At 63.5% G+C, this 112,067-nt stretch carries 110 protein-coding genes and 1 tRNA gene (2 of these 111 only partly in view); 51 read left to right on the top strand and 60 right to left on the bottom strand.

Translation table 11 applies throughout. From position 1 onward, the window contains the following. Positions 1-1,237 carry the 3' portion of a SpoVR family protein gene (locus FJ943_RS05680; RefSeq protein WP_140720198.1) on the top strand. 308 nt of this gene lie to the left of the window's left edge, so the window shows 1,237 of its 1,545 coding nt (coding positions 309-1,545); its start codon lies off the left edge, out of view; the stop codon is at positions 1,235-1,237. 68 nt (positions 1,238-1,305) lie between these two features. Here FJ943_RS05680 and FJ943_RS05675 read toward each other — a convergent pair whose 3' ends face one another. From FJ943_RS05675 to FJ943_RS05660, 4 genes are all read right to left on the bottom strand, one after another. After that, a complete protein-coding gene (locus FJ943_RS05675) occupies positions 1,306-2,121 on the bottom strand; it encodes an alpha/beta hydrolase (protein ID WP_181174494.1) in 816 nt (271 codons plus the stop codon). A 145-nt stretch (positions 2,122-2,266) separates the two neighbouring features. After that, entirely contained in the window at positions 2,267-3,157 is an 891-nt protein-coding gene (locus tag FJ943_RS05670; RefSeq protein WP_140720195.1) for an HlyC/CorC family transporter, read from the bottom strand. Position 3,158: 1 nt separating this feature from the next. Continuing rightward, positions 3,159-4,295 (bottom strand): 3-dehydroquinate synthase, encoded by a 1,137-nt coding sequence (gene aroB / locus FJ943_RS05665; protein ID WP_140662880.1) that lies wholly within the window; start codon positions 4,293-4,295, stop codon positions 3,159-3,161. Then, on the bottom strand, positions 4,292-4,903 hold the full coding sequence (locus FJ943_RS05660; protein WP_140720193.1) for a shikimate kinase: 612 nt from the start codon (positions 4,901-4,903) through the stop codon (positions 4,292-4,294). The genes aroB and FJ943_RS05660 overlap by 4 nt, the downstream gene beginning before the upstream one ends. Positions 4,904-5,114: 211 nt before the next feature. Between FJ943_RS05660 and FJ943_RS05655 the strand changes: the two genes are divergently transcribed. From FJ943_RS05655 to FJ943_RS05635, 5 genes are all read left to right on the top strand, one after another. Further along, complete coding sequence (locus FJ943_RS05655; RefSeq protein WP_015315495.1) at positions 5,115-5,267, top strand: hypothetical protein; 153 nt, start codon at positions 5,115-5,117, stop codon at positions 5,265-5,267. A gap of 36 nt (positions 5,268-5,303) precedes the next feature. Then, positions 5,304-6,221, top strand: coding sequence for a site-specific tyrosine recombinase XerD (locus tag FJ943_RS05650; protein WP_140720191.1), 918 nt, complete (start codon positions 5,304-5,306; stop codon positions 6,219-6,221). Between the two features lie 98 nt (positions 6,222-6,319). Further along, entirely contained in the window at positions 6,320-7,270 is a 951-nt protein-coding gene (locus tag FJ943_RS05645; protein WP_140616795.1) for an acetyl-CoA carboxylase carboxyltransferase subunit alpha, read from the top strand. A 243-nt stretch (positions 7,271-7,513) separates the two neighbouring features. Then, on the top strand, positions 7,514-8,845 hold the full coding sequence (locus FJ943_RS05640; protein WP_140720189.1) for a murein L,D-transpeptidase family protein: 1,332 nt from the start codon (positions 7,514-7,516) through the stop codon (positions 8,843-8,845). Positions 8,846-8,855: 10 nt separating this feature from the next. Further along, complete coding sequence (locus FJ943_RS05635) at positions 8,856-9,098, top strand: sulfurtransferase TusA family protein (RefSeq protein WP_015315491.1); 243 nt, start codon at positions 8,856-8,858, stop codon at positions 9,096-9,098. A 4-nt stretch (positions 9,099-9,102) separates the two neighbouring features. Here FJ943_RS05635 and FJ943_RS05630 read toward each other — a convergent pair whose 3' ends face one another. Both FJ943_RS05630 and FJ943_RS05625 read right to left on the bottom strand, forming a co-directional pair. Further along, on the bottom strand, positions 9,103-10,212 hold the full coding sequence (locus FJ943_RS05630; protein ID WP_140720188.1) for a GTP-binding protein: 1,110 nt from the start codon (positions 10,210-10,212) through the stop codon (positions 9,103-9,105). Positions 10,213-10,279: 67 nt separating this feature from the next. Continuing rightward, a complete protein-coding gene (locus tag FJ943_RS05625; RefSeq protein WP_015315489.1) occupies positions 10,280-11,446 on the bottom strand; it encodes a D-alanyl-D-alanine carboxypeptidase family protein in 1,167 nt (388 codons plus the stop codon). A gap of 237 nt (positions 11,447-11,683) precedes the next feature. Here FJ943_RS05625 and FJ943_RS05620 point away from each other — a divergent pair, with 237 nt between their 5' ends. Continuing rightward, positions 11,684-12,847 (top strand): M20 aminoacylase family protein, encoded by a 1,164-nt coding sequence (locus tag FJ943_RS05620; protein ID WP_015315488.1) that lies wholly within the window; start codon positions 11,684-11,686, stop codon positions 12,845-12,847. 86 nt (positions 12,848-12,933) lie between these two features. Next, positions 12,934-13,010, top strand: a tRNA-Arg gene (locus tag FJ943_RS05615). Positions 13,011-13,074: 64 nt separating this feature from the next. Here the strand turns inward: FJ943_RS05615 and FJ943_RS05610 are convergent. Beyond that, the gene (locus tag FJ943_RS05610) at positions 13,075-13,965 is read right to left on the bottom strand and encodes a LysR family transcriptional regulator (protein WP_140720186.1); all 891 of its coding nucleotides are present in this window, start codon (positions 13,963-13,965) and stop codon (positions 13,075-13,077) included. Between the two features lie 103 nt (positions 13,966-14,068). Here FJ943_RS05610 and FJ943_RS05605 point away from each other — a divergent pair, with 103 nt between their 5' ends. Then, a complete protein-coding gene (locus FJ943_RS05605; RefSeq protein ID WP_140720390.1) occupies positions 14,069-14,938 on the top strand; it encodes an NmrA family NAD(P)-binding protein in 870 nt (289 codons plus the stop codon). A 60-nt stretch (positions 14,939-14,998) separates the two neighbouring features. Here FJ943_RS05605 and FJ943_RS05600 read toward each other — a convergent pair whose 3' ends face one another. The 9 genes from FJ943_RS05600 to FJ943_RS05560 all read right to left on the bottom strand — a co-directional run bounded on the left by FJ943_RS05600 (position 14,999) and on the right by FJ943_RS05560 (position 24,028). Further along, the gene (locus tag FJ943_RS05600) at positions 14,999-15,883 is read right to left on the bottom strand and encodes an MBL fold metallo-hydrolase (RefSeq protein ID WP_140720184.1); all 885 of its coding nucleotides are present in this window, start codon (positions 15,881-15,883) and stop codon (positions 14,999-15,001) included. Positions 15,884-16,092: 209 nt separating this feature from the next. Continuing rightward, complete coding sequence (locus FJ943_RS05595) at positions 16,093-16,563, bottom strand: DUF2231 domain-containing protein (RefSeq protein ID WP_140720388.1); 471 nt, start codon at positions 16,561-16,563, stop codon at positions 16,093-16,095. Positions 16,564-16,830: 267 nt separating this feature from the next. Next, positions 16,831-17,184 carry a cupin domain-containing protein gene (locus FJ943_RS05590; RefSeq protein WP_015315483.1) on the bottom strand — a complete coding sequence of 118 codons (354 nt, stop codon included), beginning with the start codon at positions 17,182-17,184 and terminating at the stop codon, positions 16,831-16,833. A gap of 125 nt (positions 17,185-17,309) precedes the next feature. After that, positions 17,310-18,203, bottom strand: a complete 894-nt coding sequence (locus tag FJ943_RS05585) for a sugar phosphate isomerase/epimerase (RefSeq protein WP_140712809.1) — start codon at positions 18,201-18,203, stop codon at positions 17,310-17,312. A gap of 111 nt (positions 18,204-18,314) precedes the next feature. Next, positions 18,315-19,253: an ABC transporter substrate-binding protein gene (locus FJ943_RS05580; RefSeq protein ID WP_140720182.1), complete on the bottom strand. Its 939-nt coding sequence runs from the start codon at positions 19,251-19,253 to the stop codon at positions 18,315-18,317. A gap of 80 nt (positions 19,254-19,333) precedes the next feature. Beyond that, entirely contained in the window at positions 19,334-20,332 is a 999-nt protein-coding gene (locus FJ943_RS05575; RefSeq protein ID WP_140720180.1) for a ribose ABC transporter permease, read from the bottom strand. Further along, positions 20,329-21,873, bottom strand: coding sequence for a sugar ABC transporter ATP-binding protein (locus FJ943_RS05570; protein WP_140720178.1), 1,545 nt, complete (start codon positions 21,871-21,873; stop codon positions 20,329-20,331). Before FJ943_RS05570 ends, FJ943_RS05575 begins: the two co-directional genes overlap by 4 nt. Continuing rightward, complete coding sequence (locus tag FJ943_RS05565; protein ID WP_140720176.1) at positions 21,870-23,249, bottom strand: FGGY-family carbohydrate kinase; 1,380 nt, start codon at positions 23,247-23,249, stop codon at positions 21,870-21,872. Before FJ943_RS05565 ends, FJ943_RS05570 begins: the two co-directional genes overlap by 4 nt. Further along, positions 23,246-24,028 carry a DeoR/GlpR family DNA-binding transcription regulator gene (locus FJ943_RS05560; RefSeq protein ID WP_015315477.1) on the bottom strand — a complete coding sequence of 261 codons (783 nt, stop codon included), beginning with the start codon at positions 24,026-24,028 and terminating at the stop codon, positions 23,246-23,248. Before FJ943_RS05560 ends, FJ943_RS05565 begins: the two co-directional genes overlap by 4 nt. A 179-nt stretch (positions 24,029-24,207) precedes the next feature. Here FJ943_RS05560 and FJ943_RS05555 point away from each other — a divergent pair, with 179 nt between their 5' ends. The 3 genes from FJ943_RS05555 to FJ943_RS05545 are packed head-to-tail and all read left to right on the top strand — an operon-like array spanning position 24,208 to position 27,386. Then, complete coding sequence (locus FJ943_RS05555) at positions 24,208-25,248, top strand: class II aldolase/adducin family protein (RefSeq protein ID WP_015315476.1); 1,041 nt, start codon at positions 24,208-24,210, stop codon at positions 25,246-25,248. Positions 25,249-25,263: 15 nt separating this feature from the next. Beyond that, on the top strand, positions 25,264-26,538 hold the full coding sequence (locus FJ943_RS05550) for an FGGY-family carbohydrate kinase (protein ID WP_140662897.1): 1,275 nt from the start codon (positions 25,264-25,266) through the stop codon (positions 26,536-26,538). Next, positions 26,535-27,386 carry a TIGR01459 family HAD-type hydrolase gene (locus tag FJ943_RS05545; protein ID WP_015315474.1) on the top strand — a complete coding sequence of 284 codons (852 nt, stop codon included), beginning with the start codon at positions 26,535-26,537 and terminating at the stop codon, positions 27,384-27,386. Before FJ943_RS05550 ends, FJ943_RS05545 begins: the two co-directional genes overlap by 4 nt. Here the strand turns inward: FJ943_RS05545 and FJ943_RS05540 are convergent. Further along, on the bottom strand, positions 27,373-28,392 hold the full coding sequence (locus FJ943_RS05540) for a sugar-binding transcriptional regulator (RefSeq protein ID WP_051041246.1): 1,020 nt from the start codon (positions 28,390-28,392) through the stop codon (positions 27,373-27,375). The genes FJ943_RS05545 and FJ943_RS05540 overlap by 14 nt on opposite strands. Before the next feature lie 172 nt (positions 28,393-28,564). Between FJ943_RS05540 and FJ943_RS05535 the strand changes: the two genes are divergently transcribed. After that, positions 28,565-29,365, top strand: a complete 801-nt coding sequence (locus tag FJ943_RS05535) for a hypothetical protein (RefSeq protein WP_015315472.1) — start codon at positions 28,565-28,567, stop codon at positions 29,363-29,365. A gap of 22 nt (positions 29,366-29,387) precedes the next feature. On the opposite strand, the gene ptsP is transcribed toward FJ943_RS05535, so the two are convergent. The 5 genes from ptsP to FJ943_RS05510 are packed head-to-tail and all read right to left on the bottom strand — an operon-like array spanning position 29,388 to position 34,110. Next, positions 29,388-31,373, bottom strand: a complete 1,986-nt coding sequence (gene ptsP, locus FJ943_RS05530) for a phosphoenolpyruvate--protein phosphotransferase (RefSeq protein ID WP_140720174.1) — start codon at positions 31,371-31,373, stop codon at positions 29,388-29,390. A gap of 56 nt (positions 31,374-31,429) precedes the next feature. Then, positions 31,430-31,810 carry a PTS glucitol/sorbitol transporter subunit IIA gene (locus FJ943_RS05525; protein ID WP_140616782.1) on the bottom strand — a complete coding sequence of 127 codons (381 nt, stop codon included), beginning with the start codon at positions 31,808-31,810 and terminating at the stop codon, positions 31,430-31,432. 26 nt (positions 31,811-31,836) lie between these two features. Further along, positions 31,837-32,835: a PTS glucitol/sorbitol transporter subunit IIB gene (locus FJ943_RS05520; RefSeq protein WP_015315469.1), complete on the bottom strand. Its 999-nt coding sequence runs from the start codon at positions 32,833-32,835 to the stop codon at positions 31,837-31,839. A gap of 16 nt (positions 32,836-32,851) precedes the next feature. Continuing rightward, entirely contained in the window at positions 32,852-33,619 is a 768-nt protein-coding gene (locus FJ943_RS05515; RefSeq protein ID WP_140616781.1) for a PTS glucitol/sorbitol transporter subunit IIC, read from the bottom strand. A gap of 53 nt (positions 33,620-33,672) precedes the next feature. Further along, positions 33,673-34,110: a transcriptional regulator GutM gene (locus tag FJ943_RS05510; RefSeq protein ID WP_015315467.1), complete on the bottom strand. Its 438-nt coding sequence runs from the start codon at positions 34,108-34,110 to the stop codon at positions 33,673-33,675. A 191-nt stretch (positions 34,111-34,301) separates the two neighbouring features. On the opposite strand from FJ943_RS05510, the gene FJ943_RS05505 reads away from it, so the two are divergent. Further along, a complete protein-coding gene (locus FJ943_RS05505; protein WP_140712793.1) occupies positions 34,302-34,943 on the top strand; it encodes a hypothetical protein in 642 nt (213 codons plus the stop codon). 108 nt (positions 34,944-35,051) lie between these two features. Continuing rightward, positions 35,052-35,726, top strand: coding sequence for an HAD family phosphatase (locus FJ943_RS05500; protein WP_140616779.1), 675 nt, complete (start codon positions 35,052-35,054; stop codon positions 35,724-35,726). A gap of 10 nt (positions 35,727-35,736) precedes the next feature. Here FJ943_RS05500 and FJ943_RS05495 read toward each other — a convergent pair whose 3' ends face one another. The 6 genes from FJ943_RS05495 to FJ943_RS05470 form a co-directional block, all read right to left on the bottom strand. Next, positions 35,737-36,870: a DUF930 domain-containing protein gene (locus FJ943_RS05495; protein ID WP_140720172.1), complete on the bottom strand. Its 1,134-nt coding sequence runs from the start codon at positions 36,868-36,870 to the stop codon at positions 35,737-35,739. Positions 36,871-36,979: 109 nt separating this feature from the next. Next, positions 36,980-37,735 (bottom strand): 5'/3'-nucleotidase SurE, encoded by a 756-nt coding sequence (locus FJ943_RS05490; RefSeq protein WP_140720170.1) that lies wholly within the window; start codon positions 37,733-37,735, stop codon positions 36,980-36,982. After that, entirely contained in the window at positions 37,732-38,898 is a 1,167-nt protein-coding gene (locus FJ943_RS05485) for an MBL fold metallo-hydrolase (RefSeq protein WP_140720386.1), read from the bottom strand. Before FJ943_RS05485 ends, FJ943_RS05490 begins: the two co-directional genes overlap by 4 nt. Next, positions 38,898-39,977 carry an ABC transporter ATP-binding protein gene (locus FJ943_RS05480; protein ID WP_140720168.1) on the bottom strand — a complete coding sequence of 360 codons (1,080 nt, stop codon included), beginning with the start codon at positions 39,975-39,977 and terminating at the stop codon, positions 38,898-38,900. Before FJ943_RS05480 ends, FJ943_RS05485 begins: the two co-directional genes overlap by 1 nt. Then, entirely contained in the window at positions 39,965-41,668 is a 1,704-nt protein-coding gene (locus tag FJ943_RS05475) for an iron ABC transporter permease (protein ID WP_140720166.1), read from the bottom strand. Before FJ943_RS05475 ends, FJ943_RS05480 begins: the two co-directional genes overlap by 13 nt. Positions 41,669-41,760: 92 nt before the next feature. Further along, entirely contained in the window at positions 41,761-42,747 is a 987-nt protein-coding gene (locus tag FJ943_RS05470) for an ABC transporter substrate-binding protein (protein WP_015315459.1), read from the bottom strand. Between the two features lie 260 nt (positions 42,748-43,007). Here FJ943_RS05470 and FJ943_RS05465 point away from each other — a divergent pair, with 260 nt between their 5' ends. Further along, positions 43,008-43,979 (top strand): sugar-binding domain-containing protein, encoded by a 972-nt coding sequence (locus tag FJ943_RS05465; protein ID WP_140720164.1) that lies wholly within the window; start codon positions 43,008-43,010, stop codon positions 43,977-43,979. 11 nt (positions 43,980-43,990) lie between these two features. On the opposite strand, the gene FJ943_RS05460 is transcribed toward FJ943_RS05465, so the two are convergent. The 5 genes from FJ943_RS05460 to FJ943_RS05440 form a co-directional block, all read right to left on the bottom strand. Beyond that, positions 43,991-44,359, bottom strand: coding sequence for a hypothetical protein (locus FJ943_RS05460; RefSeq protein WP_015315457.1), 369 nt, complete (start codon positions 44,357-44,359; stop codon positions 43,991-43,993). Positions 44,360-44,469: 110 nt separating this feature from the next. Then, positions 44,470-45,873 carry a pyruvate dehydrogenase complex dihydrolipoamide acetyltransferase gene (locus tag FJ943_RS05455; RefSeq protein ID WP_140720162.1) on the bottom strand — a complete coding sequence of 468 codons (1,404 nt, stop codon included), beginning with the start codon at positions 45,871-45,873 and terminating at the stop codon, positions 44,470-44,472. A 3-nt stretch (positions 45,874-45,876) separates the two neighbouring features. After that, entirely contained in the window at positions 45,877-46,875 is a 999-nt protein-coding gene (locus FJ943_RS05450; protein ID WP_015315455.1) for an alpha-ketoacid dehydrogenase subunit beta, read from the bottom strand. After that, a complete protein-coding gene (locus tag FJ943_RS05445; protein WP_140720160.1) occupies positions 46,875-47,903 on the bottom strand; it encodes a thiamine pyrophosphate-dependent dehydrogenase E1 component subunit alpha in 1,029 nt (342 codons plus the stop codon). Before FJ943_RS05445 ends, FJ943_RS05450 begins: the two co-directional genes overlap by 1 nt. 2 nt (positions 47,904-47,905) lie before the next feature. Continuing rightward, positions 47,906-49,234, bottom strand: coding sequence for an NAD(P)H-dependent oxidoreductase (locus FJ943_RS05440; RefSeq protein ID WP_015315453.1), 1,329 nt, complete (start codon positions 49,232-49,234; stop codon positions 47,906-47,908). 283 nt (positions 49,235-49,517) lie between these two features. Here FJ943_RS05440 and FJ943_RS05435 point away from each other — a divergent pair, with 283 nt between their 5' ends. Next, entirely contained in the window at positions 49,518-50,573 is a 1,056-nt protein-coding gene (locus FJ943_RS05435) for an acyl carrier protein (RefSeq protein WP_140720158.1), read from the top strand. After that, positions 50,570-52,042: a class I adenylate-forming enzyme family protein gene (locus FJ943_RS05430; protein ID WP_140720156.1), complete on the top strand. Its 1,473-nt coding sequence runs from the start codon at positions 50,570-50,572 to the stop codon at positions 52,040-52,042. The genes FJ943_RS05435 and FJ943_RS05430 overlap by 4 nt, the downstream gene beginning before the upstream one ends. Here FJ943_RS05430 and FJ943_RS05425 read toward each other — a convergent pair. Next, positions 52,039-54,012 carry a tripartite tricarboxylate transporter permease gene (locus tag FJ943_RS05425; protein WP_140720154.1) on the bottom strand — a complete coding sequence of 658 codons (1,974 nt, stop codon included), beginning with the start codon at positions 54,010-54,012 and terminating at the stop codon, positions 52,039-52,041. The two genes, FJ943_RS05430 and FJ943_RS05425, sit on opposite strands and share 4 nt — an antisense overlap. 20 nt (positions 54,013-54,032) lie before the next feature. Beyond that, positions 54,033-55,028 (bottom strand): hypothetical protein, encoded by a 996-nt coding sequence (locus FJ943_RS05420; protein WP_140720152.1) that lies wholly within the window; start codon positions 55,026-55,028, stop codon positions 54,033-54,035. Between the two features lie 208 nt (positions 55,029-55,236). Here FJ943_RS05420 and FJ943_RS05415 point away from each other — a divergent pair, with 208 nt between their 5' ends. Continuing rightward, positions 55,237-56,136: a hypothetical protein gene (locus tag FJ943_RS05415; protein WP_246671827.1), complete on the top strand. Its 900-nt coding sequence runs from the start codon at positions 55,237-55,239 to the stop codon at positions 56,134-56,136. On the opposite strand, the gene FJ943_RS05410 is transcribed toward FJ943_RS05415, so the two are convergent. Together FJ943_RS05410 and FJ943_RS05405 are read right to left on the bottom strand one after the other, a co-directional pair. Then, the gene (locus tag FJ943_RS05410) at positions 56,123-56,902 is read right to left on the bottom strand and encodes a phosphodiesterase (protein WP_140720148.1); all 780 of its coding nucleotides are present in this window, start codon (positions 56,900-56,902) and stop codon (positions 56,123-56,125) included. The genes FJ943_RS05415 and FJ943_RS05410 overlap by 14 nt on opposite strands. 66 nt (positions 56,903-56,968) lie before the next feature. After that, positions 56,969-57,757 (bottom strand): 3-hydroxybutyrate dehydrogenase, encoded by a 789-nt coding sequence (locus FJ943_RS05405; RefSeq protein ID WP_140720146.1) that lies wholly within the window; start codon positions 57,755-57,757, stop codon positions 56,969-56,971. Positions 57,758-58,000: 243 nt separating this feature from the next. Between FJ943_RS05405 and FJ943_RS05400 the strand changes: the two genes are divergently transcribed. Together FJ943_RS05400 and FJ943_RS05395 are read left to right on the top strand one after the other, a co-directional pair. Beyond that, the gene (locus tag FJ943_RS05400; protein ID WP_140616765.1) at positions 58,001-58,789 is read left to right on the top strand and encodes an acetoacetate decarboxylase; all 789 of its coding nucleotides are present in this window, start codon (positions 58,001-58,003) and stop codon (positions 58,787-58,789) included. Continuing rightward, positions 58,782-59,942 (top strand): patatin-like phospholipase family protein, encoded by a 1,161-nt coding sequence (locus FJ943_RS05395; RefSeq protein ID WP_140616764.1) that lies wholly within the window; start codon positions 58,782-58,784, stop codon positions 59,940-59,942. Before FJ943_RS05400 ends, FJ943_RS05395 begins: the two co-directional genes overlap by 8 nt. Before the next feature lie 63 nt (positions 59,943-60,005). Here FJ943_RS05395 and FJ943_RS05390 read toward each other — a convergent pair whose 3' ends face one another. From FJ943_RS05390 to FJ943_RS05380, 3 genes are all read right to left on the bottom strand, one after another. Beyond that, a complete protein-coding gene (locus FJ943_RS05390) occupies positions 60,006-60,950 on the bottom strand; it encodes a transporter (RefSeq protein WP_140720144.1) in 945 nt (314 codons plus the stop codon). A 169-nt stretch (positions 60,951-61,119) separates the two neighbouring features. Next, positions 61,120-62,730: an inorganic phosphate transporter gene (locus FJ943_RS05385; RefSeq protein ID WP_015315442.1), complete on the bottom strand. Its 1,611-nt coding sequence runs from the start codon at positions 62,728-62,730 to the stop codon at positions 61,120-61,122. A 105-nt stretch (positions 62,731-62,835) separates the two neighbouring features. Next, positions 62,836-64,050, bottom strand: coding sequence for an ROK family transcriptional regulator (locus tag FJ943_RS05380; protein WP_140662930.1), 1,215 nt, complete (start codon positions 64,048-64,050; stop codon positions 62,836-62,838). Positions 64,051-64,266: 216 nt separating this feature from the next. Between FJ943_RS05380 and FJ943_RS05375 the strand changes: the two genes are divergently transcribed. The 6 genes from FJ943_RS05375 (at position 64,267) to ugpC (ending at position 70,442) form a co-directional block, all read left to right on the top strand. Then, positions 64,267-65,505, top strand: coding sequence for an extracellular solute-binding protein (locus FJ943_RS05375; RefSeq protein ID WP_015315440.1), 1,239 nt, complete (start codon positions 64,267-64,269; stop codon positions 65,503-65,505). 187 nt (positions 65,506-65,692) lie between these two features. After that, entirely contained in the window at positions 65,693-66,577 is an 885-nt protein-coding gene (locus FJ943_RS05370; protein ID WP_140720142.1) for a sugar ABC transporter permease, read from the top strand. Further along, positions 66,577-67,422 carry a carbohydrate ABC transporter permease gene (locus tag FJ943_RS05365; RefSeq protein ID WP_140662936.1) on the top strand — a complete coding sequence of 282 codons (846 nt, stop codon included), beginning with the start codon at positions 66,577-66,579 and terminating at the stop codon, positions 67,420-67,422. Before FJ943_RS05370 ends, FJ943_RS05365 begins: the two co-directional genes overlap by 1 nt. Continuing rightward, positions 67,419-68,441: an SIS domain-containing protein gene (locus FJ943_RS05360; RefSeq protein WP_041163308.1), complete on the top strand. Its 1,023-nt coding sequence runs from the start codon at positions 67,419-67,421 to the stop codon at positions 68,439-68,441. Before FJ943_RS05365 ends, FJ943_RS05360 begins: the two co-directional genes overlap by 4 nt. Continuing rightward, positions 68,441-69,379, top strand: coding sequence for a PfkB family carbohydrate kinase (locus FJ943_RS05355; RefSeq protein WP_140720140.1), 939 nt, complete (start codon positions 68,441-68,443; stop codon positions 69,377-69,379). The genes FJ943_RS05360 and FJ943_RS05355 overlap by 1 nt, the downstream gene beginning before the upstream one ends. After that, positions 69,366-70,442, top strand: coding sequence for a sn-glycerol-3-phosphate ABC transporter ATP-binding protein UgpC (ugpC, locus tag FJ943_RS05350; RefSeq protein ID WP_140720138.1), 1,077 nt, complete (start codon positions 69,366-69,368; stop codon positions 70,440-70,442). Before FJ943_RS05355 ends, ugpC begins: the two co-directional genes overlap by 14 nt. A gap of 54 nt (positions 70,443-70,496) precedes the next feature. Here ugpC and FJ943_RS05345 read toward each other — a convergent pair whose 3' ends face one another. After that, the gene (locus tag FJ943_RS05345; protein ID WP_015315434.1) at positions 70,497-71,030 is read right to left on the bottom strand and encodes a TetR/AcrR family transcriptional regulator; all 534 of its coding nucleotides are present in this window, start codon (positions 71,028-71,030) and stop codon (positions 70,497-70,499) included. Between the two features lie 146 nt (positions 71,031-71,176). Between FJ943_RS05345 and FJ943_RS05340 the strand changes: the two genes are divergently transcribed. Both FJ943_RS05340 and FJ943_RS05335 read left to right on the top strand, forming a co-directional pair. Further along, a complete protein-coding gene (locus tag FJ943_RS05340) occupies positions 71,177-72,571 on the top strand; it encodes an efflux RND transporter periplasmic adaptor subunit (protein WP_140720136.1) in 1,395 nt (464 codons plus the stop codon). Next, the gene (locus FJ943_RS05335; RefSeq protein WP_015315432.1) at positions 72,568-75,651 is read left to right on the top strand and encodes an efflux RND transporter permease subunit; all 3,084 of its coding nucleotides are present in this window, start codon (positions 72,568-72,570) and stop codon (positions 75,649-75,651) included. Before FJ943_RS05340 ends, FJ943_RS05335 begins: the two co-directional genes overlap by 4 nt. A gap of 103 nt (positions 75,652-75,754) precedes the next feature. Here the strand turns inward: FJ943_RS05335 and FJ943_RS05330 are convergent, their stop codons facing one another. Then, positions 75,755-76,210 (bottom strand): L,D-transpeptidase, encoded by a 456-nt coding sequence (locus FJ943_RS05330; RefSeq protein ID WP_140720134.1) that lies wholly within the window; start codon positions 76,208-76,210, stop codon positions 75,755-75,757. Positions 76,211-76,386: 176 nt separating this feature from the next. On the opposite strand from FJ943_RS05330, the gene FJ943_RS29875 reads away from it, so the two are divergent. Continuing rightward, the gene (locus tag FJ943_RS29875) at positions 76,387-76,665 is read left to right on the top strand and encodes a hypothetical protein (RefSeq protein WP_246671826.1); all 279 of its coding nucleotides are present in this window, start codon (positions 76,387-76,389) and stop codon (positions 76,663-76,665) included. 257 nt (positions 76,666-76,922) lie between these two features. Beyond that, on the top strand, positions 76,923-77,090 hold the full coding sequence (locus FJ943_RS05320) for a hypothetical protein (RefSeq protein WP_015315429.1): 168 nt from the start codon (positions 76,923-76,925) through the stop codon (positions 77,088-77,090). Between the two features lie 73 nt (positions 77,091-77,163). Here FJ943_RS05320 and FJ943_RS05315 read toward each other — a convergent pair whose 3' ends face one another. Next, positions 77,164-77,865 (bottom strand): response regulator transcription factor, encoded by a 702-nt coding sequence (locus tag FJ943_RS05315; RefSeq protein ID WP_140662945.1) that lies wholly within the window; start codon positions 77,863-77,865, stop codon positions 77,164-77,166. Positions 77,866-77,910: 45 nt separating this feature from the next. Between FJ943_RS05315 and FJ943_RS05310 the strand changes: the two genes are divergently transcribed. Together FJ943_RS05310 and FJ943_RS05305 are read left to right on the top strand one after the other, a co-directional pair. Further along, positions 77,911-78,684: a response regulator transcription factor gene (locus tag FJ943_RS05310; RefSeq protein WP_181171238.1), complete on the top strand. Its 774-nt coding sequence runs from the start codon at positions 77,911-77,913 to the stop codon at positions 78,682-78,684. Between the two features lie 76 nt (positions 78,685-78,760). Continuing rightward, positions 78,761-80,848 (top strand): PAS domain S-box protein, encoded by a 2,088-nt coding sequence (locus FJ943_RS05305; protein WP_181174493.1) that lies wholly within the window; start codon positions 78,761-78,763, stop codon positions 80,846-80,848. A 130-nt stretch (positions 80,849-80,978) separates the two neighbouring features. On the opposite strand, the gene FJ943_RS05300 is transcribed toward FJ943_RS05305, so the two are convergent. Then, the gene (locus FJ943_RS05300; protein ID WP_140616753.1) at positions 80,979-81,386 is read right to left on the bottom strand and encodes a hypothetical protein; all 408 of its coding nucleotides are present in this window, start codon (positions 81,384-81,386) and stop codon (positions 80,979-80,981) included. A gap of 413 nt (positions 81,387-81,799) precedes the next feature. On the opposite strand from FJ943_RS05300, the gene FJ943_RS05295 reads away from it, so the two are divergent. Next, the gene (locus FJ943_RS05295; RefSeq protein ID WP_140720132.1) at positions 81,800-83,002 is read left to right on the top strand and encodes an aromatic ring-hydroxylating dioxygenase subunit alpha; all 1,203 of its coding nucleotides are present in this window, start codon (positions 81,800-81,802) and stop codon (positions 83,000-83,002) included. A gap of 112 nt (positions 83,003-83,114) precedes the next feature. Here the strand turns inward: FJ943_RS05295 and FJ943_RS05290 are convergent, their stop codons facing one another. Continuing rightward, positions 83,115-84,530, bottom strand: coding sequence for an aminotransferase (locus FJ943_RS05290; protein WP_140720382.1), 1,416 nt, complete (start codon positions 84,528-84,530; stop codon positions 83,115-83,117). A 268-nt stretch (positions 84,531-84,798) separates the two neighbouring features. Between FJ943_RS05290 and FJ943_RS05285 the strand changes: the two genes are divergently transcribed. The 3 genes from FJ943_RS05285 to FJ943_RS05275 are packed head-to-tail and all read left to right on the top strand — an operon-like array spanning position 84,799 to position 87,657. Continuing rightward, a complete protein-coding gene (locus FJ943_RS05285; protein ID WP_140720130.1) occupies positions 84,799-85,716 on the top strand; it encodes an ABC transporter permease in 918 nt (305 codons plus the stop codon). Further along, positions 85,713-86,534, top strand: coding sequence for an ABC transporter permease (locus FJ943_RS05280; protein ID WP_140616749.1), 822 nt, complete (start codon positions 85,713-85,715; stop codon positions 86,532-86,534). Before FJ943_RS05285 ends, FJ943_RS05280 begins: the two co-directional genes overlap by 4 nt. A 52-nt stretch (positions 86,535-86,586) precedes the next feature. Continuing rightward, positions 86,587-87,657 carry an ABC transporter ATP-binding protein gene (locus tag FJ943_RS05275; protein ID WP_140720128.1) on the top strand — a complete coding sequence of 357 codons (1,071 nt, stop codon included), beginning with the start codon at positions 86,587-86,589 and terminating at the stop codon, positions 87,655-87,657. Here the strand turns inward: FJ943_RS05275 and FJ943_RS05270 are convergent. Genes FJ943_RS05270 through betI form a run of 3 tightly spaced genes read right to left on the bottom strand, consistent with a single transcriptional unit; the run spans position 87,621 to position 90,765 of the window. Next, positions 87,621-88,931: a flavin monoamine oxidase family protein gene (locus FJ943_RS05270; RefSeq protein ID WP_140720126.1), complete on the bottom strand. Its 1,311-nt coding sequence runs from the start codon at positions 88,929-88,931 to the stop codon at positions 87,621-87,623. The genes FJ943_RS05275 and FJ943_RS05270 overlap by 37 nt on opposite strands. Then, on the bottom strand, positions 88,928-90,010 hold the full coding sequence (locus FJ943_RS05265; protein WP_140720124.1) for an ABC transporter substrate-binding protein: 1,083 nt from the start codon (positions 90,008-90,010) through the stop codon (positions 88,928-88,930). The genes FJ943_RS05270 and FJ943_RS05265 overlap by 4 nt, the downstream gene beginning before the upstream one ends. A gap of 41 nt (positions 90,011-90,051) precedes the next feature. After that, positions 90,052-90,765 (bottom strand): transcriptional regulator BetI, encoded by a 714-nt coding sequence (gene betI, locus FJ943_RS05260; protein WP_140662953.1) that lies wholly within the window; start codon positions 90,763-90,765, stop codon positions 90,052-90,054. 344 nt (positions 90,766-91,109) lie between these two features. Between betI and FJ943_RS05255 the strand changes: the two genes are divergently transcribed. From FJ943_RS05255 to FJ943_RS05240, 4 genes are read left to right on the top strand one after another with little or no spacing between them, the layout of a single operon-like run. Then, positions 91,110-92,729: an NAD(P)/FAD-dependent oxidoreductase gene (locus FJ943_RS05255; RefSeq protein ID WP_140720122.1), complete on the top strand. Its 1,620-nt coding sequence runs from the start codon at positions 91,110-91,112 to the stop codon at positions 92,727-92,729. After that, positions 92,716-94,281, top strand: a complete 1,566-nt coding sequence (locus tag FJ943_RS05250; RefSeq protein WP_140720120.1) for an NAD(P)/FAD-dependent oxidoreductase — start codon at positions 92,716-92,718, stop codon at positions 94,279-94,281. Before FJ943_RS05255 ends, FJ943_RS05250 begins: the two co-directional genes overlap by 14 nt. Positions 94,282-94,324: 43 nt before the next feature. Beyond that, positions 94,325-95,557 (top strand): aminomethyltransferase family protein, encoded by a 1,233-nt coding sequence (locus FJ943_RS05245; protein WP_140720380.1) that lies wholly within the window; start codon positions 94,325-94,327, stop codon positions 95,555-95,557. Between the two features lie 2 nt (positions 95,558-95,559). Further along, positions 95,560-95,820 (top strand): hypothetical protein, encoded by a 261-nt coding sequence (locus tag FJ943_RS05240; RefSeq protein ID WP_015315412.1) that lies wholly within the window; start codon positions 95,560-95,562, stop codon positions 95,818-95,820. Positions 95,821-95,826: 6 nt separating this feature from the next. Here the strand turns inward: FJ943_RS05240 and FJ943_RS05235 are convergent, their stop codons facing one another. The 4 genes from FJ943_RS05235 to FJ943_RS05220 form a co-directional block, all read right to left on the bottom strand. Next, the gene (locus FJ943_RS05235) at positions 95,827-96,885 is read right to left on the bottom strand and encodes a dipeptidase (RefSeq protein ID WP_140616741.1); all 1,059 of its coding nucleotides are present in this window, start codon (positions 96,883-96,885) and stop codon (positions 95,827-95,829) included. A 147-nt stretch (positions 96,886-97,032) separates the two neighbouring features. Further along, positions 97,033-97,332, bottom strand: a complete 300-nt coding sequence (locus tag FJ943_RS05230; RefSeq protein ID WP_015315410.1) for a GNAT family N-acetyltransferase — start codon at positions 97,330-97,332, stop codon at positions 97,033-97,035. A gap of 2 nt (positions 97,333-97,334) precedes the next feature. After that, positions 97,335-97,955 (bottom strand): alpha/beta hydrolase, encoded by a 621-nt coding sequence (locus tag FJ943_RS05225; RefSeq protein WP_140720118.1) that lies wholly within the window; start codon positions 97,953-97,955, stop codon positions 97,335-97,337. Between the two features lie 4 nt (positions 97,956-97,959). Next, positions 97,960-98,892 (bottom strand): VOC family protein, encoded by a 933-nt coding sequence (locus FJ943_RS05220; RefSeq protein WP_140720116.1) that lies wholly within the window; start codon positions 98,890-98,892, stop codon positions 97,960-97,962. Between the two features lie 226 nt (positions 98,893-99,118). Here FJ943_RS05220 and FJ943_RS05215 point away from each other — a divergent pair, with 226 nt between their 5' ends. Then, positions 99,119-100,678 (top strand): alkaline phosphatase family protein, encoded by a 1,560-nt coding sequence (locus FJ943_RS05215; RefSeq protein WP_140720114.1) that lies wholly within the window; start codon positions 99,119-99,121, stop codon positions 100,676-100,678. A 60-nt stretch (positions 100,679-100,738) separates the two neighbouring features. Here the strand turns inward: FJ943_RS05215 and FJ943_RS05210 are convergent, their stop codons facing one another. Next, positions 100,739-102,043, bottom strand: coding sequence for a PRC-barrel domain-containing protein (locus tag FJ943_RS05210; RefSeq protein ID WP_140720112.1), 1,305 nt, complete (start codon positions 102,041-102,043; stop codon positions 100,739-100,741). A 288-nt stretch (positions 102,044-102,331) separates the two neighbouring features. Between FJ943_RS05210 and FJ943_RS05205 the strand changes: the two genes are divergently transcribed. After that, on the top strand, positions 102,332-103,252 hold the full coding sequence (locus FJ943_RS05205) for a diacylglycerol kinase family protein (RefSeq protein ID WP_140616737.1): 921 nt from the start codon (positions 102,332-102,334) through the stop codon (positions 103,250-103,252). A gap of 29 nt (positions 103,253-103,281) precedes the next feature. Here FJ943_RS05205 and FJ943_RS05200 read toward each other — a convergent pair whose 3' ends face one another. Then, positions 103,282-103,482, bottom strand: coding sequence for a hypothetical protein (locus tag FJ943_RS05200; RefSeq protein WP_015315404.1), 201 nt, complete (start codon positions 103,480-103,482; stop codon positions 103,282-103,284). Positions 103,483-103,627: 145 nt separating this feature from the next. On the opposite strand from FJ943_RS05200, the gene FJ943_RS05195 reads away from it, so the two are divergent. Continuing rightward, complete coding sequence (locus FJ943_RS05195; protein ID WP_140720111.1) at positions 103,628-105,160, top strand: HWE histidine kinase domain-containing protein; 1,533 nt, start codon at positions 103,628-103,630, stop codon at positions 105,158-105,160. A gap of 23 nt (positions 105,161-105,183) precedes the next feature. On the opposite strand, the gene FJ943_RS05190 is transcribed toward FJ943_RS05195, so the two are convergent. The 3 genes from FJ943_RS05190 to FJ943_RS05180 form a co-directional block, all read right to left on the bottom strand. Then, on the bottom strand, positions 105,184-105,672 hold the full coding sequence (locus FJ943_RS05190; protein ID WP_140720109.1) for a hypothetical protein: 489 nt from the start codon (positions 105,670-105,672) through the stop codon (positions 105,184-105,186). A gap of 10 nt (positions 105,673-105,682) precedes the next feature. Further along, positions 105,683-106,009, bottom strand: coding sequence for a DUF883 family protein (locus FJ943_RS05185; RefSeq protein ID WP_015315401.1), 327 nt, complete (start codon positions 106,007-106,009; stop codon positions 105,683-105,685). 121 nt (positions 106,010-106,130) lie between these two features. Continuing rightward, positions 106,131-106,892 carry a Crp/Fnr family transcriptional regulator gene (locus tag FJ943_RS05180; protein WP_015315400.1) on the bottom strand — a complete coding sequence of 254 codons (762 nt, stop codon included), beginning with the start codon at positions 106,890-106,892 and terminating at the stop codon, positions 106,131-106,133. A 140-nt stretch (positions 106,893-107,032) separates the two neighbouring features. On the opposite strand from FJ943_RS05180, the gene FJ943_RS05175 reads away from it, so the two are divergent. After that, a complete protein-coding gene (locus FJ943_RS05175; RefSeq protein ID WP_167331110.1) occupies positions 107,033-107,413 on the top strand; it encodes a response regulator in 381 nt (126 codons plus the stop codon). Between the two features lie 45 nt (positions 107,414-107,458). On the opposite strand, the gene FJ943_RS05170 is transcribed toward FJ943_RS05175, so the two are convergent. Both FJ943_RS05170 and FJ943_RS05165 read right to left on the bottom strand, forming a co-directional pair. Further along, positions 107,459-108,010, bottom strand: a complete 552-nt coding sequence (locus FJ943_RS05170; protein WP_010911883.1) for an RNA polymerase sigma factor — start codon at positions 108,008-108,010, stop codon at positions 107,459-107,461. A gap of 3 nt (positions 108,011-108,013) precedes the next feature. Beyond that, positions 108,014-108,217 (bottom strand): NepR family anti-sigma factor, encoded by a 204-nt coding sequence (locus tag FJ943_RS05165; protein ID WP_140720107.1) that lies wholly within the window; start codon positions 108,215-108,217, stop codon positions 108,014-108,016. Between the two features lie 217 nt (positions 108,218-108,434). Here FJ943_RS05165 and FJ943_RS05160 point away from each other — a divergent pair, with 217 nt between their 5' ends. The 6 genes from FJ943_RS05160 to FJ943_RS05140 all read left to right on the top strand — a co-directional run bounded on the left by FJ943_RS05160 (position 108,435) and on the right by FJ943_RS05140 (position 111,950). Next, complete coding sequence (locus FJ943_RS05160) at positions 108,435-109,229, top strand: response regulator (RefSeq protein ID WP_015315397.1); 795 nt, start codon at positions 108,435-108,437, stop codon at positions 109,227-109,229. A 205-nt stretch (positions 109,230-109,434) separates the two neighbouring features. Continuing rightward, positions 109,435-109,599 (top strand): DUF1328 domain-containing protein, encoded by a 165-nt coding sequence (locus FJ943_RS05155; RefSeq protein ID WP_010911886.1) that lies wholly within the window; start codon positions 109,435-109,437, stop codon positions 109,597-109,599. A gap of 187 nt (positions 109,600-109,786) precedes the next feature. Then, positions 109,787-110,821 (top strand): sensor histidine kinase, encoded by a 1,035-nt coding sequence (locus FJ943_RS05150; protein WP_140712711.1) that lies wholly within the window; start codon positions 109,787-109,789, stop codon positions 110,819-110,821. Positions 110,822-110,954: 133 nt separating this feature from the next. After that, a complete protein-coding gene (locus tag FJ943_RS29545) occupies positions 110,955-111,131 on the top strand; it encodes a hypothetical protein (RefSeq protein ID WP_015315395.1) in 177 nt (58 codons plus the stop codon). 164 nt (positions 111,132-111,295) lie between these two features. Further along, positions 111,296-111,622: a hypothetical protein gene (locus FJ943_RS05145; protein ID WP_015315394.1), complete on the top strand. Its 327-nt coding sequence runs from the start codon at positions 111,296-111,298 to the stop codon at positions 111,620-111,622. Between the two features lie 82 nt (positions 111,623-111,704). Beyond that, on the top strand, positions 111,705-111,950 hold the full coding sequence (locus FJ943_RS05140) for a YMGG-like glycine zipper-containing protein (protein ID WP_015315393.1): 246 nt from the start codon (positions 111,705-111,707) through the stop codon (positions 111,948-111,950). A gap of 91 nt (positions 111,951-112,041) precedes the next feature. Here FJ943_RS05140 and FJ943_RS05135 read toward each other — a convergent pair whose 3' ends face one another. Then, positions 112,042-112,067, bottom strand: the end of a protein-coding gene (locus FJ943_RS05135; protein ID WP_140662975.1) for a CHASE domain-containing protein. Its footprint extends 1,597 nt past the window's final position; 26 of the gene's 1,623 nt are visible here — the last part of the coding sequence; its start codon lies off the right edge, out of view; its stop codon occupies positions 112,042-112,044.

Genomic DNA, 112,067 nt, shown 5'->3' with positions numbered 1-112,067 from the left:
CTATCTGATGGAGGAAAACACCATGGCCTTGCAGGCCCTGGTGACGGCGCATGCCGCGCTCGGACACAATCATTTCTTCAAGAACAATCATCTGTTCCGGCAGTGGACCGACGCCGGGGGAATTCTGAGCTATCTGGAGTTCGCCAAGGGCTACATTGCCCGATGCGAGGAGCGGCACGGACTGTCGGCCGTGGAAAGCATTCTCGACTGCGCCCACGCGCTGATGGAACAAGGCGTGTTCCGATATCACAGGCCGCCAAAGCTGTCGTCGGAGCGGCAGCGTGAAGGGCTGCGCGAGCGCCTGGAATATGAAGAACGCTCCTACAACGACTTGTGGCGCACGCTGCCTCCCTCGCAGGACAGCAGCAAGACCGAGAAGAAGGACGAAGGCTTGGCGGAGCGGAAGAAATCGCTCAACCTGCCCGAGGAAAATCTGCTCTATTTCCTCGAGAAGAACAGCCTTGTCCTGGAGCCCTGGCAGCGCGAGATCATCCGCATCGTGCGTATCGTCGCGCAGTATTTCTATCCGCAACGGCAAACGCAGGTGATGAATGAAGGCTGCGCCACCTTCGTGCACTACACCCTCATGAACGCATTGTTCGACCGCGGCCAGATCAACGAGGGCGCCATGCTCGAGGTCCTGCGCAACCATTCCAATGTGATCTTCCAGCCGGCCTTCGACGACCCCCGGTTCTCCGGTATCAACCCATACGCGCTCGGCCTCGACATGATGCAGGACATACAGCGCATTTCGACCGCGCCGACGGCGGAGGACCGCGACTGGTTTCCCGACATCGCGGGCCGCGGTGACTGGCGCGATGTGCTCCTGGACGCCTGGGCCAACCACCGCGACGAATCCTTCATCCGCCAGCACCTCAGCCCAGCCCTGATACGGAAATGGCGAATGTTTGTCCTCGCCGATCAGGCCGACGACGCCCATTACGAGGTGGCCTCGATCCACAATGAGCGCGGCTACCAAAAGATACGTGCCGCGCTGGCCCAGAGCTACGACATCGGCGCGAGCCGGCCGGATATCCAGGTGGTGGATGTCGACCTGCTCGGTAACCGGCATTTGCGGCTGCAGCACAAGGTGAAGGAGGGCGTACTGCTCGACAGTGGCAGCCGCGACGCGACCCTGCGCCATGTCCGAAGCCTCTGGGGCTATGAGGTCAGCCTCACTTCGGTCGACGCCGAAACCGGTGCGACGCTCAGCGAACGGTCAAGCAATGACTGTTGAATTTCCGCCCGGCCGCATCGGCGGTGCCAGGCACAACGAGTGGAACACGCCACGGACAGCCGGTGCGCTCAACCGACCGTCGATTTCAGGAACGCCAGCGCGGCAGCGGTCAGCGCGTCGCCGTCCTCGCCGAAATCGCGGTTGATCGACATGTGCGTATAGGCACTGCCGTCGAACAGCGTCACCTCGGTTCCGCTGGCGCGCAGGCGCTGGGCAAAGGCCGTGGACTGCTCGCCGCGACCGTCGGCGCGGGAATACGCGATGAAGGTCGGCGGATGCTTGCGGCCGTCGACATAGCTCGCCGGTGACAGTGCCGCCCACTGCGAAGGATCGGAAAAGACACGCGAATAGGCCCTTACCATGCCGCCACTTCCGGCAAGGGCGGCGAGATCGTAGGCCCTTGTATCGTCGAGAAGCAGGCCAGCGACGCCGGGCAATCCGCCGCGCATGCCGGTCAGGGCAACCAGATGGCAGCCGGCCGAATGCCCCATGCCGACGATGCGGTCGGGATCGCCGCCATATTGGGCGACGTTGGTCCTGACATAGGCATAGGCCCTCTCCACGTCGCCCGCCTGGATGGCGACATCAGCCTGCGGCAGCATGCGGTAGTCGATGGAGACGAAGCAGAAGCCGTTGGCAAGCAGGAAGGCCGGCTTGGCGTTCACCTGGCTGCGTTTGCCGGTCCGCCAGGCGCCGCCATGGACGAAGAAGACCACTGGCAGGTCTTTCGCGCCATCGGGCGCGTAGATATCGAGCTTGGCCGGACCGTAGTCGACAGTTTCGGCGGATGGCATGTCTCGCGCTATCGTGCCGGTTGGCAACAAGGCAGCCACCGAGGCCAGGAGCAAGGTTCGCCGATCGATCGTCATCGGCGAAGAATGCATCCCGGCGGGCGGAAGTTCCAGCGAGGATTGGCAAGGCAACGGCTCGATAGCGATTCCAGGAGAAATGCGCAGCGGTTTTCCGTCCGGAATTTCGTAAGCACAAAGAGTTAGAGCGGCTCGGCGATCCTACCAACACTGAAACGCTTTAACTGTCGCCGGCCGGCCGGATCCTGACCCTGGCAATCCGGTTCTTGTCGCGTTTCATGACGACGAAGCGCTTGCCGTGGAAGGTAAAAGCCTGCTTCTCCTCGGGGATCGATTGCGCCTCGTGGATGACGAGGCCGGCGATGGTCGTCGCCTCTTCGTCCGGCAGGTTCCAGTCGAGCGCCCGGTTGAGGTCGCGGATCGGCACCGTGCCTTCGACGACGACGGAGCCGTCCGCCTCCTGCTTGACGCCCTGGATGTCAACATCGTGCTCGTCCGCGATCTCGCCGACGATCTCCTCGATAATGTCCTCCAGCGTCACCAGCCCTTCGACCTCCCCATATTCGTCGACGACGACGGCAAAATGCGTCTTGCGGCGCAGGAAGGCGTTGAGCTGTTCCTGCAAGGTCGTGGTGTCGGGCACGAACCACGGTTTTGACGCGATCTTCATCACGTCGATCCGCGAGAAATCATTGCCGACTTCGTTCAGCGCGCGCAGCAGATCCTTGGCGTGCAGCACGCCGACAATATTGTCGAGTGAACCTTTCCAGAGCGGCATGCGGGTGTGCGGACTCTGCAGGATCTCGCGCACCACCGCTTCCGGCGCATTGTCGGCATTGACCGAGCGCATATTCGTGCGGTGGACCATGACGTCGGAAACTTCGAGCTCTTCGAGGTCGAACAGGCCGCCGATGCGGTCGCGATCCTCACGCACCACCTGGCCGTCGCGGCGGAAATCGTCGACCGCGCCGCGCAACTCGTCCTGGCTCGACCGCTGCGGCTCGATGCGCGACAGTTCATAGCCGAACATGGCAAGCAGGCGGGTGCGCACGGCAACGATCAGGACGACGAGGATGGCAAGAACGGCGAAGACGACCCAGCCAGTGTCCATCTCAGCCGGCTTTCCCGTTGCCTGGATGGTTTTCCCTGAGGAACGCCAGCACTTCCGAGGCCGGCACATCCTTGGCGATGAAGGCCTCGCCGATGCCGCGTGTCAGAATGAAGGTCAGCGCGCCGCGCGACACTTTCTTGTCCTGCGTGATGAATGAAAGCAGCGCATCCGCATCGGGCAAGTCGCCCGGAATGTCGGCCATCCGCCACGGCAGCCCGACGGCACGCAGATGCGCCTCGACGCGGGCCGCGTCGTCGGGGCTGGCGAGATTGAGCCGAGAGGAGAACCGGTACGCCAGCGCCATGCCGATGGCGACCCCCTCGCCATGGACGAGCCGCGTCCCGTCATACTGCGTGGCGGCTTCGAGCGCGTGCCCGAACGTATGGCCGAGGTTGAGCAGAGCGCGGTCGCCGGTCTCGAACTCGTCGCGGGCAACGACATCGGCCTTGGCACGGCAGGCTTCGGCAATGGCCTCGACCCGCTCCGGTCCGCCGGCGAACACCTTTTCCCAATTCGTTTCCAGCCAGGCGAAGAAATCCGGCCGGTCGATCAGCCCGTATTTGGCAAGCTCGGCATAGCCGGCGCGAAATTCGCGGATCGGCAGCGTGTCGAGCACTTCGGTATCGGCCAGCACCAGCTTGGGCTGGAGGAAGACGCCGACGAGGTTCTTGCCGCGCGGGCTGTTGATGCCGGTCTTGCCGCCGACCGAGGAATCGACCTGCGCCAGAAGCGATGTCGGAACCTGCACGAAATTCATGCCACGCCGCACGATCCCGGCGGCAAAACCGGTGAGATCGCCGATGACGCCGCCGCCAAGCGCGATGACGACGTCGCCGCGCTCCAGCCTGGCGGCCAGGACGCCGTCGACAACCGCCTCGAGATGGGCAAAGCTCTTGGTTTTTTCGCCGGGCGGCATCGTGATGATCGCGGGCTGGATGCCACTCTTCTCGAGCCCGGCCCTCAGCGTATCGAGATGCGCGGCGGCGACGTTCTCGTCGGTCACCACAGCGGCGCGCGTGCCCGGCAGCCGGCGCGAAATCTCAACGCCGGCGCGCGACAGCAGGCCGGAGCCGATCAATATGTCGTAGGCGCGGTCGCCCAGACCGACTGTGACTGTGACTGGCTGATCCGCGCTCATGATTCGACCTCGCCCGTCGCGGCTATCGCATCGATGCCGAAATGCCGGCAGAGCGCCTCGATCACCTCGGCCGCGATGACCTCCTTGCGATCGTCGCGGGTCGGCACGGTGACGTCAGAGGTGGCATAGACCGGATAGCGTTCCGCCATCAGCCGCTCCAGCACGGCGCGGGGATCGGCGCTTTTCAAGAGCGGCCGGTTCTGCTTCTTGGAAACGCGGTCCATCAGAAGGTCGAGCTCGGCCTTCAGCCAAACCGAGACGCCATGGGCGGCGATGGCCTCGCGCGTCTGCGCGTTCATGAAGGCACCGCCGCCGGTCGACAGAACCTGCGGGCCGTTTTCCAGCACGCGCAGGATGACACGCTGTTCCAGGGCCCTGAACTCGGTTTCGCCATAGCGCTCGAACAGCTCCGGAACCGTCATCCGCGACACGCTTTCGATCTCCTGGTCGCTGTCGATGAAGGGCAGCGAAAGCATGGTCGCCACCTTGCGGCCGATCGCCGTCTTGCCGGCGCCCATCAGCCCGACAAAGACGATGGACCGGCTGCCCAGCCGGCCAAGCAGCGCGGCATGGGTCTCGCCTGGGGAATTTGCCTGTAGCGCGTTCATCGGCTGCTTCTTTGGGCCTCTTTGCCGGCGTATCGACATGAAAAGCCGGTTTGCGTCAAGCGTGCCAAGTGCGATGGGCCGATATGGACAGAGCGACGCTTGCATCGGAAGTTGCTAACAGGGGTCCGCTTCTTCCTTGAATTGGCCGGATTGGCGTCCCATAAGGGCACAGGGTTTGGAAACGCAGAACAAGAAGACGGGCGAGAACTGAATGCCGACACTGTTTCGCTTTGTCGTGACCCTCGCGATTCTGGCCGGCATTGCCTATGGTACGATGTTCGCGCTGGTGATGTTCGTCGAGCCGAAAAAAGCCGAGATGAGCGTGCGTATTCCGCCGGAAAAGCTCAATCCGAAGAAAAACTGAACCCCAAGAAGACCGACTCGGAACCGCCTCAAGGACATGAACAGCGCCGCTCGCATCGAGGCCTTCCTGGAAATGATGAGCGCCGAGCGGGGAGCGGCGGAGAACACGCTTTCCTCCTATCGCCGCGATCTCGAGGATGCTTCCGGCGGGATCGGTGGCGGACTTGCCCGCGCCGGCGCCGCCGACATCAGGGCCTATCTCGACGATATCGCCGCGCGCGGCTTCGCGCCGACCTCGCAGGCGCGCAAACTGTCGGCGATCCGCCAGTTCTTCAAGTTCCTCTACGCCGAGGGCCTGCGCGCGGATGACCCCACCGGCACGCTGGACAGCCCGAAAAAAGGCCGTCCGCTGCCCAAGACGATGAGCGAGGCCGAAACCGGCCGGCTGATCGATCGCGCCGCGCAGGAAGCCGGCGATGACCGGCTCGGTCACGCCGACAGGCTGGCGGCCTTGCGCCTGCATGCGCTGGTCGAAGTGCTCTACGCCACCGGACTGCGCGTTTCCGAGCTGGTCGGCCTGCCGGTGACAGTGGCGCAGCGCGACGATCGTTTCTTCATGGTACGCGGCAAGGGCGACAAGGAACGCATGGTGCCGCTGTCGGCCAAGGCGCGTGCGGCGATGCGGAGCTGGCTTGACGCCCGGGCCAAGCTGCCCGCTTTCGCCAACAGCCCGTTCCTGTTTCCGGCGGCATCCGACAGCGGCTATCTCTCGCGCCAGGTCTTTGCCCGTGACCTGAAAGGATTGGCCGCGCGCGCCGGCATCGCCTCGGCCAAGATCTCGCCGCACGTGCTGCGCCATGCTTTCGCCAGCCATCTCCTGCAGAACGGCGCCGACCTGAGAGCCGTTCAGCAACTGCTTGGCCATGCCGACATATCGACGACACAGATTTACACCCATGTGCTGGAAGAGCGGCTGGTGCGGCTGGTCAACGATCATCATCCGCTTGCCGACTAGGCCTCATATCGCTATGTGAGGACGACATTTCACCGCCCGGAGCCTTGGTTTCAACGGTTCCGCGGTCATTGCCTTCCGACGTATCGGTCCGCCCACGCATGTACAATTACCTCGATTTCGAAAAGCCGGTGCAGGATCTTGAGCTCAAGATCCTCGAGCTCAAGAAGCTTGCCGAGAACGGCGAGGCGGTCGATGTCGCCGATGAGATCACCAGGCTCGAGAAGCGCTCGCGCGACGCGCTGCGCGAACTCTACAAGGCGCTGACGCCGTGGCAGAAGGTGCAGGTGGCGCGCCACTCCGACCGGCCGCACTGCATCGACTACATCAAGGGCCTGTTCAGCGACTTCACGCCACTCGCCGGCGACCGCAATTTCGGCGAGGACCAGGCGATCGTCGGCGGCTTTGCCCGTTTCCGCGGCGAGCCCATCGCGATTCTCGGCCAGGAAAAGGGTTCGGACACGGCGAGCCGCCTGAAGCACAATTTCGGTTCGGTGCGCCCCGAAGGCTATCGCAAGGCGGTGCGGCTGATGGAACTGGCCGACCGTTTCAAGATCCCGCTTTTGACACTGGTCGACACGGCCGGCGCCTATCCCGGCGTTGGCGCCGAGGAGCGCGGCCAGGCCGAAGCCATTGCCCGATCGACCTCGGCCTGCCTTGGCCTGAAAGTACCGTCCATCTCGGTGGTTATCGGCGAAGGCGGTTCGGGCGGCGCCATCGCGATTGCCACCGCCAACCGCGTCTACATGCTCGAACACGCCATCTATTCGGTGATTTCGCCCGAGGGTGCCGCCTCCATCCTGTGGCGCGACACGACGCGCTCCAAGGACGCGGCGACCAACATGAAGATCACCGCGCAGGATCTTTTGGAACTGAAGGTCATCGACGCCATCATCCCCGAGCCGATGGGCGGCGCGCAGCGCGCGCCCGAAACGGTGATTGCCGCGACCGGCGATCTCATCGCCAAGACGATGAAGGAATTCGCCGGCGCCAACATCGATTTCCGCGAACAGCGCCGCGAGAAATATCTGGCGATGGGCCGCAGCCTCTGACGCCGCTTGGGCGGCGGAACAGGGCTGACGGAAGCTGTCTGTCCACCCCAAATGTGGCGGCGATGAGCAGTTTCGCCACAAAAATGCCGCCCCATTCGGTTCAATGAAATCACCGCGGGAGATTGGCCGAGCCTTGCGGTAAGGAATTTTCAAGGTTAACGGGCTTACGGTCCGTCAGTGTTCAGCATGCGGGTGTGGCCGTTTCGAAGCCATTGGCCCGAAAGAAAAGACATAGCCTTATCCATGTTTGCCAAGCTTGCTCGTACTGGAGTTCTTGCCGCCTCGATTGCCGTCGCGGGCTGTAATGATTCGTCGATGAAGGACTTTGCCCCGGAAGCCAACAAGCCGCTGCCCGACAAGATCCTTGCCGATATGAGAGCCAAGGGCATGGTCCGCACCTCTTCGGTAATGGCGCGCATCTTCAAGGAAGAAGGCAAGCTCGAGATCTGGAAGGCCAAGACCAACGGTCGCTACGACATGGTGGCGAGCTACGACATCTGCAAATGGTCGGGCAAGCTCGGGCCGAAATACACCGAAGGCGACCGCCAGGCGCCGGAAGGTTTTTACACGGTTCGCCCGTCGCAGATGAATCCGCGCTCGAATTACCATCTGTCGTTCAACATCGGCTTTCCCAACGCTTATGATCGTGCCAATGGCCGCACCGGCCAGAACCTGATGGTCCATGGCGCCTGCTCTTCATCGGGGTGCTATTCGATGACCGACGCCCAGATCGAGCAGATCTACGCCTTCGGCCGCGACGCCTTCCAGGGTGGCCAGACCGAGTTCCAGATCCAGGCTTTTCCGTTCCGCATGACAGCCGCCAACATGGCGCGCTACCGCAACGACCCGAATTACGAATTCTGGAAGATGCTCAAGGTCGGCTACGACAATTTCGAGGTCACCAAGGTGCCACCGAAAGTCGACGTCTGCGAGAAGCGCTACGTCTTCAACCAGGTCGCTCCCGATGGGCAGACCTTCAATCCGACCGGCCCCTGCCCGGCGACCACGCAGCCGGATTCGCTTAAGAGCGCCTACAACGCCTATCAAAGCACCTATGACGCGGCCTTCAACAGCGCGCTCAAGGCCAGCGTGCCGCCACCCAAGCCGACGATTGCCGGCATCAAGGAAGCCAGCATCGTCTCCGACTGGTCCAAGCGCCGGGCACGTGGCGAGCGCGTGCCGATCGATCCGCCGTCGCTCAACACCGACGGTTCGGTCACCGAGACGGCGCGCATGGGCCGCATCGATTCGCCTGCCGGTCGCAAGATGGCCGCGCTCGAGGCCGAAAAGGCCGCCAAGGAGAAGGCCGAGCGAGAGCGGGTGGCGGCCATAGAAGCGGCAAAAGCGGCGAAGGAAGCCGCCAAAGCGCAAGCGTTGGCCGAAAAGGAAGCTGCCAAGGCGCAAGCCGTGGCTGCGAAGGAAGCGGCCAAGGCCGCCAAGGAAGCTCCGGTTGCCACCGCGACCATCGCGGCTCCGGCGGAGACCGCGCCGGCAGCCGAGACGCAGGCTGCGAGCGCCGACGAAAGCCGGGTTACGAAGCTGAAGAACAAGCTGCTCGGCATGTTCGGCGGCTGAGGTTTTCGCCTTGGCCGAACTGATAGCTATCTACGACCTCAAGGGGCTGAACTGCCCTTTGCCAGTCCTCAAGGCGAAAAAGCGCCTGGCCGGGATGCAGCCCGGCAGCAGGCTCTGGCTCGAAACCACCGACCCTCTGGCTGTTATCGATATTCCTGCCTTCTGCGCCGACAGTGGACATCAGTTGATCGAGACGGCGGCGATGTCCGGTGGCCATCGCTTTCTGGTCGAACGCGGCGAATACCAATCGTAGGAGGCTAACGTCCGGCGATCGCCAGCGGATTGTTTTCCAGCGCCGCGCGGTCGGGCGTGTCGACCGACGGCCGGTTGATGAAGGCGGCGAACAGCCGGCGCACATAGTCTTCCGGCATGTCGAGCGTAATCAGCACAAGCCGCGTGCCGCGCTGGCTGTCCGGCCAGGACGGCAATCGCACCGGCGGATGCAGGATCTTCTGGACGCCATGCACGACCAAGGGCCGCGACGGATCCTCCTGCAATTCGATGACGCCCTTCATCCGCAGCAGGTGCTCGCCATGTGTGGAACGCAGGAGATCGAGGAACATCTCGATGGCTGAAAACGGCACCGGGCCGTCATGCACCAGCGAATGGGTTTTTACGCGCTGATCGTGGCGATGGGCATGGTCATGCCCTTCATGGTCATGGTCATGATGGTCATGGTGGTGGTGATCATGCGTGGCCTCTTCGCCGAGCCAGCGCCGCACGTCGGCGGACTTGGTCGCAGGATTGTAGAGACCGCAGTCGAACAATGCGGCCACCCCGGTTTTCGCCTCCCCGGCATCGAGCAGTCGAGCCCCGGGATTGATCTGCCGCAAGCGCGCGCGCAGCGTGTCGAGGTCGCCGTGATCGGTGGCCAGATCGGCCTTGGAGATGACGATGCGGTCGGCCACGGCGACCTGCTTGACCGCCTCGACATGCGCATCGAGCGTAGCATTGCCGTTGACCGCATCCACCAGGGTGATGACGCCGTCGAGCCGAAAGGCCTGGACCAGCGCCGGATGGGCCATGATCGACTGCAGCACCGGCGCCGGGTCGGCCAATCCCGTGGTCTCGACGATGACGCGGCCAAGCCGGGCGATACGGCCGGTCTGCAGCCGGTCGACCAGGTCGGCCAGCGTGTCGACAAGTTCGCCGCGCACCGTGCAGCACAGACAGCCGTCGGAAAGCTGGATGATGCCGTCGGAGGCCTGCTCGACCAGCAGGTGGTCGATCGCTACCTCACCGAGCTCGTTGATGATGACCGCGGTGTCGACGAGCGCCGGATCCTTCAGGAGCCGGTTGAGCAATGTCGTCTTGCCGGCGCCGAGAAAGCCGGTTAGCACCGAGACTGGGATCGGGAAACCGCTCATCTGGTTCTGCCTTCTAATTTGGGCATGATCTCTCGCGAAAGCCGGATTTCACTTTTTGGATCGTGCTCTAATTCGCGACCTTGGCCGGCTGGTCGCCTTGGGCGGCGGCACCCACGACTTTCGGGCCCGTGCCGGCGGGGACCGGCTTGTCGGGCCGCCAGGTCGGGATTGGCACGTCGGCATATTCCTGCGCGCCCTCGTCAAGGATCGCCTTCGGCGCCGGACCCGTGGCGCCGCCAAGGCCGACGGCAACCAGTGTCGGCACATGGTCGAGCTTCTCCCGATAGGGCGATTTAGGCTGGTCCTTGGCGGCGGCCGGCGGCGGCGCCTCGGACTGCTCCGCCTTCCTCTTCTTCTTGCAGACTTCGTCATGCATGTCGTTGGGCGAGATCAGATCACCGTAGGGAGCGAGCGTGGTGACGGTGGTGGACCCGGCGGCAGGTGCGTCAAAGCCCTGATCGAGCAATTTGGCCGCGGCTTCGGCGCGGCTGACCGCCGACTTCTCGCCAAGCACGACCGCCACCAGCGTACGTCCGTTGCGGGTCGCCGACCCGATCATGTTGAAGCCCGACGGGCAGACAAAGCCGGTCTTCATGCCGTCGGCGCCGGGATACCGGCCGATCAGGAGATTGTAGTTCGGAATGGCCCTATTGCCGACCGCGAGCCCCTCGATCGAGAACCACGGCGCATATTGCGGGAACTCGCGGCGGATCGCCATCACCAGGATCGAAAGGTCGCGTGCCGTCGTGTACTGGTCGGGCGAGTAAAGGCCGTTCGGGTTGACGAAATGGGTGCCGTTCATGCCGAGCCTAGCCGCCTCGGCATTCATCCTTTCAGCGAAGGCGGCCTGCGAGCCGCCGACATTCTCGCCGACCGCCATGGCGATGTCGTTGGCCGACTTGACCAGCATCATCTTCAGCGCATTGTCGAGCCGCATCACCGAGCCGGGCTTGAAACCCATCTTGCTTGGCGGTTCGCCGGCGGAATGTTTGGTCACTTTGATCGGCGAATCGAGCTGGACTTCTCCGGCCGCGATCGCCCGGAAGGTCACATAGGCGGTCATCAGCTTGCTGAGCGAGGCCGGATACCAGCGCTTGAAGGCATCCTGGTGCTGCAGGATCTGGCCGCTCTTCAGGTCGAAGACCACCACCGGATTGGCCAGCGCTGGCCCAGCCAGGACGGACAGCATGATTGCGCCAGCCGGGAATAGTTTGAGGAAATGCCTGTACCGCATGATCGAATCCGAAATCGCCTCTTGCCCTGATTGCCCCTGGCTCCGTAAGATTTCATTACGTGACCGCCAGCATAAGGATCCGACCCTCAAAAACCGGACCGCATTATTGCGGTGCTATTTACCCTATGTGACGCCAACATGGCAAAGCGCCTGACAATCACAATTGCAAGGCACCCCGCACCCAATTGCAAACCACCAGGCTGAAGCCGGCTGCACCAACAACGAAATGGAACCATCATGCCGATCCTCAACCGCGCCGCCGAAATGCAGGACGAAGTCGCCGGCTGGCGACGGCATTTGCACCAGACGCCAGAACTGAACTTCGATGTCTTCAAGACGGCGGCCTTCGTCACCGAAAAGCTGAAAGAGTTCGGCTGCGACGATGTGGTGACCGGCCTCGGCAAGACGGGCGTCGTCGGCATCATTCGCGGCCGTCAGGGGGAAGGCCCCACAATCGGGTTGCGCGCCGACATGGATGCACTGCCGCTCAAGGAGATCACCGGCAAGCCCTACGCCTCGACCGTTCCGGGCAAGATGCATGCCTGCGGCCATGACGGCCACACCGCGATGCTGCTCGGCGCGGCGAAATATCTCGCCGAGACGCGCAACTTCACGGGCTCCGTGGCGGTGATTTTCCAGCCGGCGGAAGAAGGCGGCGGCGGCGGCAACGAGATGGTCAAGGACGGCATGATGGAGCGTTTCGACATCGCTAAAGTGTTCGGCATGCACAACATGCCCGGCCTGCCGGTCGGCCAGTTCGCCATCCGTCCGGGCCCGATCATGGCGGCGACGGCCGAATTCACCATCACCGTGAAAGGCCGGGGCGGCCATGCGGCGATGCCGCACGGCACGATTGATCCGATCGTCATCACCAGCCAGTTGGTCGGCGCCTTGCAGACGATCGCCTCGCGCAGCACCGATCCGGTCGAGGCGGTGGTGGTGTCGGTGACCAAGTTCCACGCCGGCGACGCCTACAACATCATCCCGGAATCGGCCGAGATCGCCGGCACCGTGCGCACGCTGAAGAAGGAAGTGGCCAGGAAGTCGGAAGAGCGGATCCGCGCCATCTGCGCGGGACTTGCCACCGCCTACGGCGCGACGATCGAGGTCGACTACGACGCGAACTACCCGGTGACTTTCAATCATGCGGATGAGACGGTCTTCGCCAGCGATGTGGCCGCCGACGTGGCGGGCGATGCCCAGGTGCACCGCGAGATCCAGCCGGTGATGGGCGGCGAGGATTTCTCCTACATGCTGGAAGCCCGGCCTGGAGCCTTCATCTTCATCGGCAATGGCGAGACCGCCGGTCTCCACAATCCGGCCTACGACTTCAACGACGAAGCCATCCCGCACGGCATGAGCTATTGGGTGAAACTGGCGGAGACGGCGCTAGCCGCCTGAGGCCGGTCTTATAAAGCGCCGGCCGAATTGCGTTCGGCCGGCCCTCTTGGCGAAACGATCCGAAGCGGCTATGTGTCGGGCCGCGTGGTCCCGTAGCTCAGTAGGATAGAGCGGCAGATTCCTAATCTGTAGGTCACAGGTTCGATTCCTGTCGGGATCACCATGCTTTCAATTTTACGATGGCTACGTGCAGTAAGCTGCCCGGTTGGCGACCCGCTTTCTACACGTCACTTGCCGACATAGGCGGCCAATTCATCGGGCGTCCCCATCGGGAATGCCTGCTTGAGGTAGTCGAGGAACGCGGACACCCGAGCGCTTAGCAGCCGCCTGGACGGGTAGAGCGCCCACAAGGTGATGTCGCCTCCCTCGACATCACCCCAATGGATCAGCGAGCCGTCAGCTATGTCGTGGCTGACAAGCGACACGGGGAGGCGGCCCGCACCGACCCCCGCTCGCACCGCACCCCGGACCATGATCAACGATGACAGGGTCAGAACTGGCTGGATCGCGATAGTTGCCCGGCCAGTGGGCGTCTTCACGGCCCAGATCGGTCGATCGCCGGCCGTGCGCACGACCGCGGGAGCGGGGTGGTGCCCGGGCGGCCGCGCGAGGTCAGGGCTTGCCACGACCACCAGCCGATCGCGCAGGAAGACTCGTCCGACGAGGCTGTCATCCGGATCGGGATTGACCCTGATCACCAGATCAAATCCCTCCTCGATCATGTCGACGGAGCGGTCTTCCGTCGACACATCGAGCCTCACTTCCGGATACTTCAGGGCGAACCCGGCGGCGATCTTTCCCATCGCGGTCTGCGAAAAAACCAGTGGCGCGCTGATCCGCAACCTGCCTCGCGGCCTTTCACCTCCCGAGGAGATCGCTGCGGCTGTCTCGTCGAGTTCGGTAAGCAGCCGGCCCGCACGTTCGTATAGCGCGCGCCCTTCCTCCGTCAGCTTGAGCATGCGTGCGCCGCGTTCGAACAGGCGCAGACCAAGGCTGGCCTCAAGCTCCGCGACCCGACGCGACAGCGTCGCCTTAGGGCGAGCGGCAGCGCGGGCGGCACGCCCGAAGCCGCCGTGGCGCGCCACGATGACGAAATCAGCGAGAGCAAGCAGATCCATGTGTTCCACCAGTGATACGCTGCGTTCAAATATCACACCTATTGGCCCATGTGTGAACCACTCATATTGGGGTCGTCAAGCAACCCAACTCGGAGAAACAATCATGACTATCCTCGTTACCGGCGCCACTGGCCGTGTCGGCCGCCAAGTCGTCCAGCAGCTCGTCAAGCGCGGCGCCGATGTGCGCGTCCTCGTTCGTGACATCTCGAAGGCTGACTTTCCGGCCGTTGTAGGGGTCGTGCAAGGCGAACTGCTCGATATCGACTCGCTGCGCAAAGCGTTTGCTGGCGTCAACACACTGTTCCTGCTCAACGCGGTGTCGGGGGACGAATTCACCCAGGCGCTCATCACCCTGAACATTGCCCGCGAGTCAGGCGTCGAGCGGGTTGTCTACCTGTCGGTGATCCACAGCGATCGTTTCGTCAACGTGCCGCATTTCGCCGTGAAGTCCGGCGCGGAGCGGATGATCGAACAGATGGGCTTCAGCGCCACTATCCTGCGCCCGGCCTACTTCATCGACAATGAACTCATGATCAAGGATGTCATCTTCAACCATGGGATCTATCCGATGCCGATCGGAGCCAAGGGCATCGCCATGGTCGACGCCCGCGACATTGCCGAGGTCGCAGCCGTCGAGCTGGTCCGTCGTGACCAGGCCCCGGGCAAGCTGCCGATCGAAATCATCAATCTGGTCGGCCCCGATACGCTGACTGGCTCAGATGTAGCGGCGATCTGGTCGGATGTCCTGGGCCGCCCGATTGCCTATGGCGGCGATGATCCTACCGGGTTCGAGCAGAATCTGGCGAACATCATGCCCAAGTGGATGGCCTATGAAATGCGCCTGATGGCCGAGCGCTATGTCGCCGACGGCATGCTTCCTGGGGCCGGCGACGTCGAGCGTTTGACAGGGATCCTGGGCCGCCCGCTGCACTCCTATCGCAACTTCGCGACTGAGCTTGCAGCATCGGTCTGAGGCCAACCGCATTCGCACTCAGCCTCAAGCAGCTGACAGTTCTATGGCTGGAATCAATCCCTACTTGGGCTTGTCGCTCGGCGTCCATTTGAAGTGGTCGCCGTCTTTCTCGATCTGCCCAATACCGGGGAACGGAAAGTGCGGTGCGAAGATCATCTCGTGGTCCTTGGCCAGCGTGGCCAAGGTCCTGGCCCTGTTCTGCTCACCTTCCGGTTTGTCGCCGTCGAAGGCCACGGCCCAGTCCGGCTTGGCGAGCGAGATGATTGAGCTGTGCACCGTGTCGCCAATATCGAACAGCCGTTCTTTTCCGGACTTTATCTGATAGCCGACATGGCCGGGTGTGTGTCCCTTGAGCGCCACCGAGGTGATGCCAGGCGCGACCTCGGCGCCGGCCTTGAACGGTTTCACATGGTCGGCAATGACCTTGATGATATCGGCCGCATCCTTGTTGGACTTGGCAAAATCCCACTCCACGTCAGACATCCTTATCGTGGCGTTGGGAAAAGCCAGTTTGTCGTCCTTGACCAGCCCTCCAATGTGGTCGGGATGAGAATGGGTGATCAATATCTCGCTGACGTCAGCGGGTTTGATGCCGGCCTTGGCCAGGCTGTCCTGCAGCGCGCCGCCGACACCCGTGTCGATCAACACGACACTGGTCTTCGATTTGACCAGTAGGGCGTCGACGCTCAGCGTGATGGTATCGGTCGGCGCTCCCGCCGCCTTGAGCAGCTCGCCGACTTCCGCGGGGCTGTGATCGAGGCCGAAGGTCTTGCCGTCGTTGGGCTTGACGAACTGGGCGTCGTGCAGGGCGACGATGTCGAGTGTGCCAAGTTTGAATGACTTGGCATCCGGCTGCTGCGCCGGCATCTGCGCCATTGCCAGCCCGTGATGGAGCAGCATCAAGGTCGTTGTGGCCAACAGCCTGGTGGAATTGAACCTTGTCATGCGGGTATCCTCTGGCCGCGGAGGCGCGACCGTACCGGGAAGACAGCTGGTGCGGCGGACAATTCCGGGGTTGGCCGATCACAAATTCGCTAGGGATATAGGTCTCGGGCACGGTCCGGCAATGGCGACCCGTCGCCGATAGCCCCTTCCTGGGACGGCTCGGCAGGCTGGGCATGGCGCATAGCCCAGAGGGCCCTATTCGTCCGCGCTCAGTGTCGGCTCACTTCGCCTGGACCATCGGCGACGCCCACGCGATGACGGTAGACCATTTCCCAGCCCTTCCAGCCCGTGAACAGAAGAATGAGAACCACGATCAGCGAGAGGACCAGGCCGGTGGGTACCACCGCCGTCTCGCCATGGGCATAGCGAGAGTACCAGTTGTAGAGTTCGATCAGGACGACGAGCACATTGCCGCCGGCGTGGAGCCACGCGTCACGCAAATTGCGGATTTGAACATCGCCAAGGACATCGGTCAGCCCGGCAAGAGCTGCCAAGGCGGCCATTATCAGGCCCGCCCCAAGCAGCCAGAGACTGGCGGTCACCCATCCCGGATTGCCTGTTCGCCAGAAGATCAGGTCGCAAACGAAGGTGGCGACGAAGAAAGCGATCGGGAAGGGGATCAGCATGGGATGGATCGGGTGGCCGCCAATGCTTGCCGTGCTTTGCGGGTTGCGGGCCATGGTAATGCCTCCAAAGGCAGTCGCGCGCGACTGCGGTGCATCTCTGAAAGACAGTGTGACGTAAAACGCCGGCTGCAGCTGAATGTTCCACAACCCAAAGCGGCAGAGCTCCGAAGCGGAAAGGCGCGCGGGAACAAACCGGTCAGGTGGCGGAGCTGGTTGAGTGAAGTCGTGGGCGGATAGCTTGCCGCAATAGGCGCAAAGCAATCCGTGCTTACCCGCCATGGCGAATCATGGCGGGCTTGCTTCGGCTGTGATCGGGCCGGCTCAGCCGACCCGCACGACAAAATGCTTGGTCACCGGCTCGATGATCTTCCAGGTGCCCTTGAAATCGGCTTCCACCACGAAGGCGTCGCCGGGGCCGACCTCGACCGGCGTGCCGCCGTCGGGCGTGATGATGATGCGGCCGGCAATCATGTGCACGAACTCATAATCGGTGTAGGTCGCATGATAGGTGCCTGGCGACGCCCGCCAGGTTCCCGATATCACCTTGCCATCCGAAGTCGTGTGCTGGACGGCGGTCTGCATGGTCGGTTGGCCCTCGACCGCGATCCAGCCAGGCAGATCGCCAGCTTCCGCGTGCTCGACCGCGCCGAATTTCAGGATGGTCTTGTTCGTCATGCCGGGCTCCGTTTGCTTCATGTGTGCTGCGGGTCGGATAGCCGATGCACATGACGGGGGCAATGCCGTGCCATGCGAAACAGGCACGGCCGCACATTCGGGCTGACCGGCGCGAGCTGGAGTGGTTATGGCTTGTGCCGTGCCGAGACCAGCTCTGCCTTGCGTTGCGCCGTTTCCAGCCCAAGGCCGATGAAGGCACGCGCGTGCTTGGCGAGCGCCATGTTGTCGGTCCACAGATTGCGCCAGATCGCCGTCTTCTTCGACAGGTTCTCGTCGACAATCTCCGAGGAGAAGGATTCGAAGCTGAGATCGTCGGCATAGCCGATTGCGGTCAGCGCATCGAAAATCCCTGCGAAATCGATGTTGCCGGTGCCGAGGAAGCCGCGATGGCTCTCGCCGATATGGACATAGCCGATCTTGGCGGCGGCGTGGCGGATGGCGAGCCCGACATCGGCTTCCTCGATGTTCATGTGGAACGTGTCGAGATGCAGGAAGATGTTGTCCGACCCCGTGTCCTCGATGAAGGCCAACCCTTGCGCGGCGGTGTTGAGCAGGTTGCTTTCGAAGCGGTTGACGATTTCGAGGTTGAGCGTGACGCCGGCTGCCTTCGCCGTCTCGGCGACCTTTGCCAGCGTTGCCGCGCTGCGGTTCCATTGATCGCGTGTCGGTGCCTCGATCTGCAGGCCATGGCTGGTCGAAAGAATGCCGGCGACCTTGCTGCCGCCAAGGTCGCGCGTCAGCGCGACGGTGTCGCTGAGGATCTCGACGCCGCGCGCGGCGATCGCCTTGTCGGCGCTCGAAATATCGCCGTCACCAGGCAATCCGATGCTGATCGCGACGCCGAGACCAAGATCGGCGATGCGTTTGGCAAGCCCGTCAATATCGACATTGGCGGGGTCGAGATAAGAGAATTCGATCAGGTCGAAACCGGCCTCCCTGGTATTGGCCAGCGTGCGTTCGAGTTCGCCCTGCGCCGAGCTTGCCGACCAGACGAAGGAATGGATTCCGATGCGCGACATGATCGTCTCCGGTTAAAGCAATTCTCCGTCCGGAATTGCGTAAAACAAAGAGTTAAGCGGCGAGGAGAATGGTGCGGCCGGATCGCGCCGGCCGCACCGGCCTTGGGAGGCTTAGCGGGCCGCGGTCCAGCCCTTGTAGTCCTTCAGGTTCTCGGCCGTGATCAGCTTCGGGTCGAGCAGTACGGTGGCCTCGGCCGGCTTCTTGCCGGCGAGCAGGTCGGCCGCCATGGTGAGCGACTGGCCGGCCATCACATAGGGATCCTGCGAGGCCGAGGCCTTGATCATCGATTTGCCGGAAGAAAGTTCCTTCTCGATATCCGGCGCCCCGTCGACCGCGGTGAAGATGAACTCCGAACGGTTGAGCTGCTTGGCGGCGAGCTCCGCGCCGATCGCCGTCGGATCGTTGATTGCGAACACCGCGTCGATCTTGTCGAAACGGGTGAGCAGCGACTGGAACACTTTCAAGCCCCCGTCGCGGGAGCCTTCGGCGTTCTGGTCGTCAGACAGGATCTTGATGTCGGGATGCTGGGCAAGCACGTTCTTGCAGCCTTTCACCCGTTCCAGGATCGACGACGATGCCGGCCCGTTGAGGATGACGTAGTCGCCCTTGCCGCCGGTGTGGTCGACCAGGTATTGGCAGGCTTCCTCGCCGGCCTTGACGTTGTTGGTCATCACCGTGACGTCGGCACCGGGCGCCGAAACGTCGAAGGCCGCGACGATGATGCCGGCGGCCTGCGCCTTCTTCACCGCCGGAGCGATCGCCTTGGCGTCGACCGCGTTCAGCATGATCACGTCGACGCCGGCGGCGATGAAGGAATCGACCTGCGAGACCTGCTTGTTGAGGTCGTAGTCGGCCGATACCGACGTCACCTCGACCTTCGGATTGATCTTCCTGGCCGCGTCCTCGATGCCCTTGATGGTGGCGACGAAGAAGGGGTTGCCGAGCAGGCCGACCGAGATGCCGACCTTGTTGAGGTCCTTGGCCGATGCCGGCGCGATGACGACGGCCGCAAGGGCGGCGCCGCAGAGCAGTTTGGCGATGGTCTTCATTACGCTTACTTCCTCCTGATGCCCCGCGCCTCTCACGGTGCGTTACACAAGCCGGTCGTTGATGCCGGCGACTAGGTCACTCACGTTCTTGCTCCTGCCTGGAGCCGGTAGCGGTCGAGGGCGACCGCCACGATGATGACCAATCCCTTGATGATGTACTGCCAGATGTCAGAGACACCGGCCAAGATGAGGCCGTTGGAGAGCACCGCGATGATCAGGCCGCCGATCAGCGTGCCCCAGATCGAGCCGACGCCGCCGACGAAACTGGTGCCGCCGAGAATGACGGCGGCGATGGCGTCGAGTTCGTAGCTTTGCCCGAGCTGCAGGCCGTTGGCGGCGTAGAGCCTTGCCGCCGACATGGCGCCGCCAAGGCCGGCAAGCAGGCCGGAAACGCCATAGACGAAGAGCAGCACCAGCGGCACCTTGATGCCGGTCAGTCGAGCTGCCTCGGCATTGCCGCCGACGGCATAAATCCAGGTGCCGAGCACCGTGCGCTTCAGCACCAGCCAGGACAGCACCACCACCGACAGGGCGATGACGACGAGCCAGGGAATGCCGAGCACCGAGCCGTTGCCGATGAAGTCGAACGGCAGGTCGGAGTTGAACACCGTCGTGTCCTGCCCGAGCAGGCGGGCAATGCCGCGCACGGCTGTCAGCGAACCCAGCGTGACGATGAACGGCGGCAACCTGATATAGGCGATGAGCAGCCCGTTGATGAGCCCGAAGCCGAGCCCCGCCAGGATGGCCGCCGGCACGCCGAGCAGGCCCCAGTCCGGCACCAGCGACACCAGCACCGCCACCATCGCGGCCGCCGCGAGGATAGAGCCGACCGACAGGTCGATGCCGCCGGTCAGGATGACGAATGTCATGCCGGCGGCAAGCACGATGTTGATCGACGATTGCTGCGTGACGATGAGCAGGTTGGTGCCGGTGAGGAAGCGCGGGTTGATGAACTGGAAGCCGGCCGCCAGCAGCACCAGCACGGGCAGCATGCCAAGGGCGGCAAATGTGGTGCGCAGCCGCCGGCTCCTGACCGCCGCCTGATCCACACTCTTCGTCGCGGTCGTCCTGTCTGTCATCGCTGAGACGCTCCCGTCGCAAGTTCCATGATCGCTTCCTGACGAAGCGGCTCGCCTTCGGATGCCGTCACCTCGCCTGATATGGCGCCGTCGCGCATCACCAGCACGCGGTCGGCGACGCCGATCACCTCGGGCAATTCGCTTGATATCATCAGGATGGCGATGCCCCGGTTGGCGAGATTGTCGATCAGCCGATAGATTTCCGACTTGGCCCCGACATCGACGCCGCGGGTCGGCTCGTCGAGGATGACGACCTTCGGCTCGGTCTCCAGAAGGCGCGCGAGCAGCACCTTCTGCTGGTTGCCGCCCGACAGCGAGCCGGCATTGGCCTGCGCCGAGTTGGTGCGGATCGACAGGTCGGCGATGGCCTTTGCCGCACGCCTGTCGGCGGCCGTGAAATCGCGAAGGCCGCCGGCTCGCGCGTCCCTGACAAGTACGCCCATGCTGATGTTGTCCGAAATGGACATATCGAGGAACAGGCCGAGTTCCTTGCGGTCCTCGGTGAGGTAAGCGATGCCGGCATCGAGCGCCTCGCGCGGCGAGCCGATGGTTATGGGCTTGCCATCGAGCTCCATCGTGCCGGCGCTGCGTTTGTCGGCGCCGAAGATCAGCCGGGCAAGCTCCGTGCGGCCCGAGCCGACGAGGCCGGCCAATGCCAGCACCTCGCCGTGATGAAGATCGAACGAACAGTTCTTCAGCAGATGCGCGTCGGACATGCCGCGCACCGAGAGCGCGATGGCGCGTTTTCCGTCTGGAGGGCGATGATCCTTCTTGTAAAAGGCGGAAAGATCGCGGCCGACCATCATCGACACTAGGCGCGAGGCATTGAGGTCGGCGCGCTCGAGCGTACCGACATAGCCGCTGTCGCGCAGCACGCTGACGCGGTCGGCAAGTTGGTAGACCTCTTCCATGCGATGGCTGATGTAGATGATGGCGATGCCTTGCGCCTTCAGCGTCGCGATCACCTCGAAAAGGCGGTCGGTCTCGCGCGAGGTCAGCGATGTGGTCGGCTCGTCCATGACGATGATGCGCGCATTGGTCGACAGCGCCCGTGCGATCTCGACCAGTTGGCGCTCGCCGAGCGACAGGCCGGAGACCAGCGCACGCGCCGAGAACGAGACACCCAGCCGATCGACGATCTCGGTCGCGCGCCGGTTGCACTGGTCGCGGTCGACGATGCCGAAGCGGCGCGGTTCGTTGCCGAGGAAGATGTTCTGCGCCACCGTCAGGTTCGGCGCCAGCGACAGCTCCTGGTAGATCACCGCGATGCCGGCAGCACGCGCCTTGATCGGATCGCCGGTCGCGGCGGGCGCGCCATCGATCAGGATCTCGCCGCCGGGATCCGGCCGATAGGCGCCGGACAGCACCTTCATCAGCGTCGACTTGCCGGCGCCGTTCTCGCCCATCAGCGCATGCAGTTCGCCGGCGTGGACGCTGAGCGAGACGTCCTGCAGGGCACGGATCGCGCCGAAGGTCTTCGAGATGTGGCGCATCTCCAGCACCGGCTGGCGCGCCGCTAGCGTCCGCACCGCCGCGCTCATCGTGCACCACCCGCCGCCTTGGCGGCGGCACCATGCCCGGCAATGAGATCGCGCCAGGCGTCGCGATAGCCGGCAAGCCCGCCGAATCGCGTCGCCTGCACCGGCTCCGGCGGCTCGGCGGCGAAGTCGCGCCCCACGCTCTCGAAGGCGAGCGCGGCGGCACCCGTGGCGCTGCCTTCGAGCGAAGCACCTTGCAGGAAACCCTGGCCGGGACGCAGCTGCGCCAGCAGCCCGGCGAGCAAGCCGCCAGTGTTCAGCCCGCCATCGACGATGACAGTATTGTTGGAATGGATGAGGTCGAGGCAGAGATCGATCATCAGCGCCACATAGAGCAGCGCCACGGCAGCGCGTTCACCGGCATCGGGCGTGCGCCCGGCCAACCGGCCGGGGCGATCCGGCATCGGCCCGCCCGCCGCGAAGCTCGGCAGCGCCATGAGGCCGGCATCGATCGCCTGTTGGATCGAGCGATGCGGGATCGGGCCTTGCCAGCCGTCGCTGATGGCGGCGAATTCACGCCCGCCCATGAAGCGGATGGTCGGCACTGGGCCGCCGTCGACATCGACATTGACCAGCATGTCGCGCTCACGGTCGAGCGCTTCGAGCGGACAGTCGGGGTTGAGCACGACGACCCAGGTGCCGGTCGACACGACAGTCAGCGGGCCGAGCTCCTGGCGGCGATAGGCATGCAGCGCCGCATTGGAGTCGTGAACGCCGTTGTGGATGGCGACCGGGCGCCCGGCACCACCGAAGCGCTGCTCGCCGATGACGGCGCCGGCGCGTTCGAAAGCCGGCATCTGGCCACGCCAGCCCTCGGCGTCGACCAGCGAGGAGAAATCACGTTTGCGCGGTGCCCACAAATGCGAATGGCAGCCGAGATAGGAGACTTCGCAGACCGGCCGGCCGCCAAGGCGCCAGCTCCAGTACTGGGGATAGCCGAGGATCCATTTCGCCGCCGCGAACGCGTCGGGATCGACTTCCTGCAGCCATAGCATGTGACGGCCATAGTTGAAGCCGAGCGGCAGGCGGGGAGAGAACGTCTCGCCGAAATCGGGGATGCGGCGGTCGATCCGCGCCGCGATTTCGGCCGGTGGCTCCTGTTCGTAGTCGAGGATCGGATGGGTCAGCGCCTTGTCGTCGACAAGAGCGAAGGTACAGCCATGGCCCGACACCATCACCCCTTCGACACCATGGTTTTCGACCGCGTCGGCGACGGCACCGAACGCCCAGTTATGGAGGGCGGCCTCGTCGAGCACGCTGAAGCCGCCTTGGCGCGCCCATTTCGGTTGCGTCCGGCGCTCGTCGAGAATGCGTCCGTCCTGGCCGAAGACGAACAGCTTCGAATTGGTCTTGCCGAAGTCGAGAACTGCCACGTTCACGCGAGGGCTCCCGAGGTTGAAGCGATCCGCACCATGACGCCGGCGTCCTCCAGCATGCGCGCATCGGCATCGGAGAGCCCGTCATCGGTCACCAGCGTGCCGATGCGCGACAGCGGCAGCGCGACGTTGCGCGCGTGGATCGACAGCTTGCGGCTGTCGGCCAGCACCACGATCTGATCGGCGCACAGGCTGAGCTCGACGATGGACCGCACCAGCAGCGGATGCGATTCCAGCAGCCCTTCCTGGTTGAGCCCTTGCGTGCCGAGAAAGAATTTCGAAGCATAGAAGGACGTCGCCTGGGTCGGCGAATGGATGATGCCGGGTTCGCGGTGCAGATCGCCGCCGGCAACCGTCAGGCTGCAATGGCCATGGTCGCTGAGATAGGCCGCGAGCGGCATCGAATTGGTGTAGAGCCGGATGTTGCGGTCGGCGAGCTTGACGCCGAGATGGAAGCAGGTCGAGCCGCCATGGACGATGACCGCGTCGCCATCGCGCACCATGGTCGCGGCGACCGCCGCGATCTGCCGTTTGGCTTCGACGGCAAGGTCGCGGTTCTCGTCATAGGGCCGGGCATAGGCGACGCCCGCATGCGAGGCGCCATCGAGCGCCGAAATGCCGCCATAGACCTTGCGGGCCTCACCGGCCTCGTCGATCCGGTCGATATCGCGCCTGACCGTCGCCGCCGAAACGCCGAGCCGCTCCTGCAACTCGCGCACGGAGGCAAACGGGCGATCCCGCAGCAATTCGACGATCTGACGCTGGCGGCCGAGGTCGCTCAACCTTTCCTCCCTGACGCCATTTCTATGGCAATTGGTGCAACTTACTCAACATTAGTTGGATTGCAAGCCGCTTTTGACGATAGTAGATCACTATTGACGCAGATCACTCACATCTGCGATACCAACGCCAACACCGGTCCCGACGACGGGATTTTGTGCAAGCGTTGGAGAAAAGGGCCATGGCAACCCAAGCTGATGCACAGGAACTGGCTGCCTTGCGGGCGCTTTCGGCCAGCATCGGGCTGAACCCGCATATGACGCAGGCGGCGGGCGGAAACACCTCGCTGAAGGCCGGCGACACGCTGTGGATCAAGGCTTCGGGCACCTGGCTGAAGGACGCGCTCAGCGACGACATCATGGTGCCGGTGGCGATGGCGCCGCTGCTGGAGGCCGTCGACCGGCGCGACCCGGCCGCCGACAAGCCACAGGCTTTCGCCATCGAAGACCTCAATCCGCGTGGCCTGCGTCCGTCGATCGAGACCACGGTGCATGCCTTGATGCCGCAACGCGTGGTTCTGCACGTCCACTGCGTCGACACGATTTCGCTGGCCGTGCAAGCCGATGGCGAGGCCGAGGTCGCCAAGCGGCTGGGCGGCATCGAATGGGCCTGGGTGCCCTATTTCCGGCCGGGCCTGCCGCTCGCCCGTGGCATTGCCGAGAGATTGCGACCCGGCGTCGACGTACTGATCCTTGGCAATCACGGACTGGTGGTCGCCGCGGAAACCGTCCCCGACGCACAGGCCTTGCTGCACCGCGTCCGGTCGCTGCTGGCGCGGCCGGCGCGCGCGACCGCCGCACCCGACATCGCCGCCCTGACGACGCTAGCCGGCGACTACCGGTTACCGGCGGATATCGAAGCGCATGCTGTCGCGATCGATGCGGAAAGCCTGCACATGGCCGAGGCCGGCAGCCTCTATCCGGACCATGTCATATTCCTTGGCCAGGGCTCGGTCCTGGCGAGGCCGGGCGAGGACGTGGCCGGCGTCGTCGCGCGGCTCGGCGCGGCGCCACCGGCGATCCTGTTTCCCGGCGCCGGCGTGCTGATGCGCGGCGACGCCAGCGCCGGTGCCGACGCCATGCAGCGTTGCCTGGCCGACGTGACCGCGCGCGTCGATGGCAAGGCGCGGCTGAACTATCTCACGGCCGCCGAGAATGACGAACTGGTCAACTGGGACGCCGAGCAGTATCGCCAGAAGCTCAACGCCGCCGGCACGGCCTGACAAGGAACGGACGACATGACGCCACTTGTCGTCGGCATCGACATCGGCACCTCCGGCGCCCGCGCGGTCGCCATGCGCCAGGATTTTTCCATTGCCGCCCAATCCGCCGTGCCTCTCGACAGGTTCGGCCCGAACCCCCGCGATCCCCGCACATGGTGGCAAGCGGTCCAGGCGGCGCTGGCCGGGCTGCTTTCAAGCATAGACCGTGCCACGGTCCGCGCCATCGCCGTCGACGGCACATCGGGCACGCTGCTGCCGGTCGACACTGATGGGCGGCCCCTGGCCGAGCCGCTGATGTACAACGACAAGGTCGATGACGGAGACATCCTGGCCATCGTCGCCCGCGAGGCGCCGGAAACGAGCGCCGCCCACGGGCCGACTTCAGGCCTCGCCAAGGCGCTCCGATTCCAGCGTCTGCCCGGCATGGCGGCCGTGCTCCACCAGGCCGACTGGATCGCCGGCAACCTGTCCGGACGCTTCGACGTCAGCGACGAGAACAATGCGCTCAAGACCGGCTATGACGTCGAGGCTCGCCGCTGGCCGGATTGGATCGCGGCCACCGGCATGCGCATGAATTTACTGCCTGATGTCGTCGAGCCGGGCGAGGTCAGCGGCACGCTTACCACGGCCGCCGCCGCGCTTTTCGGCTTGCCGCGCGATGTGGTTGTGGTTGCCGGCACCACGGACGGCTGCGCCTCATTCCTGGCGACGGGCGCTACGGCAGCCGGCGACGGCGTCACCGCATTGGGTTCCTCGCTGACCATCAAGATCCTGTCCGACCGGCCGATCTCGGCGCCGCGCTTCGGCATCTACAGCCATCGTCTTGGCGACACCTGGCTGGCCGGCGGCGCATCGAATTCCGGTGGCAAGGTGCTGGCGCGGCATTTTCCGCTCGCGCGGATCATCGAGCTCAGCACCATGATCGACCCCGCGACCGAGACCGGCCTCGACTATTATCCGCTCGCCACATCGGGCGAACGCTTCCCGATCGCCGATCCGGCGCTCCCCCCGCGCCTCGTCCCGCGCCCGGCGGATGATGCCGACTATCTCAAGGCGATGTTCGAAGGCATGGCCGCGATCGAAGCGCTCGGCTATCGCCGGCTTGGCGAGCTCGGCGCGCCGGCGCTGACTTCGGTGCGCAGCGTCGGCGGCGGCGCGGCAAATCCGGCGTGGAGCGCGATCCGGCAGCGTAAGCTCGGCGTTGCGTTCTTGCCGGCTTTGTCGGACGAGGCCGCTGCCGGAGCGGCGCGCCTGGCGTTGAAGGGTGCGAACGAGGCGGGGCTGCTATGAGCGGGAAACTGGCTGAACGCCTCGACGGCATCGGACCGCTGGAGGAGCGCTACCAGGTCTTCCTGGTCGACCAGTTCGGCGTGCTGCATGACGGCTCGGCCCCCTATCCCGGTGCGGTGGTGGCCTTGGCGGCACTGAAGCGCGCCGGAAAGACCGTGGTGCTGGTCTCCAACTCCGGCAGGCGCGCCAAGCCCAACGAAGACCGTTTGCTGAGGCTCGGCTTCGAGCCCGGAAGCTGGGATCATTTCGTTTCCTCCGGCGAGGTGGCGTGGCGATCCTTCCACGAAATGGCGGCGACCGGAGCGTTGCGCCCCGGCACGAACTGCCTGTTGATCAGCCGCGATAATGACCGCACAGCGATCGAGGGCCTGCCTTTTGTATTGACCGGAACCGGCGATACCGCCAACCTGGTACTGATCGCGGCCAGCGAGGGCGACCGCTACGACCTCGAGCATTATCGCCGCTTGCTGGCCCCGGCGGCGGCGCGAAAAGTGCCATGCTTCTGCACCAATCCCGACAAGATCATGCTGACGGCGGTCGGGCCCCGCTTCGGCGCCGGCGAGATCGCCGATCTTTACGAGAGCCTGGGCGGCAGCGTCACCCGCATCGGCAAGCCCGGCCCGGCGATCTTCGAAGCGGCGCTCGCGCTCGCCGGCGAACCAAAGCGCGGCAGCGTGGTCTGCGTCGGCGACAGCGTCGAACACGATATTGCAGGCGGCAATGGCGTCGGCATCGCGACGGCACTGGTGATGGGTGGGATATTGGCCGACACGCCTGACCTCGCCGCTGTCTTCGATGAGCATAAGGCCTGGCCGGACTATACGATGGGGTCCTTCAGCTTTCGCTGACCGCCGCCAGAATCCGCCTTGCACTCTCCTCGTCGGTGATCAGGATTGTGGGCGCAATCAGGTTCATTGCGCCGAGCAGGGCGTCGGTCTTCTCCGCGCCGCCGGAGGTCAGAATGCGGATTGGCGCCTTGCGCAGCCGGTCGACATCCACCGACATCACATGGTTGTTGACGGGATGATCGACCAGATCGCCATTGCGGTCGTAGAAGTGGAACAGGAGGTCCCCGACGGCGCCGCGCGCCAGCAGCGCCTCCCGGTCCGCTTCCCTGAGGAAGCCGCCGCGCGAGAAGGTGGTGGCCGAAGCGATCCCGCCGACACTCAGCAGAACGGCGTCGAGCGCGTCGGCCATTTCAAAAACCTCCTGCAGGCCGCAGCGTTCGATCAGCGCGATCTTGGTCTCGACGCTGTCGACGACGGCTGGCGTCGGCATCAGATAGCCGTCGCCCTGGAAGATCTGGGCGAAGCGCCAGGCGAACTCGGCCGGGTTGACCCGGCGCGCGACGCCGACGCCGCCAAGCAGCGAAATCACCTTGAAATCGGTCAGCGATTTGGCGCTGATGAACGGCAATGTGTGGAACAGCGTATTGCCCCAGCCGACACCGACCTGCATGCCGGATTTCATAGCGTCGGACAGGAACATGCCGGTCTTGGCGGCTATTGCCGGGATCGGATCGGCACTGGCCGCCGTCAGCGGCGCCACCAGCGCCTGCTGGAGGCCGAAGGTCTTTTCCAGCGCGCGCTCCAGCCGCACGATCTCTAGAAGCTCGCTCTCGATGGTGATCTTGACCTCGTTGCGCGACCGCGCCTCCGCCAGCATGCGCACGATGGTGACGCGGCCGACGCCGAGCACATCGGCGATCTCGTTCTGCGTCATCTGCTCGACGAAATACATCCAGGCGGCGCGGATCCTGAGGCGGTCCGTGCGGCTCTCGCTGACGATCTGCTCGGTCGCTTCCGCTCCTGCCCGCCTTTCGTCGGTCCGCCTTTCCTCGGGCCGTCTTTCCACGATTTGTCGTCCCCTGGCCAATCATCCCTCCCCCGCGGCGGACGAGTGCGCCGTCGCCGATTCTGCATGCTGGTCTAGTATCGCCTATTGATCTACCAATCGATAGGAACAATGTAGAGTCGGTGGTGCCCGTCGCAGGTGGCGCCGCACGGCACATTCGAGGCTAACCGCGATGCTCCGACAAATCTCCGAAGATGTCCGCGTCAACCTCAAGGACCGGCTGCGGGAAGTCCGCGACATCATCCGCCAGAGCCGCCATGACGGCGCCAGCGAGGCCAGCCTGCTGCGCGAAGCAACCAGCCATCTGCCGCCATTTCCGGGCAAAGGCATCGAAGGCCTGCTCAGCCATGCCGCGAGTGCCGTCGACGAAGCGCTGTCGATCGCCGAATCCTTCGTTCCGCACGAGCGCCCGATAAGAGTGGACGGAACGACCGTAAAAGGCCTCGCCACCTATTTCCCGGCCGGTGACGAAGACCAGCAATTGAGCGCCGAGCGCCTGTTCCGGCGCGACATGTACTATCTGACCAAGGCAGTGCTTGCCGGGCTGAAGATCGACCACGCCCGTATCCATGAAGCCGGTTTCGCCGCCGTCCACGCGGCCATGCGCAAGCGCCATGGCGAATTGTTGGCTGCGCTGGCCGCGCCGGGTGCCGGACTGCAGGCCATCGCGGCCATCTGCGCGGCACTGCTGGTCGAGTTGCTCAACCAGCGTCCGGTCCGCTTTGGCGAAGCCGCGCCGGAAACGAGCGCTGCCGGCGGCCAGGCGCTCGACGTAAGCTGCCTGGCGCCGGTCGTCCTGGCCTGCGGCCTGGCGACCACCGGTCGTGACGGCGCGCCGGAGCCCGACATGCTGGAAATCGCGATTCTGGCGGCCGACATACGTCATGAGCGCATTGCCCAAGCCTGCGCCAAGGCGAGCCCGGTCGATGAATTGGCACCTGTGTTCGCCACCTTGCTTGCGCATCTGCCGTAAGCTCCAGCGGCGATTGCGGGAACTACTCCCCGGCTGCCATCGCCGTGATCGTCTTCTTGGCGCGCTGGATCGAGGCCGGGCTCATCGACAGCTCGGTCAGGCCCATCTCCAGGAAGGCCGGAATGAGATCCGGCCGGCCCGCCGCTTCGCCGCACATGCCGACCATGATGCCGGCGGCGACGCCGGCCTTGGCCGTCAGCCCGATCGCCGACATGACCGCCGGATTGGTGACGTCGTTGAGCTTCGCAACGGTCGGGTTGAGCCGATCGGCCGCCATGATGTACTGGGTCAGGTCGTTGGTGCCGATCGAGAAGAAAGCTACTTCCTTGGCCAGTGCCGGGGCGATCAGCACGGCGGCCGGGGTTTCGATCATCACGCCGAGATCGAACGTCGCATGCGGCACGCCTTCGGCCTTGAGTTCGGCGGCGCATTCGGCGACAAGAACGCGCGTCTGCCGCACCTCGCCAAGATCGGAGACCATCGGCAGCATCACCTTGATGTTGCCGTGCACGGCGGCCCTCAGCAGCGCCCTGAGCTGGCGCTTGAAGATATCGGGCCGGTCGAGGCACATGCGGATGCCGCGCCAACCGAGGAAGGGGTTCTCCTCGTCGGGGAACTCGATGCCGGCGATCGGCTTGTCGCCGCCGATGTCGAGCGTGCGCACGATGACCGGATAGGGTGCGAAGGCCTTGGCCAGCGCCGCATAGGTCTCGGCCTGCATGTCCTCCGACGGAAGGTGCATATGGCGCATGAACAGGAGCTCGGTGCGGAACAGGCCGACACCCATGGCGCCGGCCTCTTGCGCTGCCTCGATCTCTTCCAGCGAGCCGATATTGGCCGCGACCTCGATGACCCTGCCGTCCGCCAGCTTCGGCGTCACCGTCTTGAAAGCCGCCAGGCCGGCACGCTCCTTCGCCGCCGCTTCGACACGACCGGCGAAATCGGCGCGCGTCGCCGCGTCGGGGTCGATGATCACCTGACCGCTGTTGCCGTCGAGCGCCACCTCTTGCGCCGTGCGCAAGAGGTGGATCCGGCCGCCAAGGCCGAGCACCGCCGGAATGCCATGCGAGCGGGCGATGATGGCGATGTGCGAGGTGGCGCCGCCATGGCCGCACACCACGCCGCCGATGCGTTTCAGCGGCGCCCGCGCCAGATCCCAGGCCCCGATATCATCGGCGATCAGGATCGCACCTTGCGGGATGTTCTCGAGGCTGACGTCGTCCTGGCCAAGCAGCACTAGGCTGATCTGCCGTCCGACCGCATGGACATCGTCCGCCCGCGCATTGAGATAATGATCGTCGACGGCGCTGAAATCGGCGGCGATGGTGGAGGCGGCGGTAATCGTGGCCGAGACCGCGTCGTTGCCGCCCTTGATTGCCTTCTCGGCCTCGCCGGTCAGGCTGTCGTCGGCGGCGATATCTCTCAGCGCCGCGACGATGCCGCGGTCACCGGCCGACAGACCATCCTGTGCCAAAGCCCGGTCCATGCGGGCCTGGACGGCGGCGACGGCGGCGCGAAACCTGTCGATCTCGCCGGCGATCTCATCGGCCTGCAGCATGCGGCCCTGCCCGGCGATGTCAGGCGGGAAATGTGCAAAAGCCGGCCCGATGCCGACGCCCTCGCTTGCGGCGACACCGCGCAAACCACTGCTTGCTTGGCCTGATGCAGCCGGCTCGGACCGGGGCGCTGGCGCGGGCGCCGCTTCCTTGCCCTGGTCACTGGCTGGAGCGTGGGAGTCTTCGTCGTCGAGACCCGCCTTGGGGTTTTCGAGGTAGCCGATCAGCGCCTCGATCGCCTCGATGGCGTCGGCGCCGTTCGCCCGCACGGTGACTTCCTGGTTTTCCTTGACCGCCAGCAGCATCAGCTTGACCGAACTCTTGGCACTGACCGCCTTGCCGTCCTTGACCAGTTCGACGTCGGATTCGAAAGCCTTGGCGAGCTTGACGAAGCGCGTGGCGGGACGGGCGTGCAAACCTTCATGCACTCTGACGATGGTCGAGCGTTCCATGGCAAATACTCTGCTTTTTTGGGCGCCAAAGCCAGACTGGCTGGGCGCGAATGCTTTCAGGCGGCGATGGTGATGATCGCGTCTGTCTTCAGCGCTGCCACGAGGGCTTGCGTATCGACCTGCGATGCGCAGATCTCGCCTGGCCTTTCGGCCTCGGTGGCGCCGTTGAACGAGATGACGACGTGGCCCATCTCGAGCACCTTGCTCCAGGCGCTGGAGCCGACGGCGGTTATGACAGCCGAAACCGGGCCAAGGGTGATCGACGCGCCCTTTTCAGGCGCGCCGTCGCTGGGTCCGATCTCCGTCTTGTGGAGCACCGAGACCTCGGCAAGCTCCGGTGGCGAGCCATCCGCGAACAGGATGACCACGCCGCCCTCGGCGAGGTCCGCCACTTCGGGTCCTATTGCCGTGACCCGTGTCTTGAGAAGAACCGACATATGGCGAACCTCGTTATTTCTGGTGTTTAGAACACGATCAGGGAAACGACCCAGGCGATCAGCACCGAGACCGGACCCATGATCTGGCGGCTGATGAGCACCGCCGGCACGCCGATTTCGATGGTTTTCGGCTTGGCTTCACCCAGTGCGAGGCCGACGGGAACGAAGTCGCAGCCCACCTGGGTGTTGTAGGCAAACAGAGCCGGCAGCGCCATCGCCGGAGAGATCGTACCGTTGGCAATCTGCGGGCCGATGATGGCGACGCCGATAACCTGCGCGATAACAGCGCCTGGCCCCAGGATGGGCGACAGGAACGGCAGGCCGCAAATAGCCGAGATGATCAGCAGGCCGACGATATTGTTGGCCAGCGGACCCATCGGCTGCGCCAGCACGTCACCGACGCCGGTATACAGGATCAGACCGATGAGCATGGTCACGAAGGCCATGAACGGCAGCACGTTGCGGATGACCTGGTCGATGGTGCGGCGGCCGGCGTTGAAGAAGATGCCGACGACACGCCCCATGACGCGGCCGATCGTGCTGATGAAACCGATCAGGCCACCCTCGCTGGGCAGCGCCGTCGGCGTCGCTGTGTTGTTGGTCGAACCCATCGATGCTGCTCCCCCTGCAGTCGTGACCGCCTCGGACCCGTCCGCCATTGTGACGTCGGCCGGCTTGACGCCCGAAACATAGATATCCTCGGTGATGAACTGGGCGAGCGGCCCGGACTGTCCGACCGGCGTCAGGTTGACGGTCGGGATACGCTTGCGCGGATAGACGCCGCATCGTGCGGTGCCGCCGCAGTCGACGACGACAACCGCCATTTCGCTTTCGATCGGCGGCGCCTTGAAGCCGTCGACGGCTTCAGCGCCGGTCATATCGGCGATGAGCTGCGCCACCGGATGAATGCCACCACCGGTGACGGAAACAACCTTGCTGCGCTGTTCGGTCGGCTCGATCACAAGCGGACCGCCCCACCCTGTTTTGCCCCGGGTGATCCGTACGGCTTTGTATGTCTTGGCCATGATGTCCTCCCCGCCCTTACAGCTCGACGCCCTGGCGGCGTGCCATGATGGCGGTGATGCGCTCGGTCAGCATGCCCTTGAGCAGGATGACGACGAGGCCGACGATGGCGTACCAGATGGCAACCTTGACATGGTAGCCGGCGGCGATGACGCCGCGCTTCTCGAGATCGAGCAAGGCCACGAGCATGCCTCCCCAGACGAAATATTCGCCAGGGTTGATGTGCGGAAAGAGGCCGAGCGGCGGATGCACGTAGGATACGGCCGCGTCATAGAAGGCCGGCTTGTGCTTTTCTTCCAGGAACGAGCCGAAGGTGTAAGCCATCGGGTTGGTGAGGAAGAACACCGCCAGCAGCGGCAGCACGGTGTAGCGGGTCAGCGCGATGCGGCCAGCGCCACGCGCCAGACCGTGGACCCGCTCTTCGCCGACCAGTTCGGTGACGGCGTAAAAGGCGGTCATCAGCACCACAAGCGTCGGGATGATGCCGGTGACAAAGCCGGCGAAAACCTCGCCGCCCTTCTGGAAAATGCCGATGAAGTACTTGCCGATGGCAGTCAGCCAGCCAAGCTGCTCTTCCTGCTGCACGTTTTTCAGCTGCTCCTTCAGCTGATCGGCGGTGACCGGCCCGCTGTCGGTCTGCGCCTGCGCCAGGACCACGAGATGATCGGAAGCATGCTCGACGGCGAGCTTGCCATGCAATGCAGCATCCGAGACCATGGCACCCGCGACATGCAAATTGTGCACGGCCATGTCGGCATGCTGCGCCAACAACGAAAATACAGACATTTCTCCTCCTTATGCCGGCCCGCCGGTTGATCCCAGTCGGCGCACGGCCTCCTCTATGCCCTTGCTACATTCAAGCCGGCCAAACCCGGCTTCTTCCCCGGCTCCGACCGTGCTTTGTCGATCTGTTCGATCGCCCGCTTCACGGCCTCGGCCACACCGGGTTCCCCCTCCCCCATGATCGCAGGGTTGGACCGGAGTCGATCGAGGGGAACGCCCTCGAATTCTTCATGTCGCTTGAATTTGGTGAACACGGAACGGCCGCTCATCACCATCATCCGGCGCACGATCAAGTCGGGCGTAACCACGACCAGCGCGATCGTTCCCTTGGCAAATCGGCCGCGAAAATTGCCGGCTCCGACGAAGCCGTCCTTGTACTGGTCGGTGACGCCCCGGAAGACATCCGAATAGTGCCGCATCTGCAGCCAGACGCCGAGCGACTGCAACGCCCACACAATAACCAGCAGAAGCAGTCCCCACTGCCAAATCGCCATTCGGTTCTCCTCCCGAAGCCTCAGTCGAGGCGCACCTTGGACCGGCGCGCGACAACAGCAAAGTGAGAACATTTGTTTCCGCGAATGTCAATATGTATGATATTGACCTCAACCACGGTCATCCACAGGGCCGCCGCGCGATTACGGCGGGGGCACGATTGTGCTAACCTGGGGGAAACGGGATACAGGAAATGGAACTGCCCTTCAGGGATGAACTGGCCCTCATGCCCGACCTGCGCCACCGGCTGCGGCAGTTGCGCTGGTTCCGCGCCACCTTCCGCGGCAGCGCCAAGGTGGTCTCGGACACATTCGGCGTACGCTTCGAAATCGACGAGGCGAAGCTGACCCGGGCTTTTCTCGACTGGGTCGAGGTCATGGAAGCGCAGAAGCGCTTTGCCGCGATCGACCGCGCCGATTTCATCGTCTTTGCCGCCGGCCTCGTGCTGCGCGAACTGATCAAACAGGCGCCGGCAAGAGAAATCTCCGGCCTCACCCAGCTCATCGAAACGGATCAGAATGCCGGCACGCTGGACATCATCCGTTTCTGGCCGGAAGGCTTTCTCTACACCAACTACTGTGTCTCGGTGATTTCGGCGATCTACGAGCAGGAGTTTGGCTCGGCGCCCAGTATCGACAAATGCGCCGACGACCTGCGCACCTGGTGGTCCTATCGCGAGAACGTCACCGAAATACCGGCCTATGCCGTGGCTTTCCTCGACCGCTTCCTGGGGGCGGAACCGAACTGGATCACGCCCGATCGCGCACAGTCGCGGCAGGCCATGCAGCGGGCGCTGGGGTCCTCCCGCGCCAGCGACGTCTTGCGCCAGCTTTGAATCGGCCTCTATTACCTCCTATCCACGAGGCCGAGCGTGCCCGCTATTGAACATTTGACTTTTTGTCGATAGCGATGTGCGAATTCTGACAGAGGCCGGGAGAAACGCGTGGCGCCGTCAAGACTGATCATTTTCGATTGCGACGGCGTTCTCGTCGACAGCGAGCCGCTGGCCGCCAAGGCCTATGAACGTGTCTACGATAAGCATGGCATGCCGGGCGTTCACGGCGGCATCATCGCCCAGTGCGTCGGCATGAAACAGGCCGACATCATCGTCAGGATCAAGGAGTTGACCGGCCATCAGTTTCCCGCGTCGGCCGACGGCGATATCTGGGCCGAGACCAAGGTGCTTTTCACCGAAGAGTTGAAGCCAACGCCTGGAATAGGCTCGTTTCTGGAAACGCTTGCCGGCGACCGCTGCGTTGCCTCCTCGTCTTCCATCGAGCGTATAAACCACAGCCTGGCGGTGACCGGATTGGCACGCTTCTTCGGCGATGCGATCTACAGTTCCTCGATGGTCAAGAACGGCAAGCCAGCGCCGGACATCTTCCTTTTCGCGGCTGCCAGGATGGGCGCCAAACCAGCCGACTGCATCGTCATCGAGGATTCGCCTTTCGGCATCCAGGGCGCGGTCGCCGCCGGCATGACGGCGATCGGCTATACCGGCGGCGGTCATACTTATGCCGAGCATGCCGCACGGCTGACGGCGGCCGGTGCCGATCTCGTCTGCGCCGACTGGCATGAAGTTAGCCGGCAATTGGCTGGACTTGGTGTGCCAGCCTAAGTGGCAGAGACTAAAGAGGATGGTTTGGCGGCCATTCGCTGCGTGGAATCTCGGAGCCGACACGGAAGCCGAACGACAGGACCCTGGTCGCATCGGCATCCACCTCGCATCGGAAGCTCAGTTGGTACCATGTGGTTGTCGTGCTGAAGGCCGCTTCGGGGCGGTCGAGAACATTGCCGGCTTTCAGCGGAATCGTCGGCAGCCATTTGGGAGAATAGTCGGCACCCTGCAGCTCCTGGTCCAGCACGTTGGCGCAAAGGGTCGCAACGCGCTGACTGCGAGGTACGCCGCTCATGGAACTCGTGGCCAACGCGTCGCCGGTAGCGCCCTGCGAGTAGAGTTTCCGAACCCCCGGAAGACCGGAATACATTGGTGATCCAGCACCTGCGTCGTTCGTGGAATTTGAGGCGGTGGCTTTTCCGGCCCGGGACTTCAGGGCTTTTTCAGACTTGAACTTCATCGTCTTGACGACTTTGGTCTTGGGCTTTTCGGTCGCGGCCCCGGTCTTGGCGTCGCTCTCGGCTGGCGACGGCTTTGGCTCTACGGCTGCTTGCTGATCGGAAGCTTTTGGCGCAGCCTGCTGTTTATCAGCGTCTTCCGTGACCTGCTTTTCCTCGCTCGGCGTGGGCTTGGTGACGGTCGGCTCGGTTGGCGGATTCTCATCGGCTTTGCTTGCATCAGGCCGCTGCTCCGCGTTTGCCGTCGCTGCAGGCTTGTTCTCGGCGGACTTGGGCACGACCGGAGGCTTCGAGGCGTCATCCTTTGCAGGCGACGGCGCATTGTCCTTGGCCGCCCCCCCATCCAGGGATTTCTTCGGTCCTGTATCTTTATCGCCATACTGAAAAACGCGCTTCAAAGCGGTGTCTTCAGGTTGTTTGCGCGGCTGTTCGGGTGGTTTTTCAACCTTCTGCTCGGGGGGTTTATCAGCCTTTGGTTCCGGCGGCTTCTCGGCTTTGAGCGGCTGCGGTTTTGGCTTGTCGGGCGGAGGCACGAGCGCGACGCTTATCGGTTGCTCCTGCTGCGGCTCTTGAGAGGCTTTTGACAGGCCATAGATGAAGAACGATGCGACAAGCGCATGCAGGACCAGCGATGTGGCCAAGGCCCACAGCAGATTCCGGCGCCATTCGCGTGTCTCATCCTTCATCTCTTCCGATGTGGAATGAAATAGCGGCGGCTTCAAGCATAAGCACCGGATTGACGCCATTTAGCCGCTGACAGCTTGGTGATCTGGAGGATGCCGCGCAGGAGATCGGCTAGCTTTGCCGCCAGCGTGGGATTCCGTCCAGAAATCCGTCGTCCAGCCGCGTTTCCCCAAACCAGTTCAGCCGGTTGATGCTGACGAAACCCGCATCGATCGCGGCGTTTTCATCCCCCGGTTCGCTTGCATGGGCTCGGCCACGCGGCACCGTAATGATCGTGCGATCCCCGTCGGTTTCCACCACCTCGGCCGTGCGGCCGATCTTGTCGCGGCCGATGCGCGGCTGGCGAATTTCGGCCGGCAGCGCGGTCGGCAGGTTGACGCTCAGCCAATGGCCCTCTGTCGCCCACTCGGCGCGCGATTGCCAGAGCGAGGCGAGCAGCTTGCCAAGCCATTCGTCGTCGGCAACGCCGAAGTCAGGATTTTTCACGCGCGAAAAGCCGATCGCCGGTACGCCCCAGAAACTCGCTTCGCGGGCAATACCCAGCGTGCCGGAATAGGCGATATCCTCGGCGACGTTGCGGCCGTCATTGATGCCCGACAATACGAGGTCAGGCTTCGGTTCATCAGCGAATAGCCACGTCATGGCGCTCACCACGCAATCGGCTGGCGTGCCCGAGCACGAATACCAGTTCGGCTTGACGCGCCGCATCGTCAGCGGCCTGGCGATGGTCAGCGACGAGCCGGCGGCGGTGCGCTTGCCGTCCGGCGCGACCACCCAGACATCGTCGCTCAACCCGAGGGCGGCATTGACCAGACGGGCAAGACCCGGCGCTTCGATGCCGTCATCGTTGCAGATCAGGATTCTCATGATGCGCTTCCTTGCCCCACCGTGATGCGTTGCCCCGTACGGCATTGCGTGAGCAAGGACGGAATATGGCTTTTCAACTCGCCAAGAAGATCGGGCGCGCAGGAATGGCCCAGCGCCCTGGGGCGTCCCGCCTTCTCCCAGATGCCGACATTGCCCGACAGTGTCGGGTGGGTGGGCATGCGTATCCAGTCCGCCCGGCCGGCCTTGTGCATGAGATCGGCCGGAGAGCCCAAAGGCAGATGCCCGGTGAGCAACACCGGAAACCCGGCATCGTCGGCGCGAGGCAAAAGGCGCGACGACGGGCCAGCCTCGCCCATGCCGTCATCGGCCAGCAATGGCAGTAATGGCAGCGGGTCGGCATCGCTCCAGTCGGCCGCGTTCCGCAGGCGGGCAAGCAAAAGCTCGGAAATGCCCGGCAACAGGGACGCGGTCGCGCCGATCTGCGCTTCCAGCGACGAACGCATGCCGGCATGGACGGCGAACGACCCCGGCAAGGCCGCGATCAGTTCCAGCGATCGGCCAGACAGCGGCGTCGGCAAGAGGCATCCCTGCGGATGCCGCGCCACCCATTCGGAAATTTCCTGCGCCCGGGCAGCCCCCGGCACGGGATCCGCCCCGTAGGAGGCATCGAAGACCAGGAGATCGCAGTGCGGGATCGTGTCCATGACAAACACATTGCTGTCAGGCACCACATCGGCTGAATAGGCGATGCGGCTTGTCCCGTCGTCGACGGTGAACCAGACACCGCCGACGACATGACCGGACCGCCCGGTCCTGACCGTGAAATTGCCGCTTGTCAGTGTGTCGCCCGGTTCGAAGAGTTCGATGCGGTTTTCAGGCAAGGGAAATCGCCTGAAATCCTCCGGCTCGGCATAGGCGGCAAGCGTGGCCGGCGCCTCGGCACGGGTCTCCGCCGTCATGAAGATCGGGCCGCTATAGCCGCGCGACAACAGCCAGCTCAGCGCGCCGACATGATCCTCATGGGCATGCGAAACAAAAACAGCATCGATGTCGTCGCTCGACCCGTTGAGCGCTGGGTAGTATTCCGCCCCTGAAGCGCCGACCTTGATGCCGACATCGAGCAGGATGCGATCGTCGCCGCTGTTGACGGCGAGGCTGGTGCGGCCCTTTTCTCCGAAGCCGCCGGCAAGGTCCAGTATCATCACGAGGCTGTCCCCGCCGCCGGGATCAGCCAGCCGGATTTTATGCGCAGGCGCGCTTGCGCCCCGTTCTCCAGCACAACCGGATCGGGTTGCTCGAAATGCAAGGTGAGGTCGGGACCAGCGGTCGGCGCGAATTCAATCCGCGCCGCGCCGCCCTGGTAGATCGCCCGCTTGACGAGACCATCGAAGCCCGAGGCATCGGCCGAAAGCTCGATATCGGCGGGGCGGCAGCAGATCTTGGCGCCGGCGCGCGGCCGCTCGCCAGGCCGGCAACGGACCACCAGCTCGGTTCCGAGAACCCGGACCTTGCAATAGCCGTTGTCCTCGCTGGCCAACACGTCCGCCGGAAGCAGAATGCCTTGCGAAATGAAGGAGGCCACCATCTCATTTGCCGGCTTATGATAGAGTTCACGCGGGGTGGCGAGCTGCGCCAAGCGTCCATGGTCCATCACCGCGATGCGGTCGGCCAGCGCCATCGCCTCGGCCTGGTCATGGGTTATGTAGACGATGGTCGTGCCGGTGCGCTTGTGGAAGGCGGCGAACTCGTCCTCCATCGAGGCCCTGAGATGGACGTCGAGATTGGCGAGTGGCTCGTCGAACAGCACCAGCGAAGGTGTCGCCACCAGGCAACGCGCCAAGGCCACCCGCTGGCGCTGGCCGCCGGAAAGATTGGCGGGCCGGCGCTCGCCCAGGCCCTGAAGATTGACAAGGGCAAGCGCGTCTTCCACTTTTTGGCGCGCAACCGCTTTGTCGAGCTTGGCCACCTTCAGCGCATAGCCGATATTCTCGGCGACGCTCATATGCGGCCACAGCGCGTAATTCTGGAAGACGATGCCGACGCGCCGCTTTTCCGGCGCGACGCTGCCGCCGCTGTTCGACACGACATCGCTGCCGATGCGGATTTCGCCCGAGGTCACCTTTTCGAAACCGGCGACCAGCCGCAGCAATGTCGTCTTGCCACAGCCGGAGGGGCCGAGCACCGCCAGAAACTCGCCGTCAGCGACGTCGATCGAGACATCCTTCACGGCGTCGAAATCGGCGAAGCTCTTGGTCACATGGTCCAGGGTCAATCGCGCCATGGCAGAACTCCGCTCGGAAGATGAGGGGCAAGCAGGTTGGTCACCAGCATCAGCACGAAGGTGACCGCGACCGTGATGACCGACATCGCCGCCGCGTAGTTGGAATCGCCGCCCTGCTCGAAGGAAAACATGACAACGCCGATGGTCTCCGAGCCCGACGACCACAGCAGCGCCGAGACGGTGAGCTCGCTGAGGGCCGTCATGAAGATCAGCAGGCCGCCGGCGATCGCCGCCGGCGCGACCAGCGGAAAGACGATGGTGCGCATGCGCGTGAACAGGCCGGCGCCCGCCACCTGTGCAGCTTCTTCGAGTGCCCGGTCGATCTGGTGATAGCCGCTGATGGTCGGCCGCAAGGCCAGCACCAGGAAGCGGGCGAGGTAGGCATAGAGGATGATCCAGACGGTGTTGTAGAGCTGGACGCCGGTCAGCGGGATAGGGCGCAGGAACAAGAGCAGCGAGGCGATCGCCAGCACCACGCCAGGCAAGGCGTAGGGCAGTTCGACTGAAAGATTGAGCAGCCGCACCCAGCGCTGCTTGCCCCAAGCGATGAGATAGCCGATCGGCACGGCGACGAGGACCGCGAAGAAGGCGGCAGCGATCGACAGCCAGAAACTGTTGAAGAAGGCGCGGCTGGCGGCATCATGCTCGAACAGCACGAAACGGTAATTGTCGAGCGTCGCCGTCTTGGCGGTGAGCGCGATGCCGTAGCCCGGCACCAGCGACGTCAGCACCAGCCCGAACAGCGGCAGGACCAGCACCAGCACGATGAGCAGCCACATGCCGGCCTGGACGACCGGCCGCCAGCGGCCCAGTTCATAAGGTTCGGCCAGCAGCGACGTCGAGGAGATGCGGTAGTCGCGGCGGCGGCTCATCACCTCTTGGGCAAGAATGCCGGCCATGGCGATGATGCCGATCAGCACCGACAGGAACGCGGTCTCGCCGAGTACCGCCGGGCCCCCGCCGGCCAGCTTCTGATAGATGAGCGTCGGCAGCACCAGGTAGTTGGCGGGGATGCCGAGAAAGGCCGGAATGCCGAAATTGCCGACGCAGGAGACGAAGGCAAGCGCGGCCGCCGCCATGATCGACGGCGTCATCAAGGGCAGCACGATGGTGATCAGCACGGTGAACCAATTCGCACCGCCGGCGCGCGCCGCCTCGACCAGTTCGCGCGGCAGCTTGCGCAGGCCTGCACGCACCAGCAGGAAGACCAGCGGCCCGTATTGGACGCCAAGCAGCAGGATGATGCCCGAGGTCGAGTAGAGCGGGTTTTTCGTGCCGAGCGGCGGCGCCGCTCCGAAAAGCTTGAGGAATGGGCTGGCAGGGCCGAACAGTTGCAGCCAGGCCAGCGCCGTCACCTGCGGCGCGATCATCAGCGGCATGACGTAGCAGAGCACCAGGGCGCTTCGGCCGCGTATGTCGGTCAGCGATACAAGCACGGCCACCAACGTTCCCGACAGCACCGCCAGAAGAGTGCCGCCGATGCCGACGACCAGCGTATGCCATGTCGCGATCCAGGTTGCCGGGCTTCTCAGCCCGGCCTCCACGGCCACCGTCGACAAGACACCGCCGGGTGCCACGATCTCCTTGACGAGGCGCAGCATGGGCAGCAGCGAAAGCAGGACGATGACGACGGCCACCACCGCCGTCAGGACCATTTCCTGGCCCCGGCTCTCCCTGATACGTGTCGGCATGATTGCGTTTCCTGGGATCGGTCAGCGGGGCGGCCGGGCTCACCGGAACTGACGAGATGCCGTCGAGACGGCATCTCGCGGGGATCGACGGCTCAGCCGCCGAACAGGTCCTGGAACTTCGCCTTGTCGGCGTCGGTCTCGGCGACGATCGCCTTGGTGTCGAACGGCATCACCTTGACCTTGACGCCTTCCGGCAGCCAGTCGGGACGACCGACCGAGGCGCGTGCCGGCAGGTAACCCATCGACAGCGCCAGCTTCTGGCCTTCATCGGACAGAATGAAGTCGACGAATTTTTTCGCGCCGTCGACGTTCTTGGCGGTCTTCATGATGGCCACCGGTTCGGTCACGGCGGGCACGCCCTCCGAGGGGAACACGAATTCGACGGGCGAACCCTTCTTCTTGGCGTTCATCGCCATGAAATCGACGAGGATGCCATAGGGCTTCTCGCCCGACGCCACCGACTTCAGCACCGCGCCATTGCCGCGCACGCTGACGGTGTTGTTGGTCTTCAGCTTCTGGAAGAAATCCCAGCCATAATTGCTGTCGCCGGCGAAGCCCGAAAGCAGGTAGGCGGCGGCACCGGAATAGAGCGGGCTCGGCATGACCAAGCCATCGGCATAGGCCGGCTTGGCGAGGTCCGCCCAATGCTGCGGCTTTTCGGCGGCAGCGGTGTTGTAGACGATGCCGGTAGTGATCAGCTTGCTGCCGAAATAAGTCTTGTCGGCGTCATAGGCATCCGCCTCGATGCCGTCGAGCTTGGCCTCGGGATAGGCCAGCAGCCGGTCGTCCTTCTTCAGCAGTTCCATCGACACCGCGTCGGCGATCAGCAGCACGTCGGGCTGCGGGCTGCCTGCGGCGAACTCGGCCGCCATCTTGGTCAGGATGTCGCTGGTTCCGGAGCGATAGATGGTGACGTCGATGCCGGGCTGTGCCTTCTTGAAGGCATCCACGGTCTTGGCTGCGTCTGCCTCGGGCTGGGATGTGTAGAGCGTCAGTGTTTCGGCATTTGCCACGCCGGCAAACAAAGTTGCCGCGAGCGCCAGCTGACTGGCCAGCAGCTGGATGAATAGCGTCTTCATGAGACCTCCTGTCTTGTCTGTGCATGACCGGTCTGGCCCCTGGCCAGCACCCCGTCTCTTCCTCCCTGCACGGCGCATATGACTGGTGGATGACACAGCGCGTGAAACCAACAAAATATGTTCATATGTACGATGTCAATTACAAATGATCACAGCTGTGCGATAATCGGCCTGCCGCGAACCCGGCATCCGATTGACGTAAGAGCGGCCTTGCCCGGATGAGGACAACCGTCGGCCATGACACATGAGGGACGACATCCATGCCCACGCAAAAGCCCGCACCGGCTCGCCTGCCGATGGTCTCGTCGGACCTCAGCGTCAAGACGGCATGGCTCTATTATGTCGAGGGCTTCACGCAGGAGCAGATCGCCGACAAGCTCGATGTCTCCAGGGTGAAGGTCATGCGTACGCTGGCCGCCTGTACCGCCGAGGGCATCGTCGTTACCATGATCAACGCGCCGACAGCCGAACAGGTGGCGCTTGAGCGGGAACTGGAAAAACGCTGGGGCCTCAACGCCGCCGTCGTCATCCCGACACCTTCGGTTCACGACCATCTGGAGAAGGCCATCGGCCACGCCGTGGCGGCCTATCTCGGCGAGCAGATGCAGGATGGCATGACGCTGGCGATCGGCGGTGGCGCCACGCTGCACGCCAGCCTGGGTTTCCTCGCCCGCCGGCACTTGAAGCGCGCCTCGGTGGTGGCGCTTGTCGGCAGCCTGCCGCATTCGCAATGGATCAACCCGTCGATCGTGGCCGCCAAGGTCGCCGATGTGTTCGAGGTGGACAGCTATCAGATCACGGCGCCGGTGATGGTGGACGACCCCTCGCTGCGCGATCTCCTGTGGGCGCAGCCGACGCTGCAGGATGTGCGCCGGCGCGCCGCGGCGGCCGACATCGCATTGCTCACCGTCGGCGACATGTCGCCCGATGCCACCATCTTCCGGCATGGCATCGTGCCGTCGTCGCTGATTACACCCTTGAAGGCAAAAGGCGCGGTCGCCAACATGCTATGCTATTTCGTCGATGCCGCCGGCAGGCTCGTCGATCACGAAGTCAACCGGCGCGTCATGGCGATCGACCTCGATGTTGTCGCCCATGTGCCGAATGTCGTGCTGGCCGCCGGCGGAAAGCGCAAGGTGGCGGCAATCCTCGCCGCGCTCAAGGCTGTCAACACCAATGTGCTGATCACCGACAGCGACACCGCTATGGCGCTGCTGGCCAAGGCCGGCTGAGATGCCTGGGTTTAAATCAACCCGCGCTCGCGCAAAAAATCCTCGACGCCGACATGGGTCATGGATTCGAATTCGGCGATCGCTTCGGCCACGCGTCTGCGCTGCCCCGCCAGCAGGGTGAACACCTGCTTCATCTCGCCCGAAACGCCAAAACGGCTCCAGCGCTCGGCGATATGCGCGGGCAGGCCGATATCACTGCAGAACGCATCGAGGCTGTCATAACCGAGGCTGACGACAAGCTGCCTTGTCTCTTCCGCCGACATGCGTGGCTCGAAAGCATGATCGTGCAGGCGCTGCGCCACCAGCTTGATGTCGGAAGGCGACGCGCCCATGACCCTGCCGAACAAGGTTTTGACGTCAGACGGGTCGAATGCAGGCATGTTGGCCTCCCTTGGTCGCGATCACCAGAGAACATGGGTCAAGGTTCGGTGCCTGACAAGTCGTTTCATCATAAGCCGGCGCATCATTGGCGCCGGCTTACCGCAGGAGACTAGACCAGCATGCCCATCGGATTCTCGATCAGCTTCTTGAAGGCGACCAGCAGTTCGGCCCCCAGCGCGCCATCAACCGCACGATGGTCGGTTGACAGCGTCACCGACATCACGGTGGCTATTCTGATCTCGCCGTTCCTGACCACCGCCCGCTCCTCGCCGGCGCCGACCGCCAGGATCGTCGCATGCGGCGGGTTGATGACGGCGGCAAAGTCCTTGATGCCGAACATGCCGAGATTGGAAACGGCGGTCGTGCCGCCTTGATATTCCTCCGGCTTCAACTTGCGGCTGCGGGCGCGGCTGGCCAGGTCCTTCATCTCGTTGGAGATGACCGACAGCGTCTTTTCATCGGCATGCCGGATGATCGGCGTGATCAGGCCACCGGGAATGGACACGGCGACGCCGACATCGGCATGCCTGTGCTTGACCATGGCGCTCTCGGTCCAGGAGGCATTGGCATCCGGCACCGCCTTCAGCGCCATCGCCATCGCCTTGATCACCATGTCGTTGACCGACAGCTTGTAGGCGGGAGCCTCGCCCTTGTCGGTCTTCTTCACCGGTGCGGCGGCATTGAGCTGAGTGCGTAAAGCCAGCAGCGCGTCGAGTTCGCAGTCGAGCGTCAGATAGAAATGCGGGATGGTGGTTTTTGCTTCGACCAGGCGCCGCGCGATGGTCTTGCGCATATTGTCGTGCGGAACGAGTTCGTAGGAGCCTTCCTCGAACAGTTTCATCACGTCCCCTTCTCCCTTGAGGGGAGGGTGGCCGGCCGAAGGCCGGTCGGGTGGGGTCGCTTCGACGGGGCTCGGCGCAAAAGCGGTGCCTCCTGAGGCGACCCCCTCCGTCCGCTTCGCGGACACCTCCCCCTCGAGGGGGGAGGAGAGTACCGCATCGATATCCGCCTTTACGACGCGGCCATGTGGGCCTGTGCCTGATATGCCGGAGAGATTCAGTCCTGCTTCACGAGCCAATCGACGCGCCAAGGGTGTAGCGCGGGTTTTCCCCTCCCCCTCGAGGGGAGGGTGGTCGGCCAAACGCCGGTCGGGTGGGGTCGGTTCGACCGGACTCAGCGCGAGGGCGGTGCCTTCTGAGGCAACCCCCTCTGTCGACTTCGTCGACATCTCCCCCTCAAGGGGTGAGATTGGCGCCTTGTCCTTATAAGCCTCGCCGTCAGCATAAATCCAAGCCACCGCCGATCCGACCGCGATATCGACTCCTTCCTTGCCGGTCACGTCGCGCAACACACCGCTGGCCGGAGCGTCGATCTCCATCGCGGCCTTGTCGGTCTCGATCTCGAACAGCACGTCGCCCTTCTTGACCGTGGCGCCTTCCTCGGCGAACCAGCGCGAAATCTGTCCGGTCGCCATATCCATGTCGACCTTGGGAAGAATGACTTCGGTCGGCATGGATCAGCGAACCCCTTTGACGAGGTCGCGCGCGGCGGTGACGATGTCGGGAACCTGCGGCACCGTCGCTTTTTCCAGCTCCGGATTGTAGGGGATCGGCGTTTCCGCACCGCCCAGCCGCACGATCGGCGCATCGAGATAGTCGAACGCCTCGCTTTCGGCGATCATGGCGCTGACCTCGGCGCCGATGCCCAGCGTCTTGACCGCTTCATAGACGCATATCAGCCGCGAGGTCTTCTTGACGCTGTCGATAACGGTCTGCTTGTCCATCGGCCGGATGGTCCGGAGGTCCACGACTTCGACGTCGATGCCTTCGGCCTCCAGCGCGGCAGCGGCGTCGAGCGCCTTCTGCACCATGATCGAGGTGGCGACGATGGTGAGATCACGGCCCTCGCGGCGGATATCTGCCTTGCCGATCGGCACGGTGTAATAGCCTTCGGGCACCGGGCCCTTCATCTTGTAGAGCAGCTTGTGCTCGAAGATCATCACCGGATCGGGATCGGCGACCGCAGCCAGAAGCATGCCCTTGGCATCATGGGGCGTCGCCGGCTGGATAACCTTCAGGCCCGGCACGTGGCCAAGCCAGGCTTCCAGGCTCTGGCTGTGCTGCGCGGCGGCACCGGTACCGGAGCCGGCGGGAAAGCGCATCACGACGGGCACCGAAACCTCGCCGCCCAGCATGAAGCGCATCTTGGCAGCCTGGTTGACGATCTGCTCCATCGCCAGCGTGGCGAAATCGGAGAACTGGAATTCGAAGATCGGCCGCATGCCGGTCAGCGCGGCGCCGACAGCGACCCCCGCGCCCCCCAGTTCCGAGATCGGCGTGTCCAGCACCCGGTCCGCGCCGTAACGATCGACGAGGTCGCCGGTCACCTGGAAGGCGCCGCCATAGACGCCGATGTCCTCGCCCATCAGGAAGACGCGCTCGTCCATGTCCATGGCGATCGCCATGGCTTCCTGGATCGCCTGAGCGTAGCTCAGTTCACGCACCATCGCGTCCATCACGCCTGCTCCGTATACACGTAATTGCCGGTCTCGCTGACGTCAGGCGACGGGCTCCCCTTGGCGAACTCGATGCCGTCGGCGATCTCCCGCGCCACCACCTCGCGGATGGCTTCGATGCCCGTGTCGTCGATGAATCCGAATTCCCGCAATTCGTTCTCGAACAGCGTGATCGGATCGCGGTTCGACATCCAGTCCTCGATCTCTTCCTTGGTCCGGTAGCGATTGCGGTCGCTCTTGGAATGGCCGCGATGGCGATAGGTCTTGGACTCGATCAGCGTCGGCCCCTCACCCGCTCGTGCCCACTCGACCGCCTTGTACGAAGCCTCGGCGACCTCGGAGAAGATGTTGCCGTTGACGATGACGCCCGGCATCGAATAGGCGGCGGCGCGGTCGGCGATGTTCTTGACCGCGGTGGACCGGGCAGTCGACGTCGACATGCCGTAGCCATTGTTCTCGCAGACGAAAATAACGGGCAGTTTCCAGACCGCCGCCATGTTGAGCGCCTCGTGGAAGGCGCCTTCATTGTTGGCTCCGTCGCCGAAGAAGGAGACGACAACCTTGCCGGTCTTCATCATCTTGGCGGAGAGCGCGGCGCCGACGGCGATCGGAATGCCGCCGCCGACAATCCCATTGGCGCCGAGATTTCCCTTGGCGACATCGGCGATGTGCATCGAACCGCCGCGGCCCTTGCAATAGCCGGTGGTCTTGCCGAAGAATTCCGCGAACATGCGCTTCACCTCGGCGCCCTTGGCGATGCAGTGGCCGTGGCCGCGATGGGTCGAGGTGATCTGGTCGTCCTCGCCAAGCGGCATGCAGATGCCCATGGCGCTCGCCTCCTGGCCGATCGACAGATGCATGGTGCCGTGGATGAGGCCGCGCGTGTAGCTTTCTTCCGCGCCCTCCTCGAAGCGGCGGATCAGGTACATCTTGTAGAGCACCTGCTTCAGCTGCTCGGCGCTGTACTGGCGATAGACGAAGGGCAGGTTGGCGCGGCTGTCCGCGACGGCTTTGCTGGCTCCGGCCATGGTTACGCCTCCACGGTTCCGTAGACGAGCTTGTCCTGACGGGCGCGCAGTTCGGCGATCTTGGAGCCCGCTGCCGGGGCGGCATTGGCGTAGGTGATGAGCTCACCCTTCTTGATCGGCGCCGTAACCGACCCGCCCTGCAGCAGGCCGCAGGGAATGGCCCTCGCGGCATGCGCTTCCGGTGCAGTCATGATCCAGGCGCGGTAGCAATATTCGCCGATCGCATCGAGCTTCTCGCCGGGCTGCATGTCCTTCTTGGCCACGGCGGCCACTTCAGCTACCGGCTTGGCCAGCGGCACCATGTCGGCCTTGCCGTAGAGCACGACGCGGGCGCAGGTCAGCGGCACTTCGAGCGAGGTCAGGTGATAGGGACGATGGAACGTGAAGTACGGGCCCTTGCCCATCTTCAAATCTTCCATGCGCTCCGAAATGCGCGGATGCGACATGTCGGCGACGACGAAGACACCGGGCGCGACACCCTTGCCGATCGAATAGTCGACGACACCGACCCTCGACAGCACGCCGCCATCCTTCTGCGGCACCAGCACCTTGTTCAATTCGCCGAGCGTCGCGGCCGGGCCATGCATGCCGGCCTTGTCGGGCACCAGCCCGGTGGCGTTGGCGATCGCCGCCATCTCGACCATGGTCTTCGAGCCGTCGACGAACTCCACCAGCATGCGCACATTCATGTGCCGGCGCCTGGCCTCCTCCTCATAGGCGGGCGGCGTGGCGTCGATGTTGAGCGGGTTGTTCTTGCCCTTGCCGGCGGCGACGATCGGGTGGCCCATGGCCGAAACGAATTCGATCAGCTCCATGCAGGAGGAGGGTTCGTCGCCGGCGCCCAGCGAATAGGTGACGCCGAGCCGATCGGCTTCGCTCTTGAGATAGGCGCCGATGGTGACGTCGGCCTCGACATTCATCATCACCAGATGCTTGCCATGCTCCATGGCGCGCAAGCCGATTTCGGCGCCGACGGCGGGAACGCCGGTGGCATCGATGACGACGTCGATAAGATCGTTGTTGATGACCAGGCTGGCGTCGTTGGTCACCGCCACCTTGCCGGCTTCCATGGCGGCCGTCATCGCCGAGGCGTTCGATACCTCGCGCGCATGGCCGGTTTCCTGGAAGGCGATATCCACCGCCTTGCTGGCGGCGGGCAGGTTCAGCTCGGAGATCGCGCCGATCTCTATGCCCGACATATGGGCGACGCGGGTGACGATGTCGGTTCCCATTTCGCCCGAGCCGATCAGCCCGATGCGGATCGGCTTGCCCGATTTGCCGCGTTCCTCGAGATCGCGGGCAAGGCCCGTCAACGAAACATTGGACGCCATACCGCTCATTCCTCCCATAATGCAGGCTTGTTCAATTGCCTGACGGGTATTGAACATCTGTATTTCTGTCAAGACTAATGTCCAAATCTGCGTGCTTTTGCAACACTTACACAACTGGACAAAAGGCCGTTGCGGAGCCGGCAAATCGCGACTTTCCGCGTTGCCGTGGCGAGACAAGCACGCCAGCGGCGGCTCGACGCGCGGCGCACAGGACACTTGTTAGGGGCTCTCACCCTGCGTAAAAGCGTTAGCAGTGAACATCCGTCGGTTAGGGGCTTTTCCGATGAACGTCCAACAACGGGTTAGACCTGTGCCACCGCCGGGCGATGGACCGGCCCATGCGATTGCCGGCATCTTCGCCGCGGAATTGAAGGTGCCGGCCGTCGGCTTCGACGACAATTTCTTCGATCTCGGCGGCGATTCGCTGATGGCGGAGACTCTGGTGCTTGCCGTGCAGAAGCGGTTCGGCGTGAGATTGCAGACTTCCGTCCTGCTCGAAGCGCAGACACCGCGGGAATTCGGCCGGTTGATCGCATCGCTGGTGCCGGAGCATCCGGCCCGTGAGCTGATCGTGCCGGTGTCCGGCAGCGTCGGCCAGGAGCCGATCGCGATGATCCACGGCATCACCGGCTCGGCCTTGTTCGCCAATCGCTTCAGCAGGCGTCTGAAAGAGGAATACGCGATCATGGCGGTGCGCGGCATGGGCACGGAACTCGGCGAGACGCCCTATTCCACCATGGCCGAAATTGGCACCAACTATTTTGAAGCCTTCACCTCGGTAACAGGCAGGCACCCCGAAGTCATCGGTGGCATATGCGTGGGTGGCCTGCTCGCGATCGAGGTCGGCCGGCTGAGCCATGAGGCGACGGGCAAGCGGCCGGCGATCGTGCTCATCGATCCGCCGTCGCCAGGTTCGGCCTGGCTGAAGCCGATGCCCGACGATCGCCTCACGGAGAGGAGGCGGCGCGATATCGTGCGCAAGGTAGTCTACTGGCGCCTGTTGCGAGACACGCTGAAGGCGGTCGGTCTCGGACAGACACGCCTGGGGCGCCATCTGCGCAAGAAGGCATACAAGAGCGCGCTGCTGCAGGCCGCAGCCGGTTTTGTGCCCTCGTCCTACCCCTGCGACATCCTCATCCTCGCCAGTTCCGAATGGGGAGCCACCACCGTCAAGGACTACAAGGGCTGGGCGTCTAACGAGGCCAGCGTGAAAACGGTCGTCATGCCGGGTACTCACAACAAATTCCGCAAGGCCAACATGGACGCGATCGACGCGGAGATCTTGACGTTCCTCTCCGCCCGAAGCGAGGCTCCACGCGAAAACCCGCATCGTCAATGAGTTTTGGTTGGCAGATACTGGAGGCCTTCGCTGCCCATGGCGACAAGGTCGCGATGGTCAGCGGCCGGTCTGATATCACCTATTCCCAGGCCCTGACGCAGAGCGGACATCTTGCAGCCAATTTCGGCGCATCGGGCATCCGACCGGGCGACCGCGTCGGCCTCGCCATGCTCGACAACATCGACGTGATCCTTTCGATCCTCGCCTGTTGGAAAATCGGCGCGACCCCTGTTGTCGTCGACTTTCGAACGCCCAGGAGTCAGCGAGCCAGGCAGGCCCGCGACTTCGGTCTGAGCATCGTTTTTGAAAGCCGCGCCATGCCGGGCGATGAGGTCTATCCGAACGCCCTTTTCGACGCTGGCTGGAAATCGGCTTCGGCGCCGGGATCCGACGTCGGCCCCCCGGCGAGCGATGCCGTCCCGGCCTTTTTGATCTTTTCGTCCGGCACGACGGGCGATCCAAAGGCCTACACCCAGTCGCATGAGGCACTCGCCAGGCGCATCGCGGCGCGCCGGGGCGTGGTGGAGGGAACCGCCAAACGATTCCTGACGCCGATGGCCCTGTCATACTCGGCAATGCGTCACCAGGTCTTCGGCTATCTGCTTTACGGGGGAATCGTTCGGTTCTTTCCTCCCTTGTTCACCCCCTCGGAGCTCATCGAGGCGCTGCTCTCGTTCCAGGCAAGCGGCACGGCGCTGGCGCCATCAGTCATTGCCCGGATGGTCAAGGAGGTGGGCGAACGCGCAACCCACCTGCTTCCCCAACTTTCCGTTCTCTACAGCGTAGGCGGACCGGCCAGAGGGGAAGACAAGATCGCTGCCTACCGCTATCTCTCCTCTGGATACCGGATAAGCTACTCATCGAGCCTTACCGGCATCATATCCTCGCTATGGGGTGAGGATATTCTGGCAAAGCCCGAAAGCGCCGGCCGTCCGGTCGCCGGCGCACAGGTCGAAATCCTCGGTGCCGATGGCCGCGTGTTGCCGCAAGGTGAGCGCGGGCTGATCAAGGCATGGACGCCGACCATGGCATCCGCGGTCCTGATGCCCGGCAACCGCCTGTTCGTCGATCCGCAGATCATGAGCTCCGACTGGGGCATCCCCGGTGATATCGGATTTCTGGACGCCGACGGATTTATCACGATCGTCGATCGGGAGGCCGATATGATCGTTCGCGGCGGCGTCAGTGTCGCGCCGCAGGAGCTTGAAAAACTGATCCGCACCCATGCCAAGGTGCAGGACGTCGCCGTGGCCGGCTTTCCAGATGAGACCATGGGGCAGGAAATCGCCGCCTTCATCGTCTCCGACCGCGGAACCGTCGAGGAATTCCAGGCTTTCATGCGCACCAACATCGCGCCCGACCGGCGGCCGCGCGAGATCAGGCTGGTCGCCTCGTTGCCTTACAGCGGCAACGGCAAGCTGCTACGCCGCCAACTGGTCGAAACGCTGGCGCCGCATAAGGGTTCTTAGAAAATTCCGCTAATGCCTGTGAGCCACGGAGTCGGCCAGGGCTGGGATGCCAGCATGTCGAAGACCGAATAGACGAAGGCCGTCGCGGCGGCAGCGATCACCAGGGATGACCGCCTCGACTTCGTCCCAAGCACCATGATGCTGCCGGCAACGAAGATGAAGGTCGCTGCCAGGTGACCGACCAACAGGATGAGAAAGGCGAGGGCCAGACAAAGGCCGATGATTGCGAGATTGCCTTTCATGGTGGGTTCCGAAACCGGAGACCATTCGCCTGGTATCGCGGCAGGCACGGATAGGACAGGCGTGGCCCGCCTGCGCCATCGCAGCGACGCCTGCACTGTGGTCACCAGCGAAAACACCAACAGGAATCCAGCCGTGATGACCGGGAAAATGGCGGCCTCGAAGGGAAAGCCGGTCACGGCCGTCCCCAACGCCGCGAACGCCAGCAATGTCATGGTGGCGCCTGCGACAATGTCGGGCAGCGCGGGGGGCAGCGGCCCGCCGGGATTTCTGGCCCTGATCCACGACAGCGTCTGCCTGACGAGACCGACCACGGCCAGTCCAAGCAGGATGAGCACCAGCGGCTGGGCAAGCCACGACCAGCCGGAAATCTGATAGGCGAGAAAGAAATAGTTCTCGAGGCTCGGGCCGAGCACGAATCCCAATGAAAAGGCCGAGCGCGGCCAGTTGAGTTCCTTCATCGCCATGCCGACGGCGCCGACGCCGATGACCAGCGCGAAATCGAAGGCGCTCATATTGGTCTGGTATGCACCAACCACGATGAAGGTGACCACCAGCGGCACCAGGATGGCGGCCGGAACCTGCGCGACGCGCGCCAGAGGCCGGGTCAGCACAAGGCAGGTCACCGCGCCTACGATATTTGCCACGGCGATGCTGAACACCATCGACATGGTGAGCGCGGCATTCTTGCCCAGCATGTCGGGGCCGGGAACGAGCCCATGGACGACAAAGGCGCCGAGCAGGATGCTCATCGAGGCCGAACCCGGCACGCCGAAGGCGATGGTCGGGATGAGCGAGCCGCCTTCCTTGGCATTGTTGGCGCTCTCGGGCGCGATGACGCCCCTGACATTGCCTTCGCCGAATTTCGGTCCCGAGCCAGGCCGCCGTGACGCATGGCCATAGGCGATCCAGTCCAGCACCGCGATGCCGACACCGGGAACTGCGCCCAGCAGCGAACCGATGCTGCTGCATCGCAGCACCAGCGGCCACTCCCGCAGCGTGTCCCTGATGCCTTGCCACATGCCCGCATAAGTCGGTCGCTCCGCATTGCCCTGGATGGAACCTCGCAACAGGAGCGAAGCCAGCTCCGGTAGGCCGAACAGGCCGAGAAACACCAGGGCCACCGGCAGACCGTCCCAGAGATAGATTTCACCAAAGGTCCACCGGTCGATGCCGGCGATCTTATCGATACCGACAAACGAGGCGAGCATGCCGAACATGGCCGCGGCCAGCCCCTTCAGCGGCTGGCTCCCGGCCAGCATCGCGACGATGGAGAGCCCGAAGGCGCAGATGGCGAAGAAGTCCGGCGTCTTTAGATAGAGGACAAGCGGTCGCATGATGGGAATAGCCGCGGCAAGCACCAGAGCGCCGAACACGCCGCCAATCATCGACGCCGAATAGGAGGCGCCGAAGGCGCGCGCGGCTTCGCCTTTCTTGGCCATGGCATGGCCGTCGAGCACCGTCGCCGCCGCTCCGACCGAGCCCGGAACCCCAAACAGGATGGCCGGGATCGTATCGGAGGTGGTATTGACCGATCCCATACCGAGCAGGAGCGCGAAGGCGGCATAGGCGTCCATGTTGTAGGTCATCGGGATGAGCAGGGCCATCGCGAACAGCCCGCCAATGCCCGGGACAACGCCGACGACGAGGCCGACGAAAACGCCGGTCACCAGCATCAGCATGCGAAACGGCTGGGCCATCTCGACGACGGCGGTGAGTATCAGATCCACCGTTGAGCCTCGCCGGGAATCTACTTCACCAGATTTCTGGCGGTCTCGAACACATCCGGATCCACCTTCAACTGCTCCGAGACAAGCCGGCTTATGTCTTCGCCGCTGGTGGCGTTGACGGTCATTTCGCTAAGCTTGCCGATGTCGGCCAGGAACGCCTTATCCCTGACCATCTCCATATATCCCTTGCGCAGCGTTTCGACCGTCTCCTTGGGCGTGCCCGGCGGGACAACCAACGGATGATGGAACTGCAAAGCGGTCTCGATCAGCGCGGCCGCTTCCCGGACCTTCGGGTCGTCGATCCTAGCAGTGAACTTCTCCTGGCCTGCAACGATGCCCTGGCCGAAGGTACCAATGAGGTTGAGCGCGTCGCGGTTTTCGGAGGTGTTGTAACTGGAGACTCCGCACATTCCGGCGATCTCGCCTCGCTGCATCGCCAGTTCGATATCGGCTGTGCCTTCAAAGCCGGTGACGACCTTGAACTTTGCCTTCAAGCCGTTCTTGACCAGCGCCGCGAAAATGTAGGTCACGCTGCTCTTGCCGGTCGCCCCAATCAGGAAATCGGACTGCAGGAACTTGTCCATCGTGTCGATGCCGGAACTCTTGGCCGTCAGGCAATAGGCCGGCTCGTTGACGAGCGAGCCAATCCATTGCAGGGCAAGCGGATCGAAATTGGCGTTCTGGGGATCGAGCACCGGCGCATATGACATGGCTTCGCTGACGGAAGCGATGACGCTGCCGTCGGCCGGCTCGCTGCGCAACACCATCTTGGTGAGCTTCAGGCTGCCGCCCCCGGGCACATTCTGGACGACTATATCCGGATTGCCGGGAAGGAACCGGCCGAAGTGGCGGGCGATCAGCCGCGATGTCTGGTCATAGCCCCCGCCGGGGCCATAGCCGACCTTGATCGTGATTGTCTTGAATTCGACCGCTTGCGCCCGGGCGCCCGTGGCAAAGACAATGCTGGCGGCAACGAAGGGAATGGCGCGCAATGCGCGGAAGATCGCAACCAACATATCAACCCCGTGCAGAACCCGGATGGCGTTTTAGCGCTACGATGTCGCGATTGATAGCGCCCGCGACCAGATCAGGTTGAAATACAGCATGCGTGTACGACAAGCCGGTGGTCGCAAAAATTCTCGCGGCTCCAGGCCGGGGTTGTGGGAAGATGAGCTTCGCCTTATGGGAGCATGCATCCGATTTGGAGCAATGGCGAAGTTTGTAATGAGCTGGAAGCCGGCCAAGGGCCTTGTTGATCTGCTGAACCACAACTGGCCTGTCAGAAAGGCCAAGGCTTTTCGCAACGCCTTGATTGAGCGTGATTTTCGCGGGCGCGGCGTTCCCGAAGGCCTGAAATTCACCGAGGAGCTGCTGCAAACCGGTTCCCGGCGCTTCTGCTTTGTCATTGCCTTCAACACGCCCTGGGTCATCGATGCGCTCACCCGAGCCTGGCAATTGTATTCCTCTGGGATGACGCTGGTGGTCATCGACAATTCATCCGATCGATCGGCAAGGGTGCGTATCGCGGACATCTGCCGGGCGCGAAAAACCGCTTATTTCGGTTTGCCTCGGAACCGGGAAAGCCATCCCAACCGGTCGCACGGGATATCCATGAATTGGATCTTCCACAACATCGTTCGGCCTTTGCGGCCGGAGCTTTTCGGATTTCTGGATCACGACTGCTTTCCGACCGTCCCCGTGGACATCGCCGCGACGATGGAGGGAAAAATCGTCCACGGCTCAAAGCGCCCAGCGCAAGCGGACCCCGAGGCCTGGTTCATGTGGGCTGGGTTCTGCTTCTTCCGCTTCAGCGCCGTGCAAGGACTGGACCTGGACTTCACACCGCGTTTTGTCAGCGGAATGGACACCGGCGGCGGAAACTGGAGCCTGCTGTATCGCGGACTTGGCGAGAACGATGTTTCCGATGCGCAAAAGACGGCAGCCGATCTCGATGTTGATGGGATGGAAGCGGACCATCGGATGCTGGGCGGCGCCTTTTTCCACGTCGGCGGCGCCTCGCACAGAAAATTGGTCATGACCCCACAGTATCGGCGGCTGATCTCCGATCATGTGTGGGAGACCCATCTTGGCGGCGGCGAAAGCCGCCTCGTCAAGGACCCCTGACCGGCTCGCGGCGGCCAGCCTCAAAATCCTGAAAATGGACGACCACTCCATCCGCATCGATGAAGATGACGGCATAGGCGGGCGGCTCGTGGCCCAGCCGCCAGCTGTCCGAAAAATCGAGGGCGCTCTGATGGTTGGTGCTGCGCAGCGTGCTGACCGGTATGCCGCGCCAGCTGCCGGCGATCAGCCTGTGGACATGGCCGGCAAAGATGTGGCCGACATTGCCGTGGCGCCGGAGAATGTCATGGAAGGCATCGGCGTCGACGAGCCTGACCTCGTCGAGCACCGGCATGTGAATGCGGAACGGCGGGTGGTGCATGAAGAGGAAGACCGGCCTGTCGCGCGCTTCGTGCAGCTTCTCGTCCAGCCAGTCGAGACGGGCCGCGCACAGCCTGCCCTCGACATGTCCGCTGTCCAGCGTGTCGAGCAGGATCAGGCGGCCATCGCCGCCATCGAAAACGCTCTGGACAAACCCGCGCTCGGCCGGCGCTTCCGGGAACATTTCGAGAAAAAGCGCCCTGTCGTCGTGGTTGCCGAGCATCAGCCGGCAAGGCGGCACGAACCGCGCCAGCGCCTCTCGCAACGCCGCATAGGCCGCGCGCTCGCCATCATTGCTCAGGTCGCCTGATATCACCACCAGGTCGGCATCGGCATGGTTCCTGCCGATATCCGCCAGGCAGGCTTCCAGCCGCGCGAGCGGATCCGAACCGTAGAGATAACCACCGAGCGCCATCAGATGCGGATCGGAGAGCTGGATGATTTTCATGGGCCGCGCACTGCCTTCCCGCCGGCGCCCTGGCGTTGGCCTGAAGGCGGCATGTTTCGACCAATTTTACTGTGCCGTCCAGCCGCCATCCATCGGTAACGTCGTGCCGGTGATCTGCCTGGCCGCATCCGAGCACAGGAACAATGCCAGTGCCGCAAGCTCTTCGACAGTAACGAATTCCTTGGTCGGCTGCGCGGCCAGCAGCACGTCGTGCTTGACCTGTTCCTCGGTCATGCCCCGCGCCTTCATCGTGTCGGGGATCTGCTTTTCGACCAGCGGCGTCCAGACATAGCCAGGCGCGATCGCGTTCACGGTGATGCCGTCCTGCGCGACTTCCAGCGCCACCGTCTTGGTCAGGCCTGATATGCCGTGCTTGGCCGAGACATAGGCCGACTTGAACGGCGAGGCGACCAGCGCGTGCGCGGAAGCCGTGTTGACGATGCGGCCCCATTTGCGTGCCTTCATGCCGGGCACCACCGCCTTGATGGCGTAGAAGGCGGCCAAAAGGTTGATGCGGATGATGGCTTCCCATTTGTCGTCGGGAAACTCCTCGATCGGCGCCACATGCTGGATGCCGGCATTGTTGACCAGTATGTCGAGGCTGCCGAGCGCCTCTTCCGCGTCATGGATCATGGCTGTGACCGCGGCGCCATCCATCATGTTGGCATCGGAATAGCGGCACTTGACGCCGAAATCCTTCTCGATGCCGGCGCGCTCCCGCTCGATGGCGGCAGCATCGCCAAGACCATTGATGGTGACGTTGGCGCCCTCGGCGGCAAAGGCGCGGGCGATTGCCAGGCCGATACCGCTGGTCGAGCCGGTGACGAGGGCATTCTTCGAAGACAGGGAACCCATGGGAGATCTCGCGCGAGGTGGGAGGGAACATGACGATATAATTGTGCGTCGCAGCATGACAATGGCAGAGCCATATGTCGATGCGATTACAGCCAGACGACAACGCCTGCTTGTCCTCGCCCGGTTCGGAAACCTGGTCGTTAGGCTGACACGGCACTGTCATGGTGCCGTGCAACATAATCGTTGCGCATTCGCGCGATCCTTCCTGAACGAATTCGTCCGACAGAACCTTGGGGCACCAGCATGGAAATCGCCGATGTCGTGAAGCGCGCCTATGCGATGCCGCTCACCAATCCCTCGTTTCCGCCAGGGCCCTATCGCTTCTTCGACCGCGAATACATCATCATCACCTATCGCACGACACGCGAGGCGCTCGAGGCCGTCGTGCCGGCGCCGCTTGAAATCGACGAGCCGCTGGTCAAGTACGAATTCATCCGCATGCCGGACTCCACCGGCTTCGGCGACTACACCGAGACCGGCCAGGTCATCCCGGTGCGCTACAAGGGCCAGCATGGCGGCTACGTCCATTCGATGTATCTCGACGATGACGCGCCGATCGCCGGCGGCCGCGAGTTGTGGGGGTTTCCAAAGAAACTCGCCAATCCCAAGATCGTCCATGAAGGCGAGGTAATCGTCGGCACGCTGCACTATGGCAGCGTTCTGTGCGCCACCGGCACGATGGGCTACAAGCATCGTGAGGCCGATCATGACCAGGTACTCGCCTCGCTCGCCGCCCCCAATTTCCTCATCAAGATCATCCCCCATGTCGACGGCACGCCGCGCATCTGCGAGCTGGTCCGCTACTACCTCACCGATATCACGCTGAAGGAAGCCTGGACGGCGCCCGCCGCGCTCGACCTGCGGCCCCATGTCATGGCCGACGTGGCGAAGCTGCCCGTGCTCGACATCGTGTCGGCGGTTCACTTCAAGGCCGATCTGACGCTCGGGCTGGGCGAAGTGGTGCATGATTACCTCGCTGACCACAGCCGATCCGCTGCCAGCGCAACCCAGCTGGAGAAAGTCAGTGCTTGATCGTAACCGCAACAAGGCAGCCGCCGCCACCATCGAGGAAATCACGGCGCAGTATGACCGTATCGCGCTGGTCTTTCAGGGCGGCGGCGCGCTCGGCGCCTATCAGGCAGGGGTCTATCAGGCGCTGGCCGATGCCGGCTGCGAGCCGACCTGGCTATCCGGCGTCTCCATCGGCGCCATCAATGCCGCGATCATCGCAGGCAACGAGCCGAGCCGCCGGCTGCAGCGGCTGGAACAGTTCTGGCAGACGATTTCCGGCCGCAAGATCTGGTCCTATACGCCCGAAGGCGACATCTACCGCGATATCCGCAACCAGACCTCGTCGTTGATGACGATGACGATGGGCCAGCCCGGCTTCTTCAAGCCGCGCAATCCCAATCCCTGGTTCCAGCTGTCGGGCGCAGAAGGCGCCACCAGCTTCTACGACACCGCCGAATTGAAGGACACGCTGGAGAGCCTGATCGACTTCGACGTGCTGAACGACGGCAAGAAGCGGCTGAGCGTCGGCGCGGTCAATGTCAGGACCGGTAACTTCGTCTATTTCGACACCGAGAAGGTGCGTATCGAGCCGGAGCACATCATGGCCAGCGGCGCGCTGCCGCCGGCCTTTCCTTCGATCCGTATCGAGGGCGAGTACTATTGGGATGGTGGCATCGTCTCCAACACGCCGCTGCAATACCTGCTCGACCAGGAAGAGGACCGTTCCTCGCTGGTCTTCCAGGTCGATCTGTTCAGCGCCCGCGGCGTGCTGCCGCGCGGCATGGCCGACGTGCTGTCGCGCCACAAGGACATCATGTATTCGAGCCGCACGCGGCAGAACACCGACAATTTCGAGCGCATCCATGCGCTGAAGATGAAGCTGCTCGATGCGCTGAAGCGCGTGCCGTCGGAGCAGCTAAGGGAAGGCGAGCAGGAGTTGATCGCCGACTATTCCAACGCCGGCGTCGTCAACATCGTCCACCTGATCTACCAGCACAAAGGCTATGAGGGCCACGCCAAGGACTATGAGTTTTCGGGCACCTCGATGCGCGAGCATTGGGAGATGGGCCTCGAGGACACCGAGCGCACGCTGCGTCACAAGAAGTGGCTGATGCTGCCGACCAATGCCGACGGCGTCACCATCCACGACCTGCATCGCGAAGATCCGACCTGAGCGACCCAAGAGCGGTTCTCCGTTTCGTCGAAACGCAGAGCCGCTCTACCTGTCTATTTTGGCTCAGAACCTAAGATTGGCGCCGGCTCTCAGCAGGAGCCAGTAGAACAGGCCAGTCGCGGCCGCCGCGATCAACAGCGCCAGTTCGAATCCGCCCGGCGTTTGCGTAAGCGGCAGCCCGGCGGTGTTCATGCCGAACATGCCGACAATCAGCGAGCCCGGCAGAAGCAGCGCGCTCATCACAGCCAGCGCCTTAAGGCTGCGGTTGGATTCGTCCGCGAGCTCGGCGGCGACCTCCTCCTGCAACAGCCGTGCACGGTCGTTGACCATGACGACTTCGCGGTCGAGCCTTTCCAGCCGCGTGGTAAGCCGGCGCAGGATCTCGTGCGCCCCCGCCGACAGCTTCCAGTCCGAGCGGTCCTCGTCCTGGAAGAGCGCCGCCAGCGCCGAGATCGGGCGGTGCAGGGAGACCGCCAGACGGCGAACATCTTTCAGCCGCCGCCTTTCGTCGGCAAGCCGCTCGGTCACCAAATGATCTTCCACTTCGTCGAGCCGCTTGGTGGCGGCAGCGAGCCGCAGGCTGGTGCTGCTGCAGAACGCCAGCACGATCGCCTCGAAAAGTTCGAAGGCGGTGGCGGGCCGCAGCCCCGCGGCCAGCGCCTCGTGCACCTCCTCGACCGCTGCCAGCGAATGGCGGCGGCCGGTCACCAGCAGCCGCTCCGAGACCGCGAAGCGCAACCTGCCTATGGTGGTCGACTGACGCGCGATTTCGCTGTGCAGGTCGGCGGAAATGCCATGGACGACACCATCCTCATGCGCCAGCGAGGGGCTGTCCTCATGGCCTTCGAGGATCGCGTTGGCCGAGGCCGGCAAGGCGCAGGTACGGCTGACCCAGGAATGGGCACGCTGGTCGACGAGATCGACATGCAGCCAGACCCAGCCCTCACGCATCGCCAGTGCCGCGCCGATATCGCGCGGAGCAAGCGCCACCGGGGTTTTGCCTGGCAAGCGGTGATAAGCCCAGACCAGGCCAGGCGCCGGATGCTGTCGTCGACGGCAAGCAGGGCCAGATGCGATGCGTCGTTCATGACTGCCGCCCGAAATCGTCGCGAACCTGTCGACGGAAAACGAGACGGCGCCATTGTGGCGCCGTCGGTAGTGTTGTCGCTTCGCCCGCTCAGAACACCTGGCGGAAGATGATGAACAGCACGAAGGCCAGCGTGATCGAGCACGGCAGGGTAAGCACCCAGGCGAGCAGCAGGTTGCGCACCGTCGACCATTGCAGGCCCGAGCCGTTGGCCGCCATGGTTCCGGCGACGCCGGACGACAGCACATGGGTCGTCGACACCGGCAGACCCAGACGGTCGGCCATGCCGATGGTGACCATCGCCACGAGTTCGGCGGCAGCGCCCTGGCCATAGGTCAGGTGGCTCTTGCCGATCTTCTCGCCGACCGTGACGACGATGCGTTTCCAGCCGACCATGGTGCCCAGGCCAAGCGCCAGGGCCACCGCGACCTTCACCCAGATCGGGATGAACTTCGTCGCGTTGTCGACGGCCTTGTGATAGTCGGTGACCGCCTTGAGATCGGCGGCCTCCATCGGCAGCAACTGCTTCTTGTCGATCAGTTTCAGCGCCTCGCCGATCAGATAGATGTCGTTGCGGGCGTTGCTGACCAGATCGGTCGGCACGGTGTCGACCGAAGCGTAAGGCTGCAGCTCGGCCGTCGTGTTGTGGATGTAGCTCTGCAGAGCGACGGTCGTCTTGTCGCTCCAGCTCCGGGTGCGCACGGCATCCTGCACGGCAGCCTTGGCATCCTTCGCATCGGCGACGGTGACACCGGGCTTCACATATTTGCCCAGCGCGGTCTCCACGCTGACCGAGGCCGACTTGTAGGCTTCGAGATAGTTGATGTCGGGCGTGCGGTTGAGCGCGTAGGCCGTCGGCACCACGCCGATCAGGATCAGCATGATCAGGCCCATGCCCTTCTGGCCGTCATTGGAGCCATGCGCAAAGCTGACGCCGGTGCAGGTGAAGATCAGCAGCGCGCGGATCCACCAGGGCGGCGGCGCATTGCCTTTCGGCGCCTCGTAGAGCGCCGGATTGCGGACGAGAAGCTTCATCGCGTAGAGCAGGATCGCCGCGGCGAAGAAGCCGATGATCGGCGACACCAGCAAGGTCACGCCGACATTGGTCGCCTGCGACCAGTCGACGCCGCTGGTAGCGCTGCCGGCAGGTGCCATGAACTGGTTGGCGAGGCCGACACCGATGATCGAACCGACCATGGTGTGCGAGCTCGACGCCGGCAGGCCGAGGAACCAGGTGCCGAGGTTCCACAGGATGGCGGCCACCAGCAGTGCGAACACCATGGCAAAGCCGGAGGAAGAACCGACCTGCAGGATCAGCTCGACGGGCAGCAGCGACAGGATGCCGAAGGCGACCGCGCCGCTGGAAGTGAGAACCCCGAGGAAATTGAAGGCGCCCGACCACATGACGGCGAACTCCGCCGGCAGCGAGCGTGTGTAGATGACGGTCGCCACCGCATTGGCGGTGTCATGGAACCCGTTGACGAATTCGAAGCCGAGCGCGATCAGCAAGGCGATGCCGAGCAGGATCCACGGCACCGTCTTGGCCACCGCCAGGTCCTGGCTAAGCGCGTAGCCGACATAGACCACGCCGACCAGCACCAGCACACCGAAGACCGGCAGGAACCACTTCGCGCCACCCGAACTATCCAGCGGATGATCCGGCCTTGGAATGCCCGCCTCACTAGAAACTATGTCCACCATGTCCCACTCCTATTGCATTGCAGCAAAGAACTGGAAAAGACGCTATGTCCGGACGATGAACCCTGTGTGACGCCGGGAGAGGCCTGGCCTTACGCGCGGTCGCCTTCAGGCGGGACCGGAGCGTGTCTTCAGGATCGCCGAGAACAGCGGATCGAAGGCGCGGCTGATCGGCGCCGCCGCGGCTCCCAACGCAATCGACCAGGGATCGGTGGTGCCGAGCTGCAGGCGCGGCAAGGTCCGGCCTGGCCGGTCGGCGATCGACGAAAGCAGCGGATGCATGGCCTCGACGAGCCGGCGCGCCAGCGCTTCCGGCGCGCCGCTGGTCAGGATGACTGTCTGCGGGTCGAAGATGGTTTCGATGAGATGCACGCTCCAGCGCAGATCATGGGCCGCGCCCTCGATCCAGCGCATGATCTTCACATCACCCGCCGCGGCCAGCGCGCCGATCTTTCCGTAGAGGTCCTCGTCGGCGGGATCGAGGCCAAGATGCTGGTAGAGCGAGGCGAGCGACGCGCGATGTTCGAGCGGTGTCGAGCCGGGACCGGCCGGCGACAGCAAGGCCATGCCGATTTCGCCGGCATTGCCATGGCCGCCGCTGTACAGTTCGCCGTTGAGGATCAGTCCGGCGCCAATGCCATAGCCGACATAAAGACACACTGCGTGGTCGACGCCGTGCGCGGCGCCGACGATGCGCTCGGCCGTCGCGCAGGCGGCGGCATCGTTCTGCAGGCCGACATTCAGTCCCGTGCCCTTGGCCAGCATGTCCAGCAGCGGAAACTTCTGCCAGGCCGGCATCATCCATTTGTCATCCGAATTTTTCAGGCCAAACGGTCCGGGCATGGCGACACCCAGGCCGACGAGGCGTTTTTCCGACTGCAACGAGATACCGGCCAGTTCGCGCCGGACACCATCGATCAGGCCGAGGATCACCTCGACGCCTCTGGACGGCTCATCGAAAGGCAGGTTCGCCTCGGCCCGCGCCAGCACGCTGCCCATCAGGTCGACCGCGACCGCACGCGTCAGGTGACGGTCGATCTGAAGGCCGATGGCGAAAGCGCCTTCCGGCACCAGCCTGTAGGGGGTCGACGGTTGCCCCCTGCCCTTGCGCACCGCATCGAGCGCAACGACCAGGCCGTCGCGTTCCAGGTCCTCGATGATGTTGGAAACCGCCTGCTTGGTAAGCTGCGTCGCCCGCGCCAAATCGGCCCGCGACAGCGCGCCATTGAGACGCAACGCCTCGACCATGACACGGCGGTTATGCGCGCTCGTGCCTTCCTGGTTGGTGCCGCTCTTGGCACGAATCGGGCTGATGTCGTCCACCGGCGTTTCCCCACTTGACACCATTAGAATATTGATCGACTAATTAAGTCAAGCGAGTTGACTTAATGTGAACCGAGCACCGCAAAACAAGATGGCCAAGGCTTCTGCTGCCGCCACTGGTCAGCCGGCACCATCAGGTCACGCGACATGGACCCGGGAAGACGATGCCAAACGTCTGGCAGCGCCGGCCCGTCAACGCTGCAATGGGAGAAGAAAATGCTTAAGACGATCACCAAGACACTGGTCGGCGCTGTTTTTGCCGGAGGACTGTTCGTCCCCCACGCTTTCGCCGAGACGACGCTCAACGCGCTTTTCATGGCGCAGGCCGCCTACAGCGAGGCCGACGTGCGTGCGATGACGGACGCCTTCACCAAGGCCAATCCGGACGTCAAGGTCAATCTCGAATTCGTCCCCTATGAGGGCCTGCACGACAAGACCGTGCTCGCCCAAGGGTCGGGCGGAGGCTATGACGTCGTCCTCTTCGACGTCATCTGGCCGGCCGAATACGCCACCAACAAGGTTCTGGTCGATGTGTCTTCCAAGATCACCGACGACATGAAGAAGGGCGTGTTGCCCGGCGCCTGGACCACGGTGCAGTATGACGGCAAGTCCTATGGCATGCCGTGGATCCTCGACACCAAATACCTGTTTTACAACAAGGATATTCTGGAAAAGGCCGGCATCAAGGCCCCGCCGAAGACCTGGGAGGAGCTCGGCGCACAGGCCAAGATCATCCAGGACAAGGGCCTGCTGAAGACGCCGATCGCGTGGAGCTGGTCGCAGGCGGAAGCGGCCATCTGCGACTACACCACGCTGGTCAGCGCCTATGGCGGCGACTTCCTCAAGGACGGCAAGCCGGACTTCCAGAATGGCGGCGGCCTGCTGGCCCTGAAATACATGGTCGACAGCTACAAGTCGGGTCTCACCAATCCCAATTCCAAGGAATTCCTCGAAGAGGACGTGCGCAAGGTTTTCGAAAACGGCGATGCCGCCTTCGCGCTGAACTGGACCTACATGTATAACATGGCCAACGACCCGAAGGACTCGAAGGTGGCCGGCAAGGTCGGCGTCGTGCCGGCGCCGGGCGTTGCCGGCACCAGCGAAGTGTCGGCCGTCAACGGTTCGATGGGTCTCGGCGTCACTGCGGTCTCGAAGCATCCCGACGAAGCCTGGAAGTACATCACCTTCATGACCTCGCAGGCGACGCAGAACCAGTACGCCAAGCTCTCGCTGCCGATCTGGGCCTCGTCCTATGACGACCCTACGGTCACCAAGGGCCAGGAAGAACTGATCGCCGCCGCCAAGCTCGGCCTGGCCGCCATGTATCCGCGTCCGACCACGCCGAAATACCAGGAACTGTCGACCGCGCTGCAGCAGGCAATCCAGGAATCGCTGCTCGGGACGTCTTCGCCGGAAGACGCCCTGAAGACCGCCGCGCAGAACAGCGGCCTCTGAGACAAGCCAGTCGTTCGATACGGGCGGCACTACAGCGTTGCGTCCCTTATGACGCGCAAAAAAACCTGTAGCACTTTCTATCTTGCGCATGATTCTTTCCGGAAATCGGTCTCCGATTTCCGGGGTCATGCGCGATTGCGGCCCGTACTATGTTCAGATCACAGATGAGAGAAGAGAGGCTGCTCTGATGTCGAGCACCTGGATGACGACCCGCGCATGGCTCTTGATGCTGCCTTTGCTCGTGGTCATGGTCGCCGTCATCGGCTGGCCGCTGGTCGATACGGTCGGGCTCTCCTTCACCGATGCCAAGCTGGTCGGCACGGCTGGCAATTTTGTCGGCTTCGACAATTATTCCAACATGCTGTCGAGCACCAACTTCTCGCGCACACTGATCACCACGACCCTGTTCGCGATTATTTCGGTTGCCGCCGAAATGGTGATCGGCGTCCTCGCCGCCCTGCTGCTCAACCAGGACTTTCGCGGCCGCGCAATCCTGCGCGCCCTGATGATCCTGCCCTGGGCATTGCCCACGGTGGTCAACGCCACGCTGTGGCGGCTGATCTACAATCCCGAATATGGCGCGCTGAATGCCGCCTTGACGCAGTTGCACCTCATCGACGCCTATCGGTCCTGGCTCGGCGAGCCGGGAACGGCGCTGGCTGCCCTCATCGTTGCGGACTGCTGGAAGAACTTTCCGCTGGTGGCGCTGATCGCGCTCGCCGCCCTCCAAGCGGTGCCGCGTGACATCACCGCCGCCTCGCTGGTTGATGGAGCAGGACCGTTCAACCGTTTCCGCTTCGTCATCCTGCCCTATCTTGCCGGCCCGCTGATGGTGGCGCTGGTGCTGCGCACCATCGAGGCCTTCAAGGTCTTCGATATCATTTGGGTGATGACACGCGGCGGTCCTGCAAACACCACGCGAACACTCTCGATCCTCGTCTACCAGGAAGCGTTCTCCTTCCAGCGCGCCGGTTCGGGCGCGTCGCTGGCGCTGATCGTCACCTTGCTCGTCACGCTGCTCGCCGTCGCCTACGCCGCCCTGGTGCGAAAGACCGCCGGGAGCGCCGCCTGATGGAGCGCAAGAGCCTCGCCTTCACCGTCTTCATTTATGCCTGCGCGCTGCTGCTTGCCGCGATCATCCTGGCGCCTATCGCCTGGCTGTTCATCATGAGCATTTCGCCGGCCGCCGATCTCGCCGCCAAGCCGCTGCGCTGGTGGCCGCAGGCAGCCGACTTCTCCCGCTACCAGCAATTGCTGTCGACGGCCGAAAACAGCGCCGGCGCCGCCTTCACCTCGTCGCTGCGCAACAGTCTTGAGATCGCCGCCATGGCGACGCTGGCGGCACTCGCCTTGGCCATCCCCGCCGGCTGGGCGGTTTCGCGCACACCGTCGATCGGCTGGTCGCTGTCGATGGTCATCGCCACCTACATGCTGCCGCCGGTGGCGCTCGCCGTGCCGCTCTATATGGGCCTGTCGCATCTTGGCCTGCTCAACAATGTCTTCGGCCTGACGCTTGTGTATCTCACCATACTGGCGCCCTTCACCACCTGGCTGATGAAATCCGGCTTCGATTCCATCCCGCGCGAGATCGAGGCCGCGGCGATGATCGACGGCGCCGGCCTGTTCCAGACATTGCGCATCATCACCTTGCCGCTGGCCGCGCCCGTGATGGCGACATCGGCACTATTCGCCGTGCTGCTGGCCTGGGACGAATTCTTCTACGCGCTGCTGTTTACCTCCGACCAGCGCGCCAAGACGCTCACCGTCGCCATCGCCGATTTGGCCGGCGGCCGTGTTTCCGACTACGGATTGATTGCCACGGCTGGCGTGCTGGCCGCCTTGCCGCCGGTGCTGATCGGCCTCGTCATGCAGCGGGCGCTGATCTCGGGCCTGACCAGCGGCGGTGTGAAAGGATGAACATGACTGCAGATAAAGAACGGCCGGCCGGACTGACCGCCATCGACCGCGAAATGGCGCGCCAGCACGCCGATGCGCGTGCTTCGTTCGAGAACAACGCTGCCATGGCGGCAGACGTCGCCGCTTCGATCAGGAAGAGCGGCCGCCTGCTTCTGCTTGGCATGGGCGGCTCGCACGCGGTCGGCCGTGCCGTCGAGCCGCTCTATCGTGCACTCGGCATCGATGCGCTGGCGCTGCCACTGTCCGAGCAGCTCGGCCAACCATTGCCGCTGGCGGACCGGACGGTGCTTGTGACTTCGCAATCCGGCGAGAGCGCCGAAGTCGTCAGATGGTTTGCGCAGGCCGGCGGCAGCTCGGACGTTTTCGGCCTGACGCTCGAAGGCGGTTCATTTCTCGCCCGCACCGCGCCTTGCCTGGTCGGCGCCGGCGGCACGGAGCTGGCTTTCGCCGCAACCCGCAGCCTGACCGTGACCCTGGCCCTGCACCTGGCCATCCTGGCGGCTCTGGGGGAGGATCCGGCCCCTGCCCTTGCCATGCTCGAAGCTCCGCAGGATTGCGATATCGCCCAAGCACTCGCCGCGATTGGCAAGGTGGATACGATCGTCACCTCTGGCCGCCGCCTGCAGGGCGTGGCCGAAGCCCTGGCGCTTGGCTTGACCGAACTGTCGCGGCTGCCCTGCTTTTCGCTCGAAGGCGGCCAGTTGCGGCACGGGCCGATGGAGATGCTTGGCCCGCAGATCGGTGTTGTCCTGTTTCGCGGCGCCGACCCGACTTCGGAGCTGGTGACCGCGATGGCACTTTCGGTGGTCGAAACCGGCGCGCCGCTGGTCATCTTTGACGCGTCCGGACAAGCGCCGGTCGCCGGGGCCGTCACGCTCACGTTCAAACCAGCCGCGGGGATGGCCGCTATCCTCGCAATGCTGCCGGTGGCACAGCGCCTGATGATCGCCTTCGCGGACGGTCGCGTCGACAATGCGGGCACGCCGGTGCGCACCACCAAGATCACCAGGAGCGAGTGATGCGCCCGCTGGCGGTGATCGGCAACGTCAATGTCGACCTGATCGTCGGCCCGGTCGCGCCATGGCCGAAGGCGGGAACCGAGACCGTCGTCGACCATGACGAATTGCGCGTCGGCGGCCAGGCCGGCAACACCGGGCTCGCCTGGCAAGCGCTGGGCATCGACTTTGCGATTGCCGCCAATGTCGGTGACGACCAGTTCGGCCGCTGGCTTGGTGAGGCTTTTGGCGTCCGCGCCGCGAAATGGGCTATCCGGCCCGAAGGCACGACATTGTCGGTCGGGATGACCCACCCCGATGGCGAACGGACCTTCTTCACCACACGCGGGCACTTGCCACGCTTCGGCCTCGCCGATGTCTTGTCGGTTCTCGACGGCCCCGCACTCTCCGGTGGCTACGCCCTGCTCTGCGGCTCCTTCCTGACGGAAGACCTCACGCGCGACTACAATGCTTTTTTCGACTGGGCCGACAGCCACGGCGTTGCCGTGGCACTCGATACAGGCTGGCCGATCGATGGCTGGACCGCGGCCTATTGCGCCTCGACGAGGACATGGCTGTCGCGCTGCGCGCTGGCGCTGTTCAACGAGGTTGAGACGGTGACCCTGGCGGGGTTGCCAAGTCCGGCGGAAGCGGCGCGTGAAATCCGATCCAGCATGAGGCAAGGCGCGACCTTCGTCGTCAAGCGCGGGCCACGAGGCGCCATCGCCATCGGCCCGGACGGCACTCTCGTCAAAGCCGCCGCGCCCGACGTCAGGGTGGTCGACACGATCGGTGCCGGCGACGTCTTCAATGCCGCCTTCCTGGCCGCATTGGCACAGGAACGGCCGCTGTCCGCTTGCCTCCGCGCCGCTACGCACGTCGCCTCGCGCGCCATTTCCACCTTGCCCCGCAACTATGGCGGGCCGATGCAGTTTGAGGGTCCCATGCATGAGCGCGCTTGAAATCCATGGCATCCGCAAGAGCTACGGCAGCGTCGAGACGCTGAAAGGCATCGACATCGCGCTGCAGAGCGGTGAATTCCTGGTGCTGCTCGGCTCGTCGGGCTGCGGAAAATCGACGCTTCTCAACATCATCGCCGGCCTTGCCGAGGCGACCAGCGGCGACGTCCTGATCGGTGGCCGCTCGATCCTCGGCGTGCACCCCAAGAACCGCGATATCGCCATGGTCTTCCAGTCTTACGCGCTCTATCCGAACCTGACCGTGCGCCGCAACATCGGCTTTGGACTGGAGATGCGCGGCGTCGCGGCCGACGAGCGCGACAGGGCGGTGAACGAAGCGGCAAGGCTGCTGCAGATCGAGGCTCTGCTCGATCGCAAGCCGAGTCAGCTTTCCGGCGGCCAGCGCCAGCGCGTCGCCATCGGCCGGGCCCTGGTGCGCAAGCCGCAGGTCTTCCTGTTCGACGAGCCGCTGTCCAATCTCGACGCCAAACTGCGCCTGGAAATGCGCACCGAATTGAAACGCCTGCACCAAATGCTGCGGACGACCGTCGTCTACGTCACCCATGACCAGATCGAGGCGATGACGCTGGCCAGCCGCATCGCCGTCATGCGCGACGGCCGGATCGAGCAGCTCGGCACTCCCGAGGAGATCTATAACGACCCGGCGACACTCTACGTCGCCGGCTTTGTCGGCGCGCCGTCGATGAACATGCTGCAGGCCACCGTCACCGACGGCAAGCTGGCCATTGCCGGATCCGATGTATGGATCCCCGTGCCGGCACGCTATGCGAATGCGGCACGTGAGGGTGCACAAATGGTCGTCGGCATCAGGCCGGAAGCGCTGCGTGCGGCGACCGGAGCCGCCGCGGAGCTATCACTGCCCGTCGAGATCGAGGTCGTCGAACTGACCGGCCCCGAGCTGGTCACCACGGCGCGGATCGGCACGCAACGGCTGACGGCCAGCTTGCCGCCGCGGGCCCAATTCGCCAAGGGCGAACAGCGCAACCTCGCCTTCGACGAGGCCGCGCTTCGCTTGTTCGATCCTTCGACGGGCAAGGCCCTGTAAGCGCCGTCGATTGAACGATCGCGGCAGCGTCGTCCTCCTCGCGCGCAGGCAAGCCTATTTGGCGATATCGAGAAGTGACGACACCAGCAGGTCCCGTTCGTCCTTTGACAGCACGTCGGAATCGAACAGGTTCATGCTGCGCAGTCCTTCGATAGCGAGATAGCAGACCAGAAGCGATTTGAGGTCCGGCGCCTCGCCCTTCAACCGCTCGAAAAGCTGCCGCTTGAATGTCTTGATCGGCATCATGAAATCGGGATCCTCGGCGATCGCCGAGAATATCCAGGATGCCGACGGCTGCTTCTCCTCGCAATCCTCGGCTGACAGCCTGATATAGACGGCGAGGGGATTTTTGCCCTTGTCGTTGCTGTTGGCGGATTCCAGCGCTTGCTCGAAATCGCGCAGATAGCCTTCGACCAGGCCTTGCATCAATTTCGCCTTGGTGGGGAAGTTGTAGAGCAGCCCGCCCTTCGACACGCCGGCGCGGTTGGCAACGGCATCGAGCGACAGGCTGCCGGGCCCGGATTCCCGGGCAACATCAGCCGCCGCGGCGAGAATCTTCTCGCGCGAGTTCGGTCGTTGGGCTCTCATGGCGCCTCCCATCGCAAGCTTAGGCCCAATTGACAAGACCGTCCAGACGGTACAGTAAGACCGCCACTATTTGAAATCGGGACCCGCAGTCGATATGTGTCCCGATGTCCGCGCTTCGCGCCGGATTTTCGACTGAGGGGACTTCCTTGTTCAAGCGCATACTCCGTGTCTTTATCGTTATTGTGGTCCTTGCCGTGCTCGTCATCGTGGTCGGCGGGATCGTCGGTTTCAACTTCCTGCGCGACAACGGCATCAAGCAGTATTTCGCCACCATGAAGCCGCCGGCGGCGACCGTGTCGACAACCATCGCCAAGCCGTCGAACTGGACACCGGGCGTCGAGGCCATCGGTACGGTGCGGGCCGTGCGCGGTGTCGACCTGACGGTCGAGACCGCCGGCATCGTCAAGGAAATCCCCTTCCATGCCAACCAGAAGGTGGCGGCCAACGCAGTGCTGCTGCAACTCGACGACGCCGTCGAGCGCGCCGATCTCGATGCGCAGAAGGCGCAGGCGGCACTCGATCAGACCACGCTGACCCGCGCCGTCGAACTGACAAGGCGTGGCGTTGGCTCCGACTCGACGCTGGACACGGCGCGTGCGGCGGCCTCCGCTTCGGCGTCCCAGGTGACCAGGCTGCAGGCCGTGCTCGACCAGAAGCAGCTTACCGCACCTTTCGCCGGCACGGTCGGCATTCCGAGGATCGACCTCGGCCAGTATCTGGCACCCGGCACCGCGGTGGTGACGCTGCAGGACCTCGACACGATGCGGGTCGACTTCTCGGTTCCCGAACAGCAGCTGCCGCTGCTCAAGATTGGCCAGACGGTCCGTCTGGGCCTTGGCGGCAGCGACGACATGCCCTTTGCGGGCGCCATTCGCGGCATCGACCCCAAGATCGACCCCTCCAGCCGGCTGGTGAACATCCGGGCGGAAGTTGCCAATCCCGAAGGCAAATTGACCCCAGGTCAGTTCGTGCAGGTGCGTGTCGAACTGCCCGAGGAGCAGAACGTGCTGTCACTGCCGCAGACGGCACTGACCACCAGCCTCTATGGCGACTACATATTCGTGGTGCAGCCGGCGAAGCCCGCCGGGGCGGCCCCGGCGCAGCCAGCCAAGCCGGACGAAAAGCCGGCGGCGGCCACCGACAAGCCTGCGGATGCCAAGCCTGCGGATGCCAAGCCCGCGGATGCCAAGGCGGCAGACGCCAAGCAGGCCGACGCAATGAAACCCGCCGCCGATGCCATGAAGCCGGCCGCCGACGCAGCCAAGCCAGCGGACAAGGCCGCTGCCGATGCCGCCAAGCCAGCAGCGGCCGATCCGGCCAAGCCGGCGGCGGAAGGCGACAAACCGGCGCTTGTGCTGTCACAGGTCTTCGTCAAGCCGGGCCGCCGCAATCAAGGCATGGTCGAGATCGTCGAAGGGCTGAAGGCCGGCGACGAGGTCGTCACCGCGGGCCAGAACCGCCTCTTCAACGGCATGACCGTCAACGTCGACAACACGATCGACCCGACCAAATCGGCGAACAAGCAGGCCGACCAGCAATGAGCTTTTCCGATCTCTTCATCCGCCGGCCCGTCCTTTCGACGGTTCTTGCCTGCATGATCCTGCTGCTCGGTTTCCAGGGCATATTCAACCTGTCGATCCGGCAGTATCCGAAGGTCGACGAGACCGCGATCACAATCACGACAGCCTATCCGGGCGCCAGCGCCGATCTGATCCAGGGCTTCATTTCCGCCCCGATCGCGCGCGCCGTCGCCTCGACCGAGAACATCGACTACGTCACCTCGTCCAGCCGTCCCTCCTCCAGCACCGTGACGGTGCAGATGAAGCTCGGTTCCAACCCAGACGTCGCGTTGACCGAAGTGCTGTCCAAGGTCCAGGGCGTGCGTGGCACTTTGCCGGACGCCTCCAAGGACCCGGTCATCGTCAAGGGTACGGGTCAGCAGTTCGCGATGATGTACATCTCGATGCAGAATCCGAACATGACCAAGGAGCAGCTGACCGAGTATATCGAGCGCGTCATCAGGCCCCGCATGTCGACGGTCGAAGGTGTTGCCGACGTGCAGATCTTCGGCGCCCAGGAATACTCGATGCGCGTCTGGATCGACCCGGTCAGGCTTGCCGCGCGCGGCGTGACGGCGGCCGAAGTGCTGGCGGCGATCAACAATTCCAACTTCCTGTCGGCGCCCGGCAACACCCAGAACGAATATGTCGTCTCGTCGATCACCGTGCGCTCGACGCTGCAGACACCGGAAGCCTTCGCCGCGCTGCCATTGCGCTCGACCGACGGCAATGTCGTGCGCCTGCGCGACGTGGCCCGCGTCGAACTGGCGGCCGCGAACACCGACACCAGGGTTTCCTTCAACGGCAAGCCCGGCACCTTCCTCGCCATCTTCCCGACCCCGGCAGCCAATCCGCTGACCACGGCGGCGGCACTCACCAAGCTGGTCCCGCAGATTCAGGAGACGCTGCCGAAGGGCATGACGATCGAAGTCGTCTACGACGCGACCGGACAGATCAGCGCCTCGATCGACGAGGTGTTCAAGACCATCGGCGAGGCGGTCGCCATCGTCGTCGTCGTCATCCTCCTCTTCCTCGGTTCGTTCCGCTCGGTGCTGATGCCGATCATCACCATCCCGCTGTCGCTGATCGGCGTCTGCTTCCTTTTGTTCGCGGTAGGCTATTCGATCAACCTTCTGTCGCTGCTGGCCATGGTGCTGGCGATCGGCCTTGTCGTCGACGACGCCATCGTGGTGGTGGAAAATATCCACCGCCACATGGAAGAGGATCACATGCCGCCCATGCAGGCGGCCTTCAGCGGCATGCGCGAGATCGCGTCGGCCATCGTCGCCATGACCATGACGCTGGCCGCCGTGTTCGCGCCGCTGGCCTTCACCGGCGGCCTGACCGGCGCCCTGTTCCGCGAATTCGCGGTGACGCTCGCCGGATCGGTGGTGCTGTCTGGCATCATTGCCATCACCATCACGCCGATGATGTCGGCGCGCCTCCTGAAGCCCGGCAATGCCGGCCGTTTCCAGCGCATCGTCGACGGCACTTTCGCGCGCGTCGAGCATGTCTATGAGCGCGCCGTCACCGGATCTCTTAACTATCGCCCGCTGACGCTGCTCATCGTGCTGGCGCTTGTCGGCGTGACTGGGTTCATGTTCACCAAAACCTCGACGGAACTGGCGCCGGAAGAAGATCAGGGCTTCCTGCTCTCGCTGGTGACGGGGCCGCGCTATGCGACCTCCGATTACACCGAGACTTACGTCAATCAGATCCTGGGCCTGGTGAAGGACATTCCCGAGACCCGGGCGCAGTTCTCGGCCGTCGCCTTTGGCGGCACGACCAACAGCGCCTTCGTCGGTTTTGCCTTCAAGGATTGGGCGGAGCGGAAGCGCAATTCGAAGGAGCTGCAGGCCGACATCACGGCTCGTATCGCCAAGGTGGCGGGTGTCCAGGCCTTCGTCTTCGCGCCGCCGACTCTGCCGGGCTCCGGCGGCGGCTTGCCAATTTCCATGGTGGTGCGCTCGACCGGCGATTCCGCTCAGGTCTACGAGGAAGCCGAGAAGATCAAGAACAAGGCGCAGGCCTCGGGCCGCTTCATCGTCGTGCAGAATTCGATGGCCTATGACGCACCGCAGGTGACGGTGACCATCGATCGCGACCGCGCCGCCGCGCTCAACCTGCCGATCGCCGATATCGGCCGGACGCTGACGCTGCTGGTCGGCGGTGCCGAAGTGGCGCAATTCGACCGCGACTCCAACTCCTATGACATCATCCCGCAGGTGCCGCAGGAATTCCGCGACAACCCTGAAAAGCTCGGCGAATATTTCGTGCGCAGCGTGACGGGAGAGATGGTGCCGTTGTCGGCCGTGGTGACGATTTCGAACAATGCGTCGCCGGCGGCGATCGAGCAGTTCAACCAGCTGAATTCGTCGACGATCTCGGCGCTGCCGCTGCCCGGCGTCACCACGGGCGACGGTTTGAAAGTGCTCGAGGACATCGCCAGGGAGAGCCTGCCCGACACTTTCTTCATCGATTATTCCGGCCAGTCCCGGCAGGAGAAGGAACAGGGCAACACGATCCTGATCGCTTTCGGCGCGGCCGTCATCGTCATCTACCTGGTGCTGGCGGCGCAGTTCGAAAGCTTCCGCGATCCGCTGATCATCATGATGGCGGTGCCACTGTCGATCTTCGGCGCGATCGTGCCGCTCAATCTGGGCCTCGGCACGCTCAACATCTATACCCAGGTCGGACTGATCACGCTGATCGGCCTGATCACCAAGCACGGCATCCTGCTGGTCGAATTCGCCAACCAGCAGCGAGAACTGCATGGCATGCGGCGGCGTGACGCCATCATCGCCTCGGCCAAGGTGCGCCTGCGGCCGATCCTGATGACGACGGCGGCGATGGCGCTGGGCGTGGTGCCGCTGATCGTTTCCAGCGGCGCCGGTGCCGCGGCCCGCTATTCGATGGGCCTGGTCATCTTCACCGGCATTCTGGTCGGCACCATGTTCACACTGTTCGTCGTGCCGATGTTCTATACTTTCATCGCCAGCAAGGACCTGCCGCATCTGGCGGAAAAGCCGGATCCCAAGCTGATGCCGGCGCTGCCGAGCTGAGGCACGGGGCGCAAGACACAAAAAGAGGCCGGGATTTCTCCGGCCTTTTTTTGGCGATCGCTCCAGCAACTCCGGCACATGGCCGAATGCGGCGACCTTCCTGCTACTTGACGATGACGATGCTGGTGTTGGCCGCTCCGAACGTCTCGACGAGCTGGTAGAAATCGGCGGCGTTGTCCGGGTGCAGCCGTACGCAGCCATGCGAGGCGGGCTGGCCGAGGCGCTTGATGGCATAGGTGGCGTGGACCGCGTAGCCGCCGCTGAAAAACACCGAATGCGGCATCGGCGCGTTGTCGTATTTCTTCGAATACCACATCTCATGCATGCGCGTCGGCTTGAACGAGCCGGTCGGCGTCACGTGCGCCCTGTCGCCGGTGGAAACCTTCCAGGCGAAAGTCGGCCGGCCGTCGACCGAGACTTCCATGACCTGCTGCGACAGCGAAACGCGAGCAACGACGCTGTTGGCGGCATGGGCGGCGTTGGCGCCGAACAGAAGTGCACTGCCCATGAGCGCGGCGGCGGTGATGTTGATGAACTTTGCGGAAATGGTGGTGTGCATGAATGTCCCCTCTCTCTGCCGGTCCGGCCGGCTCCAATTCGATGAGGCGGCTTATCCCAGCGGCATGTTTCGGAAAGATTTCGTGAAATGCTCGTTTGTGTTTCGAATCTGTTTCCGCTGATTAACAGGACAATCACCCTGTTTGATGGCGCTCCATTCCGACACGGGGGCCAAGGATGAAGGACACAGGCATTCACCCCGAAACGAAAGTTCGAATTGTCTCCTACATGAAAGAGTTTGTCTCAATCCGAAACCAATCTGCAACAAAGTGCGGTTTTGGGCGGCATGATCCGGATACCGACCGGATGCAAAAGTTGACGCAACGAAAGCAGACGGCAACGACCAAGGGAACGAAAACGAACATACGCTCCTGGCTATCCAGGATCAGCATCACGGCGGCGGCTGTCGGCGGCGGCACCATTGCCGGCGGCCCCGTGCGCGGCTGGCGGCGATGAGTTCGAGCGAGATTTCGACCCTGCACGTCGCCCTGTTTGCGCCACGGTCTGGATCGTTTCCAGCCTGCGCATCGCCCAGTTGAAGGCCCTCTGGCGGGTTGGCCTTCGGCTGCTGGCATTGCGCGGCCCCTCCGGCAACTTGCTGCCGAGAGGACCGAAGGCCCGCGCCGCGACGGGGGGCTCCGTGGGCGGCGCGGGCACTTCGGGAGTTCCTGAAGCGACCCGCTACACAGTCATCTTTTTGGGGAATTCAGATCATGAAGACAAAATTCGCGGCTTCCGTGCTTTCCGCACTGCTCTATGCGCAGGGCCTGCTCGGCTTTGCCGCACTCGCCAGCGTGCTGCTCAAGGAACGCGCTCACGCAAGCGAGTTCGCCGTCGGCGGCGAAATGGCCTCGGGCCCGTCATTGCTGGTGGTGCGCTGAACCTCGCGGGCATCGGCGCGGGAAAATGGAAAGTCCGATGCTCATCCGACGAACCAGCAGGAAAACACAGCCGTCAGTCGGCGAATTGCCGTGGCGGATCGAACCTGTAGCCGGCGCCGCGTATGGTGGTGATGGTCTCGGTGTCGAGCTTGCGGCGCAGTCGCACGATGCGCGAGTCGATCGAGCGATCGAAGGCGTCGGCATTCTCGGCCGGCGCGGCTGCGATAATGTCGTCCCGCGTCAGTACCTTGCGCGGGCTCGCCAGGAACAGCCTGAGCAGCGCCACCTGGCCGGGCGAGAGCTGCTCCTGCGTACCGGAGCGATGCATGACCATCGCCGATCTCAGGTCGACGGTTGCGTTCTCCAGCACGATCAGCTCCTGGGTACCCCTGCCGCGCCGCGAAAGCAGGCCACCGACACGCGCGGCGAGTTCCCTGACATTGAGCGGACTTTCGACGACGTCGGCGGCGCCGAGCTCGAGCGCCAACACCTTGTCGAGGAGATCGGCCGGCCGGCATATCAGGATGAAATCCGGTCCATGCTCCCCACCCCCAGCTTGGCCGCCAAAACGCCTGAGCAGATCCCGCCCTTCCGCCTGGCTGAGGCTGTCCCCGACAACGACAACGTCGATACCGCCGCCCGACAGCAGCGATTCCGCCTCCCAGGGCTGCCGCGCCCGGCGCACGTCGTGGCCGCGCCGCTCGAGATGGTCGGCAAGCTCGCTCGCGACGACCTCGGCGACGGAAACAAGCGCAATGATGGCTCGTGCGGCCATGTTTTCCAACCGTTCCCTGGCAACCGGATATGAGTGCTGGACATCATGTTTATACCCAATCTACTTTCCACTGAAAGTGGGAGCGAGAGCATCGTGCGGGCAAGAATTGTCATCGTCGAGGATGAGCCCGACCTGAGGGACGCGGTCGCCGAATATCTCGGCGCCGCCGGCTATGATGTTTCGACCGCTGAAACCGCGGCCGCCGCGCGCCGCCTGATCGAGACGCAGTCCTTCCATCTGGCTATCCTCGACATCGCCATGCCGGGCGAGGATGGCTTGTCGCTTGGCCGCTGGCTGCGCTCGAAAATGCCGATCGGCATCATCTATGCGACCGCCGCCGGCACCGCGCTCGACCGCATCGTCGGACTGGAACTCGGCGCCGATGACTATATCGTCAAGCCGTATGAACTGCGCGAGGTGCTGGCCAGGGTGCGCAGCGTGCTGCGCCGTGTTCCCCAGCCGACGGAGCCGCAGGACAGGAAGGCCAGCACGGATCGGCGCTCCGTCGCTTTCGGCCCCTTCCAGGCCGATCTCGACGGCAGGATGGTCACCGGCGCCAACGGCACAGTGATCGACATGGCCAAGAGCGAATTCGACGTGCTGGAGGTTTTCCTGACCCGCGCCAACCGGCTGCTGACCAGGGCCGCGATCTCCGAGGCGATCGGCTTCACCGAGGATCCGGAATCGTCGCGCGCCGTCGATATCCGCATCATGCGCCTGCGCAAGAAGATCGAGACGGACCCGGCCAACCCGAAATTCCTGCGCACGGTGCGTGGCGAAGGCTATATTTTCTCGCTGCCGGCCGGCGACGGCAGCTGAGCGTCAGACCGAGGAAGTCCGCTCCGCAGCCGTTGCCAGCCGATCGATTGGCGTGACTCTGGACTAATGGCTGACAATGATGGGCGACACGGCAAGCACGGACATGCAGGGTTTCAGGCAGGGCGCGGCGATGGCCGCCGTGCGTGTCGTGCGCCGGCTGCGCGAGGCCGGCGACTGGCAGCGCGAAATGGACGGCATACTGGAGACGCTATGCCACGCCATGGAGTGCCAGCGCGGCATCCTGTTCCGCCTGCGCGAATTGCCCGGCCAGGGTTTCGCCCAGTCGGTCGCTGCCTACTGGATCGATCCTGACTTCGGCGGCGAACTGGCCTCACCGACCGTCATCATGCAGTCGATCGTCAATTCGGATCCGCTGCTTGAGCGGCTGGCCGAGGATGAGCGGCAGGGCAAGATTTTCGCCGGCCATACGCGCGACCTCGAAGGATTCCTGAGGGCCGATTTCGAGAAGCAGAACATCAAGTCGTTCCTGTCGGTGTCGGTCTTCGCGCACGGCCATTTGTGGGGCACGCTGGCCGTCAATGACTGCGTCGAAGAGCGGGAATGGACCGACGAGGAGGAGGCGACGCTGCACATCATCGCCCTCGCCATAGGCGACGCCATCGAACACTCCCCCTCGGACGCCCATGCCAGCGAAGTGATCCGCCGCACCATGCTGCAGGCCTCGCTCGACGCCATTATCGTCATCGACGAGGCCGGGTCGATCATCGAATTCAATCCGGCCGCCGAGAAGATGTTCGGCTTCCTGCGCAGCGATATCCTCGGCAAAGACCTGCTCGACACGGTCGTTCCTGAATACTACCGCAAGGGCTATGCCTCGGGCGCCGACTACATGTCCGGCCGTGGCGCCCCGATGGTCGGCCAGCGGCTCGAGACCGTGACGCAGAATGCCGCCGGCGAGGTGTTTCCGATCGAACTGACGGCGACCGAGATGCGGGTCGCCGACCGCCGCCTGATCTTTGGCTCGATCCGCGACCTGCGCGACAGGCTGCGCGCCGAGGAAGAGATCAACCGGCAGCGCGAGAAGCTGCACCAGAACGAGAAGATGGCGGCGATGGGCTCGCTGCTTGCCGGCGTCTCGCACGAACTCAACAATCCGCTGGCCGTCGTCGTGGCCCAGTCGACGCTGCTGCATGAATTCGCCTCGGATCCGCAGACCAAGGTCCGTGCCGAAAAGGTGCGTGCCGCCGCCGAGCGCTGCGGGCGCATCGTCAAAAGCTTCCTGTCGATGGTCCGCCTCCATCCGGCGGCACATGCCGAGACCGATCTCAACCAGGTGATCCGCGCCGCTCTCGAAGTGACCGCCTACGGCGCGCGCTCGAGCGGCATCGTCATCGATACCGATTTCGCGCCAGGTCCGCTGCTCGCCATGGCCGATGCCGACCACGTGACACAGGTGGCGGCCAATTTCCTCATCAACAGCCAGCATGCCCTGGCCGGCGTCGCCGGCGACCGCCTGATCAAGGTGCGGAGCTTCCGCAGCGATCGGGGCAATCCCGGCTTCTCGGTCGAGGACAACGGGCCCGGCATTCCCGAAGCCATCCGTTCGCGCATTTTCGAATCCTATTTCACCACCAAGCCGGTCGGCGTCGGCACCGGCATTGGCCTGTCGATCTCGAAATCGATCATCGAACGACACAACGGCAATGTCTGGTTCGAGGAGGTGTTGCCGAGAGGCGCGCGTTTCGTCGTCCAGTTGCCGGCGATCTCTGCGGGCATCGCCGCCGCCGGCGAAAGCCAGCCACGATCGAGCGGCCTGCGCCATGCGCTGATCATCGATGACGAGCCTGACGTCGCCGGTTCCCTGTCCGATATTCTCGAACTGATGGGCATCAAGTCGCGGATCGCGCCGCTCTGGGAATCGGGCGCCGCCACCTTGGGTGGCCACATGCCCCCCGATATCGTCTTTTCGGATCTGCGCATGCCCGGCATATCAGGCATTTCGATCTACCGCGAACTGCTCGCCGAACGGCCCGACCTGGCGCGGCGTTTCGTGCTCGTCACCGGCGACCTGATCGGCGCGAAGGCGGAAGTCGAAGCCTTGCCGTCGCAGCAGCGGCCACAGATCCTCGAAAAACCGTTCAGCACGCTGGATGTACGCAGTGTGCTTTCGACCATCGCCGAGCAGGCCGCGTTGAAAGCATAAAAAAGGCTCCCGGCCGACATCGCGGCGGGAGCCGAAGCGAGCGCCGAGAAGCGCTCGGGGAGGTAGGGCATGATCCCCAAACGGGAACCGGTTTCGGGATCATGCCCCGGCAGAAACGCAGAGGCAGAAATCAGAAGATGTTGGGCGTGCTGGTCAGCGGCGCGGCGTTGGCGATCATGCGGATCGCGCGGGTCTTGTGCGTTCCGGACTGCTCGGCAATGGCGCGCAGGCAATCCACGCTCTCGGCGCCCCAGGCCTGCCCCCTGCAGGCGAAATCGATTGCCGGCATAGGCAGGCGGGCGGTCGTGGTCGTGGTCGGCGCGCCTTCGATGACGTTGGCGGGCGGGTTCAACGAAGCGAAGGCTGGGCCGACCGTCGGCGTGAACGCCATGCCGGCGAAGGCGCAAGCAGCCAGCGCCATGAACATTCCCATCGGGTGGTCGCTGGCGCGCTGGCGAAGGGCCAGCTTCGGGCGGCGGTCAGCGCGCTCTGGAGCTTGAAAGCGGTTGCCGCTGGTGATCTGGACTTTCGCATGCATCATCATCCCCTTCGTTGATTTTCTTTTTGCGATGAAACGAATTTAATCGCGCCTTGTAACGGCGCAAAGGTGACGAGAGCCCGGCAATGTAACCGGATTGAAACATCGATACGGGCAAAACCGGGCAGGGTCGGTCATTGGCTGTTTTGGCCCGGGGGGTGGCGGTTGCAAGACGTGCACGACCGGTAGCCGCGTGAACGATTGGCGGCGCGAGCCAGCGATCGGGGGCAGTTACGGAACTCTGGCTAAGATCCGGATTTTCCGGGGTTTTCGAAGCCCGCAACGGCGCGGGATTCCCATGGAACCAGCGCCGACATTTTCGCTGCGGAACAGTCACATTTCCACAAGCCATTGCATTTCAATGCAAAATATGATTATATTGAATGCATATTCAATAAAAGAAGAGACGTTTTATGAACCCGCACCTCCGTGACGTGGCAATCCCGAACGATTGGGACCGGCGGGGACTGCCGGGCTGGAGCTACCATTCCGACGCCCTTCTCGAACTGGAGAAGGAGCATGTGTTCCGCAATCATTGGCAGATCGTCGGGCATGTCTGCGACATACCGGACGCCGGCGATTACCTCACCATGGATGTCATTGGCGAACGCGCCCTGATCGTGCGCGGCAAGGACGGCGTGGTACGCGGTTTCAACAACATGTGCCGCCATCGCGGCAGCCGCGTCGTCGCCGACAGCCAGGGCAATTGCAAGAACGCGCTGGTCTGTCCGTTTCACGGCTGGGTCTACAATCTCGACGGCACGCTGCGCGGCGCCGCCCGCCCGCGCTCCTTCCCCGACCTCGACAAGACCGAGTTTGGCCTGATGCCGCTCGACCTCGAAATCTGGATGGGCTTCATCTTCATCCGCTTCCGCAATGGCGGGCCACAGCCCTCCGTCGCCGAGCTGCTGAGGCCGATCGAACCCGAATTCGCGCATTACAAGGCCGCCGACATGGTGCCTTCCTGGGGCATCTGGACCCAGAAGACGCCGGTCAACTGGAAGTCGGTGCGCGACGTCGACAATGAAGGCTATCATGTCGCCATGGCGCATCCGGCCTTGCAGGATCTCTATGGCGCCACCTATTTCGACGAGCCCTTCGTCAATGGCGTCTCGCGCTCCTTCGCCACCTACAACCCGCATGCCGGCCGCCGCTGGAGCGTGAAGAACTACGTCAAGATCGCGCCGGAGCCGACGCATCTGCCTGACCATCTCAGGAAGGCCTGGGTCTATTACGGCATCTTCCCCAACGCCGTTCTGTCGGTGATGCCGGAATCAGTGCAGTTCTATCAGGAGTTCCCGCTGTCGACGGGTGAGACGCTGCTGCGCGGCGCCATCTATCGCTACCGCGACGAGAGCCGAGAGCAGGCCGCCGCCCGCTACCTCTCCTTCCGCATCGATCGCGACACCATGTCGGAAGATGTGCAGCTCTCGGTCTGGTCGAACGAATCCATGCTGTCCGAGGCTTTCGAGGGCTTTTATCTCTCCGACCTCGAATATGGCGTGCGCACCCACCACGACCACCTGCGCAAGCAGGTTCCGGTGCTCGGCCTGGAAACAGCGCCGGAAGAAAAGGACATGTGGAATTTGAACGACGCGCTGCGGAGCCGGGCGTAACAACCCTGCTGATTGGCGAAGCCGCCGATGACAGCGCCCCTCTCCCCATCAGCGCTGCTCCTCATCCGTCTTCGAGCACCTTCTCCCCGTAAAAACGGGGAGAAGGAGAAACTCACCCCTGCCACACACCCTCTTTCCTGAGATCTTCCATCGTGCGTGAAATACCCTCGCGCAGGATGCCGACCATGTCGTCGATCTGCTCGCGCGTAATGACGAGCGGCGGCGACATAACGCACATGTTGATCAGCGGCCGCACCAGCAGGCCAAGCTCGTGGCAGTGGGCGTCGATGCGTTTGCCGACATCCTTGTCGAGCTGCAGCGGATCCTTGCTTTCGCGATCGGCGACGCATTCGACACAGCCCATCAGCCCGACGCCGCGCACTTCGCCGACCAGCGGCAGCTCTTCCAGCGTCTTCAATTGCGCCTGGAAATAGGGCGCGACCGCCTGCGTGTGAGCAAGCACGCTCTCTTCCAGCAGGTCGAGATTCTTCAAGGCCACGGCACAGCCGACCGGATGGCTGGTGTAGGTCAGGCCATGGCCGAACATCGCGTCGGGATGGTTGGAACGGCGTAATTCCTCCAGCAGCCGCTCCGAGATGATGACGCCGCCAAGCGGGAAATAACCCGAGGTGACGCCCTTTGCGAAAGTGATCATGTCGGGGTCGATGCCGAACACGTCGCCCGAGGCAAAGACATGGCCCAGACGTCCGAAGCCCGTCACCACCTCGTCGGAGATATAAAGAATATCCTTGGCGCGGCAGATCTCGCGGATGCGCCTGAGGTAGCCGTCCGGCGGAATGATGACGCCACCGGACGCCTGTATGGGTTCGCCGACGAACGCGCCTATTCTGTCGGCACCGACACGCGCGACCGTATCGCGGAACTGGTCGACAAGGAAATCGGTGAAAGCGGCGATGCTCATGCCTTTCGGCCGGCGGAACGGGTCGGGGGAGGCGAGCTTGACCACCAGATCGTCGGCGCCATCCATCCAGTCGCGGTCGCGCGGGCGGCCATTGAGCGAGGCCGAGAGATAGGTTGAGCCATGATAGGCGCCGCCACGGCTCAGGATCAGCTTCTTTTCCGGCCGGCCGCGCACATTGTTGTAAAACTGCATGAAGCGCAGCGCCGTCTCGACCGCCGAGGAACCGCCCGTGGTGTAGAAGACGTGGCTGAGGTCGCCTGGGGCATGGCCGGCGATGCGCTTGGCAAGCTCCGCCGACGGCGCGTTCATCGTGTACCAGGGCGTGTTGTAGGACAGCGCCATCGCCTGGTCGTACATCACCCTGGCGAGTTCCTCGCGGCGATGCCCGACATTGACGCACCACATGCCGGCCGGGCCGTCGATCAGCCGCTTGCCGGTGCTGTCGGTAATGTAGATGCCATCGCCCTCGCCGATCAGCGCGCGCGCCTCCGAACCGACGGAACCGGCGTAAGGCCAGGGCTGGATGAGATGACGCTTGGCCAGCCCGACCGCATCGTCGCCAGGGCCAGCCGTTTCGCGTGCCTTCAGATCCCTCACCGCCGCCATCATCGCCTCCACATCATCCCCGAATTTTCCGGGCATCAATCCGGTTCGCCATGGCCGAAATCGCCGCCCTGCTCACACGATTTTGAATGTCCGTTCAATCAATATTGCAGAATTAGCGCTTGATTTCAATCCGCGGATGCGCGCATGATGAAAGAAAGCCGGCAAGGGGAACAATAGCCGGCGCCAGCCCAATGGGATGCCGTATGGCGGGACAGTCCAGGCCAGCAATCGAGATCGCACCCGGAGCCCGTCCCCCCGGAGTCTGGCAATGACGGTGGCTGCGGAAGGGTCGCCCCCGTTGGGCCTGACGCGGGCCAGACGAAATGCCCTTCTGCAATCCGAGCCTGTACAAGGCTTTGCCCTGATCAGCCCGACCTTTCTCTACGCTCTCATCCTTCTGGTCCTGCCGATCCTGGTCGTCATCGCCCATTCCTTCTGGACGCAGCACTACCTGACCATCGACCGCACCTTCACGCTGGAAAACTATCGCGTCGCACTGACCGAGCCGATCTACCGCGATCTGTTGTGGCGCTCGCTCTACATCTCGCTGACGGTCAGCCTGTTCACCGTCGTCCTCGCCTACCCGATCGCCTATTTCATTTCCTTCTATGGCGGCCGTCACAAGAGCCTGTGGCTGTTCCTCATAACCATCCCGTTCTGGACCAGCTATCTCTTGCGCGTGATGTCGTGGAAGGTCATCCTGGGCTATAACGGCGTCTTGAATTCCGGCCTGATGGGTCTGGGCATCATCGACGAACCGTCGACCGCCCTGCTCTACAATTCGAGCGCCGTCATCATCACGCTCACCCATGCCTGGGCGGCCTTCGCCATCCTGCCGATTTTCGTGTCCCTGGAGAAGGTCGACCGCACGCTGGTCGAAGCGGCCACCGACCTTGGCGATGGACCCTTCCGGTCGTTCCTGCGCGTGACCTTGCCGCTGTCGGCGCCAGGCATCATTTCCGCGGCGCTGATCGTCATGATCCCGACTGTCGGCGACTATGTCACGCCAAAGCTCGTCGGCGGCAAGGATGGCGTCATGATCGCCAATGCCATCCAAGCGCAGTTCGGCAAAGCCGCCAACTGGCCGCTCGGTGCCGCACTTTCCGTCACCACCATGCTGATCGTCTCTCTGATGGCCGGCGCCACGGTGCTGATCATCCGCGGCTTGCAAAGGATGGCGCGATGAAGGCGCGGCGCTTCCTGCCGGGCGGCTGGCTGTCGGCCTATGCGTTCCTCTATATCGTCTTCCTCTATCTGCCCGTCATCTTCCTGCCGATCTTCTCGGTCAACACGGCGGCGACGCCGAAATTCCCGCTGACCGGCTTCACCCTGCAATGGTACGAAGACCTGCCGCGCACGCCGGCGCTGCTCGATGCCGCCTGGAACAGCCTGATCGTCGGCGTCTCGGCGGCCATCCTCTCCACCGTACTCGGCATCCTCGCCGCCCGCTCGATCACCCGCTACCGCTATCCCGGCCGCCGCGCCATCAACGGTCTGATCATGGCGCCGCTTGTGCTGCCCGAAGTGATCGTCGCCATCTCGATGCTGCTGGTGATGCTGCAGTTGGGCCTCGGCCTTTCGCTGTTCACTGTCGTGCTCGGCCACGTCCTGGTCTGCATTCCCTATTCGATGACGGTGCTGACTTCCGGCTTCGAGGGTTTCGACCGCAGTCTCGAGGAAGCCTCCGCCGATCTCGGCGAAAGCGCCTTCGGCACTTTCCGGCGCGTGACGCTGCCGATGGTGGCGCCGGCGATCATTTCCAGCCTGCTGGTCTGCTTCACCATCTCGCTGGACGAATTCATCATCGCCTTCTTCCTTACCGGCACCGAGGCGACGCTGCCGATCTACATCTGGGGCCAGTTGCGTTTCGCCTCGAAACTGCCCGGCGTGCTGGCGCTCGGCACGCTGCTTTTGGTTGCCTCTTTCCTGTTGATGACAATCGCCGAAATCCTGCGTCGCCGCGCGGCCAGACGCACCCAGAACGAGGGAGGCCTCTATGCCTGAGCAGCCGCGGATCGAGCGCCCTCACGCGGACGGGATCCAATCCGAAAGAGCGATGATCGAGATCCGCAATGTCACCCGCAGCTATGGGGCGTTCAAGGCGCTGGACGACGCCTCCCTGACCATCAAGGAAGGCGAGTTCTTCTCGCTGCTCGGGCCGTCGGGCTGCGGCAAGACCACGCTCTTGCGCATGATCGCCGGCTTCGACAATCCGACCAGCGGCTCGATCGCGGTTGGCGGCCAGCCCATGGAAGGCATACCGGCCAATCGCCGGCCGACAAACATGGTGTTCCAGAGCTACGCGATCTTCCCGCACCTCAATGTCGAGCAGAATGTCGCCTACGGACTGAAGCGGTTGAAGCTGCAGGGTGGCGAAGAGAAGCGCCGGGTCGAGGAGGCGCTGGCGCAGGTCTCGCTCACCGGCCTCGGCAAGCGGCTTGCCACGGAGCTTTCCGGCGGCCAGCGGCAGCGCGTCGCGCTCGCCCGCGCCCTGGTGATGCGACCTAAGGTGCTTTTGCTCGACGAGCCGCTGTCGGCGCTCGACAAGAAGCTGCGCGAGCAGATGCAGGTCGAACTGCGCCGCCTGCAGCAGGCCGTCGGCATTACCTTCGTCCTGGTCACCCACGATCAGTATGAAGCGCTCGCAATGTCCGATCGCATCGCCGTGATGTTCGGCGGCAAGATCGCGCAGGTCGCCTCCCCGAAGGAAATCTACCAGCGCCCGGTCAACCGCCAGGTCGCCGACTTCCTTGGCGGCATGAATTTCGTCAAGGCCGAGATCGTCGAGGAGAACGGCGCCTCGCTGATCGTCGACACGCTGGGTTTCGGCCGTATCAAGACCGACAAGCCGAAGGCTTTCGTGCGCAATGGCGGCGCGACGCTCGGCATCCGACCGGAGCGCCTGCGCGTGCTGTGGGACAATGCGACAGCCAAGTTCGAGGTCGCCGGCAAGGTGGTGGAACGCCACTATTTCGGCGAGATCACCCATCTGATCGTCGAAATCCCTGGCCTGGAGAAGCCGCTCTCGGTGACCGAGACCAACGATTTCGGCGCCGATGACATTCCAGTCGGCACCTCGATTCGCCTCGCCTATGATCCGGAAGCGCTGGTCGCGATGGCCGACTGAACTCCGGCGATGATCCTGCGCGCCGCGATACGCCCGGCCACGATCGCGCCCTCGACATAGCCCGGGAATGACGGCGCCAATTCCGACGACGCGAAATGCACCGGCGGTGCGCCGGCAAGAATGGTGGCCTCGGCACCCCTCGCCGACACATCGACGATCAGGTCGCTATAGGCACCGCCGCTCCAGCGATCATGCGTCCAGTCACGGCGGTTGAAATCGAGAACATCCGCCGCCTCCGGACCGAGCGCCTCCACAAGCTCCGTCGTCACCTGCGTCCGCAGATCCGACTCGCCGAGTTCGTGCCAGCGCAGCGCCAGCGGTCCGCCAACGAAGACGACAAGCGCCGCATGATCGGGATCCCTGCTGGCGTCGCAGGCAAACAGCCCCGGCAGATCGCGCCACATCACCATCCCGCTCAAATCCCGCTCGCGCCAAAATGGCTTGGGATAGCGCACCAGGACCTTGATCACCGCGCCGCTTTCCCAGGCGCCGAGCGCCGCTTTCAGGGCTGCCGGCAAGGCGGGCGTAAAATCGAGCTTCGCGGCTGTCGCCGGCGGCACGGCGACCAGAACTTCTCGCGCTTCGATCACGCTATTGCTCGAGACGACACGAACCCCTGGCGGACCGTATTCGATGCGGGTGACAGGTTCACCGAGCCTCACCCGGTCGCCGAGGTCCTCCGCCAGATCATCGGCCAACGACTGCATGGTCTCGCGCAGGGAATATTGCAGCTCCGGCACCTCATTGGTGATACGCCGGTCATTGTCGATCAGATACCAGAGCGGTACCTTCTCCAATGCCAGGCACCACAGGCCCTCGATCATCGACCGGAAGGCCGCCTTGGCCTCGCCCACGTCATCCTGCCGCTCCAGCCACTCGGCAACGGTCAATCCCGCAATGGCGGGATCGTTGGGCTCGATGCTGTTCATGCGTTCACGGATCGCCATCGAGGCGTGATAGGTCCGCTCGGCCCGGCCGACCGACATTGACGGGCAAGTGATGAAATCGCCCTCGACATAAGTCTCGACGAAGGTCTTGCCGCGAGCCTGGGCCAGTTCCATCAGCTGCGGCATGTCCTCGCACAGGAACTGGCCGCCGCTGTCGATGCGCTCGCCAAGCCCGTTCCACATGGCCTCGACCCGCCCACCGACGCGGTCGCGTGCCTCGAGCAGCAGGAAGCCGACGCCGGCCCTCTTCAGCTCGAGCGCCGCCGACAGCCCGGTGAAGCCGGCGCCGACGATGACGACGTCGGTTCTTTCTGTCTGGTCGTTCAATAGCCAGCCTTGATCTTCTCGAACTCGGCGATCATCTTGAGCTTGAGATCTGACGGGAGCGGCTGCTGGAACAGCGTCTTGTCGACGAATTTCTGCACGTCGTCATAGCCCTTTTCCTTCAGGATGGCCTGATCGACGCCGGCCATGCCCTTGGCGTTGGCCTGGCCGTAGCCCCAGTCCTTGACCAGCACCTTGGCGGTCTCCGGATCGTTGACCGCGTTGAGATAGTCATAAGCCTTGTCGGTATTGCCGGGCGCATCCTTGAACAGCACGTAGCCGCACACCCAGGTCGAGATGCCTTCCGCCGTGTCCTTCTTAGACTTGATCGGCACGCCGGCAGCGACCGACTGTACGGTCGCATCGTTCCAGGCCCAGGCGAGATCGACTTCGCCACCGCTCAGAAGCTGGACGACGTCGGTGGTATCAGTCCAGTAGGAGCGCACGTTCTTGTGCACCTGGCGCAGGAAGTCGGAGGCCTGCTTGAACTGGTCGTCGGTCATCTTGGTCCAGTCCTTCAGGCCGATGGCGAGGCTCGCCAGCGCATAGGCATCGTCGACATTGTCGCCGATCGAAACGCGGCCCTTGAACTTCGGATCGGCGAACGCCTTCAGCGACTGCACGTCCCTTTCGTCGATCTTGGAGGAGTTGTAGGTAAGCTGCGTGTTGCCCCAGTCCCAGGGCATGAACCAGGCTTTCCCGTCCTCCGTCGTGGCGAGATTTTTCATCGCCATGATGCCGGGATTGAGATCCTTCCAGCCCGTGATCTTCGAGGTATCGAGCGGTTGCAGCAGGCCCGCCTCGCGCCACTTCGTCACGCTCTGCGAGCAGGGATGGCCAAGGTCGGCCTTGAAGCCGGAACGGACCTTTTCGAACGCCTCGTCCTCATCGCCGAAGAAGGCAAAGGTCGGCGAATCGCCGTTTTTCTCGACATATTTCGGGTGGAAGCTCGGATCCTCATAGCCTGACCAGTCGAACACGATCAGATCCTTGTCGGCCGCGATCGCCAGCGCCGCGGCCGAAGCCGCCAGTGTTCCCGCCAGCGCGAGCGTCAGCGTCAGGCGCCTTGTCAGTGTCTTCATTGCTGTTCCATCCTCTGCGGTTTCTTATGGTTCGTCTCTTCTTATGATCTCGTTGGGCTAGCGGCCTTCAGCGGGTAGTGTTTCGGAAAAGCCGCCGACAGGAATTCATTGGCCGCCTGCAAGGAGGTCTCCCGCGTGGTGTCCTCGGTTCCCATCATCAACCGCAGCCACAAGCCTTCCAGCATGGCGCTGAGCGCCAGCGCCATGACCTGCGGCTCATAGGCGTAGCCGCCGCTCTGTTTCAGAGCCGCGCACAGGTCGATGAATATATTCTGGTAAACGGCATCCCGCGCGCTGCTCAGCGCCTGGTAGGTCGGCCGCGACTTGGCCTCTCCCCAGAAGGCGCACCATGCGGCAAGCTTGCGCTTGTTGCAGATGGAGCGGTCGAAATCGGCCGCGACGAGAACCTGGAGTTGACGCGCGGGATCGTCTCCTGCCTTTTGCAAGGCATTGCGCCAGTGCGCGGAATACTCGTCGTACATATATTGCAGCGTCGCGACGAGCAGCTTTTCCTTGCTCTCGAAATGGAAATTGACGATGCCGCGCGACAGGCCGGCGCCGTCGGCGACATCGGCCATCGTTGTTTCCGAATAGCCGCGCTTGGCGAGCGAATCGATCGTCGCCTCGATGAGCTGAAGCTGCCTGACCTCCTTCGAGGCCTTGCGTCCGCGCTTCTCGGATTCGGCTTTCCGCGCCGGTTCAAGAAGCGCGTCCCTGGCGTCTGCCGTTTTCATGCGTGTGATGGTCTCCAGCATCGCCGGCTATCCCTTTGCATCCGGCTTCCACCCGCGAAGATGAGTGGGACGGTGCTCGCACTGTCAAGCACCTTCTGCATGGCCTCCCAGCTCATGATGGCGGCCTCGTCATATTCCGGGGTGGCGTCTGCCATTCAAATCATCAGCCTCGGTTCCCAATAGACGGATTACTGGGTTCGAACGTCGGCAAAGCGTAACTCATGTCCGGAAAAACGCAACATCATTTGTTGAACATTCATTCAGAATGGCTGGACACACTGGCTGGTGCCGTGCCAAATTCCACGCATTAGGGGACAGATCACGCAGAAAATGAAGAGCGGGACGCAGATGAGCACTGGGCCACAATGAAAGCTTGGGATGCGATCATCATCGGCGGCGGACACAATGGCCTGGTCAACGCCTGTTACCTGCAGCGCGCGGGTCTCGACGTGCTGGTTGTGGAAAAGAACGACTGGGTCGGGGGTGCGGCCACCAGCCGCGAGCTGACGCCGGGCTTCCTCTACTCCAACTGCTCCTACGTCTGCTCGCTGTTCCGACCCGAGATCATGCGCGATCTGGAGCTCCCCCGCTTCGGCCTGCAAGTCATCTCCTATGAGGGCGGCGCGGTGTTCACCCGGGATGGCGACTATCTCGCCAATTATCGCGACCACGACGCGCACCGGCGGGAATTCGCTCGTTTCTCCAAAAGGGATGCCGAGGCCTATGACCGCTACGCCCGCGACGTGACGCGGCAGTGCCGCTTCATCCAGCCGCTGTTGATGCGCACCGCGCCGGACCCAACCAGCCTGCGCCCGCGCGACCTCGGCGAACTGCTCTATCTCGGCAAGAAATTCGCGGGTCTCTCCGCCGAGGAAATGGCACTGACGCTGCGCTTCTGGACCATGTCCATCTCTGAGTTCCTCGACGAATATTTCGAGACCGACGTCATCAAGGCGAACTTCGCCCTGTCTGGCATCATCGGCACGGCACTCGGGCCGATGTCGCCCGGCACCGCTTACGTGCTGCTGCACCACTATATGGGCGAGGTCGACGGATCGGTCGGCGCCTGGGGCTATGCGCGCGGCGGCATGGGCGCCGTGACCAAGGCGCTGGCCGCCTCGTTCAAGGCCTCGGGTGGAACCATACGCACCGGCGCCGAGGTCGACCATGTGCTGGTGAGCCGTGGCAAGGCCAGGGGCGTCGTGCTGGCCGGCGGCGAGGAGGTTTACGGCAAGCTGGTCGTCTCCAATGCCGACGTGAAGCGCACCTTCCTGAAGCTGGTCGAGGAGAAGGAACTGCCCGACATCTTCCTGCGCCGGGTGACGAACTTCAAGATTCGCGGATCCTCCGGAAAGGTCAACATAGCACTCGATTCGCTGCCGGAATTCCCGGCGCTGCCGAAGGATTCGCCGGTCTATCGCGGCGACATGCATTTCACCGACTCGATGGAGCGCATGGAGCGCGCATATGACGACTGGAAGGCCGGCCGCTGGTCCGCCGATCCGTTCCTCGACATGGTCATCCCGACGACGCTCGACCCGACCATGGCGCCGCCAGGGAAGCATTTCATGAGCTGCTTCGTTCAGTACGCTCCGCCCAAGATCGCTGGTCGCGAGTGGACGGACGCCGATCGTGACGGTTTTGCTGAAAGCGTGATTGCGCAGATATCGGATTATTCACCCGGGTTCCGCGACCGCATCGTCCATATGGAGGTGCGCACGCCACGCGAGATCGAGGCCGAGGTCGGCCTCACCGAAGGCAACATCTTTCAGGGCGAGCTGACCTTCGACCAGTTGCTGTTCAACCGTCCGGTGCCCGGTTATGCACAATATCGGTCGCCGGTCGGCGGCCTCTATATGTGCGGCTCCTCGACCCATCCCGGCGGCGGCGTCATGGGTGCGCCCGGCCGCAACGCAGCCGCCGAAATCCTGCGCGATCTCGCAAAATCCACCTCGCATATGAGCCCGGCCCATGACGTCATCTGATGCCATCGTCATCGGCGGCGGCCACAACGGGCTTGTCGCTGCCGCCACGCTGGCGAAGGCCGGCCGCAAGGTGCTGGTGCTGGAAGCAGGAGCCGAACCCGGCGGCGCCGCGCGGACCGAGGAATTTGCGCCCGGTTTTCGCGCTTCGTCCATCGCGCATGTGTTGAACCGGCTGCATCCCGATGTGGTGAAAACGCTGGAGCTGGAAAAGCACGGGCTGCAGATCGCTCGCGCCGACTTCCTGCCGTCGGTCGCACTGTCGAAAGATGGACCGCCGCTTGTCCTGCATGGCGCTTATGGCGAGATGCTGACCGGCGCCAGTCCGTCGGAACAGTCCGCCTGGAAGGAATTGCGCGCACAATTGCTGCGCTATGCCGGCATCCTGAAACCCTTCCTGTCGCACCGACCGCCCGATCTCGGCGGCATGTCGCTGCTGGAGGCCGCTTCGCTCGGCCACACCGCGGTGGCGTTGAAGAAACTTGGCAAGGAAGACATGCGCGACTTCCTGCGCGTGCTTTTGATGAATGTTGCCGACCTGGTTGACGAACAGCTCGCCGATATCAGGCTGAAGGGGCTGCTCGCCTTCGACGCCACGCTCGGCAGCCATCTCGGCCCGCGCTCGCCGACCTCGCTGCTCGGCCTCTATTATCGTCTGAGCGGAGAGAGCGGCGGTGTTGCCGGAGCGCAATGGCTGCCAAAGGGCGGCATGGGCGCGGTGGTCGCCGCCATCCGCACGGCTGCCGAAAAGGCTGGCGTCATGATCCGCGCATCGATGCCCGTCGCCAGGATCATTGTCGAGAAAGGCCGCGCCGTCGGCGTTGCCCTCGACAATGGCGAGGAGCTTCGCGCCCGAACGATCGTCTCGGCCATCAATCCGACGACCACCTTCCTCGATCTCGTCGGACCGCGCGAGATCGACACCGGCTTCGTGCGCAAAGTGAAAAACATCCGCATGAGGGGCGATGCCGCCAAGCTCCATCTGGCGCTCGACCGGCCGCCGCGGTTTGCCGGTGTCGACGCCGCCGGCCATAAGGGCCGACTGGTGATCGCGTCCTCTCCCGACCACGTCGAACATGCCTTCAATCCATCCAAATATGGCGAGTTCTCGCCCGAGCCGGTGATGGAAATCACGCTGCCCAGTCTCGCCGATCCGTCGCTCGCGCCCGACGGCGCCTGCGTGCTGTCCGCCGTAGTGCAATACGCGCCCTATCGGTTGAAAGAGAGCTGGGATGCCGGCAAGCCGAAATTCCTCGAGGCAATCATGGCCCAGTTGGAAGCCTATGCGCCTGGCATCGGCAAGACGGTGATTCATGCCGAACTGCTCACCCCTGCGGACATCGAGAAGCGCTACCGCATGCCGGGTGGCCACTGGCACCACGGTGAATTGCAGGCCGATCAGATGCTGATCTCGCGTCCCGTGTCCGGCTGGTCGGGCTACGACACGCCGCTCGACGGGCTGTTCCTGGCCGGCGCGGGTTCGCATCCTGGTGGTGGTGTTTCGGGTACGCCAGGATTGAATGCCGCGCGGCGCGTCATTGCGATGAAGGGGTGACTTGATGTCTCAACTGGCCGACGCTGCACTCCATGGCGCCATCATGACCCATCAAGCCTCCATTCCGTTGACAGCCCGCATCGCAGCCCAATCCCACTTCCGCACGCTGCGCCTCGGCACGCCGTTCCAGCCGCGCCTCGACGCGCTGGCCAAGACCCAGGACTGGTACAATTGGGCCGGCTACCGCGCGCCGCATTCGCTTTGGGACGAGGAGCTCGAATATTTCGCCATCCGCAGTCAGGCAGCACTCTTCGACATCTCGCCGATGACCAAATACCGGATCGAAGGACCGGATGCCCAGGCCTTCCTCGACCGCGTCACCTTGCGCGATGTCACCAAGCTCAGGACCGGCCGCGTTCATTACACCGCTTGGTGTGACGACGAGGGTTTTGTGCTGGACGACGGGACGCTGTTCCGACTTTCGCCGACCCGCTTCCGGCTGTGTTCGCAGGAGCGGCATCTGCCGTGGCTGCTGGACAGCGCCCTTGGTTTCGACGTCATCGTCGAGGAAGAGACCGAGGCCGTCGCCGGGCTCGCCTTGCAGGGGCCCACATCCTTCGCTGTGCTGCGCGACGCCGGTTTTGCCGGTGTCGAGAGGCTGAAAATATTCGACCTTGCCGAATTCCCGCACGACGGCGGCACGGCCATAATTTCACGCACCGGCTTTACCGGCGATCTCGGTTACGAACTGTTCGTTCCGGCCGAAAAGGCGCTGAGCCTGTGGGATCGGCTGATGACAGCTGGGGAACTGCGCGGCATCAGGGCAATCGGCTACACCGCCCTCAACCGTGCCCGTATCGAGGCTGGGCTGATAGTCGCCAACGCCGATTTCACCACCGCCGAACATGCCATCCGCGCCGACCGTTTGCGCATGCCCGACGAGATCGGGCTCGGCTTCATGGTCGATCTGGACAAGGGCCATTTCAATGGCCGCCGCGCCATCCTCGAGGCCCGCGCCAAACGCAAGCTTCGGCATGTCCTCGTCGGACTGGAGATCGAAGGCAACGTCCCAGCCGAACACGCGATCGTCTATCACAGGAAGAGCCAGGAGGTCGGCCTGGTCAGCGCCGCCATGTGGTCGCCGATGGCCAAGCGCAACATCGCCATCGCCTCGCTGGCGCGGCCCTATGGCGATACTGTCGTGGAAGACCTCTGGGTCGAGATCTACGCCATGCGCGAGCTGCAGTACCAGAAGCTGATGAAACGGGCCAAGGTGGTGGCGCGACCCTTCATCAAGCTCGACCGCCGTACCGCCAATCCGCCGGCGGATTTCTGACCATGACCGAGGAAGCGGGCAAGCAACAGGAAGAAGGTGAAGCCGCCGAACAGTGGGAGCTGGTCAACACGCCGCTCGGCGAGAAATGGTCTGGCCGCACGCGCTATGCCGCCGCCATGTTCTTCTATAAGCGTGGCGAGATGAGCGCCGAGACGCTGGAGGTCTATCGCATTTGCGCTCGGCTCGATGCGGAAAACCCGCTGCCGATCATTCGCGATCGCGGCGTTGGCAAGGACTGGCTGAAGCGCATGGGCTTCGAATAAGGCGTCCTAACCTATCGTTCTTTCCAGCATGCTTAGCCAGTTGCGGTAGGCAATCTTTTCGATCAGCGCGCGGCCAAAACCGCGCGCCGCCAGTGCATCGATGAGTTTCGGCAGGCCGGCAACGTCGCCGATGACCGCCGGGATCATGGCGCCGTCGAAATCCGAACCGAGTCCGACGCCATCCTCGCCCAAAGCCTGCAGCAGGGAATCGATATGGCGCACCATGATGTCGAGGCTGGTGTCGGCATTCATGCGGCCGTCCTCGCGCAGGAAGCCGGTGGCGAAGTTCAACCCGACCATGCCGCCGGAGTCGCGGATCGCGCCGAGCTGCCAGTCGGTGAGGTTGCGCGAATGGCCGCAGATCGCATGCACGTTGGAATGGGTGGCGACCAGCGGCGCATCGCTAAGCGCCGCGACGTCGCGAAAACCCTTCTCGTTGAGATGCGAGAGATCGATCATGATCCTCAGTTCATTGCAGGCCTTGACCAGCGCCTTGCCGGCATCGGTCAGGCCCGGACCGGTGTCCGGCGAGGACGGAAAGCGAAACGGCACGCCGTGACCGAACGCATTGGGCCGGCTCCAGACGATGCCGAGCGAGCGCAGGCCCGCGGCATGCAGCACGTCGAGCATGGTGAGTTCGGGATCGATCGCCTCGACGCCTTCGATATGGAACACCGCGGCGATCGTGCCTTGCGCCATGGCATTGCGCACATCGCCGGCGCTGCGGCAGATCGCCAATGCACCGGCGCGCTCCAGCCGGAAGAGGATGGACGCCATCGCGATCGTCGAGTTGAGCGCATCGGCGCGCGGCACCTCGGGCGGCAGCGGTTCGCTGTCGCTCGGCGCCGAAGGCACGGCGCTGCGCCGCGCTTTCTCGACCGGCGGCGGGAAGATGGCGAACATGCCGCCGGCGAATCCGCCGGCCCTGGCGCGCGGCAAGTCGATATGGCCGCCCGATTTCCCTTCGATGAACAGCTTCTCGACGTCCGCGTCTTTCGCCTGGTGCAAACGCAGCAGCGTGTCGTTGTGGCCGTCAAAGACGGGGACGAGGTCTGTTTCGGTCATATGGGGGATCATTCGGTCTGTTTGTCGGCGGGGCGATGTATCATATCTAGGCAAGATGTGCCGCCGGGGCAAATTACAAAGCCAACGGGACGGCAATGACCGCCCGTTTAGCTCTGTTCCTGCACATCCGCTTTGTGCTTGCGGACCCTACTGCTTCAGCACATCCGCCCATTCCGGGTGACGGCGGAACTGGGCGTTGGCGAACGGGCAGAGCGGGATGATCTTCTTGCCTGCCGCCCGTGCGTCCTCGACGGCACGGGTGACGAGCCGAAGCCCGGCGCCCTGACCGCGAAAGGCGTCCGGCACTTCGGTGTGGTCGATGATCAGCTGGTGCTCGCCGATCTTGGTGAAGGTCATCTCCGCCTCGGCGCCGCCGGCGCCGCGCAGCACGTAGCGACCCTTGGAGCCGCGATCTTCAAGTTCGATCTCTGGCAATTGATCGGGCATCTCTACACTCCTTGGGCGATGGTGGCGAAAAGCCGCCGCGCCGCTTCGATTTCGTTTGGCCGCACCTCGTGCCCGCCTTCGTGCCACTCCACTGTGACATCGGCTCCGTCGGCGCGCAAATAGGCTTCGAGCCGCGCCGTCAGGTTCGGCGGGCAGATCGGATCGCGCCTGCCGGCGGTCACCAGGATGTGACGGCCGGCAAGGCTGCCCTTCACCTGCGGCTCGAACGGGATCAGCGGATGCATCAGCACCGTGGCGTCGAACAGGTCAGGGGTTTCGAACACCAGCGAAGCCAGGACGTTGGCGCCATTGGAATAGCCGAGGCCCAGCACGGCCGATGGCTTCGCCGCCTCGACATGGGCCTGGACGAAGCCCGCCATCTTGGCCGTGGCCCGCGCCAGGTCGTCCATGTCATAGACGCCCTCGCCGGTGCGGCGGAAGAAGCGCGCGGCACCTTGCTCCGACACATCGCCCCGCGGCGAGACAATGGTGGCCTGGGGCGCGAGATCGCGCCCCAGCGAGACAAGCTGGCTCTCGTCGCCGCCAGTGCCATGGAAAACGAAAAGCAGCGGACCACCCGGCGAACCAGGCAGCACCCTGTGGGCGTAAGCGTCCTTGCTCATCGTCTCAGCCCTCCAGCTTCTGCAGATGCTGTTCGAGATATGGCCGCAGATGCTGATGCTGCGTCGGCAGCTTCAGCGCCTCGCCGAGATGGGCGGTGTCCTCGTCCTTGTCGAAACCCGGCTCATTGGTGGCGACTTCGAACAGCACGCCGCCCGGCGTGCGGAAATAGATCGCCCAGAAATAATCGCGGTCGATCACCGGCGTCACCCCATAACCCGTATCCATCAGCGCCTTGCGCACTTCGAGCTGCTTGGCGCGATTCTCGACGGCGAAGGCGACATGATGAACGGAGCCGGCGCCGAGATCGGCGAAGGGTGCGGTCGGCAGCGTTTCGATATCGACGAAATCGGCGCCATTGCCGTTCTTGACGGCGAGCCGCCTGACATTGCCTGACTTGTCGACCTCCTCGTAACCCATGAACTTCAACAGCTCCTCGGTGGCGCCGCCATCCTTCAGTCTCAGCGAAACCGAGTGAAAGCCGCGGATCGCCTCGTCCGCGGCAATACCGCCCTTCACCCAGGGCGCTCTGCCGTCGGCCTTGTCCTCGACCAGTGCAAAGCCATCGCCGTCCGGGCCGGCAAATGCGAGCCGCTTCTCGCCAAAGCTTTCCTCGCGGGCGACATTGGTTACGCCTTCGCCGGTGAAGCGTTTTTCCCAAGAGGCGAGCGTGCCTTCCGGGACGGAATAGACCGTGGTGCCGACTTCGCCGACGCCAGGACGGCCCTTGCCTATGTTGGGAAACGGGAAATAGGTCATCACCGAACCGGGTGTGCCGGCCTCGTCGCCATAATAGAGATGGTAGACGTCGGGCGCGTCGAAATTGACCGTCTTCTTGACCCGGCGCAGGCCGAGCTTGTGGGTGAAGAAATCATTATTCTGCCGTGCATCCCTGGCCATCGAGGTGACGTGATGCAGGCCCTTGATCTGGTCGAGCATGGTCTCTGCTCCTTCCCTTGGTGTTTGTGCGGCCCTCGCCGCTCTCCACGCCAATATGAGGATACGAGCAAGTATGGCAAAGGCTGCAAACACAGGATGGACTGTGCCTTAAAAGTGAACAATCCCAAGATCCTTGTTCACTATTTGGCAAACAGCCCTGGTCTTGCGCGGTGGATGGAATCGGTTCCATGTGCGCATTCGACGTGCTGGAGAGGGGTAAGCGCAAATGACTGGAAAAGGCAGGCGGCCAAATGTCCTTCTCATCACTTGCGACCAGTGGCGCGGCGATTGCCTGTCGGCTGTCGGCCATCCCCAGGTGAAGACGCCGAATGCCGATGCGCTGGCCGCCGACGGCGTGCTTTTCAAGCGCCATTACGGCGGCGCGGCGCCTTGCTCACCGGCCCGTGCCTGCCTCTACACCGGCCTCTATCAGATGAACAATCGTGTCTGCCGCAACGGCACGCCGCTCGACGCCCGCCATGGCAATATTGCGCTCGCCGCGCGCAGCGTCGGTTACGATCCGACCTTGTTCGGCTATACCGATGTGTCGCTCGATCCGCGCCAGCTTGCACCGGCCGATCCGCGGTTGCACAGCTATGAGGGTGTTCTGCCCGGCTTCACGGCGCGCCAATTGCTGCCCGAACATCAGAAGCAGTGGCTGTCCTGGCTGAAGCAGCAAGGCATCGATGCCGGCGCTGGAAGTCCTGACATTCATCGTCCGGTGGGCGAGGTCGACGGTGCGGTGACCGAAGCGCCACCCGTCTACTCCAGGGACCAGACGCCGACGGCCTTCCTTGCCGGCGAGTTCATCCGCTGGCTGGGCGAGCAGGACGAGGCCACGCCGTGGTTTGCGCATCTTTCCTTTATCAGCCCGCATCCGCCCTTCATCGTACCGGAACCGTACAACACTCAATACGATCCCGCGGACGGCCCCGCTTTTCACCGCGCGGAAAGTTGGCGCGCCGAATCCCAGGGCCACCCCTACGTCGCCTATGATCTCGATCGCCAAAAACGAGCGAAGTTCCGCCCCGGCGCCGGGGGCAAAGTGCACGACTGGAGCGAGGATGATTTCCGCCGCATCAGGGCGATCTATTACGGCATGATCTCGGAGGTGGACGCGCAGCTCGGCCGCCTGTGGCAAGCGCTGAAGACCGAAGCCGCGTGGGACAACACCATCATCGTGCTCACCTCCGACCATGCCGAAATGATGGGCGACCACTTCATGCTGGGCAAGGGCGGCTATTTCGACGGCAGCTACCATATCCCGCTGATCATCCGCGATCCACGCCACCGCAAGGCTGCCGGCAGCGCTGTCGATCGCTTCACCGAAGCGGTAGACATTTTGCCTACGCTCATCGACCTGCTCGGCGTGGCTCCCGAACCGCACCTTGACGGATGCTCGCTGAAACCCTTCCTGAGCGGTGGAACGCCCGCCATTTGGCGCGACGCCGCGCACTGGGAGTTCGACTTTCGCTCGATCGCCGGCGGTGAAGCCGAACGGCACTTCGGCATCACCTCGCGCCAGTGCAACCTCGCTGTCATCCGCACGAAGAAATTCAAGTACGTGCATTTTGGCGGCGGCCTGCCGCCGCTGCTTTTCGACATGGAGGACGACCCTGGCGAATTGAAGAACCTCGCCGGCAGCCCGGCACATCGTTCGACCCGGCTGGAATTCGCCGAAAGGCTGCTCGCCTGGCGGGCCGAACATCTCGACCAGTCGCTTGCCCTTTTGGAACTGACGGAAAACGGAGTGGCTGGATATTCCACGTCGCAAGCAGGGCGGTAGGGGATTACCCTACCGCCCTGTATCCTTGCCTATCGAAGTATCCTTGTCTGTCGAAGTATTCTACCGGACGATCAGACGCTGCTCGTCGCGCTTCTGGGCGTAGGAGCCCTTGTCGTAAGCCGCTTGCTTCTCGAGTTGCTCCTTGGTGAAGGTCGTATAAAGGTACTTCTTGCCGTTCTTGTCGGTCATGAACTTCAAATTATCCATGCCGACCGCGACCTCCTTCTCGCCAATGCCGAGGAAGCCGCCGACATCGACGATCACGGCGTCGGGTTTCTTGTCGGGCGTGAGCACCACATCGCCGATCTCACCGACCTTGGCGTCGTTGGCGCCATAGACCGTCGTGCCCTTCAGGTCGTCGCCCCTGATCTCTCCAACCGGCATCTCGGTAAGCTTGGACTTGTCGATGGCCGCGGTCTGTGTCTGGTCAGGAGCCGTGGCGTCAGCCGGCGCCGCCGCGGTCTTGTCCGCCGGAGCGGCGGCGGGAGCTGTCGCGGCGGACGGCGCCGCTGCGGGCGCGGTTGGCGCCGGTTCATTGGATGCCGTCGTTGCCGGCGCCGGATCATAGGCCTTGCGGTTGAAATCCGGCTGCGCCTGCAGCTCTTCCTTGGTGGTCTGCGCCACCAGCCAGCGGTCGCCGTTCTTCTGTGCCCACTGCGCCTTGGCGAAATCATAAGCCACGTTCTTTTCGCCCATGCCCAGGAACCCGCCGACGCCGATAATCAGCGACTGCGCCTTGCCTTCCTTGGTCAGCACGATGTCGTTCACATCGCCGATCTTCTGGGCGTCATCGCCGGTGCCGTTGTAGACATTTTCACCGATGATGTTTGTGGCGAGGTTGCCATCAGCCGGTTTGACCGGCTCGGCGTTCGTGGACTGCTGCGCGGTATCGGTCGATGTGGCCGGCGCCTGTGCGGTCGTCGCTGCGGCCGGGGCCGGCGCGTAAGCCTTGCTGTCGAACTCCGGATGCGCCTTCAGTTCGTCCTTGGTGGTCTGCGCCACCAGCCAGCGATCGCCGTTCTTCTCGGCCCATTGCAGCTTGTCGTAGTCGAAGGCGACATTCTTGGTTCCCACGCCAAGGAAACCGCCGACGCCGATGACGACGGATTTCGCCATGCCGTCCTTGTCGAAGACCACGTCAGTGACCTTGCCGATATTCTCGGCATTGTCGCCAGTGCCATTGTAGACGGTTTCGCCGATGATGTTGGTGACGATGCTGCCTTCAGCGCGCGGTACCGGCGCCGTCGCGGCCGGCTCCTGGGCGGCGGGCTGGTTCGCGGGGGCTGGGGTTGCAGCGCTCTGCGCGAAGGCGCCGGTTGCAACCATTGTCGCAAGGGCGGTCGTCGCTAAAAGGGTGCGGATCATGATGGTCTCTCCTCGTGCCTGATTTCGTACATGCCGCGCCCGGTTGAACCCCTCGCTGGGGATCGGACGCGACATCTCTGCAGGTTCACAACGTCGTGACCATGCCGTTGTTCCGACAAAAACCGCGATGGCCGAAGCCAAAACCCAAGAAGCGGATCTGACTGCCCATTGCCGAAAACCTGGGTCTGGCCGGAGTTTCCGCCCTGCCGGAACTATTCCTGGTCTGACGCGTTTCAGCCGCTGGCTGGGATACCCCGGTCGGGTTTGAGGTGATCAGCGGAGCGGGGCATGAAATTCGCGGCGGTGCTGAACCGGGACGGCGGCACCTTGCGCACCACCGATCTCGCCGCCTTTTCGGACCGGATGCGTCAGACGCTGGAATCGGCGGGCCACTCTCTCAGCATCGACATCGTCGCCGGCAAGGACGTCGTGGACACCCTCGACAGCGCTGCGTCGCGCCGCACCGTCGATGTCGTGCTCGCCGGAGGCGGTGACGGCACCATCTCGGCCGCGGCCGCCAGGCTGATGGGCAGGAAAAAGGCGCTCGCCATATTGCCGGCCGGCACCATGAACCTGTTCGCGCGCGGCCTTGGTATTCCGCAGTCGCTCGATGCGGCGCTGAAATCCTTTGCCGACGGCGAAATCATCGCAGTCGACATGGCAACGGCCAATGGCCAGCCTTTCGTTCATCAGTTCTCGATCGGCATGCATGCCAAGATGGTGCAGCTGCGCCAGGGCATGGAATTCGGCTCACGCCTGGGCAAGATCGGCGCTTCCGCCAAGGCAGCCTGGGCAACGATCAAGAACCCGCCGGCAATGAAGGTCACGCTCGGCATCGGTGAAGCGGAGATGACTGCCCGCATATCCGGCCTCGGCGTGACCAACAATCTCTTCGGCGAAGGTCACCTGCCCTATGCCGACAATCCGGCCGGTGGCGTGCTCGGCATTTACGTCACGGTAGCGCAGCAGCGCGCCGAACTGGTCAAGTTTTTGTTCAACGTGGCGCGCGGCAAGTGGCGTGACAACGAACATGTCGAAATCCACCAGGCCGACAGGGTGACCCTCAAAATCCATTCCGGCGGCAGGAAATTCCGCGCCGTCATGGACGGCGAACTGGTCAGGCTCGATCGTGAGACGACGATCGAAATCAAACCTGGAGCGCTCAATGTGCTGGTGCCGGCCAGCGTCGCCCAGGTGAAGGCCGCCTGATGCTGTGTGAAGCCATCAGGGTGCTGACTTCAGCCGGAGGGCGCCGGACCGGTGCTCGGCGGCGTGGGGACATGTTGCTCGTCACTGTTCGGCGCCTTGATCAACACGCCGTAGATCTCGGCGACGCCCCAGGCGACGAGCACCAGGAGCAGTCCGGCGATCAGGATTCGGAACCCATGCCAGCCCCACCGCCCCTGACGCGCTTTGTTTTCGGGAATGTTCCTGGCCATGGCGGGTCCTCGTCTGGTTTCGCGTCGGCTGACGCGATCGGCAAATCACGCTCGGGTAACGGTCCCTCGCAAGGATGGTTCCGGCTGCAGGGCTGTCCCGGGCCGGCGACGGCGAGGACATCAAGACAAGTCACGGGAACTTGGTTTGAATAGCAGGGTGGAAACAGCAGCCGGTCTGCCGGCCGAGGTTGCGCGCGCCGTGCACGACGAGCACCGGCTGGCCGTGCTGCACTGGCTTGAGATGCTGGATACGGCGGCCGACCCGGATTTCGACCGCATCGGCGGCTTTGCCGCCGCCGTCATGCGCGCGCCAATCGCCCTGGTCACACTTGTCGACCTCGATCGGCAATGGTTCAAATCCTGTTCTGGCATGGAAGAAACACAGATTACGACAGCCATTTCCTTCTGTGCGCACGCCATCGCCGCTGGCGATGAGCCGATGGTGGTGACGGACGCAGCGGCCGACCAGCGTTTCCACGCCAATCCGCTGGTGACCGGCAAGCATCATGTGCGCTTCTATGCCGGCGTCCCGATCATTGTCGCGGGAGCGCGGATCGGAACCCTGTGCGTCATGCACCGCAAGCCGTGTGCCCACCCGTCCCGGTCCAAGCTGGACCAGTTGAAAACGCTCGCCGGCCTCGCCGGCAGCCTGTTCACCCTGAAGCACGCGACCCGCACCGGCGCTGTCGCCGAAGCCGCGCTCGCGCGCGAGGAAAAGCGGCGCGCCGTCGCCCTCGATGCTGCTTCGCTGGCAAGTTGGGCCTGGGACGTCCGCACCGACGTCATCGACTGCGACGTCCGATTGCCGGAATTGTTCAACCTGCCGCGCTCGACACGGTTGCGGGCCCGCGATGTTCTGACAGCCATCGATCCACGCGACGTCCACCAGACCGAAACCAGCTTTCGTGATGCCTTGACCGGCAGTGACGACTATTTTGGCGAATACCGGGTGAATGGCTTCCATCCACCGCGATGGGTGGCCACGCGCGGCCGTGTCATCGAGCGCGATGGCGAAGGCAAGCCGACGCTGATTTTCGGCGTCAACTACGACATTTCGGAACGCAAGCTCGGTGACGAACGGCAACGGCTCCTGCTGCGTGAACTCAACCACCGGGTCAAGAACACGCTGGCGACGGTCCAGGCGCTGGCGACGCAGACCGTGCGCCATGCCCGCCAGCCGAGCGAATTCCTCAAAGCCTTCAGCGCGCGGCTTCAAGCCCTGGGTATCGCCCATGGCCTGCTGTCCGACCGCGAGTGGCGCGGTATCGGCATCCGCGAACTCGTCCAGATCGAGATCAGGCCTTTCGACAACGCCGCCCAGCCGCGGCTGGCAATCTCGGGCGCCGATCTGCTGCTGTCGCCCGATCAGGCCGTCGGCCTCGGGCTGATCTTGCACGAACTGGCCAGCAACGCGCTGCAGTATGGGTCACTGTCGGTTGCGTCAGGCAAGGTTGATCTCGACTGGAAAGCCCAAGGCAAGAATGGTGACAGGCGCCTGGTGTTCACCTGGCGCGAAAGCGGCGGTCCTGAAGTCGCGCCGCCCGAGCGGCAAGGCTTCGGCTCGATCCTCATCCGGCGCAGCCTGGCCAAGGTCATTTCGAGCGAAGTAACCCATGAATTCCGGCGCGATGGGGTCTTCGCCGAAATATCGATGCCGCTGGAAGATCTGTCGAGATGACGTGAGCATGGCCGCCGGCGCGACTACCCCTCGCCGGCATCCGGGTGGTGGTCGGTGTCGGACTTCACATTCTCGCGGTAGATGGCATAGGCCGCGAGTGCCACGGCCGGACCAAGAATAACCCCGAGCCCACCTTTTCCCTTGAGCCCACCTTTGAGCCCACCTTTGAGCAATGCCGGAAGCACAGCGAGCGCGGCCGTAATGCCGATCGCTTTCATGTCGGTCTTGCGCCGCCTAGCCTCGCGGCGCATCCGCGTGCCCGACATCAGCCGATGGGTCAAAAGAACAAGGCCTGCGATGACCAGAAAGCCGACACCGAAACCAATCGCCGCCGCCAGCGATCCATAGCGGGCCGATGCCCAGATATAGGCCGCGCCGACCAGGAAGCCGATACCGCAAAACACCGCCAGCGCGGCAAGCATATAGACGATGGCCGCCGTCCGTGCTCGACGTATGGCGGCCACGGTTTCGCCCGAGGCGAAACCCGAGAGCAACGATGCCAGCAGTCCCATCTCGGCGGAACTAGCGACGCGTGAGCAGCGCGAACAGGAAGCCGACGCCCGCGGCGATAGCCAGCGACGTCACCGGCTTTTCGCGTACGCTTGCCACCATCTGCGCCTCGATATCCCTGGCATTACCGCGCAAGCTGTCGAAGGCGGCCTCCCCTTGGGCGCGCAACTGTTCGACGCCTTCGGCCGCCGCGCGCCGCGCCGTGCCGTAGCCGTGTTCACCGGTCTTGGCCAATTGTTTGGTGAGCTTGTCGATATCGGCCTTCAGCTGCCTGATGTCGGCTTCCAGATCCGGATTCGTCCGCGCTTCGTTGGCTGTCTTCCCTGCCACGGTGGCCATTGCTTAACTCCTTGTGATTGCTCGATTTCAAACGCGCCTTGCGTCTCAAGGTTCCGATGTCGGGACAAACTACCCGAAAACCCCCGTCATGCGCACCCGATCCGCCCCGGCAAGGTGTCGGTCAGATCAGCGGCCGGCGGCCCTCGGCCAGCCCCTCCCAGCCGGCGAGCTGTTTCAGACCTTCAATATCGACGACGCCGCAACCGCCGTCGCGCCAGACGATCAGCTGACGGTCCATCAGCTTGCGGATCGTCTTGTTGGTGTGAACCAACGACAAGCCAAGCGTATCGGCGATGTGCTGCTGCGTGATCGGTATCTGGATGGACTGCGTGCCGTTCAGGCCCACGACCTTGGCGCGGCTGGCGATGAAGGCGACAAGATAGGCGGCGCGTTCGATTGCGCTGCGGCGGCCGACACTGAGCAGGTTCTCGTCCAGCATCCGCTCTTCACGCGAAGCGATCCAGGTGATGTCGTAGGCAAGGCCCGGATGGTTGCGGTAGATCTCGAGCAGATTGTCGCGTTCGAACACGCAAAGCAGCATTGGCGACAGCGCCTCGACGGAATGCTGCATTTCCCCCATGACGCTGCCTTGCAGACCGATGAGATCGCCGGGCATGAGGTAATTGAGGATCTGCCGGCGGCCGTCCTGCAGCAGCTTGTAGCGGAACGCCCAGCCGGACAGCACCGTGTAGAGATGCGCGCTGTGGCTTCCTTCCACGAGGACCGTGGCACCCTTGTCGACCGCGAGTTCTCCCTTCTTGAACTTGCTGATGAAGGCAAGCTCCGGCTTCTCGAACTCCCGGAACACCGGCAGGGCCCGCAACGGGCATTGCTCGCAGGGGTATTGACGGCTTGAGGAAGAGCGCCCGGTCTGGCTCGGCATTTCGACCCCTTGCGAATGCCTGCCGTGAGCAGGTCTGTTTTTGCGCGTTGCCGAGATCGGCCTGTCGGCGGATGTCTTTTTTAAATGACAACACACCAAATTACGATCATGACTCCCGGCGTTTCAAGGAGCAATTGCCTGTGCCCCAATTACTTGATGGATTGCGCATTCTTGTCCTGGAGGATGAATTCCTCATCGCCATGGATGTCGAGCAACTCTGCCGTGACCACGGTGCAGGCGAGGTGGTGGTTGCCCGCGATTTGGCCGAAGTCGATGGCCGGAAGGTCGCGAAGGATTTCGACGCGGCCATTGTCGACCTGATGCTGGGTGGCGCCTCGACGCTCGAATTTGCCGCGGGCCTTCGTGAGACCGGCGTCCCGTTCGTGTTTGCGTCCGGTTATTCGGATGCGGATGAGATCAAGGCGTCCTTCCCGGGGGTGAGGCTGGTCACCAAGCCCTATTCGGGCGAAGACCTCGTCGAGGCCGTGGCGCTGGCCTATGGTCGCGGCTCCCCTGGCTGAGACTGACGCGACAACGTCCGAATCGCCGTTATGCGGCCCCGCATTTCAATGCGCGGCCGTCCCCGTGACCTGAGCCGAGATCGCGTCGGGGCCATACTCGTCCTCACCTGAGATTTTCAGGATTTCCTGCAGGCGGGTGCGGGCCCTGCTGACGCGGCTTTTGATCGTACCGACCGCGCAACCGCAGATTTCGGCGGCCTCCTCGTAGGAGAAGCCCGATGCACCGATCAGGATGATGGCTTCGCGCTGGTCCTCCGGCAATTGCTCGAGTGCACCCCGAAAATCCTTGAGGTCGAGCTGGCCGTGCTGGGCCGGGTGCACTGCAAGCCGGGCCGTCATGATGCCGTCGCTGTCCTGCACCTCGCGGCCGCGCTTGCGCATTTGCGAATAGAATTCATTGCGCAGGATCGTGAAAAGCCATGCCTTGAGGTTGGTGCCGGGCTGGAAGCTTTCATGTTTATCCCAGGCCTTGACCAACGTCTCCTGAACGAGGTCATCGGCCTTGTCGGCATTCTGCGTCAGCGACACGGCAAAGGCCCGCAAGCTCGGGATTGCCCCAAGCAGATCGGTCTTGAAGCCTTGGGAGACCGCTGCCATGTCCTAGTCCTTCTTCTGTGCAGGTTCGGCCTGCTCCAGTTGGCTTAGCAACTGGGCGAAGCGATCCGGCACATTGTCAGAGACCAGCTCGTCGTAATATTGTTTGAGTTTGCGTCCGATTTCGGAGTTGGGCCCCAACGGGTCGCCGACGCCGTTCCGGCGCCTGCCCGTGACGCCAGCCAGAATATCTTTGGTCATATCCTTCATTTCGCCCTTATATTCCCAGAACTCAAGCCGCCCACAACACAACACAAGGCAAGCGGCACCCTCGTCTGGTTGCCCATCCCGACGCTAAAACGCCATTGCCGGTGATTCGTTCCATATCGGCGGAACTTTTTCAAAAAAGCGGCGTTGTTTTCCACGGGGCTTGCAATCGGCATAGCCTGGAATCCGTTCAACGCGTCATCTGAGGGAGACGTCTATTATGAGCTTGTCCGCCACCATCGCTCCGCATCTGCCGTTCCTGCGGCGCTTTTCGCGTGCCGTCTCGGGATCGCAGGAGAGCGGCGACGCGCTGGTCGCCGCGATGCTTGAGGCGATCATTGCCGATGTCGACATCTTCCCCGAGGCGTCGAGTGACCGGATCGCACTATACAAGGTTTTCGCCAAGCTCTTCACATCGGTTGCCATCCGCGTTCCGCAAGAGCAGACACAGGCGGGCTGGGAACAGCGCGCGGCCGCCAATCTCAATGCGATCGCGCCGCTTCCCCGCCAGGCCTTCCTGCTGGTTGCCGTCGAAGGTTTCAGCGAGGACGAGGCGGCCGAGATCCTCGATGTCGGCGACCAGCAATTCTCCGAGCTGCTTGCCCAGGCAAGCAACGAGATTTCCCGTCAGGTGGCGACCGACGTGCTGATCATCGAGGATGAGCCGCTCATTGCCATGGATATAGAGGAGATGGTCGAGAGCCTCGGCCATCGGGTGGTGGGCACGGCGCGCACCCATGCCGAAGCGGTGACGATGTTCGGCAAGACCCGACCGAAGATGGTGCTGGCCGATATCCAGCTCGCCGACGGCAGCTCGGGCATCGAGGCGGTGAACGAAATCCTCTCGTCGACATCGGTGCCGGTAATCTTCATCACCGCTTTTCCCGAGCGTCTGCTGACCGGAGAGCGTCCGGAGCCTGCTTTCCTCGTGACCAAGCCGTTCAATCCCGACATGGTGAAGGCGCTGATCAGCCAGGCGCTCTTCTTCGACCGGCAGGCCAAGGCCGCTGCATAAATCGCGGCCTCCGCGAGCCGGACAAGGACATAAAGGCCACTGGGTGCGATGCATTCGGTGGCCTTCTTGACAAGCCGGATTGGCCGCCAGCGAATTTCCAGCCCGCGCTGCCTGGAACGGTTTGCAAGCATCGGCTTTTTCGGCGAATGGTGGAACAAACCGCATTTACCCACGTTTTCACCGTATCATTGGAAGGAGATGAACCATGCTTTACTGGGCGCTCGTATTTCTCGTCGTGGCGATTATTGCCGGCGCGCTTGGTTTCGGCGGCATCGCCGGCACATCCGCCGGTATCGCGCAGATATTGTTCTTCATCTTCCTCGCATTCCTGGTCATTTCGCTTTTGGCCGGCCTTTTCAGACGGGCGTGAGCCTGGCGACTGAATAGAGGAACACTGGAAGCCGCACCCCTCAAACGGTTTCCAGCCACCGCCGGGCGGTGTCCTTTACTGGACGCCGTCCGGCGGACCGCTTTAGGAAGGGTGGTTGTCCCGATTCATTTGGAACCGATGTGGCAGGTGAGCGGTTCAGTCTGAGTTGGGGTGGACAGGTTGACCGATGCGCTCGAGGACTTCAGATAGAGAGGAAGGCGCACGGGGCGATGAAGTGATCGCCTTGCATCCCGCGGAGAGCGGCATGCAGCTTGGCCGGGCTCTTCTCCACGCGCTCCACAATGCCGGCATTTCCGTCCTCTATCAGGATCGCGAGATGAAGACCGTGTGGGCCCGCAACATGCGCGCCCCGTGGGCCTCCGACGATGTCGATGGCAACGGCATTTTGCCGACGGCGCAGACCGACCGCATCGGCGCCGCCAAGCGCGATGTGATCGCGACCGGCAATCCCCAGCGCCTTGAAATCAGTGTCCCGGTCGAGAATGGCGTTCGCTGGTTTCAGATTTGGGTCGACGCGGACCGAGGCGACGATGGCGATGTACAGGGCGTCGTCACCACCATGGTCGAGACGACCGAGCAAAAGCGGCGTGAACAGACGTTGACGACGCTGCTGCGGGAAGTCAGCCATCGCTCGAAGAACCTCCTGGCGATCATCCAGAGCATCGCGACCCAGACCGGTCGCTATTCCGACGGCATCGGCGATTTCCTGACGCGCTTCCGCGGCCGGCTGCAGTCGCTGGCCTCCTCCCAGGATCTGGTGACATCCTCCAATTGGCGAGGGGCAGCCCTTCATGAACTGGTGGCGGGCCAGGTCGGCCGCTATGGCGCGAACCCGTCGCACAGCCTCCGTTTTCGTGGCGCCAATCCTTACCTCAATCCCAACGCCGCACTGCATATCGGGCTGGCGATGCATGAACTTGCCGTCAACTCGTTGAGCTACGGCGCCCTGTCCCGGCCGGATGGCTTCGTCGAGGTCACCGCCCAACTCGACGCTGCTGCCACGGGGGAGGTTGCGCTGTCGCTGACATGGGCCGAAACGATAGAAGTCAATCGCGGTGGTGGCGGTCAACGGCGATTCGGCAGCGTCGCGTTGGAGCGGGTGGTGCCGGCATCCCTGAACGGAACCGCGAACCTGGATATCGGCGAGGGCCACCTCGAATATCGCCTTGTCGTGCCGCACAGCAATTTCGAGACGCAGTGAGAGCCTGGCAAACAACAATCCTTAACCGGCTGTTCACCATAAGCGCGGATGCTGTTTTTCCCAGATACCGTCGGAACCTGCCCCGCCTTCGGAGATTGTTGGCAGGCTCGAAGCACGGTACGGGAGGAATGTCTTGACGATTGCCGACATGAACAGATTGGAACAAGCCGCCCGTATTTCGATGGGCGAATTTCTGGAATCCGAACCCTCCATGGAGGCACTCCCTGAAGCAGGTAGGGGGTTGATGAAGGGGATCGTTCTTGCCGCGGCCGCGATCATGGTGCTGGCCATTTTCTGGCAGTTGACCTGACTAAATCTGCTCTCCTCTCCGTCGCGCCAATTGAAGTCGCCGGGCAGGCCAACGCCGCGGCGTGAGGAGCCGCGGTTTTCTCCGAACTATTCGCGTAACGCCGTTGGAATGACAGGAACTTTTTGACGATGCCGGCCGTTAATGCGGCCAGAGGAACATCTGTCATGGAACACATAGCCGCGTTGTTGCTGGTGATCGGTTGCTCGAACACGATGGCCGAATGTCGGGAATTGCAGGTCCCTGTCAGTGTTTTTGCGACTGCTGACGAATGCACCGCTGAGCGCCCCTTCGCGATGGGCGACGTGCAGGGGCAGGCGCAGCATGTCGTCGCCAAATGCCTCGCGGTCGATCCCGCCTTGGAGGACGACTACGATCAGATTGTCTGGAAGGTGCGGCCAGATGGTAGTCTTGACGCTTCGTTGGCCGTATCCAACGTCGTCATGGCATCGAACACGAACCGCCCAGAAAAAGACGACCTTAGCCAACAATAAATTGCAGCAGCAAAGGCCGTCGTTTCGTGCTAAATGGCGGTTGGAGCTTACCAAAGTGTGGACACAAGTGAGGAGTGACTCTATGCGGAAAATACTTATTGCCATGGTTGCGGTGGTTGCCGTCAGCGGCTGTACCTCGACCGAGCAGGACGTCGTCGGCGGCGGCTTGATCGGCGCGGGCGTGGGTGGGTTGGTCGGCGGCGGCAAGGGTGCCTTGATCGGCGCGGCCGTCGGTGCCGGTTCCGGCCTGCTGGTTCGCAACCTGCGCAACGGCTACTGCCAGTATCGCGACCATCGCGGCCGGATCTACACGGCCCGCTGCAACTGATTCAGCGATAACAAGTCAAAATCCGGAGGCCCCTGGGCCTCCGGATTTTCGTGGCTGGGAGTCGGCCGCTAGGGCCGCTGACGGGTGGGTTTCAGCCGGCCAGTGGAATTTTGATTT

It is taken from the genome of Mesorhizobium sp. B2-3-10, from assembly GCF_006442275.1.
GTDB lineage: Bacteria > Pseudomonadota > Alphaproteobacteria > Rhizobiales > Rhizobiaceae > Mesorhizobium > Mesorhizobium australicum.
This window is presented reverse-complemented; position numbering and strand designations above follow the sequence as displayed.

What these genes read in the sequence shown, in the direction of transcription:
- FJ943_RS05675 (WP_181174494.1), bottom strand. Translation starts at nt 2,121, where the DNA reads ATGCATTCTTCGCCGATGACGATCGATCGGCGAACCTTGCTCCTGGCC.
- FJ943_RS05670 (WP_140720195.1), bottom strand. Translation starts at nt 3,157, where the DNA reads ATGGACACTGGCTGGGTCGTCTTCGCCGTTCTTGCCATCCTCGTCGTC.
- aroB (WP_140662880.1), bottom strand. Translation starts at nt 4,295, where the DNA reads ATGAGCGCGGATCAGCCAGTCACAGTCACAGTCGGTCTGGGCGACCGC.
- FJ943_RS05660 (WP_140720193.1), bottom strand. Translation starts at nt 4,903, where the DNA reads ATGAACGCGCTACAGGCAAATTCCCCAGGCGAGACCCATGCCGCGCTG.
- FJ943_RS05655 (WP_015315495.1), top strand. Translation starts at nt 5,115, where the DNA reads ATGCCGACACTGTTTCGCTTTGTCGTGACCCTCGCGATTCTGGCCGGC.
- FJ943_RS05650 (WP_140720191.1), top strand. Translation starts at nt 5,304, where the DNA reads ATGAACAGCGCCGCTCGCATCGAGGCCTTCCTGGAAATGATGAGCGCC.
- FJ943_RS05645 (WP_140616795.1), top strand. Translation starts at nt 6,320, where the DNA reads ATGTACAATTACCTCGATTTCGAAAAGCCGGTGCAGGATCTTGAGCTC.
- FJ943_RS05640 (WP_140720189.1), top strand. Translation starts at nt 7,514, where the DNA reads ATGTTTGCCAAGCTTGCTCGTACTGGAGTTCTTGCCGCCTCGATTGCC.
- FJ943_RS05630 (WP_140720188.1), bottom strand. Translation starts at nt 10,212, where the DNA reads ATGAGCGGTTTCCCGATCCCAGTCTCGGTGCTAACCGGCTTTCTCGGC.
- FJ943_RS05625 (WP_015315489.1), bottom strand. Translation starts at nt 11,446, where the DNA reads ATGCGGTACAGGCATTTCCTCAAACTATTCCCGGCTGGCGCAATCATG.
- FJ943_RS05620 (WP_015315488.1), top strand. Translation starts at nt 11,684, where the DNA reads ATGCCGATCCTCAACCGCGCCGCCGAAATGCAGGACGAAGTCGCCGGC.
- FJ943_RS05610 (WP_140720186.1), bottom strand. Translation starts at nt 13,965, where the DNA reads ATGGATCTGCTTGCTCTCGCTGATTTCGTCATCGTGGCGCGCCACGGC.
- FJ943_RS05605 (WP_140720390.1), top strand. Translation starts at nt 14,069, where the DNA reads ATGACTATCCTCGTTACCGGCGCCACTGGCCGTGTCGGCCGCCAAGTC.
- FJ943_RS05600 (WP_140720184.1), bottom strand. Translation starts at nt 15,883, where the DNA reads ATGACAAGGTTCAATTCCACCAGGCTGTTGGCCACAACGACCTTGATG.
- FJ943_RS05595 (WP_140720388.1), bottom strand. Translation starts at nt 16,563, where the DNA reads ATGGCCCGCAACCCGCAAAGCACGGCAAGCATTGGCGGCCACCCGATC.
- FJ943_RS05590 (WP_015315483.1), bottom strand. Translation starts at nt 17,184, where the DNA reads ATGACGAACAAGACCATCCTGAAATTCGGCGCGGTCGAGCACGCGGAA.
- FJ943_RS05585 (WP_140712809.1), bottom strand. Translation starts at nt 18,203, where the DNA reads ATGTCGCGCATCGGAATCCATTCCTTCGTCTGGTCGGCAAGCTCGGCG.
- FJ943_RS05580 (WP_140720182.1), bottom strand. Translation starts at nt 19,253, where the DNA reads ATGAAGACCATCGCCAAACTGCTCTGCGGCGCCGCCCTTGCGGCCGTC.
- FJ943_RS05575 (WP_140720180.1), bottom strand. Translation starts at nt 20,332, where the DNA reads ATGACAGACAGGACGACCGCGACGAAGAGTGTGGATCAGGCGGCGGTC.
- FJ943_RS05570 (WP_140720178.1), bottom strand. Translation starts at nt 21,873, where the DNA reads ATGAGCGCGGCGGTGCGGACGCTAGCGGCGCGCCAGCCGGTGCTGGAG.
- FJ943_RS05555 (WP_015315476.1), top strand. Translation starts at nt 24,208, where the DNA reads ATGGCAACCCAAGCTGATGCACAGGAACTGGCTGCCTTGCGGGCGCTT.
- FJ943_RS05550 (WP_140662897.1), top strand. Translation starts at nt 25,264, where the DNA reads ATGACGCCACTTGTCGTCGGCATCGACATCGGCACCTCCGGCGCCCGC.
- FJ943_RS05545 (WP_015315474.1), top strand. Translation starts at nt 26,535, where the DNA reads ATGAGCGGGAAACTGGCTGAACGCCTCGACGGCATCGGACCGCTGGAG.
- FJ943_RS05535 (WP_015315472.1), top strand. Translation starts at nt 28,565, where the DNA reads ATGCTCCGACAAATCTCCGAAGATGTCCGCGTCAACCTCAAGGACCGG.
- ptsP (WP_140720174.1), bottom strand. Translation starts at nt 31,373, where the DNA reads ATGGAACGCTCGACCATCGTCAGAGTGCATGAAGGTTTGCACGCCCGT.
- FJ943_RS05525 (WP_140616782.1), bottom strand. Translation starts at nt 31,810, where the DNA reads ATGTCGGTTCTTCTCAAGACACGGGTCACGGCAATAGGACCCGAAGTG.
- FJ943_RS05520 (WP_015315469.1), bottom strand. Translation starts at nt 32,835, where the DNA reads ATGGCCAAGACATACAAAGCCGTACGGATCACCCGGGGCAAAACAGGG.
- FJ943_RS05515 (WP_140616781.1), bottom strand. Translation starts at nt 33,619, where the DNA reads ATGTCTGTATTTTCGTTGTTGGCGCAGCATGCCGACATGGCCGTGCAC.
- FJ943_RS05510 (WP_015315467.1), bottom strand. Translation starts at nt 34,110, where the DNA reads ATGGCGATTTGGCAGTGGGGACTGCTTCTGCTGGTTATTGTGTGGGCG.
- FJ943_RS05505 (WP_140712793.1), top strand. Translation starts at nt 34,302, where the DNA reads ATGGAACTGCCCTTCAGGGATGAACTGGCCCTCATGCCCGACCTGCGC.
- FJ943_RS05495 (WP_140720172.1), bottom strand. Translation starts at nt 36,870, where the DNA reads ATGAAGGATGAGACACGCGAATGGCGCCGGAATCTGCTGTGGGCCTTG.
- FJ943_RS05490 (WP_140720170.1), bottom strand. Translation starts at nt 37,735, where the DNA reads ATGAGAATCCTGATCTGCAACGATGACGGCATCGAAGCGCCGGGTCTT.
- FJ943_RS05485 (WP_140720386.1), bottom strand. Translation starts at nt 38,898, where the DNA reads ATGATACTGGACCTTGCCGGCGGCTTCGGAGAAAAGGGCCGCACCAGC.
- FJ943_RS05480 (WP_140720168.1), bottom strand. Translation starts at nt 39,977, where the DNA reads ATGGCGCGATTGACCCTGGACCATGTGACCAAGAGCTTCGCCGATTTC.
- FJ943_RS05475 (WP_140720166.1), bottom strand. Translation starts at nt 41,668, where the DNA reads ATGCCGACACGTATCAGGGAGAGCCGGGGCCAGGAAATGGTCCTGACG.
- FJ943_RS05470 (WP_015315459.1), bottom strand. Translation starts at nt 42,747, where the DNA reads ATGAAGACGCTATTCATCCAGCTGCTGGCCAGTCAGCTGGCGCTCGCG.
- FJ943_RS05465 (WP_140720164.1), top strand. Translation starts at nt 43,008, where the DNA reads ATGCCCACGCAAAAGCCCGCACCGGCTCGCCTGCCGATGGTCTCGTCG.
- FJ943_RS05460 (WP_015315457.1), bottom strand. Translation starts at nt 44,359, where the DNA reads ATGCCTGCATTCGACCCGTCTGACGTCAAAACCTTGTTCGGCAGGGTC.
- FJ943_RS05455 (WP_140720162.1), bottom strand. Translation starts at nt 45,873, where the DNA reads ATGCCGACCGAAGTCATTCTTCCCAAGGTCGACATGGATATGGCGACC.
- FJ943_RS05450 (WP_015315455.1), bottom strand. Translation starts at nt 46,875, where the DNA reads ATGGACGCGATGGTGCGTGAACTGAGCTACGCTCAGGCGATCCAGGAA.
- FJ943_RS05445 (WP_140720160.1), bottom strand. Translation starts at nt 47,903, where the DNA reads ATGGCCGGAGCCAGCAAAGCCGTCGCGGACAGCCGCGCCAACCTGCCC.
- FJ943_RS05440 (WP_015315453.1), bottom strand. Translation starts at nt 49,234, where the DNA reads ATGGCGTCCAATGTTTCGTTGACGGGCCTTGCCCGCGATCTCGAGGAA.
- FJ943_RS05435 (WP_140720158.1), top strand. Translation starts at nt 49,518, where the DNA reads ATGAACGTCCAACAACGGGTTAGACCTGTGCCACCGCCGGGCGATGGA.
- FJ943_RS05430 (WP_140720156.1), top strand. Translation starts at nt 50,570, where the DNA reads ATGAGTTTTGGTTGGCAGATACTGGAGGCCTTCGCTGCCCATGGCGAC.
- FJ943_RS05420 (WP_140720152.1), bottom strand. Translation starts at nt 55,028, where the DNA reads ATGTTGGTTGCGATCTTCCGCGCATTGCGCGCCATTCCCTTCGTTGCC.
- FJ943_RS05415 (WP_246671827.1), top strand. Translation starts at nt 55,237, where the DNA reads ATGAGCTGGAAGCCGGCCAAGGGCCTTGTTGATCTGCTGAACCACAAC.
- FJ943_RS05410 (WP_140720148.1), bottom strand. Translation starts at nt 56,902, where the DNA reads ATGAAAATCATCCAGCTCTCCGATCCGCATCTGATGGCGCTCGGTGGT.
- FJ943_RS05405 (WP_140720146.1), bottom strand. Translation starts at nt 57,757, where the DNA reads ATGGGTTCCCTGTCTTCGAAGAATGCCCTCGTCACCGGCTCGACCAGC.
- FJ943_RS05400 (WP_140616765.1), top strand. Translation starts at nt 58,001, where the DNA reads ATGGAAATCGCCGATGTCGTGAAGCGCGCCTATGCGATGCCGCTCACC.
- FJ943_RS05385 (WP_015315442.1), bottom strand. Translation starts at nt 62,730, where the DNA reads ATGGTGGACATAGTTTCTAGTGAGGCGGGCATTCCAAGGCCGGATCAT.
- FJ943_RS05375 (WP_015315440.1), top strand. Translation starts at nt 64,267, where the DNA reads ATGCTTAAGACGATCACCAAGACACTGGTCGGCGCTGTTTTTGCCGGA.
- FJ943_RS05370 (WP_140720142.1), top strand. Translation starts at nt 65,693, where the DNA reads ATGTCGAGCACCTGGATGACGACCCGCGCATGGCTCTTGATGCTGCCT.
- FJ943_RS05365 (WP_140662936.1), top strand. Translation starts at nt 66,577, where the DNA reads ATGGAGCGCAAGAGCCTCGCCTTCACCGTCTTCATTTATGCCTGCGCG.
- FJ943_RS05360 (WP_041163308.1), top strand. Translation starts at nt 67,419, where the DNA reads ATGAACATGACTGCAGATAAAGAACGGCCGGCCGGACTGACCGCCATC.
- FJ943_RS05355 (WP_140720140.1), top strand. Translation starts at nt 68,441, where the DNA reads ATGCGCCCGCTGGCGGTGATCGGCAACGTCAATGTCGACCTGATCGTC.
- ugpC (WP_140720138.1), top strand. Translation starts at nt 69,366, where the DNA reads ATGAGCGCGCTTGAAATCCATGGCATCCGCAAGAGCTACGGCAGCGTC.
- FJ943_RS05345 (WP_015315434.1), bottom strand. Translation starts at nt 71,030, where the DNA reads ATGAGAGCCCAACGACCGAACTCGCGCGAGAAGATTCTCGCCGCGGCG.
- FJ943_RS05335 (WP_015315432.1), top strand. Translation starts at nt 72,568, where the DNA reads ATGAGCTTTTCCGATCTCTTCATCCGCCGGCCCGTCCTTTCGACGGTT.
- FJ943_RS05330 (WP_140720134.1), bottom strand. Translation starts at nt 76,210, where the DNA reads ATGCACACCACCATTTCCGCAAAGTTCATCAACATCACCGCCGCCGCG.
- FJ943_RS29875 (WP_246671826.1), top strand. Translation starts at nt 76,387, where the DNA reads ATGAAGGACACAGGCATTCACCCCGAAACGAAAGTTCGAATTGTCTCC.
- FJ943_RS05320 (WP_015315429.1), top strand. Translation starts at nt 76,923, where the DNA reads ATGAAGACAAAATTCGCGGCTTCCGTGCTTTCCGCACTGCTCTATGCG.
- FJ943_RS05315 (WP_140662945.1), bottom strand. Translation starts at nt 77,865, where the DNA reads ATGGCCGCACGAGCCATCATTGCGCTTGTTTCCGTCGCCGAGGTCGTC.
- FJ943_RS05310 (WP_181171238.1), top strand. Translation starts at nt 77,911, where the DNA reads ATGTTTATACCCAATCTACTTTCCACTGAAAGTGGGAGCGAGAGCATC.
- FJ943_RS05305 (WP_181174493.1), top strand. Translation starts at nt 78,761, where the DNA reads ATGATGGGCGACACGGCAAGCACGGACATGCAGGGTTTCAGGCAGGGC.
- FJ943_RS05300 (WP_140616753.1), bottom strand. Translation starts at nt 81,386, where the DNA reads ATGCATGCGAAAGTCCAGATCACCAGCGGCAACCGCTTTCAAGCTCCA.
- FJ943_RS05295 (WP_140720132.1), top strand. Translation starts at nt 81,800, where the DNA reads ATGAACCCGCACCTCCGTGACGTGGCAATCCCGAACGATTGGGACCGG.
- FJ943_RS05290 (WP_140720382.1), bottom strand. Translation starts at nt 84,530, where the DNA reads ATGGCGGCGGTGAGGGATCTGAAGGCACGCGAAACGGCTGGCCCTGGC.
- FJ943_RS05285 (WP_140720130.1), top strand. Translation starts at nt 84,799, where the DNA reads ATGACGGTGGCTGCGGAAGGGTCGCCCCCGTTGGGCCTGACGCGGGCC.
- FJ943_RS05280 (WP_140616749.1), top strand. Translation starts at nt 85,713, where the DNA reads ATGAAGGCGCGGCGCTTCCTGCCGGGCGGCTGGCTGTCGGCCTATGCG.
- FJ943_RS05275 (WP_140720128.1), top strand. Translation starts at nt 86,587, where the DNA reads ATGATCGAGATCCGCAATGTCACCCGCAGCTATGGGGCGTTCAAGGCG.
- FJ943_RS05265 (WP_140720124.1), bottom strand. Translation starts at nt 90,010, where the DNA reads ATGAAGACACTGACAAGGCGCCTGACGCTGACGCTCGCGCTGGCGGGA.
- betI (WP_140662953.1), bottom strand. Translation starts at nt 90,765, where the DNA reads ATGCTGGAGACCATCACACGCATGAAAACGGCAGACGCCAGGGACGCG.
- FJ943_RS05255 (WP_140720122.1), top strand. Translation starts at nt 91,110, where the DNA reads ATGAAAGCTTGGGATGCGATCATCATCGGCGGCGGACACAATGGCCTG.
- FJ943_RS05250 (WP_140720120.1), top strand. Translation starts at nt 92,716, where the DNA reads ATGACGTCATCTGATGCCATCGTCATCGGCGGCGGCCACAACGGGCTT.
- FJ943_RS05245 (WP_140720380.1), top strand. Translation starts at nt 94,325, where the DNA reads ATGACCCATCAAGCCTCCATTCCGTTGACAGCCCGCATCGCAGCCCAA.
- FJ943_RS05240 (WP_015315412.1), top strand. Translation starts at nt 95,560, where the DNA reads ATGACCGAGGAAGCGGGCAAGCAACAGGAAGAAGGTGAAGCCGCCGAA.
- FJ943_RS05235 (WP_140616741.1), bottom strand. Translation starts at nt 96,885, where the DNA reads ATGACCGAAACAGACCTCGTCCCCGTCTTTGACGGCCACAACGACACG.
- FJ943_RS05230 (WP_015315410.1), bottom strand. Translation starts at nt 97,332, where the DNA reads ATGCCCGATCAATTGCCAGAGATCGAACTTGAAGATCGCGGCTCCAAG.
- FJ943_RS05225 (WP_140720118.1), bottom strand. Translation starts at nt 97,955, where the DNA reads ATGAGCAAGGACGCTTACGCCCACAGGGTGCTGCCTGGTTCGCCGGGT.
- FJ943_RS05220 (WP_140720116.1), bottom strand. Translation starts at nt 98,892, where the DNA reads ATGCTCGACCAGATCAAGGGCCTGCATCACGTCACCTCGATGGCCAGG.
- FJ943_RS05215 (WP_140720114.1), top strand. Translation starts at nt 99,119, where the DNA reads ATGACTGGAAAAGGCAGGCGGCCAAATGTCCTTCTCATCACTTGCGAC.
- FJ943_RS05210 (WP_140720112.1), bottom strand. Translation starts at nt 102,043, where the DNA reads ATGATCCGCACCCTTTTAGCGACGACCGCCCTTGCGACAATGGTTGCA.
- FJ943_RS05205 (WP_140616737.1), top strand. Translation starts at nt 102,332, where the DNA reads ATGAAATTCGCGGCGGTGCTGAACCGGGACGGCGGCACCTTGCGCACC.
- FJ943_RS05200 (WP_015315404.1), bottom strand. Translation starts at nt 103,482, where the DNA reads ATGGCCAGGAACATTCCCGAAAACAAAGCGCGTCAGGGGCGGTGGGGC.
- FJ943_RS05190 (WP_140720109.1), bottom strand. Translation starts at nt 105,672, where the DNA reads ATGGGACTGCTGGCATCGTTGCTCTCGGGTTTCGCCTCGGGCGAAACC.
- FJ943_RS05185 (WP_015315401.1), bottom strand. Translation starts at nt 106,009, where the DNA reads ATGGCCACCGTGGCAGGGAAGACAGCCAACGAAGCGCGGACGAATCCG.
- FJ943_RS05180 (WP_015315400.1), bottom strand. Translation starts at nt 106,892, where the DNA reads ATGCCGAGCCAGACCGGGCGCTCTTCCTCAAGCCGTCAATACCCCTGC.
- FJ943_RS05170 (WP_010911883.1), bottom strand. Translation starts at nt 108,010, where the DNA reads ATGGCAGCGGTCTCCCAAGGCTTCAAGACCGATCTGCTTGGGGCAATC.
- FJ943_RS05165 (WP_140720107.1), bottom strand. Translation starts at nt 108,217, where the DNA reads ATGAAGGATATGACCAAAGATATTCTGGCTGGCGTCACGGGCAGGCGC.
- FJ943_RS05160 (WP_015315397.1), top strand. Translation starts at nt 108,435, where the DNA reads ATGAGCTTGTCCGCCACCATCGCTCCGCATCTGCCGTTCCTGCGGCGC.
- FJ943_RS05155 (WP_010911886.1), top strand. Translation starts at nt 109,435, where the DNA reads ATGCTTTACTGGGCGCTCGTATTTCTCGTCGTGGCGATTATTGCCGGC.
- FJ943_RS05150 (WP_140712711.1), top strand. Translation starts at nt 109,787, where the DNA reads ATGCGCTCGAGGACTTCAGATAGAGAGGAAGGCGCACGGGGCGATGAA.
- FJ943_RS05145 (WP_015315394.1), top strand. Translation starts at nt 111,296, where the DNA reads ATGGAACACATAGCCGCGTTGTTGCTGGTGATCGGTTGCTCGAACACG.
- FJ943_RS05140 (WP_015315393.1), top strand. Translation starts at nt 111,705, where the DNA reads ATGCGGAAAATACTTATTGCCATGGTTGCGGTGGTTGCCGTCAGCGGC.